The sequence below is a fragment of the Streptomyces sp. NPDC001890 genome, from assembly GCF_042891445.1.
Taxonomy (GTDB): Bacteria; Actinomycetota; Actinomycetes; order Streptomycetales; family Streptomycetaceae; genus Streptomyces.
Genome location: NZ_JBIATE010000001.1, coordinates 1,008,236 through 1,122,169, shown reverse-complemented (window position 1 = coordinate 1,122,169; position 113,934 = coordinate 1,008,236). Strand labels below are relative to the sequence as shown.

Annotated in this window: 101 protein-coding genes, 1 tRNA gene and 1 pseudogene (2 of these 103 only partly in view); 36 read left to right on the top strand and 67 right to left on the bottom strand. The window is 71.1% G+C overall.

The features are described 5' to 3' along the window. On the bottom strand, positions 1-190 hold the 5' portion of the coding sequence (locus ACFYY1_RS04935; RefSeq protein ID WP_266736593.1) for an ANTAR domain-containing response regulator. 458 nt of this gene lie to the left of the window's left edge; the window shows 190 of its 648 coding nt (coding positions 1-190); its start codon is at positions 188-190; its stop codon lies off the left edge, out of view. Between the two features lie 95 nt (positions 191-285). Between ACFYY1_RS04935 and ACFYY1_RS04930 the strand changes: the two genes are divergently transcribed. After that, a tRNA-Leu gene (locus tag ACFYY1_RS04930) sits at positions 286-368 on the top strand. 86 nt (positions 369-454) lie between these two features. Further along, positions 455-1,240: a helix-turn-helix domain-containing protein gene (locus tag ACFYY1_RS04925; RefSeq protein WP_388580873.1), complete on the top strand. Its 786-nt coding sequence runs from the start codon at positions 455-457 to the stop codon at positions 1,238-1,240. 8 nt (positions 1,241-1,248) lie between these two features. Here the strand turns inward: ACFYY1_RS04925 and pyk are convergent, their stop codons facing one another. After that, positions 1,249-2,682, bottom strand: coding sequence for a pyruvate kinase (pyk, locus tag ACFYY1_RS04920; RefSeq protein WP_388580870.1), 1,434 nt, complete (start codon positions 2,680-2,682; stop codon positions 1,249-1,251). A 126-nt stretch (positions 2,683-2,808) separates the two neighbouring features. Continuing rightward, positions 2,809-3,507 (bottom strand): SIMPL domain-containing protein, encoded by a 699-nt coding sequence (locus ACFYY1_RS04915; RefSeq protein ID WP_388580867.1) that lies wholly within the window; start codon positions 3,505-3,507, stop codon positions 2,809-2,811. Between the two features lie 192 nt (positions 3,508-3,699). Between ACFYY1_RS04915 and ACFYY1_RS04910 the strand changes: the two genes are divergently transcribed. Then, positions 3,700-5,511, top strand: coding sequence for a 5'-nucleotidase C-terminal domain-containing protein (locus ACFYY1_RS04910; RefSeq protein WP_388580864.1), 1,812 nt, complete (start codon positions 3,700-3,702; stop codon positions 5,509-5,511). 87 nt (positions 5,512-5,598) lie between these two features. Here the strand turns inward: ACFYY1_RS04910 and ACFYY1_RS04905 are convergent, their stop codons facing one another. The 4 genes from ACFYY1_RS04905 to ACFYY1_RS04890 all read right to left on the bottom strand — a co-directional run bounded on the left by ACFYY1_RS04905 (position 5,599) and on the right by ACFYY1_RS04890 (position 11,954). Further along, entirely contained in the window at positions 5,599-7,017 is a 1,419-nt protein-coding gene (locus ACFYY1_RS04905) for a lysine N(6)-hydroxylase/L-ornithine N(5)-oxygenase family protein (protein ID WP_388580861.1), read from the bottom strand. After that, entirely contained in the window at positions 7,014-8,417 is a 1,404-nt protein-coding gene (locus ACFYY1_RS04900) for a pyridoxal phosphate-dependent decarboxylase family protein (RefSeq protein WP_388580859.1), read from the bottom strand. Before ACFYY1_RS04900 ends, ACFYY1_RS04905 begins: the two co-directional genes overlap by 4 nt. Before the next feature lie 298 nt (positions 8,418-8,715). Then, a complete protein-coding gene (pepN, locus tag ACFYY1_RS04895; protein ID WP_388580856.1) occupies positions 8,716-11,220 on the bottom strand; it encodes an aminopeptidase N in 2,505 nt (834 codons plus the stop codon). Positions 11,221-11,303: 83 nt separating this feature from the next. Next, positions 11,304-11,954 (bottom strand): SMI1/KNR4 family protein, encoded by a 651-nt coding sequence (locus ACFYY1_RS04890; protein WP_388580853.1) that lies wholly within the window; start codon positions 11,952-11,954, stop codon positions 11,304-11,306. Between the two features lie 53 nt (positions 11,955-12,007). On the opposite strand from ACFYY1_RS04890, the gene ACFYY1_RS04885 reads away from it, so the two are divergent. Together ACFYY1_RS04885 and ACFYY1_RS04880 are read left to right on the top strand one after the other, a co-directional pair. Continuing rightward, positions 12,008-12,838, top strand: a complete 831-nt coding sequence (locus ACFYY1_RS04885) for a PP2C family protein-serine/threonine phosphatase (protein WP_388580850.1) — start codon at positions 12,008-12,010, stop codon at positions 12,836-12,838. A 185-nt stretch (positions 12,839-13,023) separates the two neighbouring features. Beyond that, complete coding sequence (locus ACFYY1_RS04880; protein ID WP_388580847.1) at positions 13,024-13,791, top strand: hypothetical protein; 768 nt, start codon at positions 13,024-13,026, stop codon at positions 13,789-13,791. On the opposite strand, the gene ACFYY1_RS04875 is transcribed toward ACFYY1_RS04880, so the two are convergent. Further along, on the bottom strand, positions 13,736-14,062 hold the full coding sequence (locus ACFYY1_RS04875; RefSeq protein WP_266916553.1) for a chorismate mutase: 327 nt from the start codon (positions 14,060-14,062) through the stop codon (positions 13,736-13,738). The genes ACFYY1_RS04880 and ACFYY1_RS04875 overlap by 56 nt on opposite strands. Before the next feature lie 11 nt (positions 14,063-14,073). Then, entirely contained in the window at positions 14,074-14,967 is an 894-nt protein-coding gene (locus ACFYY1_RS04870) for a helix-turn-helix domain-containing protein (RefSeq protein ID WP_388581518.1), read from the bottom strand. Between the two features lie 275 nt (positions 14,968-15,242). Here ACFYY1_RS04870 and ACFYY1_RS04865 point away from each other — a divergent pair, with 275 nt between their 5' ends. Further along, a complete protein-coding gene (locus ACFYY1_RS04865) occupies positions 15,243-17,048 on the top strand; it encodes a beta-galactosidase family protein (protein WP_388580843.1) in 1,806 nt (601 codons plus the stop codon). A gap of 78 nt (positions 17,049-17,126) precedes the next feature. On the opposite strand, the gene ACFYY1_RS04860 is transcribed toward ACFYY1_RS04865, so the two are convergent. Next, on the bottom strand, positions 17,127-17,903 hold the full coding sequence (locus tag ACFYY1_RS04860; protein ID WP_388580841.1) for a S1 family peptidase: 777 nt from the start codon (positions 17,901-17,903) through the stop codon (positions 17,127-17,129). 245 nt (positions 17,904-18,148) lie between these two features. On the opposite strand from ACFYY1_RS04860, the gene ACFYY1_RS04855 reads away from it, so the two are divergent. Continuing rightward, positions 18,149-19,057, top strand: coding sequence for a hypothetical protein (locus ACFYY1_RS04855; protein ID WP_388580838.1), 909 nt, complete (start codon positions 18,149-18,151; stop codon positions 19,055-19,057). A gap of 37 nt (positions 19,058-19,094) precedes the next feature. Here ACFYY1_RS04855 and ACFYY1_RS04850 read toward each other — a convergent pair whose 3' ends face one another. Next, positions 19,095-20,006, bottom strand: a complete 912-nt coding sequence (locus ACFYY1_RS04850) for an SDR family oxidoreductase (RefSeq protein WP_388580835.1) — start codon at positions 20,004-20,006, stop codon at positions 19,095-19,097. 86 nt (positions 20,007-20,092) lie between these two features. Here ACFYY1_RS04850 and ACFYY1_RS04845 point away from each other — a divergent pair, with 86 nt between their 5' ends. From ACFYY1_RS04845 to ACFYY1_RS04830, 4 genes are read left to right on the top strand one after another with little or no spacing between them, the layout of a single operon-like run. Next, positions 20,093-20,836 carry an enoyl-CoA hydratase family protein gene (locus ACFYY1_RS04845; protein ID WP_388580832.1) on the top strand — a complete coding sequence of 248 codons (744 nt, stop codon included), beginning with the start codon at positions 20,093-20,095 and terminating at the stop codon, positions 20,834-20,836. A 3-nt stretch (positions 20,837-20,839) separates the two neighbouring features. Beyond that, positions 20,840-21,721 (top strand): CoA transferase subunit A, encoded by an 882-nt coding sequence (locus tag ACFYY1_RS04840; RefSeq protein WP_388580829.1) that lies wholly within the window; start codon positions 20,840-20,842, stop codon positions 21,719-21,721. Then, the gene (locus ACFYY1_RS04835) at positions 21,718-22,479 is read left to right on the top strand and encodes a CoA-transferase subunit beta (protein ID WP_388580827.1); all 762 of its coding nucleotides are present in this window, start codon (positions 21,718-21,720) and stop codon (positions 22,477-22,479) included. Before ACFYY1_RS04840 ends, ACFYY1_RS04835 begins: the two co-directional genes overlap by 4 nt. After that, positions 22,479-23,549 carry an NAD(P)H-dependent flavin oxidoreductase gene (locus tag ACFYY1_RS04830; RefSeq protein WP_388580824.1) on the top strand — a complete coding sequence of 357 codons (1,071 nt, stop codon included), beginning with the start codon at positions 22,479-22,481 and terminating at the stop codon, positions 23,547-23,549. The genes ACFYY1_RS04835 and ACFYY1_RS04830 overlap by 1 nt, the downstream gene beginning before the upstream one ends. Before the next feature lie 113 nt (positions 23,550-23,662). On the opposite strand, the gene ACFYY1_RS04825 is transcribed toward ACFYY1_RS04830, so the two are convergent. From ACFYY1_RS04825 to ACFYY1_RS04805, 5 genes are all read right to left on the bottom strand, one after another. Next, positions 23,663-25,354: a DEAD/DEAH box helicase gene (locus ACFYY1_RS04825; RefSeq protein WP_388580821.1), complete on the bottom strand. Its 1,692-nt coding sequence runs from the start codon at positions 25,352-25,354 to the stop codon at positions 23,663-23,665. Between the two features lie 199 nt (positions 25,355-25,553). Beyond that, complete coding sequence (locus ACFYY1_RS04820; protein ID WP_003969786.1) at positions 25,554-25,757, bottom strand: cold-shock protein; 204 nt, start codon at positions 25,755-25,757, stop codon at positions 25,554-25,556. 336 nt (positions 25,758-26,093) lie between these two features. Continuing rightward, positions 26,094-27,251, bottom strand: a complete 1,158-nt coding sequence (locus ACFYY1_RS04815; protein ID WP_388580818.1) for an acetyl-CoA C-acetyltransferase — start codon at positions 27,249-27,251, stop codon at positions 26,094-26,096. Between the two features lie 31 nt (positions 27,252-27,282). Next, positions 27,283-27,894: a TetR/AcrR family transcriptional regulator gene (locus ACFYY1_RS04810; protein WP_388580815.1), complete on the bottom strand. Its 612-nt coding sequence runs from the start codon at positions 27,892-27,894 to the stop codon at positions 27,283-27,285. 51 nt (positions 27,895-27,945) lie between these two features. Then, positions 27,946-28,728 (bottom strand): SDR family oxidoreductase, encoded by a 783-nt coding sequence (locus ACFYY1_RS04805; protein ID WP_388580812.1) that lies wholly within the window; start codon positions 28,726-28,728, stop codon positions 27,946-27,948. A 94-nt stretch (positions 28,729-28,822) separates the two neighbouring features. Between ACFYY1_RS04805 and ACFYY1_RS04800 the strand changes: the two genes are divergently transcribed. Genes ACFYY1_RS04800 through ACFYY1_RS04790 form a run of 3 tightly spaced genes read left to right on the top strand, consistent with a single transcriptional unit; the run spans position 28,823 to position 31,874 of the window. Beyond that, positions 28,823-29,698: an enoyl-CoA hydratase gene (locus ACFYY1_RS04800; protein WP_388580810.1), complete on the top strand. Its 876-nt coding sequence runs from the start codon at positions 28,823-28,825 to the stop codon at positions 29,696-29,698. Next, positions 29,698-30,843, top strand: coding sequence for an acyl-CoA dehydrogenase family protein (locus tag ACFYY1_RS04795; RefSeq protein WP_388580807.1), 1,146 nt, complete (start codon positions 29,698-29,700; stop codon positions 30,841-30,843). Before ACFYY1_RS04800 ends, ACFYY1_RS04795 begins: the two co-directional genes overlap by 1 nt. Continuing rightward, on the top strand, positions 30,843-31,874 hold the full coding sequence (locus ACFYY1_RS04790) for an acyl-CoA dehydrogenase family protein (RefSeq protein ID WP_388580804.1): 1,032 nt from the start codon (positions 30,843-30,845) through the stop codon (positions 31,872-31,874). Before ACFYY1_RS04795 ends, ACFYY1_RS04790 begins: the two co-directional genes overlap by 1 nt. On the opposite strand, the gene ACFYY1_RS04785 is transcribed toward ACFYY1_RS04790, so the two are convergent. Together ACFYY1_RS04785 and ACFYY1_RS04780 are read right to left on the bottom strand one after the other, a co-directional pair. Further along, positions 31,854-32,360 (bottom strand): pyridoxamine 5'-phosphate oxidase family protein, encoded by a 507-nt coding sequence (locus ACFYY1_RS04785; protein ID WP_388580801.1) that lies wholly within the window; start codon positions 32,358-32,360, stop codon positions 31,854-31,856. The two genes, ACFYY1_RS04790 and ACFYY1_RS04785, sit on opposite strands and share 21 nt — an antisense overlap. A 225-nt stretch (positions 32,361-32,585) precedes the next feature. Next, positions 32,586-33,332 (bottom strand): vWA domain-containing protein, encoded by a 747-nt coding sequence (locus ACFYY1_RS04780; RefSeq protein ID WP_388580799.1) that lies wholly within the window; start codon positions 33,330-33,332, stop codon positions 32,586-32,588. Positions 33,333-33,506: 174 nt separating this feature from the next. Here ACFYY1_RS04780 and ACFYY1_RS04775 point away from each other — a divergent pair, with 174 nt between their 5' ends. Then, a complete protein-coding gene (locus ACFYY1_RS04775) occupies positions 33,507-34,430 on the top strand; it encodes a rhomboid family intramembrane serine protease (RefSeq protein ID WP_388580796.1) in 924 nt (307 codons plus the stop codon). Between the two features lie 125 nt (positions 34,431-34,555). Here the strand turns inward: ACFYY1_RS04775 and ACFYY1_RS04770 are convergent, their stop codons facing one another. The 3 genes from ACFYY1_RS04770 to ACFYY1_RS04760 form a co-directional block, all read right to left on the bottom strand. Continuing rightward, positions 34,556-36,016, bottom strand: a complete 1,461-nt coding sequence (locus tag ACFYY1_RS04770) for a glutamate synthase subunit beta (protein WP_388580793.1) — start codon at positions 36,014-36,016, stop codon at positions 34,556-34,558. Continuing rightward, complete coding sequence (gltB, locus tag ACFYY1_RS04765) at positions 36,009-40,592, bottom strand: glutamate synthase large subunit (RefSeq protein ID WP_388580791.1); 4,584 nt, start codon at positions 40,590-40,592, stop codon at positions 36,009-36,011. Before gltB ends, ACFYY1_RS04770 begins: the two co-directional genes overlap by 8 nt. A 433-nt stretch (positions 40,593-41,025) precedes the next feature. Further along, the gene (locus ACFYY1_RS04760; RefSeq protein WP_388580788.1) at positions 41,026-41,760 is read right to left on the bottom strand and encodes a VIT1/CCC1 transporter family protein; all 735 of its coding nucleotides are present in this window, start codon (positions 41,758-41,760) and stop codon (positions 41,026-41,028) included. Between the two features lie 263 nt (positions 41,761-42,023). Here ACFYY1_RS04760 and ACFYY1_RS04755 point away from each other — a divergent pair. The 7 genes and pseudogenes from ACFYY1_RS04755 to ACFYY1_RS04725 form a co-directional block, all read left to right on the top strand. Further along, a pseudogene (locus ACFYY1_RS04755) lies at positions 42,024-43,097 on the top strand (ADP-ribosylglycohydrolase family protein); the annotation flags it as partial. 180 nt (positions 43,098-43,277) lie between these two features. Next, positions 43,278-44,474 (top strand): ADP-ribosylglycohydrolase family protein, encoded by a 1,197-nt coding sequence (locus ACFYY1_RS04750; RefSeq protein WP_388581516.1) that lies wholly within the window; start codon positions 43,278-43,280, stop codon positions 44,472-44,474. Next, positions 44,416-45,603 carry an ADP-ribosylglycohydrolase family protein gene (locus tag ACFYY1_RS04745; protein WP_388580785.1) on the top strand — a complete coding sequence of 396 codons (1,188 nt, stop codon included), beginning with the start codon at positions 44,416-44,418 and terminating at the stop codon, positions 45,601-45,603. The genes ACFYY1_RS04750 and ACFYY1_RS04745 overlap by 59 nt, the downstream gene beginning before the upstream one ends. Beyond that, positions 45,600-46,973, top strand: a complete 1,374-nt coding sequence (locus ACFYY1_RS04740) for an ADP-ribosylglycohydrolase family protein (RefSeq protein WP_388580782.1) — start codon at positions 45,600-45,602, stop codon at positions 46,971-46,973. The genes ACFYY1_RS04745 and ACFYY1_RS04740 overlap by 4 nt, the downstream gene beginning before the upstream one ends. Beyond that, positions 46,970-47,854, top strand: coding sequence for a ribokinase (rbsK, locus tag ACFYY1_RS04735; protein WP_388580779.1), 885 nt, complete (start codon positions 46,970-46,972; stop codon positions 47,852-47,854). Before ACFYY1_RS04740 ends, rbsK begins: the two co-directional genes overlap by 4 nt. Further along, positions 47,851-49,050, top strand: coding sequence for a CaiB/BaiF CoA transferase family protein (locus ACFYY1_RS04730; protein WP_388580776.1), 1,200 nt, complete (start codon positions 47,851-47,853; stop codon positions 49,048-49,050). The genes rbsK and ACFYY1_RS04730 overlap by 4 nt, the downstream gene beginning before the upstream one ends. Beyond that, positions 49,047-49,853, top strand: a complete 807-nt coding sequence (locus tag ACFYY1_RS04725) for an HpcH/HpaI aldolase/citrate lyase family protein (protein WP_388580773.1) — start codon at positions 49,047-49,049, stop codon at positions 49,851-49,853. Before ACFYY1_RS04730 ends, ACFYY1_RS04725 begins: the two co-directional genes overlap by 4 nt. 61 nt (positions 49,854-49,914) lie before the next feature. Here the strand turns inward: ACFYY1_RS04725 and lgt are convergent, their stop codons facing one another. The 11 genes from lgt to hisI all read right to left on the bottom strand — a co-directional run bounded on the left by lgt (position 49,915) and on the right by hisI (position 59,066). Then, on the bottom strand, positions 49,915-50,970 hold the full coding sequence (gene lgt, locus ACFYY1_RS04720) for a prolipoprotein diacylglyceryl transferase (protein ID WP_388580770.1): 1,056 nt from the start codon (positions 50,968-50,970) through the stop codon (positions 49,915-49,917). Between the two features lie 110 nt (positions 50,971-51,080). Next, positions 51,081-52,088 (bottom strand): thioredoxin domain-containing protein, encoded by a 1,008-nt coding sequence (locus ACFYY1_RS04715; RefSeq protein WP_388580767.1) that lies wholly within the window; start codon positions 52,086-52,088, stop codon positions 51,081-51,083. A 74-nt stretch (positions 52,089-52,162) separates the two neighbouring features. Then, positions 52,163-52,975 (bottom strand): tryptophan synthase subunit alpha, encoded by an 813-nt coding sequence (trpA, locus tag ACFYY1_RS04710; RefSeq protein ID WP_388580765.1) that lies wholly within the window; start codon positions 52,973-52,975, stop codon positions 52,163-52,165. After that, the gene (trpB, locus tag ACFYY1_RS04705; RefSeq protein ID WP_388580762.1) at positions 52,972-54,252 is read right to left on the bottom strand and encodes a tryptophan synthase subunit beta; all 1,281 of its coding nucleotides are present in this window, start codon (positions 54,250-54,252) and stop codon (positions 52,972-52,974) included. Before trpB ends, trpA begins: the two co-directional genes overlap by 4 nt. A 137-nt stretch (positions 54,253-54,389) precedes the next feature. After that, positions 54,390-54,605 carry a tryptophan biosynthesis modulator TrpM gene (gene trpM / locus ACFYY1_RS04700; RefSeq protein ID WP_388580759.1) on the bottom strand — a complete coding sequence of 72 codons (216 nt, stop codon included), beginning with the start codon at positions 54,603-54,605 and terminating at the stop codon, positions 54,390-54,392. Between the two features lie 8 nt (positions 54,606-54,613). Further along, a complete protein-coding gene (trpC, locus tag ACFYY1_RS04695; protein WP_388580756.1) occupies positions 54,614-55,423 on the bottom strand; it encodes an indole-3-glycerol phosphate synthase TrpC in 810 nt (269 codons plus the stop codon). Positions 55,424-55,547: 124 nt separating this feature from the next. Continuing rightward, positions 55,548-56,045, bottom strand: coding sequence for a DUF2752 domain-containing protein (locus ACFYY1_RS04690; protein ID WP_388580753.1), 498 nt, complete (start codon positions 56,043-56,045; stop codon positions 55,548-55,550). 80 nt (positions 56,046-56,125) lie between these two features. Then, positions 56,126-56,374: an HGxxPAAW family protein gene (locus ACFYY1_RS04685; protein WP_388580751.1), complete on the bottom strand. Its 249-nt coding sequence runs from the start codon at positions 56,372-56,374 to the stop codon at positions 56,126-56,128. Positions 56,375-56,501: 127 nt separating this feature from the next. After that, positions 56,502-57,161 (bottom strand): TIGR02234 family membrane protein, encoded by a 660-nt coding sequence (locus ACFYY1_RS04680; RefSeq protein WP_388580748.1) that lies wholly within the window; start codon positions 57,159-57,161, stop codon positions 56,502-56,504. Between the two features lie 14 nt (positions 57,162-57,175). Next, entirely contained in the window at positions 57,176-58,669 is a 1,494-nt protein-coding gene (locus ACFYY1_RS04675; protein WP_388580745.1) for an anthranilate synthase component I, read from the bottom strand. A 13-nt stretch (positions 58,670-58,682) separates the two neighbouring features. Next, entirely contained in the window at positions 58,683-59,066 is a 384-nt protein-coding gene (gene hisI, locus ACFYY1_RS04670) for a phosphoribosyl-AMP cyclohydrolase (protein WP_351257662.1), read from the bottom strand. 84 nt (positions 59,067-59,150) lie between these two features. Between hisI and ACFYY1_RS04665 the strand changes: the two genes are divergently transcribed. Beyond that, positions 59,151-59,783: a TIGR03085 family metal-binding protein gene (locus tag ACFYY1_RS04665; RefSeq protein ID WP_388580742.1), complete on the top strand. Its 633-nt coding sequence runs from the start codon at positions 59,151-59,153 to the stop codon at positions 59,781-59,783. Positions 59,784-59,801: 18 nt separating this feature from the next. On the opposite strand, the gene ACFYY1_RS04660 is transcribed toward ACFYY1_RS04665, so the two are convergent. The 10 genes from ACFYY1_RS04660 to hisD form a co-directional block, all read right to left on the bottom strand. After that, positions 59,802-61,052, bottom strand: coding sequence for an MFS transporter (locus ACFYY1_RS04660; protein ID WP_388580739.1), 1,251 nt, complete (start codon positions 61,050-61,052; stop codon positions 59,802-59,804). A 24-nt stretch (positions 61,053-61,076) separates the two neighbouring features. Continuing rightward, complete coding sequence (locus ACFYY1_RS04655; protein ID WP_388580736.1) at positions 61,077-61,664, bottom strand: winged helix-turn-helix domain-containing protein; 588 nt, start codon at positions 61,662-61,664, stop codon at positions 61,077-61,079. A 160-nt stretch (positions 61,665-61,824) separates the two neighbouring features. Next, positions 61,825-62,580 carry an imidazole glycerol phosphate synthase subunit HisF gene (gene hisF, locus ACFYY1_RS04650; protein ID WP_266494637.1) on the bottom strand — a complete coding sequence of 252 codons (756 nt, stop codon included), beginning with the start codon at positions 62,578-62,580 and terminating at the stop codon, positions 61,825-61,827. After that, entirely contained in the window at positions 62,577-62,975 is a 399-nt protein-coding gene (locus ACFYY1_RS04645; RefSeq protein WP_388580733.1) for a RidA family protein, read from the bottom strand. The genes hisF and ACFYY1_RS04645 overlap by 4 nt, the downstream gene beginning before the upstream one ends. Then, complete coding sequence (priA, locus tag ACFYY1_RS04640; RefSeq protein WP_266736675.1) at positions 62,972-63,697, bottom strand: bifunctional 1-(5-phosphoribosyl)-5-((5-phosphoribosylamino)methylideneamino)imidazole-4-carboxamide isomerase/phosphoribosylanthranilate isomerase PriA; 726 nt, start codon at positions 63,695-63,697, stop codon at positions 62,972-62,974. Before priA ends, ACFYY1_RS04645 begins: the two co-directional genes overlap by 4 nt. Beyond that, entirely contained in the window at positions 63,697-64,338 is a 642-nt protein-coding gene (hisH, locus tag ACFYY1_RS04635; protein WP_376632414.1) for an imidazole glycerol phosphate synthase subunit HisH, read from the bottom strand. Before hisH ends, priA begins: the two co-directional genes overlap by 1 nt. Positions 64,339-64,349: 11 nt before the next feature. Continuing rightward, positions 64,350-64,517, bottom strand: a complete 168-nt coding sequence (locus ACFYY1_RS04630; protein ID WP_164493121.1) for a hypothetical protein — start codon at positions 64,515-64,517, stop codon at positions 64,350-64,352. Further along, positions 64,514-65,116 (bottom strand): imidazoleglycerol-phosphate dehydratase HisB, encoded by a 603-nt coding sequence (hisB, locus tag ACFYY1_RS04625; protein WP_376318218.1) that lies wholly within the window; start codon positions 65,114-65,116, stop codon positions 64,514-64,516. Before hisB ends, ACFYY1_RS04630 begins: the two co-directional genes overlap by 4 nt. After that, positions 65,113-66,246: a histidinol-phosphate transaminase gene (locus ACFYY1_RS04620; protein WP_388580727.1), complete on the bottom strand. Its 1,134-nt coding sequence runs from the start codon at positions 66,244-66,246 to the stop codon at positions 65,113-65,115. Before ACFYY1_RS04620 ends, hisB begins: the two co-directional genes overlap by 4 nt. Continuing rightward, positions 66,243-67,565 carry a histidinol dehydrogenase gene (gene hisD / locus ACFYY1_RS04615; protein WP_388580724.1) on the bottom strand — a complete coding sequence of 441 codons (1,323 nt, stop codon included), beginning with the start codon at positions 67,563-67,565 and terminating at the stop codon, positions 66,243-66,245. The genes ACFYY1_RS04620 and hisD overlap by 4 nt, the downstream gene beginning before the upstream one ends. 138 nt (positions 67,566-67,703) lie before the next feature. On the opposite strand from hisD, the gene ACFYY1_RS04610 reads away from it, so the two are divergent. From ACFYY1_RS04610 to ybaK, 4 genes are all read left to right on the top strand, one after another. Continuing rightward, positions 67,704-69,305 carry an oxidoreductase gene (locus ACFYY1_RS04610; RefSeq protein ID WP_388580721.1) on the top strand — a complete coding sequence of 534 codons (1,602 nt, stop codon included), beginning with the start codon at positions 67,704-67,706 and terminating at the stop codon, positions 69,303-69,305. Between the two features lie 267 nt (positions 69,306-69,572). After that, entirely contained in the window at positions 69,573-70,610 is a 1,038-nt protein-coding gene (locus tag ACFYY1_RS04605; RefSeq protein WP_388580719.1) for a hypothetical protein, read from the top strand. A 5-nt stretch (positions 70,611-70,615) separates the two neighbouring features. Further along, positions 70,616-71,359: an LON peptidase substrate-binding domain-containing protein gene (locus tag ACFYY1_RS04600; RefSeq protein WP_266736688.1), complete on the top strand. Its 744-nt coding sequence runs from the start codon at positions 70,616-70,618 to the stop codon at positions 71,357-71,359. 36 nt (positions 71,360-71,395) lie between these two features. Then, positions 71,396-71,899 (top strand): Cys-tRNA(Pro) deacylase, encoded by a 504-nt coding sequence (ybaK, locus tag ACFYY1_RS04595; protein ID WP_388580716.1) that lies wholly within the window; start codon positions 71,396-71,398, stop codon positions 71,897-71,899. A gap of 296 nt (positions 71,900-72,195) precedes the next feature. On the opposite strand, the gene ACFYY1_RS04590 is transcribed toward ybaK, so the two are convergent. The 4 genes from ACFYY1_RS04590 to ACFYY1_RS04575 form a co-directional block, all read right to left on the bottom strand. Further along, positions 72,196-72,894, bottom strand: coding sequence for an ABC transporter permease (locus ACFYY1_RS04590; protein ID WP_388580713.1), 699 nt, complete (start codon positions 72,892-72,894; stop codon positions 72,196-72,198). Positions 72,895-72,928: 34 nt separating this feature from the next. Further along, complete coding sequence (locus ACFYY1_RS04585) at positions 72,929-73,777, bottom strand: ABC transporter permease (protein WP_388580711.1); 849 nt, start codon at positions 73,775-73,777, stop codon at positions 72,929-72,931. 85 nt (positions 73,778-73,862) lie between these two features. Continuing rightward, entirely contained in the window at positions 73,863-74,837 is a 975-nt protein-coding gene (locus ACFYY1_RS04580) for an ABC transporter ATP-binding protein (protein WP_388581513.1), read from the bottom strand. A 155-nt stretch (positions 74,838-74,992) separates the two neighbouring features. After that, on the bottom strand, positions 74,993-76,276 hold the full coding sequence (locus tag ACFYY1_RS04575; RefSeq protein WP_388580708.1) for an NYN domain-containing protein: 1,284 nt from the start codon (positions 76,274-76,276) through the stop codon (positions 74,993-74,995). Between the two features lie 224 nt (positions 76,277-76,500). Between ACFYY1_RS04575 and ACFYY1_RS04570 the strand changes: the two genes are divergently transcribed. Further along, positions 76,501-76,680, top strand: a complete 180-nt coding sequence (locus tag ACFYY1_RS04570) for a hypothetical protein (RefSeq protein ID WP_388580705.1) — start codon at positions 76,501-76,503, stop codon at positions 76,678-76,680. Between the two features lie 95 nt (positions 76,681-76,775). Here ACFYY1_RS04570 and dnaE read toward each other — a convergent pair whose 3' ends face one another. Then, a complete protein-coding gene (gene dnaE / locus ACFYY1_RS04565; protein WP_388580702.1) occupies positions 76,776-80,315 on the bottom strand; it encodes a DNA polymerase III subunit alpha in 3,540 nt (1,179 codons plus the stop codon). A gap of 166 nt (positions 80,316-80,481) precedes the next feature. Here dnaE and ACFYY1_RS04560 point away from each other — a divergent pair, with 166 nt between their 5' ends. From ACFYY1_RS04560 to ACFYY1_RS04540, 5 genes are all read left to right on the top strand, one after another. Further along, positions 80,482-81,807, top strand: coding sequence for a DUF2252 domain-containing protein (locus ACFYY1_RS04560; protein WP_388580700.1), 1,326 nt, complete (start codon positions 80,482-80,484; stop codon positions 81,805-81,807). 60 nt (positions 81,808-81,867) lie between these two features. Further along, positions 81,868-82,587 carry a hypothetical protein gene (locus ACFYY1_RS04555; RefSeq protein ID WP_388580697.1) on the top strand — a complete coding sequence of 240 codons (720 nt, stop codon included), beginning with the start codon at positions 81,868-81,870 and terminating at the stop codon, positions 82,585-82,587. 48 nt (positions 82,588-82,635) lie between these two features. Then, entirely contained in the window at positions 82,636-83,451 is an 816-nt protein-coding gene (locus tag ACFYY1_RS04550; RefSeq protein WP_388580694.1) for a DsbA family protein, read from the top strand. Positions 83,452-83,548: 97 nt separating this feature from the next. Beyond that, complete coding sequence (locus ACFYY1_RS04545) at positions 83,549-85,210, top strand: alkaline phosphatase D family protein (protein WP_388580691.1); 1,662 nt, start codon at positions 83,549-83,551, stop codon at positions 85,208-85,210. A gap of 315 nt (positions 85,211-85,525) precedes the next feature. Then, a complete protein-coding gene (locus ACFYY1_RS04540) occupies positions 85,526-86,494 on the top strand; it encodes a zinc metalloprotease (RefSeq protein WP_388580687.1) in 969 nt (322 codons plus the stop codon). A gap of 51 nt (positions 86,495-86,545) precedes the next feature. Here ACFYY1_RS04540 and ACFYY1_RS04535 read toward each other — a convergent pair whose 3' ends face one another. Further along, complete coding sequence (locus ACFYY1_RS04535) at positions 86,546-87,124, bottom strand: dienelactone hydrolase family protein (RefSeq protein WP_388580684.1); 579 nt, start codon at positions 87,122-87,124, stop codon at positions 86,546-86,548. A gap of 22 nt (positions 87,125-87,146) precedes the next feature. Here ACFYY1_RS04535 and ACFYY1_RS04530 point away from each other — a divergent pair, with 22 nt between their 5' ends. Beyond that, on the top strand, positions 87,147-88,271 hold the full coding sequence (locus tag ACFYY1_RS04530) for a mechanosensitive ion channel family protein (RefSeq protein WP_388580681.1): 1,125 nt from the start codon (positions 87,147-87,149) through the stop codon (positions 88,269-88,271). A 32-nt stretch (positions 88,272-88,303) separates the two neighbouring features. Here ACFYY1_RS04530 and ACFYY1_RS04525 read toward each other — a convergent pair whose 3' ends face one another. Further along, positions 88,304-89,890 carry a Na+/H+ antiporter gene (locus tag ACFYY1_RS04525; RefSeq protein ID WP_388580678.1) on the bottom strand — a complete coding sequence of 529 codons (1,587 nt, stop codon included), beginning with the start codon at positions 89,888-89,890 and terminating at the stop codon, positions 88,304-88,306. Positions 89,891-90,163: 273 nt separating this feature from the next. On the opposite strand from ACFYY1_RS04525, the gene ACFYY1_RS04520 reads away from it, so the two are divergent. After that, positions 90,164-92,479 carry a hypothetical protein gene (locus ACFYY1_RS04520; RefSeq protein ID WP_388580675.1) on the top strand — a complete coding sequence of 772 codons (2,316 nt, stop codon included), beginning with the start codon at positions 90,164-90,166 and terminating at the stop codon, positions 92,477-92,479. Positions 92,480-92,497: 18 nt separating this feature from the next. Here ACFYY1_RS04520 and ACFYY1_RS04515 read toward each other — a convergent pair whose 3' ends face one another. From ACFYY1_RS04515 to ACFYY1_RS04500, 4 genes are read right to left on the bottom strand one after another with little or no spacing between them, the layout of a single operon-like run. Further along, positions 92,498-92,980, bottom strand: coding sequence for a GNAT family N-acetyltransferase (locus ACFYY1_RS04515; RefSeq protein ID WP_388580672.1), 483 nt, complete (start codon positions 92,978-92,980; stop codon positions 92,498-92,500). Next, a complete protein-coding gene (locus tag ACFYY1_RS04510; RefSeq protein ID WP_388580669.1) occupies positions 92,977-93,918 on the bottom strand; it encodes an RluA family pseudouridine synthase in 942 nt (313 codons plus the stop codon). The genes ACFYY1_RS04515 and ACFYY1_RS04510 overlap by 4 nt, the downstream gene beginning before the upstream one ends. Positions 93,919-93,941: 23 nt before the next feature. Further along, positions 93,942-94,544: a signal peptidase II gene (lspA, locus tag ACFYY1_RS04505; protein WP_388580667.1), complete on the bottom strand. Its 603-nt coding sequence runs from the start codon at positions 94,542-94,544 to the stop codon at positions 93,942-93,944. Positions 94,545-94,602: 58 nt separating this feature from the next. Continuing rightward, positions 94,603-95,397 carry a TraR/DksA family transcriptional regulator gene (locus ACFYY1_RS04500; protein ID WP_388580665.1) on the bottom strand — a complete coding sequence of 265 codons (795 nt, stop codon included), beginning with the start codon at positions 95,395-95,397 and terminating at the stop codon, positions 94,603-94,605. 566 nt (positions 95,398-95,963) lie between these two features. On the opposite strand from ACFYY1_RS04500, the gene ileS reads away from it, so the two are divergent. Continuing rightward, a complete protein-coding gene (ileS, locus tag ACFYY1_RS04495; RefSeq protein WP_388580662.1) occupies positions 95,964-99,113 on the top strand; it encodes an isoleucine--tRNA ligase in 3,150 nt (1,049 codons plus the stop codon). Between the two features lie 274 nt (positions 99,114-99,387). On the opposite strand, the gene ACFYY1_RS04490 is transcribed toward ileS, so the two are convergent. From ACFYY1_RS04490 to ACFYY1_RS04425, 14 genes are all read right to left on the bottom strand, one after another. Continuing rightward, positions 99,388-100,518 carry a DivIVA domain-containing protein gene (locus tag ACFYY1_RS04490; protein WP_351257586.1) on the bottom strand — a complete coding sequence of 377 codons (1,131 nt, stop codon included), beginning with the start codon at positions 100,516-100,518 and terminating at the stop codon, positions 99,388-99,390. 49 nt (positions 100,519-100,567) lie between these two features. Next, positions 100,568-100,852 carry a YggT family protein gene (locus ACFYY1_RS04485; RefSeq protein WP_266736718.1) on the bottom strand — a complete coding sequence of 95 codons (285 nt, stop codon included), beginning with the start codon at positions 100,850-100,852 and terminating at the stop codon, positions 100,568-100,570. Positions 100,853-100,922: 70 nt separating this feature from the next. Beyond that, on the bottom strand, positions 100,923-101,540 hold the full coding sequence (locus tag ACFYY1_RS04480; protein ID WP_018104459.1) for a cell division protein SepF: 618 nt from the start codon (positions 101,538-101,540) through the stop codon (positions 100,923-100,925). 126 nt (positions 101,541-101,666) lie between these two features. Then, positions 101,667-102,386: a YggS family pyridoxal phosphate-dependent enzyme gene (locus ACFYY1_RS04475; protein ID WP_358941766.1), complete on the bottom strand. Its 720-nt coding sequence runs from the start codon at positions 102,384-102,386 to the stop codon at positions 101,667-101,669. A 6-nt stretch (positions 102,387-102,392) separates the two neighbouring features. Beyond that, positions 102,393-103,133 (bottom strand): peptidoglycan editing factor PgeF, encoded by a 741-nt coding sequence (gene pgeF / locus ACFYY1_RS04470; RefSeq protein WP_388580657.1) that lies wholly within the window; start codon positions 103,131-103,133, stop codon positions 102,393-102,395. Continuing rightward, positions 103,130-104,347 (bottom strand): cell division protein FtsZ, encoded by a 1,218-nt coding sequence (ftsZ, locus tag ACFYY1_RS04465; RefSeq protein WP_388580654.1) that lies wholly within the window; start codon positions 104,345-104,347, stop codon positions 103,130-103,132. The genes pgeF and ftsZ overlap by 4 nt, the downstream gene beginning before the upstream one ends. A 277-nt stretch (positions 104,348-104,624) precedes the next feature. Next, positions 104,625-105,419, bottom strand: a complete 795-nt coding sequence (locus tag ACFYY1_RS04460) for a cell division protein FtsQ/DivIB (protein WP_388580651.1) — start codon at positions 105,417-105,419, stop codon at positions 104,625-104,627. Positions 105,420-105,469: 50 nt separating this feature from the next. Beyond that, complete coding sequence (murG, locus tag ACFYY1_RS04455; protein WP_326765088.1) at positions 105,470-106,564, bottom strand: undecaprenyldiphospho-muramoylpentapeptide beta-N-acetylglucosaminyltransferase; 1,095 nt, start codon at positions 106,562-106,564, stop codon at positions 105,470-105,472. Between the two features lie 6 nt (positions 106,565-106,570). Further along, positions 106,571-108,028, bottom strand: a complete 1,458-nt coding sequence (ftsW, locus tag ACFYY1_RS04450; RefSeq protein WP_388580648.1) for a putative lipid II flippase FtsW — start codon at positions 108,026-108,028, stop codon at positions 106,571-106,573. Between the two features lie 43 nt (positions 108,029-108,071). Beyond that, complete coding sequence (gene murD, locus ACFYY1_RS04445) at positions 108,072-109,505, bottom strand: UDP-N-acetylmuramoyl-L-alanine--D-glutamate ligase (RefSeq protein WP_388580645.1); 1,434 nt, start codon at positions 109,503-109,505, stop codon at positions 108,072-108,074. Beyond that, positions 109,487-110,557, bottom strand: coding sequence for a phospho-N-acetylmuramoyl-pentapeptide-transferase (gene mraY / locus ACFYY1_RS04440; RefSeq protein WP_388580642.1), 1,071 nt, complete (start codon positions 110,555-110,557; stop codon positions 109,487-109,489). The genes murD and mraY overlap by 19 nt, the downstream gene beginning before the upstream one ends. Then, positions 110,554-111,960 (bottom strand): UDP-N-acetylmuramoyl-tripeptide--D-alanyl-D-alanine ligase, encoded by a 1,407-nt coding sequence (murF, locus tag ACFYY1_RS04435; protein ID WP_388580638.1) that lies wholly within the window; start codon positions 111,958-111,960, stop codon positions 110,554-110,556. Before murF ends, mraY begins: the two co-directional genes overlap by 4 nt. 4 nt (positions 111,961-111,964) lie before the next feature. After that, positions 111,965-113,692 carry a UDP-N-acetylmuramoyl-L-alanyl-D-glutamate--2,6-diaminopimelate ligase gene (locus ACFYY1_RS04430; RefSeq protein ID WP_388580635.1) on the bottom strand — a complete coding sequence of 576 codons (1,728 nt, stop codon included), beginning with the start codon at positions 113,690-113,692 and terminating at the stop codon, positions 111,965-111,967. Between the two features lie 18 nt (positions 113,693-113,710). Continuing rightward, positions 113,711-113,934, bottom strand: partial view of a penicillin-binding transpeptidase domain-containing protein gene (locus ACFYY1_RS04425; RefSeq protein WP_388580632.1) — the 3' portion only. 1,756 nt of this gene lie beyond the right edge of the window; only the last 224 of its 1,980 coding nucleotides appear in the window; the start codon falls outside the window, past its right edge; it ends in the stop codon at positions 113,711-113,713.

Below are 113,934 nucleotides of genomic sequence, written 5' to 3'. Positions count from 1 at the left end.
CCCGAGCCAGCTCGACGGCCCGCTGCCCGTCCCCGGCCTCGCCGACGACCGCGTAGCCCTCTTCCTCCAGCATCTCTTTGAGGTCGAGACGGATGAGCGCCTCGTCCTCGGCGATGACGACGCGGGTCGTCAGCGGCGGAACGTGCGACTTGTCGTCGTCGGCGGGCTGGGGCGACTCGGGGGCGGTCACGGGGACTCCTCGTTCCAAGGGCAGGTACAGCTTCCATGAGCCTACCTAGCAGCGGAGCGGACATGTCACCCGGTACACTTTCCGGCAGCAACCTTGCCGGGTTGGTGGAATGGCATACACGGATGTCTCAAACACATCTGCCCGAAAGGGCTTGCGGGTTCGAATCCCGCACTCGGCACATGCGGGGCAAAGCGGATGTTCACGTTCTCGTGAACATCCGCTTTTTGCTGCACGCAGTAGCGCGCAGTCACTCATGGTGTTCGCATGAACTTTCACGGCCCCGCGTTACGGCAGAAGGCACTGACCCTCCTTCGCGGTGGAGCGAAAAACGCGGACGTGGCACGGAGGCTGAACGTCCCCGCAGGCACGATCAGCTACTGGAAACACATGGACCGCGCCAAACGCGGTGAGTGCCCAGGAGCCCATCTTTCGTACTGCCCCCGGTGCGAAGGGAAGCTGGACCGGTCGGCGTACGCCTACCTCCTGGGCCTCTACCTCGGCGACGGGCACGTAGTCCAGAACCAAGCAATGCACACGCCCAGCCTGTCGATCGTCTGCGCAGACTCCTGGCCTGGCCTGATGGAACTGTGCGAGAACGCTATGCGCGCCGTCTTCCCGGAGAACTCCGTATGCAGAGTCCGCAGGAAAGGGTGCCATCAAGTGAAGATGTACTCGAAGCACCTCTGGTGCCTCTTCCCTCAGCACGGACCCGGCAAAAAGCACGAGCGCCGGATCATCCTCGAAGCCTGGCAGCGGGAGATCGTGGACGCATATGCCTGGGAGTTCATCCGTGGTCTGATCCACTCCGACGGATGTCGCATCACCAACTGGACCACTCGCCTCGTCGGCGGGGAGCGGAAGCGCTACGAGTACCCGCGCTATTTCTTCGCCAACAAGTCCGACGACATCCGCAAGCTCCTCTCCGATGCCCTCGACAGGGTCGGAGTCGAGTGGACTACCCTCGCGCGGGGCAGCGACCCGTTCAACATCTCCGTCGCCCGACGGGCGTCCGTCGCGCTGATGGACGCCCACGTGGGGCCGAAGTACTGACGACCGGCCTACTTCGGGCTGTCGTCCTCGCCGATGTGGTGCACCCGCACCAGGTTCGTCGAGCCGGGGACGCCCGGCGGGGAGCCGGCCGTGATGACCACGACGTCGCCCTTCTCGCAGCGGCCGATCTTCAGCAACTCCTCGTCCACCTGGGCGACCATCGCGTCCGTCGAGTCCACGTGCGGGCCGAGGAAGGTCTCGACGCCCCAGGTCAGGTTCAGCTGGGAGCGGGTGGCCGGGTCCGGGGTGAAGGCGAGGAGCGGGATGGGTGAGCGGTAGCGGGAGAGGCGCCGTACCGTGTCACCGCTCTGGGTGAAGGCGACCAGGAACTTCGCGCCCAGGAAGTCGCCCATCTCGGCCGCCGCGCGGGCCACCGCGCCGCCCTGGGTGCGGGGCTTGTTGCGGTCGGTCAGGGGCGGGAGGCCCTTGGTGAGGATGTCCTCCTCGGCGGCCTCGACGATGCGGGACATCGTGCGCACCGTGTCGACGGGGTACTTGCCCACGCTGGTCTCGCCGGAGAGCATCACCGCGTCCGTGCCGTCGATGACGGCGTTGGCGACGTCGGAGGCTTCGGCGCGGGTGGGGCGGGAGTTGTCGATCATCGAGTCGAGCATCTGCGTCGCGACGATGACCGGCTTGGCGTTGCGCTTGGCGAGTTTGATCGCGCGCTTCTGGACGATCGGCACCTGCTCCAGCGGCATTTCGACGCCGAGGTCGCCGCGGGCGACCATGATGCCGTCGAAGGCGGCGACGATGCCGTCGATGTTCTCGACGGCCTGAGGTTTCTCCACCTTGGCGATGACGGGGAGGCGGCGGCCCTCCTCGTCCATGATGCGGTGGACGTCCTCGATGTCGCGTCCGCTGCGTACGAAGGAGAGGGCGATGATGTCGGCGCCGGTGCGCAGTGCCCAGCGGAGGTCGTCGATGTCCTTCTCGGAGAGTGCGGGGACGGAGACGGCGACGCCGGGGAGGTTGAGGCCCTTGTGGTCGGAGACCATGCCGCCTTCGATGACGGTGGTGTGGACGCGGGGGCCGTCGACTTCGGTGACTTCGAGGGTGACGCGGCCGTCGTCGACGAGGATGCGTTCGCCTGGGGTGACGTCGGCGGCGAGGCCGTCGTAGGTGGTGCCGCAGGTGTGGCGGTCGCCTTCGACGGGTTCGACGGTGATGGTGAAGCTGTCGCCGCGTTCAAGGAGTACGGGGCCTTCGAGGAAGCGTCCCAGGCGGATCTTCGGGCCTTGAAGGTCGGCGAGGATGCCGACGCTGCGTCCGGTCTCGTCGGAGGCCTTGCGTACGTGGCGGTACCGCTCTTCGTGTTCGGCGTAGGTGCCGTGGCTGAGGTTGAGGCGGGCGATGTCCATTCCCGCCTCGACCAATGCCTTGATCTGGTCGTATGTGTCTACGGCGGGGCCCAGGGTACAAACGATTTTTGCTCGGCGCATGGTTCGACCCTAGACCTTACCTACGGGTAGTTATTTAGGGTGTCGTGACTGCTCAACGACCTTTGGATGAAGGGTTATTGACAAGTGTTGAATTGTGCGGCGGGGTGCTCGGATGAGCATTCCTTTTCACAGTTTCGGCGGTGACATGATGAAGCGGGCGTTGACCTGGGCGTAGACCGTCTGGCGTTGTGGTTCGAGGTCGAGGGCGGGGGCTGCTTCGGATGCTGCTCCGCCATAGCCGGCTCTGCCGCGTGGGGCGGCGGGTGAGGGCAGGGCGGCCTGGGCGGTGTTCTCGGCGCCGAGGTCGGCGAGTTCGACGAGTGCGGTGAGGTGGGCGCCGAGGGCGTCGGCGTATTCGCGGGCGCGCTGGACGGCTTCGTGGACGGCTTGGCGGCGGGCGGTCGCGTGGGCGGGTGAGTCGGGGCGCAGTCCCCACCAGGGGCCGCTGACGCGGGTCATGTCGAGGTCGGCGATTTTGGTGGTGAATTCGCCCAGTGCGGTGAAGTCGTTGAGGACTGCGGTGATGTGGACGCGGCCGTGGTAGGCGTGGATTTGTTCGTTGCGGCCCTTCTGGGCGAGTTCGGGCGTGATGGAGAATGCGCCGGTTTCGAGTTTTTCGATGGCTTGCCCGTAGGAGCGTGCGAGTTCGAGTACGTGGTTGTTTCGGTGGGTGAGGTCTTCGAGGGCGTTACGGCGGTTCTTGCCGCGGGCGGTGACGGTGATGGTGAGGCGGGCGGTTTCGGGGTCGACCTGGAGGCGGGCTTCGCCTCGGACGGCGACGCGGGGGTGTTCGGGGGTGCCGTAGGACGGTGGGGTGTCGGTCATGGGTCCACTGTTGCATCCGGGGCGGACAGCGGGCGGACGGCGGGCGGTCATCAGATCGAAACCCGCAGGGGGTGTTGCGTGGTGTGACTCCTGGGTCAGAATCTACGCGCGTTGTGCGCGGTGGTCCTTGTTGTCGGGGAGCCGTGTGCTGCGTGAACCGGGCTGTGTGAGAACTGAGATGTGGGAGACGAAATGCCGCTGAACCGTAGGACGTTCCTGGGCACATCGGCGGCTGCCGGTGTGGGTGTGGCGATGACGGGGGCCTCCGCGGTGCCTGCTTCGGCGCACGGCCAGGGTCATGGGGGCGGGCACGGGCGTCCGCCGAAGCGGTACTCGTTCACGGTGATGGGCACCACCGATCTGCACGGGAATGTCTTCAACTGGGACTACTTCACGGACAAGGAGTTCGACGACAAGGCGCACAACGATGTGGGTCTGGCGAAGATCTCGACGTTGGTGGATCAGGTGCGCCGGGAGAAGGGTCGTCACAACACGTTGATGATCGACGCGGGTGACACGATCCAGGGCACCCAGTTGTCGTACTACTACGCGAAGGTCGATCCGATCACGGCGAAGCGTGGTCCGGTGCATCCGATGGCTCAGGCGATGAACGCGATCGGGTATGACGCCGCGGCGCTCGGCAACCATGAGTTCAATTACGGCATTCCGGTGCTGCGGAAGTTCGAGGAGCAGTGTGATTTCCCGCTGCTGGGTGCGAACGCGTTGGATGCGAAGACGTTGCGGCCGGCGTTCGCTCCGTATGTCATCAAGCGGATGCGTACTCCGCACGGTCCGGATGTGAAGGTTGCGATTCTGGGGTTGACGAATCCGGGGATCGCCATCTGGGACAAGGCGAATGTGAGCGGGAAGATGGTGTTCCCGGGGTTGGAGGAGCAGGCGGCGAAGTTTGTGCCGCGGCTTCGTTCGATGGGTGCGGATGTGGTGATCGTTTCGGCGCACTCGGGTAGCAGTGGGACGTCGTCGTACGGTGATCAGATCCCGTATGTGGAGAATGCTGCTGGTCTGGTGGCGGAGCAGGTTCCGGGTATCGATGCGATTCTCGTGGGGCATGCGCATCTGGAGATCCCCGAGTATTTCGTGGAGAACAAGCAGACCGGCAAGAAGGTGGTGCTCTCGGAGCCGTTGAAGTGGGGGCAGCGGTTGACGCTGTTCGACTTCGATCTGGTGTGGGAGAAGGGTCGTTGGGTGGTGGAGAAGGCGGGTTCGCAGGTGCTGAACTCCAACACCGTGGCGGAGGATCCGAAGATCACGGGGCTGTTGGCGGATGAGCACAAGAAGGTTGTGGCGTACGTCAATCAGGTGATCGGTACGTCGACGGCGGCGATGACGACGGCGGAGGCGGCCTGGAAGGACGAGCCGATCATTGATCTGATCAATGTGGTTCAGGCGGAGACGGTGAAGGCGGCGTTGGCGGGTGGTGCGTATGCGGCGCTTCCGGTGCTGTCGCAGGCGTCGTGTTTCTCGCGTACGGCGCAGATTCCGGCCGGGAATGTGACGATCAAGGATGCGGCGGGGCTGTATCCGTTCGAGAACACGCTTGAGGCGCGGTTGCTGACCGGTGCCCAGTTGAAGGATTATCTGGAGTTCTCGGCGCGGTATTACGTGCAGACTGCGGCGGGTGCGCCGGTGGACACGGCGAAGTTGACGAATGCGGACAACACTCCGGATTACAACTATGACGCGGTGTCGGGTCTGACGTACGAGATCGATATCGCGAAGCCGAATGGTTCGCGTATCGTGAATCTTTCGTTCGAGGGGAAGCCGGTCGATCCGGCGGCCGAGTTCGTGCTGGCGGTGAACAATTACCGGGCCAGTGGTGGTGGTAACTTCCCGCATGTTGCGGGTGCCAAGCAGTTGTGGGCGAACTCGGAGGAGATCCGTAACACGATCATTTCGTGGGTGCAGGCGAAGGGTTCGGTGGATGGTGCGCAGTTCGCTTCGGTGGACTGGCGGCTGACGCGTGAGGGTACGCCGGTGTTCTAGTGGGTTGGTTGCGGTGGGCGGCCGTCTTCTCTTTCGGGAGGGGGCGGCCGCCTTTTGTGTGCGGGTGTGGGTGCAGGTGCGGGTGTGTCAGGTGTTCCGGGCGAGGGGGATGAGGTCGGGGGTGCGGGTGGGGAGGGCCGGGCCGTGGGGGGTGAGGCCGAAGGTGGTGAAGGCGGTGCGTTCGGGGAGGGGGTAGGGGTTGGTGCCGGTGAGGTCGTTGAGGATGGTGGCGCTGCGCCAGGCGGCGAGGCCGAGGTCGGGGGCGCCGACGCCGTGGGTGTGTCGTTCGGCGTTCTGTACGTAGACGTTTCCGGTGACGGTGGGGTCGAGGACGAGGCGGAACCGGTCGTCGATGCGGGGGCGTTGGGAGGCGTCGCGGCGCATGTAGGGGTCGAGGCCGGTGAGGATGCGGTCGAGGGAGCGTTCGCGGTAGCCGGTGGCGAGGACGACGGCGTCGGTGGTGAGGCGGGAGCGGGTTTTCTGCTGGGTGTGTTCGAGGTGGAGTTCGATGCGGGTGTTGGCGACGCGTCCTGCGGTGCGTACGGAGACGCCGGGGGTGAGGGTGGTGTCGGGCCAGCCGCCGTGGAGGGTGCGGCGGTAGAGCTCGTCGTGGATGGCGGCGATGGTGTCGGCGTCGATGCCTTTGTGGAGTTGCCATTGGTGGGGGACGAGTTCGTCGCGTACGGCTTCGGGGAGGGCGTGGAAGTAGCGGCTGTAGTCGGGGGTGAAGTGTTCGAGGCCGAGTTTTGAGTACTCCATGGGTGCGAATGCCTCGGTTCGGGCGAGCCAGTGGAGGTTTTCGTGGCCTTGGGGGCGGGCGCGGAGGAGGTCGAGGAAGATCTCGGCGCCGGACTGTCCGGAGCCGATGACGGTGATGTGGGGGGCTTTGAGGAGTTCCTGGCGGTGGTGGAGGTAGTCGGCGGAGTGGATGACGGGGGTGTTCTCGGCTTCGGTGAGGGGTTTGAAGAATTCGGGGATGTGGGGTTCGGTGCCGATGCCGAGGGCGATGTTGCGGGTGTGGGCGCGGCCGAGTGCTTCGGCTTCGCCGTCGCTGTCGAGTTGGGTGAAGTCGATTTCGAAGAGTTCGCGTTGGTTGTTCCAGCGGACGGCGTCGACCTGGTGGCTGAAGTGGAGGCCGGGGAGTTGGTCGGTGGTCCAGCGGCAGTAGGCGTCGTATTCGGCGCGTTGGATGTGGAAGCGTTCGGCGAAGTAGAAGGGGAAGAGGCGGTCGCGGCTGCGGAGGTAGTTGAGGAAGGTCCAGGGGCTGGCGGGGTCGGCGAGGGTGACGAGGTCGGCAAGGAAGGGGACTTGGAGGCTGGCTCCGTCGATGAGGAGGCCGGGGTGCCAGTGGAAGGCGGGGCGTTGTTCGTAGAAGGCGGTGTTGAGGGGGTGGGGGTTGGCGGGTACGCCGTGGGCGAGGGCGGCGAGGGAGAGGTTGAAGGGGCCGATGCCGATGCCGATGAGGTCGTGTGGCTGGTCGGTGTCGGGGGTGGGGTGATCGGTCATCGGGGGGTGTTGCCTTCCGCGAGGTCGTGGGTGAGTTGGGTGACGAGGTCGAGGAGTGTGCGCAGGTGTTGGGGGGTGGTGTGGGGGTTGAGGAGGGTGGCTTTGAGCCAGAGGTGGTTGTCGGTGTGGGCGCGGCCGAGTACGGCTTGGCCGCGGGTGAGGAGGGTGCGGCGGATGGTGGCGACGGTTTTGTCGTCGGTGCCGGTGGGGCGGAAGAGGACGGTGCTGATGGTGGGGCGGTCGTAGAGGTCGAGGGTGGGGTTTTGGGTGATGAGGTCGGCGAGGTGGTGGGCGGTGGTGAGGGTGCGGTCGACGAGGTCGGCGAGTCCGGTGCGGCCGAGGGCTTGGAGGGTGACGGCGATCTTGAGGGTGTCGGGGCGTCGGGTGGTGCGCAGGGAGCGGCCGAGGAGGTCGGGGAGGCCGGCTTCGGTGTCGTCGTCGGCGTTGAGGTAGGGGGCTTGGTGGTGGAGGGGGTCGAGGTGGTTTCGGTGGGGGACGGCGAGGATGCCTGCGGGTGCGGGTTGCCAGCCGAGTTTGTGCAGGTCGAGGGTGACGCTGTGGGCGCGGTCGAGGCCGTGGATCTTGTTTCGGTGGGTGGGGCTGAAGAGGAGGGGGCCGCCGTAGGCGGCGTCGATGTGGAGTTCGGCGCCGTGGGTGGTGCAGAGGTCCGCGATGGCGGTGAGTGGGTCGATGCGGCCGGTGTCGGTGGTGCCGGCGGTGGCGGTGACGAGGAGGGGGTGGTCGTGTCGGGTGAGGGCTTCGTCGAGTGCGGTGAGGTCCATGACGCCGGTGGGGGCGGGGATGACGATGGGGGTGGGGAGGCCGAGGAGCCAGGCGGCGCGGGTGATGCTGTGGTGGGCGTTGGCTCCGCAGATGGTCTGTACGGGGCCGTTGCGTTCGCGGGCGAGGAGGAGTGCGAGTTGGTTGGATTCGGTGCCGCCGGTGGTGATGAGGGCGTCGGGGGTGGGTTGGTGGGGGTAGATCTCGGCGGCGAGGGCGGCGGTGGTGTCGGCTTCGAGGGCGGAGGCGGCGGGGGCCTGGTCCCAGGAGTCCATGGAGGGGTTGAGTGCGGAGGCGGCGAGGTCGGCCGCGGTGGCGAGGGCGAGGGGTGGGGTGTGGAGGTGGGCGGTGCAGAGGGGGTCTGCGGGGTCTGCGGCGCCTTCGGTGAGGGCGGTGACGAGGGTGCGCAGGGCGTGGTGGGGGCCGGTGCCGTGGTCGGGGATGAGGGGTTGGGTGGCGGTGCGCATCCGTGGGGTGACGGCGTCGGGGCCGCCTGCGGGGAGGGGGCCGTCGCGTCGGTGGGCTCCGTCGTGGAGTGCGGTGAGGACGGTGTCGATGAGGGGGCGCAGGGCGGTGGGGCCGGTGGTGGTTCCGGCGAGGGGTGGGGGTGGGGTGGGCATGGTGGTGGGGCCCTTCGGACGCGCGTGAGTAGGCATGGGTGGACATGCCAGCTTGTCCGGGTTTTGGGTGGCGCGGTCGTGGAGCGGGGGGATGTGAACTCGAAAGGGGGATGGGTGGTGGGGTGGGGGGTGTTGTGGGGTGTTCCGGTGGTATGGGTGTGGCGCCGGATACGGGTGTGCCCGGCGGCCCCTGGGGTGGGGCGCCGGGCACGGGTGGTGCGTGTGCGGGCCTGTGGGCCTGTGGTGGGCTCTGGTTGAGCGGCCGCACAGGCCCGCAGGCCATCAGTGGATCAGTGGATCAGCGGGCGCTGCGTACGTCGATGGCGCGGCGCAGGTCGTCGATCTGGTCGGTGAGCTTGCGGTGCAGGGCGGGGATGAGGGTCTGGTCGTCGAGGGCCTGTTCGCCGAGGTGGAGGTTCTCGGCGTCGACGGCGTGGGCCGGGAAGGCGTAGCGTCCTGCGGCTTCCGCGATGGCGGGGCCCCGGCGGGCGGCGAGTGCGGTTGCCTCGGGGTAGTAGCGGGAGACGTACTCGCTTACGAGGTCGGCCTGTTCGGGCTGCCAGAAGCCCTGGGCGACGGCGGTGAAGAGGTAGTTGGAGAGGCTGTCGTCGTTGAACAGGGCGTGCCAGGCGGTGGCCTTGGCTTCGGGGGTGGGGAGGGCGGCGCGGCAGCGGGCGGCGCCTTCCTGTCCGGTGGCGCTGGGGTCCTGTTCGAGTTCGGCGGTGATGGTGGCTTCGTCGATGGCGCCGAGGACGGCGAGGCGGGTGAGGATGCGCCAGCGCAGTTCGGGGTCGAGTTCGGGTCCGCCGGGGACGGTGCCGTTGGTGAGCCAGTCGTGGATGGTGTCGGGCTGGGTGGCGGCGTCGATGAGGTGGCGTACGGCGATGAGGCGGAGGCCGGGGTTGTGGCCGTCCTCGGTGCGGCGGATGAGGTCGCGGCAGAGGGAGGTGAGGGTGGCGAGGGCGGCGGGGCGCTTCTCGGGGGCCACGTAGCGGTCGGCGACGTGGGTGGCGGCGAAGGCGAGTACTCCTTGGGCGAGGGCCAGGTCGGTCTCGTGGGGGAGGTGGGTGCGGGCCGCTTCGAGGTAGGTGGCGGGGGCGAGTTCGCCGTCGCGGACCATGTCGCGGGCGGTGTTCCAGATGACGGCGCGGGTGAGGGCGTCGGGGACGCCGGAGAGGCCGCCCAGGACGGTTTCCCAGGATGGGGTGTCGAGGCGGACCTTGGCGTAGCTGAGGTCGCCGTCGTTGAGGACGAGGAGTGCGGGGCGGTTGCCGGGGCGGGTGCGGGGTGTGCCGTCGAGGGGGACGTCGATCTCGAACCGGTCGCGCAGGACGAGGCGTTCGGTGCCGGTGCGGGGGTCCGGGGCGTGGTCGTAGGCGCCGACGGCGATGCGGTGGGGGCGGCTGCCGTTGTGGTCGATGTCGAGGGTCCAGTTGCCGTCGGATTCGGCGACTCGGGGGGTGAGGGTGTCGACTCCGGTGGTGCGCAGCCAGGCGTCGGCCCAGGCGTGGACGTCGCGGTCGGTGGCCGATGCGAGGTTGTCGATGAAGTCGGCGAGGGTGGCGTTGGCGAACTTGTGGCGGGCGAAGTGGGCGTTGATGCCGGCCAGGAAGTCCTTCTCGCCGAGCCAGGCGACGAGTTGGCGCAGGGCGGAGGCGCCCTTGGCGTAGGAGATGCCGTCGAAGTTGAGCATGGCGGACGCGGTGTCGGGGACGGCGGCCGGGTCGGGTGCGACGGGGTGGGTGGAGGGGCGTTGGTCGGCGTCGTAGCCCCAGCCCTTGCGGGCGACGCCGAAGTCGACCCAGGTGTCGGTGAAGCGGGTGGCTTCGGCGAGGGTCTGGTAGCCCATGTATTCGGCGAAGGACTCGTTGAGCCAGATGTCGTCCCACCAGGCGAGGGTGACGAGGTCGCCGAACCACATGTGGGCCATTTCGTGGGCGATGACCATGCCGCGGGTCTGGCGTTCGGTGTCGGTGACGGCGGAGCGGTAGACGAATTCGTCGCGGAAGGTGACGAGTCCGGGGTTCTCCATGGCGCCGGCGTTGAATTCGGGGACGAATGCCTGGTCGTAGGAGTCGAAGGGGTAGGGCTCGTCGAACTTCTCGTGGAAGCGGTCGAAGCAGGCCCGGGTGATGTCGAGGATCTCGTCGGCGTCGGCGTCGAGGTAGGGGGCCAGGGAGCGGCGGCAGTGGATGCCGAAGGGCAGTCCGGCGTGTTCGGTGGTCACGGAGTGCCAGGGGCCGGCGGCGACGGCGACGAGGTAGGTGGAGATGAGCGGGGTGGCGGCCAGGGCCCAGTGGCCGTCTCCGCGGTGTTCGGCGACGGCGTTGCCGAGGACGGTCCAGCCTTCGGGGGCGGTGACGGTGAGTTCGAAGACGGACTTGAGGTCGGGCTGGTCGAAGGCGGCGAAGACGCGCTGGACGTCTTCCATGAAGAGCTGGGTGTAGACGTAGGTCTCGCCGTCGGTGGGGTCGGTGAAGCGGTGCATGCCTTCGCCGGTGCGGGAGTAGCGCATGGCGGCGTCGATGTGCAGTTCGTGGGTGCCGGGGGTGAGGGCGGTGAGGGGGAAGCGGTTCTCGACGAGGTCGGCGGGGTCGAGGGGCTGTCCGTCGAGGCTGATGGAGCGCAGGGTGGCGGGCTTGAGTTCGACGAAGGTGTCTCCGGCCGCGGTCGCGGTGAACTGGATGACGGTGCGGGAGTCGAAGGTCTCCTCCCCCGTGGTCAGATCGAGGTCGATCGTGTACCGGTGTACGTCGAGGAACTGGGCTCGGGTCTGCGCTTCGTCGCGCGTCAGTACGGACATGTGTCCATGCTGCCGTACGTGGTGGGCGGACCGCAGGCGGGTTCTCCCACGGCTGAGCGGCGCTGCTCGGGGGGTGGTGATGGTCAGTCGTGGTCGCCGTGGAATTTCCGGTATTCGTCGTTCATGAGGTCCCAGAAGGACCGGTAGCGGACGGCTCCGGGCAGCCAGTGGGCGAAATACCAGGCTTCCCATTCGCCGTCGGGGGTGACGATGCGCGGGTTGAGCAGGTAGACGTCGAGTGCCTCGGGGGTGTGGCTGATCTTGAGCATGCTGTTCAGGTACTCGGTCCGGATGGCCCAGGGTTCCTGGTCGTCTCCGTAGACGAAGTAGTCCTCGTCGGGAACGTCGTCCGGCTCCTGGTCGCTGGACGAGAGGTCGATCAGCTCCGGGTCGAGGTCCTTGAGCCAGCCGATCTCCCGTACGGGCAGGAGTCGTCGGATCGAGCTCGTCGTGTCGAGCCATCCGTCGCTGGTGCGCAGGAACTCCCGGTAGCTCGGCGGGAGTACGGTGCCCAGGCGTGCTTCGAGTGCGGTCAGTTCCTGGGGTGTCGCGCCGGCCGATCCGAGCCAGCGGGCGGCCCGTACTTCGTCGGGAAAGGGTTGGTGTCTCTCCTGCTCGTGCAGGACGGGGTCGAGCCATTCCTCGCTCCAGCGTCGGAGCAGATCGCGCCACGGGTAGGTGGCGGAACGGGACTCGGGTGCGGGTGCGGGTTCGTCGCTTGCTCTGTCCGGCATGGCTGAACGGTACGCGGGGCCACCGACAGCGGTTCTGGCAGAATGCGCGGCTGATGAGCGAGATCACGGACTGTGTCCTGTGCGGCGGAACGGTCGCTCCCGATGGCCACTGCTGGGACTGCGGTGCCGCCCAGCCGTCGTTCCGTTCGCGGGTGGAGATCAGTACGGGCAGTGGTGCGGCGGGCGTCAGTGACCGGGGCCGGCACCGGGGTGTCAACGCGGACGCGATGGCGCTGGCCACGGTCGGTGGCTGGACGGTCGCTGTCGTGTGCGACGGGGTGTCGATGTCGGAGCGGGCGGCCCGGGTCGCGGCCGAGGTCGGGCTGAACGTGCTGGTGGCGCGGTTGCGGGAGGGTGTGCTGCCGGAGAGTGCGCTCGGCGATGCGGCCGTGTGTGCGGGGCGTGCCGTCGCCGGGCTGGCGGCGTCGGTGGATGCCGCGCCGGCCTGTACGTTCGTCGCCGGTATCGCGGGTCCGGAGGGTGTCTGGAGTGTCTGGGTCGGTGACAGCCGTGCCTATTGGCTGCCCGACGAGGGGCCGGGGATGGCGCTGACCGAGGACGACACGGGTGAGTACGAGGCGCTCTCCGCGTGGCTGGGGGCCGATGCGGGTGATCCGGCTCCGCGTGTGCGGAGCTACCGGCCTTCGGTGTCCGGCCGGTTGCTGCTGTGCACGGATGGGCTGTGGCGTTATCTGCCCGGTGCCGCCGCGTTGCGGGGTGTGCTCGATCGTTGTCCGGCCGGTGGTGGCGTTGCGGAGGAGGCGCGGTCGTTGGTGGGGTACGCGCTGGAGGCGGGCGGGCACGACAACGTGACGGTGGTGCTCGTTCCCGTCGGGCCCGGCCGGCGGGGTGTGCCGGTGGCCGGGGTTGCGGAGGCGCCGTAGCGGGGCCGTGCAACCGTACGGGCGGCTGTCGCGTCCCGCGTGGGGACGGGCAGTCGAGCCGGGTGCCGGGTGGGAGCGCCGGGGCGGTGGCGGGCAGCGGATGGCGGATGGGGCGGGCAGTGTCCGAAGCGGTGCGGGGGACGGGCGGGGTGAGGGCCGGGAGCGGGCGGCGGTGGGTTGTGGGGGTGGCGCCGTGGGGTGTGGCCGCGGGTGCGGTCGCCTGGTGTCTCGCGGGGAGCTGGCGGGCCGCGCACACGCAGAACTATCCCTGGAACGTGTGGATCCCGGTGGGCTACGGGGCGGTCAAGGGGGTGTTCCTGGGGCTGCTGGCCGGTTGGTGTGCCGTGGTGGTGCTCCGGGTCGTCCCGGTGGACCGGTGGCGGGCGAGCGGCGGTGGCGGTGGCGGTGGCGGTGGGGCGATGGCGCGGTACGCGGGGCTGGTGTTCGCGGGAGGGCTGCTGGGCGGTCTGGTGCCCGGGACCGTCCGGGACTTCCTGGGTGAGCCGCAGCCGCGGACCATGTACTACTTCGACGGGCCGAGGCCGGAATCGGAGTGGTACTGGCGGCCGTTGCTGTCCGAGTGGCTGACGTTCACGGTGCTTCCGGCGCTCGGTTGTGCGGTGCTGCTGGCCGTGGGTGCTCTGGTGTCGGCCCGGTGCTCGTACCGTGAGCGGTTCGGCTGGGCGGTGCCGGCCCTGGTGGGGGCGGGTCTGCTGTTCCTGCCCGACTGGGCGGCTTCCGGGGCGCCCGAACCCGTGGGCAACGGTGGTCATGTCAACGAGTCGGCGGGGGCCGGGTTCGTCGTGCTGGCCACGGGGCTCGGGCTGCTGGTGAGTGCCTGGGTGGTGCGGTCGTGGCGCAGGTCGCGTCGGCCGGTGGGTCCTTCGTCCCCGGCGCTCACGCCTCCGCGTTCGTCGCCGATTCCTCCGCGATCCGCTCGTGATGGCGGATGACCTCCGCCACGATGAAGTTCAGCAGCTTCTCGGCGAAGGCCGGATCCAGGTGGGCGCTCTCCGCGAGCTGCCTCAGCCGTTCGATCTGCCTGCTCTCTCTGGCCGGGTCGGCCGGAGGGAGGTGATGGGCGGCTTTGAGGTGGCCGACCTGCTGGGTGCACTTGAAGCGCTCGGCCAGCATGTGGACGACTGCGGCGTCAATGTTGTCGATGCTCTCGCGCAGCCGGTTCAGTTCCGCGCTCACGGACTCGTCGATGTCCCTGGTGGTCATGGTCAGCGAGCTTAGACGGCCGGGCCCTGCGGGGTGATCGTCGGTGGGTGCTCCGGGTCCGGAATCCGGTCGCTCCAGCCGCCGGGCACGTTGAGCCCCTGTTGTTCGCGGAAGCGGACCGGGGCGGCGCCGACCCGGCGGGCGAAGAGGCGCGAGAAGTACGCCGGGTCGTCGTAGCCGACGCGTCGGGCGACGGCGGCGACCGGCAGGTCGGTGGCGGCGAGGAGTTCCTTGGCGCGGCCGAGGCGGATGCCGAGGAGGTAGTCCTTGGGGCTGCACCCGGCGCCCCGGCGTACCGCGGTGCGCAGTTCGGCGGGGGTCATGCCGTGCCGGGCCGCGTGCTCGGCGACGGACAGTGGCTGGAAGGCGTCGCGGGCGAGGGCCTGGAGCACGGGGTCGCCGTCGGGGCTGACATCGGCGCGGGCCCGGCGCAGGGCGACGAGGAGTTCGTGGACGGCGGCGCCGGTCTCGACCTCCAGGAGCGGGTTGCCGCGCCGGGCCGCCCGTACGATCCGTCCGATCGCGGCGCGGGGGCCCGCCGTGTCGGCGAGCGGGACGAGCGGGCGGTCGGGCTCGATGCAGCCGAGTTCGGTGTAGGTGGTGGTGGCGGGGCCGGTGAAGTCGACGAAGCTCTCGTCCCAGCCGGTGCCCGGGTCGGCGCCGTAGTGGTGCGGGGTGCCGGGGGTGAGCCAGATCAGGCAGGGGGCGGTGACGGGCACCCGGCGGCCGTCGGGTCCGGTGAACCAGCCGCTGCCGGAGTTGATGACGACGGCCACGTGGTGGTCGAGGGTGCGTGGGCCGACGGTCGGCAGTGCGCCGTGCTGGAGTCCCACGCCCAGGCAGACCAGGCCCAGCCGGTGGTGGAGCGGGCTGGGGGTGAAGAAACGCATCCAGGTGTGGTACATCGGCTTCCCTTCCTCCCCTTTCATCGCGCTGGTCCCCTTCATCGCGTCGGCCCGATTCATCGCGCTGGTCCGAATTCTTTCACCGGCTCAAGGATTCACCGGCCCGAACAATTGTGTCCAAACAGCAGTGATCTTTGTCCATGGACGGGCCGGACGCCAGGGGGTGAAGGTGGTGGCAACATTCCTCCCGGGTTCGCCCGCTCCGTGGTGCGTGCCGTCGTACGGGCCCGGAACGTGTGGTTCCGGGGGCCGCACGCACAGAGAGTACGAGCACGATGGCTGACTTCACCGTGGGGGACGACCACTTCCGGCTCGACGGGAAGCCCGTACGGCTGCTGTCGGGGGCCCTGCACTACTTCCGGGTGCACGAGGCGCAGTGGGATCACCGGCTGTCGATGCTGCGCGCCATGGGGCTCAACTGCGTCGAGACGTATGTGCCGTGGAATCTGCACGAGCCGCAGCCCGGCCGGTTCCGGGACGTGGCGGCGCTCGGCCGGTTCCTGGACGCGGCGCAGCGGGCCGGGCTGTGGGCGATCGTCCGGCCGGGGCCGTACATCTGTGCCGAGTGGGAGAACGGGGGTCTGCCGGTCTGGGTGACGGGGCGGTTCGGCCGGCGGGTGCGGTCGCGTGACGAGGAGTACCTGGGTGCCGTGGAGCGGTGGTTCACGGCTCTGCTGCCGCAGGTGGTGCAGCGGCAGATCGGGCGCGGCGGGCCGGTGATCATGGTCCAGGCGGAGAACGAGTACGGGAGTTTCGGCTCCGATCAGGTCTACCTCCAGCGGGTGGCCGGGATGTTGCGTGAGCGCGGGGTGACGGTGCCGCTGTTCACGTCCGACGGGCCGGAGGACCACATGCTGACGGGCGGCTCGGTGCCGGGGCTGCTGGCCACGGCGAATTTCGGTTCGGGTGCGCGCAAGGCGTTCGAGGTGCTGCGCCGTCATCAGCCGAAGGGGCCGCTGATGTGCATGGAGTTCTGGTGCGGGTGGTTCGAGCACTGGGGTGCGGAGCCGATCGTGCGGAAGCCCGCGCAGGCCACCGAGGCGCTGCGGGAGATCCTGGAGTGCGGGGCGTCGGTGAACATCTACATGGCGCACGGGGGGACGAATTTCGCCGGGTGGGCGGGGGCGAACAGGTCCGGTCCGGTCCAGGACCAGGACTTCCTGCCGACGGTGACGTCGTACGACTACGACGCCCCGATCGACGAGTACGGCCGTCCCACGGAGAAGTTCTGGCTGTTCCGTGAGGTGCTCGCCGAGTACGCGCAGGGGCCGCTTCCGGAGCTTCCGCCCGAGCCGGCCGGGCTGGCGGCTCCGGTGCGGGCCGGGCTGACCGAGTGGGCTCCGCTGGATGCGGTGCTGGACGCGCTGGGCGACGAGGAGGGGGCGCCGTCGGGTGTTCCGCCGACCTTCGAGGAACTGGGGGTCGACCGGGGTGTGGTGCGCTACCGGGTGGGTGTGCCGGGTCCGCGTCAGCCCTATGAGCTGAGTGCGGCGGGGCTCCGGGACCGGGCCGTGGTGCATGTGGACGGGGTCCGGGCGGGGGTGCTGACCGAGGAGAACTGCACGCTGGACGAGCCGGTGGCCGGGCCCGCGGAGGTCGAGCTGTGGGTGGAGTCGCTGGGCCGGGTCAATTACGGGCCGCGGCTAGGTGAGTCCAAGGGGATCACGGGCGGGGTGCGGCACGAGCGGCAGTATCTGCACGGGGTGCGGGCGCGGGCGCTGCGGCTGGAGGCGTTCGAGGAGCCGGACGCGCTGGCCGGGGTGGTGTTCGGCGGTGTGGAGGGGGCCGGGGCGACCGGGCTGTTCCGGGGGACGTTCGAGCTCTCCGGGGTGACCGGTGCCGGTCATGCGGGGCTCGAACTGCCGGACTGGACGCGTGGGTTCGTCTGGGTGAACGGCTTCTGCCTGGGGCGTTACTGGTCGCTCGGCGCGCAGCGGACGTTGTATGTGCCGGGGCCGGTGCTGCGGGAGGGTGTCAACGAGGTGTGGGTGCTGGAGCTGGAGGGTGCGGGCGCGCCGTACGCGGAGCTGGGTCCGGGGGTGCCCGTCCGGACGGGCACCCCCGGGGATGTTCAGGTGTGACTTCGGGTGTGATTCAGGTGCCGGCCGGGGCCGGGTCGGAGCGCGGTCGCTGTGCTTCGGCTACCGGCCGGGGCGGGGTCAGAGCGTGGCTGCCGCGGACGCGATGTTGGCGGCGAACGTCGAGACCTCGCTGTACACGCCGGGGTAGCCGGGCCTGGCGCATCCCGTGCCCCAGCTGACGATGCCCACCTGGATCCAGGCTCCGGCGTTGTCCTTGCGGAACATGGGGCCGCCGGAGTCGCCCTGGCAGGTGTCGACGCCGCCGGTGTCGATCAGCCCGGCGCAGATCTCGTCGCCGGGGATGAGGTCGCTGCCGTACGCGGCCTGGCAGTCGGCGTCGGAGACGAACGGCACGGTGGCCTTGAGCAGGTAGCGCTGCTGGGCGCCGCCCTCGGTGGCCGCGCCCCAGCCGGCGATGTTGAAGGTGCCGTTGTTGTACGCGGTGGTGGTGGCGATCTTCAGGGTCGGCAGGTCGATGGGCTTGGCGAGCTTGATGAGCGCCCAGTCCTTGCCCGCGCCGTTGTAGCCGGGGGCCTGGAGGACCTTGGTGGACTTGACCTTGATCGCGCTGGAGGACTGCAGGTCGACGACGCCCGCGGTGGCGGTGATGGAGGTGTTGTTGCCCGTGCCGTCCACGCAGTGCGCGGCGGTGAGGACGATGTCCTTGGCGTAGAGAGCGCCGCCGCAGCCCATCGACAGCCGGACCATGAACGGGAATTCGCCCTGGGCGGCGCGGGTTCCGCCGACGACCGGCTGGGGGGCCGCGGAGGCTCCGGCGGGCTGGAGGCTGACGGCCGCGAGGACGACGGCGGCTATGACGGAACATCTCTTCACGGCACGCAGAAGCTGCTTCAAGAGACTGCCTTCTTTCGTGGGGGGTGCTTGTGGGGGGTACTCGTGGGGAGTGCCTGCGCCCGCGCCGGGTGGTGACCACGCGGGCGGTACGGCACCGCACCGCCTCGATGGTCATGACCCCGACAAAGGCACGGTTCGGATTATCGGGAAATGATCACGGCGCCCACAAGGATCACTTTCTGGCCAAGATCGCCTGCATCGTTCCGGCTACAGTGAAATCCGGCCTCGCTGACAGGGGGTGGGACGTGACGGACGACGGGCGGAGCGCCGGCGGTCCGGTGGTTCACGGTTTCCCGCATCTCGAAACGGTCCGGTCCGCGATCACGGCGCTGTACCGGCGGCTGTCGTACGACGGTGTCCGCGGCTACGCCACGAGCCTCGCCCCCGTCGACGCCACCTTCGACGACCAGGACGACCTGTACCTCGGCACCCAGCGGGTGGCGCGTGCGGTGGTCCAGCACCTGCATCTGCCCGACGCCCGCATGATCGTCGGCTTCCGCGCGATGGAGCACGCCGCCGGGGTCGAACTGACCGCCGGGCCCGAGTACTTCGTCGAACTCAACGACCGCTTCCGCACCCACCGCAGGGACATCGGCGCCGCGCTCTCGCACGAGGTCACCCATGTGCTGCTGCACCGGCTGGGCCTGGAGTTCCCCGGTACGCGCGACAACGAGATCCTCACCGACACCGTGACCACGTACCTGGGCGCGGGGTGGCTGCTGCTCGACGCCTTCCGCGAGGACGGGGTCTCCAGCCAGAAGCTCGGCTATCTCACCCCGGAGGAGTTCGGATACGTCCTCGCCAAGCGGGCGCTGGCCTTCGACGAGGACCCGTCACCGTGGTTCACCAGCCCGCAGGCCTACGAGGCGTACACCAAGGGGCGCGCGCAGGCCCTCCAGGACACCCGGCAGCCACCGCTCACGGCGGCGGGCTGGGCGGGCCGCCGCCGCTACGCGAAGGACCGGCGCCGCGCCCAGGACCATCCGGGCGCCCCCGCCGCCCCCGGCGTTCCGTACACCTTCGAGGGCACCCCGGACGGGCTGCGGGTCTCCTTCCCCTGCCCGGCCTGCCACCAGCGCATCCGCGTTCCGGTACGGGGCCGGGTGCGGGCCCGGTGCGGGCTGTGCCGGACCGTCCTGGACTGCAGCACCTGAACCGTGGAGCCGCCGCGGCCCCGCCGCCCCCCGGCTCCTACTTCGCCCCGTACACCGGCAGCGCCGGCTCCGCCCGGGCGAGCAGCTTCCGTGCCGCCTCCCCCGCCTCCGCCGGCTCCCACCGAGCACCCCGGTCCGCGGTGGGGCCGGGCCGCCAGCCCTCCATGACCGTGATCCGCCCGGCCTCCACCTCGAAGACCCGCCCGCTCACCCCGTCGCTCGCGGCCGAGCCGAGCCACACCACCAGCGGGGACACGTTCTCCGGGGCCATCGCGTCGAACCCGCCCTCCTCGGGCGCCGCCATCGCCTGCGCGAAGGTCTGCTCGGTCATCCGGGTCCGGGCCGCCGGGGCGATCGCGTTGACCTGGACCCCGTAGCGGGCCGCCTCCTCGGCGGCGACCAGGGTCAGGCCGACGATCCCGGCCTTCGCGGCGGAGTAGTTGCCCTGGCCGACGCTGCCGAGCAGCCCCGCGCCGGAACTGGTGTTGATCACCCGGGCGACCGGTGCGCGGCCCGCCTTCGCCTCGGCCCGCCAGTGCGCACAGGCATGCTTCAACGGCAGGAAGTGACCCTTGAGATGGACCCGCATCACGGCGTCCCAGTCGTCCTCGTCCAGATTCACCAGCATCCGGTCGCGCAGGAACCCCGCGTTGTTGACCAGGGTGTCCAGCCGTCCGAAGCCCTCCAGCGCCGCCGCGACCAGCGAGGCCGCCCCTTCGGTCGTGGCGATGTCGCCCCCGTGGGCGAGCGCCTCGCCGCCCGCCGCGACGATCTCGTCGACCACCTGCTGCGCCGGGCCCGGGGAGCCGCCGTCGCCGCCGGGACCGACGCCCAGATCGTTGACGACCACCTTCGCGCCCTCGGCGGCGAAGGCGAGCGCATGGGCCCGGCCGAGCCCGCGCCCCGCACCCGTCACGATCACCACGCGTCCGTCGCACAGACCAGTCATCACTCGCCTCCTTGTTGGCGATGCGGGGGCAGGCTGCTACCTTCCACACCTAACAAATGTTTGGTGGAAAGGTAGCTGATTCACTCATGGGTGTCTCCACCACAAGTCCCGGCAAGGGCATCCGGCTCGTCACCGTCGACCATCCGCCCGTCAACGCGCTGCCCGTACAGGGCTGGTACGACCTCGCCGACGCGCTCCGCGCGGCGGGCCGCGACCCCGAGGTCCGCTGCGTCGTGCTGGCCGCCGCCGGACGGGGATTCAACGCGGGCGTCGACATCAAGGAGATGCAGCGCGACACCGGGCACGAGGCCCTGATCGGCGCCAACCGGGGCTGCTACGAGGCGTTCGCCGCCGTCTACGAGTGCGAGGTCCCGGTCGTCGCCGCGGTGAACGGCTTCTGCCTGGGCGGCGGCATCGGCCTCGTGGGCAACGCGGACGCGATCGTGGCGAGCGACGACGCCACGTTCGGCCTGCCCGAGCTGGACCGGGGCGCGCTCGGCGCGGCGACCCATCTGGCCCGGCTGGTGCCCCAGCACCTGATGCGCGCGCTCTACTACACCTCGCGCACCGCGACCGCCGCCGAACTGCACGCCCACGGCTCGGTCTTCAAGGTCGTGCCGCGCGAGGAACTCCTCGGTGCGGCACTGGAACTGGCGGGCGAGATCGCCGCCAAGGACGGGTATCTGATCCGGCTGGCCAAGGCCGCCATCAACGGCATCGACCCGGTGGACGTACGCCGCAGCTACCGCTTCGAGCAGGGCTTCACCTTCGAGGCCAACCTCAGCGGGGTCGCCGACCGCGTCCGCGAATCGTTCGGCAAGGAGGGATGAAGCATGACCATGACCACGACCGACAAGACCATGACGGCCGACGACGTGGTCTCCCGGCTCAGCAGCGGGATGACGATCGGCATCGGCGGCTGGGGCTCGCGCCGCAAACCCATGGCGCTGGTGCGGGCGCTGCTCCGCTCCGACGTCACCGACCTCACCGTGGTCTCGTACGGCGGCCCCGACGTGGGGCTGCTCGCCGCCGCCGGAAAGATCCGGAAACTGGTCGCGGCCTTCGTCACGCTCGACTCGGTCCCGCTCGAACCCCACTTCAGGGCGGCCCGCCAGCGCGGCGCGTTCGAACTGATGGAGGTCGACGAGGCCATGTTCATGTGGGGGCTGCACGCCGCCGCGAACCGGCTGCCGTTCCTCCCCGTGCGCGCCGGTATCGGCTCCGACGTGATGCGGGTCAACCCGGGCCTGCGCACGGTGACTTCGCCGTACGAGGACGGTGAGGAGTTCGTCGCGATGCCCGCGCTGCGGCTGGACGCCGCGCTGGTCCACCTGAACCGCGCGGACCGGTTCGGCAACGGCCAGTACCTCGGCCCCGATCCGTACTTCGACGACCTGTTCTGCGAGGCCGCGGACGCCGCGTACATGTCCTGCGAACGCCTCGTGGACACGGCCGAGCTGACCGGGAACGCCGCCCCGCAGACCCTCCTCGTCAAACGGCACTCCGTCACCGGCGTCGTCGAGACCCCGAACGGCGCGCACTTCACCTCCTGCGTGCCCGACCATCCGCGCGACGAGGCGTTCCAGAAGGCGTACGCGACCGCTGCCGCCGACCCCGAGACCTGGGCGGCCTTCAGCGAGCGCTTCCTGCCCGCAGGGGGCGACGAGAAGAGCTACCAGTCGGCCGTCCGGACCTGGCACGAGGAGCAGAAATGACCACGAAGAACGCGACAGCGGACCCGACCGCGGCCACCCGGGCCGAGTACTGCGTGATCGCCTGCGCCGACGCCTGGCGCGACAACGGCGAGGTGCTCGCCAGCCCGATGGGCCTCGTCCCGTCGGTCGGCGCCCGGCTCGCCAGGCGCACCTTCTCGCCCGATCTGCTGCTGACCGACGGCGAGGCGCTGCTCCTGGCCCCGGACGGTACGACGGAGGGCTGGCTGCCCTACCGCCAGCACCTCGCCATGGTCACCGGCGGCAGACGCCACGTGATGATGGGGGCGAGCCAGATCGACCGGTTCGGCAACCAGAACATCTCCTGCATCGGCGACTGGGAGCAGCCCTCCCGCCAGCTGCTCGGCGTGCGCGGCGCCCCGGTCAACACCCTGAACAACCCGGTCAGTTACTGGATTCCCAAGCACTCCACCCGGGTCTTCGTCGAGCGCGTCGACATGATCTGCGGGGTCGGTTACGACAGTGCCGCCGCGGCCGGTCCGTCGGCGAGCCGCTACCACCGCATCCCGCGCGTGGTGAGCGATCTCGGCGTCTTCGACTTCGCGACCCCGGACCGCTCGATGCGGCTGGCCTCGCTGCACCCCGGCGTCACCGTCGACCAGGTCCGCGCGGCCACCGGTTTCGCGCTCACGATCGCGGACGACGTCCCGTACACCCGGGAGCCGAGCGCCGCGGAACTGTCCCTGATCCGCGAGGTCATCGACCCGCACGGCACCCGGAACCGCGAGGTCAGGGTCTGATGCGGACGGCGCTCACGGAACTCGTCGGCGTCCGCCACCCCATCGTCCAGACCGGCATGGGCTGGGTCGCGGGCCCCCGCCTGGTCTCCGCCACGGCCCGCGCCGGCGCCCTCGGCATCCTGGCCTCCGCGACGATGACCACCGAGCAGCTGCGGGCGGCGGTGCGGGAGGTCAAGTCCCGTACGGACGAGCCGTTCGGCGTCAATCTGCGCGCCGACGCGGGCGACGCGCGCGAGCGGGTACGGATCATCGTCGACGAGGGCGTGAAGGTGGCGTCCTTCGCGCTGGCCCCGTCGAAGGAGCTGATCGCCGAGCTGAAGGACGCGGGGGTGGTCGTGATCCCGTCGGTCGGCGCCCGGCGCCATGCCGAGAAGGTCGCGGCGTGGGGCGTGGACGCGGTGATCGTGCAGGGCGGCGAGGGCGGCGGGCACACCGGTGAGGTGGCGACCACGGTGCTGCTGCCCCAGGTGGCCGACGCGGTGGACATCCCGGTGGTCGCGGCGGGCGGTTTCCACGACGGCCGGGGCCTGGTCGCGGCGCTGGCGTACGGGGCGGCGGGCATCGCGATGGGCACCCGGTTCCTGCTGACGTCGGACTCGACCGTGCCGGACGCGGTGAAGGCCCGGTACCTGGCGGCGGGCGTCAAGGACATCACGGTCACCAGGGCGGTGGACGGGCTCCCGCACCGGATGCTGCGTACGGAGATGGTCGCGGCGCTGGAGCACGCGGGCCGGGTCCGGGCCCTGGCCCAGGCGGTGCGCCGGGCGTCGGGCTTCCGGCGGATCTCCGGGCTGAGCTGGTCCCGGATGGTGCGCGACGGCCTCGCGATGAAGCACGGCAAGGACCTGTCGTGGAGCCAGGTCCTGCTGGCGGCCAACACACCGATGCTGCTGAAGGCGTCCATGGTCGACGGCCGGACGGATCTGGGGGTGATGGCCTCGGGCCAGGTGGCGGGCCTGATCGAGGATCTGCCCAGCTGCGCGGAGCTGGTGGAACGGGTGATGGCCGAGGCCCACGAGGCGCTGGGCGCGGTGGTCCGCGCGGAGCAGTCGGAGGGCGCGGACGCGTAGGCGGCGGACGCGGGCGCGGACGCGGCGAGGGGTGCCCGGGTCTCCCCCGGGCACCCCTCGCCGCGTTTCACCGCGTTTCGATGCGTTCCGCGCGTTTCGGTGCGTACGTACGGCTACGCGGCCCTGCGGCCGCGTCCCGCCGCCGCGCCGCCGCGGCCGGCCCCGGAGCGCCCGGCGCCCGTGCCGCGCGGCTCGCCGTTGCCACGACCGCCGCCCGAGCCCGCACCACGGGCAGCGCCGCCCGTACCCGCGCCGCGCGAGGCGCCGCCCGTGCCGGCGGTGCGGGAGGCGCCGCCCGTGGAGCGGGCCTCGCCGCCGCCCTGTCCGGCGCCACCGCGACGGCCCCGGCCGCGGCTGCCCGAGCGGAAGCCGGTGCCGCCCGCCGAGGTCCCGCCCGAGCGCGTGCGCTGCTTCGGCGGGGTCGGCTGCGGGGCCTCGATGACGATCGCGATGCCCGAGGGTTCACGGGCCCCGGTGATCCGGGTGAGCTCCTCGTCGCTGGACTTGATCCGGGTGGTCCTCGGGGCGATGCCCGCGTCGGCCATCAGCCGGGTCATGTCCCGCTTCTCCTCCGGCAGCACCAGCGTGACGACGCTGCCGGACTCCCCGGCACGCGCCGTGCGCCCGCCGCGGTGCAGGTAGTCCTTGTGGTCGGTCGGCGGGTCCACGTTCACGACCAGGTCGAGGTCGTCGACATGGATGCCGCGGGCCGCCACGTTCGTCGCTACGAGCGCGGTGACCTGGCCGTTCTTGAACTGGTCCAGGGTCCGGTTGCGCTGCGGCTGCGAGCGCCCGCCGTGCAGGGCCGCGGCCCGTACGCCGCTGGCGAGCAGCCGCTTGGCGAACCGGTCGGCGGCGCGCTTGGTGTCCACGAACATGATCACGCGGCCCTCACGGGCGGCGATCCTCGTGGCGACGGCCTTCTTGTCGGTCTCGTCGATCACATGGAGCACGTGGTGCTCCATGGTGGTGACGGCACCGGCGGACGGGTCGACGGAGTGCACGACCGGGTCGGTCAGGAACATCTTGACCAGCCGGTCGATGTTCTTGTCGAGCGTCGCGGAGAACAGCATCCGCTGGCCGTCCGGCTCGACCTGCTTGAGCAGGGCGACGACCTGCGGCATGAAGCCCATGTCGGCCATCTGGTCGGCCTCGTCGAGGACGGTGATGGCGACCTGGTCGAGCCGGCAGTCGCCGCGCTCGATGAGGTCCTTCAGCCGTCCGGGCGTGGCGACGAGCACCTCTGCGCCGCGGCGCAGCGTGCCGGACTGCTTGGTGATCGACATGCCGCCGACGACGGTGGCCAGGCGCAGGTTCACGGACGTCGCGTACGGCGTCAGCGCGTCGGTGACCTGCTGGGCGAGCTCGCGGGTCGGGACCAGGACGAGCGCCAGCGGGGCCTTCGGCTCGGCGCGCCGGCCGGCGGTGCGGGCCAACAGGGCGAGGCCGAAGGCGAGGGTCTTGCCGGAGCCGGTGCGGCCGCGGCCGAGGATGTCCCGGCCTGCGAGCGAGTTCGGCAGGGTGGCGCCCTGGATCGGGAACGGTTCGGTGACGCCCTGCGCGGCAAGGGTCTTCAGCAGGGCTGCGGGCATGTCCAGCTCGGCGAACGCCGCTACGGCGGGCAGTGCGGGGGTCATGGTTTCGGGCAGGGCGAATTCGCCCTGCGGCGGCGTGGCCCTGCGACGGGGCGACGCCTTGCCGGATCCCTTGCCGGAACCCTTAGCGGTTGCCTTTGCCGGGGCCGTGCCGCGCCCCCTCGACGGGCGGTTGCGGGCGGGTCGGTCCTGGCGTTCGGAGCGGGTCATACGGAATTGCCCTCCTGGGGGATTCCTGAGGAGTCCTGGGGATTCCTGAGAACTGCGTGGGACTGCGGGGAACTGCATGGGGCCGCCGGGGCGGGCGCCGTGGGCGGGCGCGCCTGTTCCGACATGTCCCGGGGACAGCACAAACCGGGACCCGCACCTTCACGGTGCGGGCCCCGGCTGCGAGGTACGCGTCCGGCGATTAGGCCGGGACGATGTTCTCCGCCTGCGGGCCCTTCTGGCCCTGCGTGACGTCGAAGGAGACCTTCTGGCCCTCCTGGAGCTCACGGAAGCCCGAGGTGGCGATGTTGGAGTAGTGGGCGAAGACGTCGGCGCCGCCGCCGTCCTGCTCGATGAAGCCGAAGCCCTTTTCCGAGTTGAACCACTTCACGGTTCCAGTAGCCATGTCATTCTCCTAAAAGAGGTGCAGTGCCGGAAATCCGCACTTTACGAATTTCAAGTCGCCGCATTGAGCCCCATCCGGAGAAAGCCGGAAAACAATAATGCGCCTGAGGAAGCATTCCCGTCAGGCGCACATAAAGTTCATGGGTACCAAAACTGCAACTCGGCAACCGTAGCACGTTCCATCGCCCCGCGGCGGGAACACGCCGCGGGGCGAGTCGGCGGGTAGGGGTCCCGGCCCTTGCGGCAACTGGCCGGGAGGGGCGCGAAAGGCCGCCGGAATCCTTGTCGCGACAGGGGTCGGAACGGCCCGGCGGCCGTGTTCGGGGCGGGTCTGCGCTCAGAGCCGTTCGATGATCGTCACGTTCGCCTGGCCGCCGCCCTCGCACATGGTCTGGAGCCCGTAGCGGCCGCCGGTGCGCTCCAGTTCGTGCAGCAGTGTCGTCATCAATTTCGCGCCGGTTGCGCCGAGCGGGTGACCGAGGGCGATGCCGCCGCCGTTGACGTTGACCCGGTCGGGGTCGGCCCCGGTCTCCTTCAGCCAGGCCAGGACGACGGGGGCGAATGCCTCGTTGATCTCGACCAGGTCGATGTCGTCGATGGTCATTCCGGCTTTCTTGAGCGCGTAAGCGGTGGCCGGGATCGGTGCCGACAGCATGCGGATCGGGTCCTCGCCGCGTACCGAGAGGTGGTGGACGCGGGCGCGCGGGGTGAGGCCGTGCTCGGCCACGGCCCGCTCGGAGGCGATGAGCAGGGCGGCGGCGCCGTCGGAGATCTGCGAGGAGCAGGCGGCGGTGATCGTGCCGCCGTCCAGGACCGGCTTCAGCCCCGCCATCTTCTCCAGGGTGGTGTCGCGGCGCGGCCCCTCGTCGGTGGTGACGCCCGCGAGGGCGACGGTCTCGCGGGTGAAGCGGCCCTCGTCGATGGCGCGGATCGCCTGCCGGTGGGAGCGGAGCGCGAACTCCTCCATGTCCTGGCGGCTGATGTCCCACTTCTCGGCGATCAGCTGGGCGCCGTGGAACTGGTTGACCGGTGCGTCGCCGTACCGGGCGCGCCAGCCCTCGCTGCCCGCGTACGGGCCCTCGGTCAGCCCGAGGGGTTCGGCGGCCTGGCGGGAGGCGAAGGCGATGGGGATCTGCGTCATGGACTGGGTGCCGCCCGCGACGACGAGGTCCTGGGTGCCGGAGAGGACGCCCTGGGCGGCGAAGTGCAGGGCCTGCTGGGAGGAGCCGCACTGGCGGTCGATGGTCACGCCGGGGACCTCCTCGGGCAGTCCGGCCGCCAGCCAGCTGGTGCGGGCGATGTCGCCGGCCTGCGGTCCGACGGTGTCGAGGCAGCCGAAGACCACGTCCTCCACGGCCGCCGGGTCGATCCCGGTCCGTTCGACGAGGACCTTCAGGACATGGGCGCCGAGGTCGGCGGGGTGGACGGCGCCGAGGCCGCCCCCGCGCCGGCCGACCGGGGTGCGTACCGCTTCGACTATGTAGGCCTCGGCCATGACTGCTGCTCCTTGGTGAGCGCGGGTGGGGTCAGGTGTCGAGGGCGATGCCGTCCAGGACCATCGAGAGGTACTGGCGGGCGATCTCCTCGGGGCTGTGCAGTCCGCCCGGCCGGTACCAGGACGCCGCGACCCAGACCGTGTCGCGGACGAAGCGGTAGGTGAGGCGGATGTCCAGGTCGGCGCGGAAGCTGTGGTCGGCGACGCCGCGTTCCAGCGTGCCGAGCCAGGCCTTCTCGAACTTCTGCTGGGAGTCGGCGAGGTACTGGAAGCGCGGCTGGGTGGCCAGATGCCTGGCTTCCTTCTGGTAGATGGCGACCGCGGCACGGTGCCGGTCGATCTCCCGGAAGGACTCGGTGACGAGGGCCTCGATGGTCTGTCTGGGGGCCAGCTGGGCGGCGAGCACCGTGTCGTACCCCTCCCAGAGTTCGGTGAGGAAGGTCGAGAGGATCTCGTCGAGCATCGATTCCTTGGAATCGAAGTGGTAGTAGAGGCTGCCCGCGAGCATCCCGGCCGCGTCCGCGATCTTGCGGACGGTGGTGGCGTTGTATCCCTGGGCGGCGAAGACCTCTGCGGCGGTGGCGAGCAGTTCGCGGCGCCGCTCGGGCGAGGGGGTCACCTGCGGCTTCTTCTTGGTAGGCACCCGACCATTCTCCGCCCGCCGCGGCCGGAGGTGCCCCGGGCCGTCGCGCGCTCAGGCACGCTGGCTGCTGACGGAGACGACCTCGCCGGTCAGGTACGAGGAGTAGTCGCTGGCGAGGAAGACGATGACGTTGGCGACCTCCCAGGGCTCCGCGTACCGGCCGAAGGCCTCCTTCGCGGTCAGTTCGTCCAGGAGTTCGGCGGAGGTGACCTTCACCAGGTGCGGGTGCATGGCGAGGCTGGGCGCGACGGCGTTGACGCGTACGCCGTACTCGGCGGCCTCGATCGCGGCGCACCGGGTGAGCGCCATGACCCCGGCCTTCGCGGCGGCGTAGTGGGCCTGGCCGCTCTGGGCGCGCCAGCCGACGACGGAGGCGTTGTTGACGACGATGCCGCCGCGGCCCGCCGCCCTGAGGGAGCGCAGGGCGGCCCGGGTGCAGCGGAAGGTGCCGTTCAGGGTGACGTCGAGGACCTTGGTCCACTGCTCGTCGGTCATCTCGGTGAGTTCGGCGGTGCCGCCGAGGCCGGCGTTGTTGACGACGATGTCCAGGCCGCCGTGGGTCCGTTCGGCGAGTGCGAACAGGGCCCGGACCTGGGTCTCGTCGGTGACGTCGCAGGGCAGTGCGGCGACGCGGTCCGCGCCGAACTCCTCGGCGAACGCCTGCTCGGTCTCCTTCAGCCGCCGGGCGTGCGCGTCGCCGATGACGATGCGGGCGCCCTCCTCCAGGAATCTGCGGGCGGTGGCGCCGCCGATGCCGGCGCCCGCGGCGGCGGTGACGACGGCGGTGCGGCCGGACAGCAGCCCGTGCCCGGATACGTACTGCGGTGCGCTCACGCCCGTACCTCCTCGATCCCGGCCCAATGAATCCTCGACGGTGCTCGTGCCCGTACGTTAACCTACCAAACACTTGTTAGGGAAGGATGAGCCGATGCCCTCTGCCCACGAACCCTCCGCCGCCGGCCACCGGGACGGCCCGGTGCTCTACGAGCGCCGGGGCCCGGTCGCGTACATCACGCTGAACCGCCCGCGCTACCGCAACGCCCAGAACTCGGCCATGACCTACGCCCTGGACGACGCGTTCTACCGGGCCGCCGAGGACTCCGAGGTCAAGGTGGCCGTGCTGGCGGGCGCCGGGGAGCACTTCTCGGCGGGCCATGACATCGGCACGCCGGAGCGCGACGCGCATCTGCCCTTCGAGCGCCGGGCGGGCCTGTGGTGGGACCACTCCGACAAGGCCGGCGCGGAGAGCCGCTTCGCCCGCGAGTCGGAGGTCTATCTGGGCATGTGCAGGCGGTGGCGCGAGCTGCCGAAGCCGGTCATCGCCTCCGTCCAGGGCGCCTGCGTGGCCGGCGGGCTGATGCTCGCCTGGATCTGCGACCTGATCGTGGCGAGCGAGGACGCCTTCTTCGCCGATCCGGTGGTGCGGATGGGCATCCCCGGCGTCGAGTACTTCGCCCACCCGTGGGTGATGCCGCCCCGGATCGCGAAGGAGTTCCTCTACACCGGCGACCGGATGAGCGCCCGCCGGGCGTACGAGGTCGGCATGGTGAACAAGGTGGTGGATCGGGAGGAACTCGCCGACCGCACCGATGAGTTGGCGCTGCGGATCGCCGCGATGCCGCGGCTGGGGCTGGCCCTCACCAAGCGCGCGGTCAACCAGGCCGAGGACCTCCAGGGCATGCACACCGGGATGGACTCCGTCTTCGGGCTGCACCACCTCGCCCACGCGCACAACGCGGAGACGGCGGCCGACTCGCTCGGCGGCATGGACATCGCCGCGATGAAGAAGAAGGCGGACGGCTGATGGATCTGTCGGGCACGGAGCAGGAAGCGGCGTTCCGGGACGAGGCGCGCCGGTGGCTGCGGGCCAACGTGCCCGCCGTGCCGCTGCCGTCGCTGGAGACCGCCGAGGGCTTCGCCGCGCACCGGGAGTGGGAGGCTCGGCTGTACGCGGACCGCTGGTCGGTGGTCTCCTGGCCGGCCGAGTACGGCGGCCGGGGCGTCGACATCTTCCGGTGGCTGGTCTTCGAGGAGGAGTACTACGCGGCGGGCGGCCCCGGCCGGGTCTCGCAGAACGGCATCAATCTCCTCGCCCCGACGCTCTTCGACCACGCCACGCACGAGCAGCGGGCCCGGGTGCTGCCGTCGATGGCGAGCGGCGAGGTGATCTGGGCGCAGGCCTGGTCCGAGCCGGAGTCGGGCTCGGACCTGGCGTCGCTGCGTTCACGGGCGGTGCGCACGGACGGCGGCTGGCTGCTCTCGGGGCAGAAGACCTGGTCCTCGCGGGCCGCGTTCGCGGACCGGGCGTTCGGCATCTTCCGCAGCGATCCGGACGCGGCGAAACCGCACCACGGGCTGACGTATCTGATGTTCGACCTGTCGGCGCCCGGGGTCTCGGTCCGGCCGATCGGGCGGATCGACGGCAAGCCGGCCTTCGCCGAGCTGTTCCTGGACGAGGTGTTCGTACCGGACGAGGACGTCATCGGGGAGCCCGGCCAGGGCTGGCGTATCGCCATGTCGACAACGGGCAACGAGCGGGGGCTGACGCTCCGCTCCCCCGGCCGTTTCCTGGCCGCCGCCGACCGGCTGGCCATGCTGTGGCGCACCCACGGCGACCCCTCGGACACGGCGATGCGGGACCGGGTGGCGGACGCGGTGATCGGGGCGCGCGCGTATCAGCTCTTCACCGCCGCCAACGCGTCCCGCTTCGCCGCCGGGGCGACCATCGGCGCGGAGTCCAGCCTCAACAAGGTGTTCTGGTCCGAGTACGACATCGCGCTGCACGAGAGCGCACTCGATCTGCTGGGCCCGGACGCGGAACTCGCCGATTCCGAGTGGTCCGAGGGGTACGTCTTCTCCCTCGCGGGCCCCATCTACGCCGGTACGAACGAGATCCAGCGCGACATCATCGCCGAGCGGCTGCTCGGCCTGCCGAAGGGACGGCGCTGATGCGTTTCCTCCTGGACGACGAGCAGCGGGAGTTCGCCCGCTCGCTGGACGCGATGCTGACCGCCGCGGACACCCCTTCGGTGGTACGGGCCTGGGCCGCCGGGGACCACGGACCGGGCAAGGACCTGTGGGCGCGGCTGGCGGCGGCGGGGGTCTTCGCGCTCGCGGTGCCGGAGGCGTACGAGGGTGTCGGCCCGCTGCCGGTCGAACTCGCGGTCGCCTTCACCGAGCTGGGGAGGCACGCGGTGCCGGGACCGGTGGTGGAGACGGTCGCGGCGGCGGTGCTGCTGGCGGAGGTGGGCGGCCCGGCGGCCAAGGAGTGGCTGCCCCGGCTGGCGTCGGGCGCGGCGTCGGCGACGCTCCGGACGGACGGGCACGGGCCGTACGCGCTGGACGCGGACGCGGTGGACGCCGTGTTCACGGTGACCGGTGAGGAGTTGCGGACGGCGCCGGGGCCCGGGGTGCTCAGTGTGTCGTCCGACCCCGCGCGGCGGCTGTGGCGCCCCGGGCCGGGCGGGGAACTGCTCGCCTCGGGGGCCCGGGTGGCCGAGGCGGCGGCGCGGGCGGCCGACTGGGCGGCGTTCGTGACGGCGGCGCAGGCGCTCGGCACGGGCGAGGCACTGCTGCGGACCACGGTCGCGTACGTGAAGCAGCGCACCCAGTTCGGTACCGCCATCGGCTCCTTCCAGGCGGTGAAGCACCGGCTGGCGGACACGTTGACCGGGCTGGAGTTCGCCCGTCCGCTGCTGTACGGGGCGGCGCTCGCCCTCGCCGGGAACGCGCCGGACGCCGGTGCGCAGGTGGCGGCGGCCAAGGTGACGGCGGGCGAGGCGGGGTACGCGGCGGCCAGGGCGGCGCTGCAGCTGCACGGTGCGGTGGGGTACACGCAGGAGCTGGATCTGGCGCTGTGGCTGCGGAAGGCGCGCCCGCTGCGGGACGCGTGGGGGACGCCGGGGGCGTGCCGGGCGCGGGTGCTCGCCGATGGGCCGACCGCGCCCCACGGCGGGCTCTCAGGTGGTCGAGCCGGATGAGCCGTCGTCGTTGCCCCTTCGGAAGGTGCGCAGCGGGTGACCGGGGCGCCAGGTCCGGATGATCACGGTGTCGCCGCCTTCGAGCCCGACGTGCACCACTTCGGCCGGCTCCACGCGGAAGAGGTGGAAGGGTTGCGGCGGCTTCGCCTCCTCGATGTAGCGGGCCAGGACCGCGGGGTCGGTCACCTCCACCGCGCGGCCGGAGATCCGGGCGTCGCCGTCGGCCATCTCGGCGTCCGGGCCGGGGTTGGCGTGCACCGCGAACCGCGGATCGCGCAGCAGGTCCAGCGCCTTGCGCGAGTTCGGCATCATCCCGAGCCACACCTCGCCGAAGCGGAAGTCCACCTCCAGCCCGGTCACGCGTGGCGATCCGTCCTGGCGCAGGGTCGCCAGGACGTGGTGCTTGTAGAGCTGGAAGCGGGCCCGGACGGTTTCGGCGAAGTCCGGCTCGGCCGAGCGGAAGTCTTCCCAGGAACTCGATGTCATGCGCCCATGGAATCCTGGATACCCGACATCTTCTGTCCGGTTTTCCTGGCCCGCGCCGACCGGTCCGCCGTTCGGCCCATCCGTACCGGCCGTCTCATCCGTGCCGTCCATCTCATCCGTACCGGCCGTCTCATCGCTCCGACAGGGTGACCAGCAGCGCCCACCCGTATGTCCGCAGCACCCCCGCCGAGGCGTCCCGCGTCGACAGCGCGTCGTAGCGGGCCGTCACTTGACGATCCCCTGGGTCCTGGCGGCGGCGAGCCACTGCGGGAACTCGGCGACGAGCCGGTCGTACAGCTCGGCGTCCGGGACCTTGCGCGGGTCGGGTCCGGCGTGGAAGAAGCCCGCGTTGTCTATCGGGCGCTTGGCGGGTACGGCCAGTTCGTCGAGCTTGCGCAGGAAGTCGAACTGATTGCTCCGCTTGTCGCCGAAGCCTATGAACTGCCAGAACAGGGGCAGTTTCGCCGCCTTGCAGAGGTAGCGTTCCGCCGCGTGCTTGCTGATCGGGCCGCCGTCGGTCTGGAAGACGACGAGGGCGGGCGCGGTGGAGCCGCTGTCGAGGTAGTGGTCGATGACGGCGTCCATGGCCAGGTGGTAGCTGGTCTTTCCCATGTGTCCGAGGCCGGCCACGATCGCGTCGACCCGGCCGCGGTGGTTGTCCAGGGCGATGTCGGTGACGGCGTCGACCTCCGTGGAGAACAGGACGAGGGGGACCCGGCCGTCGTCGTCGAGATGGGCCGAGAGCCCCAGTACCCGGTCGGCCAGGGCCTGGACGCTGCCGTCCTTGTAGTACTCCCGCATGGAGCCGGAGTAGTCGAGCACCAGATAGACCGCGGCGCGCTCGCCGCTCAGGCGGTGCTTGGTCAGCGACACCGAGGCGCTCTTGTAGAGGCTGACCAGCGCGGGCGCGCTCTCCTCGATCTTGCGGAGGCTGATGGCCGGACCTGTTGCGGCGGCGGGCGAGCCGGCCATGCGGTTTCTCCGATCCTCGACGTGCCGGGAGGTCGAGTGTAGGACCGGCCGCCGCCCCGGGTGCCGGTCGGTCCGGGCCACCCGGGCATACCCCGGCCGGGCGGTATTCGCTATGTTGATCTGCCGCCGTCCCCACCGGCCGCTCGTGTCCGCTCACCCGTGAAGGAGCCTGCCGTGGAGGCCGCGGTCACCACCTGTTATCGCCATCCGTCGTACGAGACGTATGTCAGCTGCACCCGCTGCGAGCGGTTCATCTGCCCCGACTGCATGCGTGAGGCCGCGGTCGGCCACCACTGCGTGGACTGCGTGAAGGAGGGGCAGCGTTCGATCCGGCAGGCGCGCACCGTGTTCGGCGGCGCGGTGCCGAGGAGCGCGGTGCCGATCGTCACGTATGTGCTGATCGGGCTCAACATCGCGGCGTACCTGGGCGAGCTGGTCAGTCCGGGGATCATCGACCGGTTCGCGATGCTCGGTGCGGGGCTGGACGGCCCGGACGGCGAGCATTACGTCTACGAGGGCGGGGACTTCCCCGGCTTCGAGGTGGTCGGGGTGGTCGGCGGTGAGTGGTACCGGCTGCTGACCGGGGCCTTCCTGCATCTGCCGCCGGGCGGGTCGTCCTTCGGTTCGCTGCCGTTCGGGGTGCTGCACATCCTGTTCAACATGTACGCGCTGTGGAACCTGGGCCGGGTGGTGGAGGAGCAGCTGGGCCGGGCCCGTTATCTCGCGCTGTACCTGCTGTCCGCGCTGGGCGGTTCGGTCCTGGTCTACCTGATCGCCCCGTTCGACGGCACGGTGGGCGCCTCGGGTGCGGTCTTCGGGCTCGGGGCGGCGTTCTACGTCATCAACCGGCGGCTGGGCCGCGACATGCGGGCGGTGAACCGGTTCATGGCCGGCTTCCTGATCTGGATGGTGATCTCGGCCGGATTCGCCTCGTGGCAGGGCCACTTGGGCGGGCTCCTGACGGGTGGCATCGTCACCGTGGCGTACGCCTATGCCCCGGCGAAGCGCCGTATGGTGGTCCAGGCCGCCGCGTGTGTGGTGCTGTTCGCCGTGCTGGTGCTGCTGGTGGTACTGAAGACCTCCGCGCTGACGGGCTGAGCCGGGGGCCGGTGCGATCGGCCCCCGGACGCGCCACGGCGCCTGCCGAATCGTCCGGTCGGGGACGGGCAGGCGCCGTGTTCGGTTCCGCACGCCGTTGTGCGGGACGTTCTCGGGTGCCGTGATCAGACCGTCAGTGCACGGTCCGTCGGGCGGATCGGGGCCGGCAGGGCGCTGGCTCCGGTCAGGAAGCGGTCCACCCCGCGGGCCGCGGAGCGGCCCTCGGCGATGGCCCACACGATGAGGGACTGGCCGCGGCCGGCGTCACCGGCGACGAAGACTCCGTCGACGTTGGTGGCGTACTCCGCGTCGCGCGCGACATTGCCGCGCTCGTCGAGCTCCAGGCCGAACTGCTGGACCAGACCGTTGGCCTGGTCGGTGCCGGTGAAGCCCATGGCGAGGGTGACCAGCTGCGCGGGGATGGACCGCTCGGTGCCGGGCTTCTGCTCAAGCCTGCCGTCCTTGAACTCCACCTCGACCAGGTGCAGCGCCTGGACGTTGCCGTCCTCGTCGCCCTCGAAGTGGGTGGTGGAGACGGAGTAGACCCGCTCGCCGCCCTCCTCGTGCGCGGAGGTGACCTTGTAGAGCATCGGGAAGGTCGGCCAGGGCTGGTTGGCGTTCCGGTCCTCGCCGGGCCGGGGCATGATCTCCAGCTGGGTGACGGAGAGCGCACCCTGGCGGTGGGCGGTGCCGACGCAGTCGGCGCCGGTGTCGCCGCCGCCGATCACGACGACGTGCTTGCCCTCCGCGGTGATCGGGGAGACCGTCAGGTCGCCCTCCTGCACCTTGTTGGCCAGCGGCAGGTACTCCATGGCGAAGTGCACGCCGTTCAGCTCACGGCCCGGGACGGGCAGGTCGCGCGAGACGGTGGCGCCCGCGGCGATGACGACCGCGTCGTACCGGCGGCGGAGCTTGGCGGCGTCGACGTCCCGGCCGATCTCCGTCTCGGTGCGGAACTTGGTGCCTTCCGCGCGCATCTGCTCGATGCGGCGGTTGATGTGCGACTTCTCCATCTTGAACTCGGGGATGCCGTACCGGAGAAGACCTCCGATGCGGTCCGCGCGCTCGTAGACGGCGACGGTGTGGCCGGCCCGGGTCAGCTGCTGGGCGGCGGCGAGACCCGCCGGGCCCGAGCCGATGACGGCGACGGTCTTGCCGGAGAGCCGCTCGGGCGGCTGCGGGGTGACGTCACCGTTGCCCCACGCCTTGTCGATGATGGAGACCTCGACGTTCTTGATGGTGACGGCCGGCTGGTTGATGCCGAGCACGCACGCCGACTCGCACGGGGCCGGGCAGAGCCGCCCGGTGAACTCCGGGAAGTTGTTCGTGGCGTGCAGGCGCTCGGACGCGGCCGACCAGTCCTCGCGGTAGGCGTAGTCGTTCCACTCGGGGATGAGGTTTCCGAGCGGGCAGCCGTTGTGGCAGAACGGGATGCCGCAGTCCATGCAGCGGCCGGCCTGCTTGCTGATGATCGGGAGCAGCGAGCCCGGAACGTAGACCTCGTTCCAGTCCTTGACGCGCTCGCCCACGGGGCGGGTCTCGGCGACCTCGCGCCCGGTGGTCAGGAAGCCCTTGGGGTCAGCCATTGGTCGCCGCCTCCATCATCTTCTCGGTGGTCTCCTGCTCGGAGAGACCGGCGAGCTCAGCGGCGTCCTTGGCGGCGAGCACTGCCTTGTAGGTGGTCGGGATGATCTTGCTGAAGCGGGTCACGGCGGTGTCCCACTCGGCAAGCAGCTTCTCGGCGACCGTGGATCCGGTCTCCTCCTGGTGGCGGCGCACCACGTCGTGCAGCCACTGCTTGTCGGTGTCGGAGGGGACCTCGATGGCACCGAGGTTGCCGACGTTGACGTTGTCCCGGTTCAGGTCGATGACGTAGGCGACACCGCCCGACATGCCCGCCGCGAAGTTGCGTCCGGTCTCGCCGAGGACGACGGCGTGGCCGCCGGTCATGTACTCGCAGCCGTGGTCGCCCACGCCCTCCGAGACGACGGTGGCGCCGGAGTTGCGGACGCAGAACCGCTCACCGGTGCGGCCGCGCAGGAACAGTTCGCCGCCGGTGGCGCCGTAGGCGATGGTGTTGCCCGCGATGGTGGAGTACTCGGCGAGGTGGTCGGCGCCGCGGTCGGGGCGGACCACGACCCGGCCGCCGGAGAGGCCCTTGCCGACGTAGTCGTTGGCGTCGCCCTCCAGGCGCAGCGTGACCCCGCTCGGCACGAACGCGCCGAAGGACTGGCCGGCGGAGCCGGTGAAGGTGATGTCGATGGTGTCCTGCGGCAGACCGGCGCCGCCGAACTTCTTCGTCACCTCGTGGCCGAGCATGGTGCCGACGGTCCGGTTGATGTTGCGGATCGCGATCTGGGCCCGGACCGGCTGGGCGCTCTCGGCGCTGTCCGCGTTCAGGGCGTCGGCGGCGAGCCTGATCAGCTCGTTGTCGAGCGCCTTGGCGAGGCCGTGGTCCTGCTCGATCCGCGCGTGGCGGACCGCGCCCTGGGGGAGCTCGGGGACGTGGAACAGCGGCTTCAGGTCGAGGCCCTGCGCCTTCCAGTGCGTGATCGCCCGGTCGGTGTCGAGCAGCTCGGCGTGGCCGACGGCCTCCTCGATCGTACGGAAGCCGAGCTCGGCGAGGATCTCGCGGACTTCCTGGGCGATGAACTCGAAGAAGTTGACGACGTACTCGGCCTTGCCGGAGAACCGGTCCCGCAGCACCGGGTTCTGGGTGGCGATGCCGACCGGGCAGGTGTCCAGGTGGCAGACGCGCATCATGACGCAGCCGGAGACGACGAGCGGCGCGGTCGCGAAACCGAACTCCTCGGCGCCCAGCAGTGCGGCGATGACGACGTCGCGGCCGGTCTTCAGCTGGCCGTCGGTCTGTACGACGATGCGGTCGCGCAGGCCGTTGAGCAGCAGCGTCTGCTGGGTCTCGGCGAGGCCGAGCTCCCAGGGGCCGCCCGCGTGCTTCAGGGAGGTGAGCGGGGAGGCGCCCGTCCCGCCGTCGTGGCCGGAGATCAGGACGACGTCCGCGTGCGCCTTGGAGACACCGGCGGCGACCGTGCCGACGCCGACCTCGGAGACCAGCTTCACATGGATGCGGGCCGCCGGGTTGGCGTTCTTGAGGTCGTGGATCAGCTGGGCCAGATCCTCGATGGAGTAGATGTCGTGGTGCGGCGGCGGGGAGATCAGACCGACACCCGGGGTGGAGTGCCGGGTCCTGGCGACCCACGGGTAGACCTTGTGGCCGGGCAGCTGGCCGCCCTCGCCGGGCTTGGCACCCTGCGCCATCTTGATCTGGATGTCGTCCGCGTTGACCAGGTACTCGCTGGTCACGCCGAAGCGGCCGGAGGCGACCTGCTTGATGGACGAGCGGCGCGCCGGGTCGTAGAGCCGGTCGGCGTCCTCGCCGCCCTCACCGGTGTTGGACTTGCCGCCCAGCTGGTTCATGGCGATGGCGAGGGTCTCGTGCGCCTCGCGGGAGATCGAGCCGTACGACATGGCGCCGGTGGAGAAGCGCTTGACGATCTCGGAGACGGACTCGACCTCGTCGACGGAGATCGGCTCGCGGTCGCCCTTGAAGCCGAACAGACCACGGAGCGTCATCAGCCGCTCGGACTGCTCGTTCACCCGGTCGGTGTACTTCTTGAAGATGTCGTAGCGCTTGTTGCGGGTGGCGTGCTGGAGGCGGAAGACCGTCTCCGGGTCGAAGAGGTGCGGCTCGCCCTCGCGGCGCCACTGGTACTCGCCGCCGATCTCCAGCGCGCGGTGCGAGGCGGAGATGCCGGAGGCGGGGTAGCCCTTGGCGTGCCGGGCGGCGACCTCCTTGGCGATGACTTCGAGGCCGGCGCCGCCGATCTTGGTGGCGGTGCCGTTGAAGTACTTCGCGACGAAGTCCTCGTCCAGGCCGACGGCCTCGAAGACCTGGGCGCCCCGGTAGGAGGCGACCGTCGAGATGCCCATCTTGGACATGACCTTCAGGACGCCCTTGCCGAGCGCGTGGATCAGGTTCCGGATGGCCTTCTCGGGCTCGATGCCCTCGATGAACGTACCGGCGCGGACCAGGTCCTCGACGGATTCCATCGCCAGGTACGGGTTGACCGCGGCGGCGCCGTAGCCGATGAGCAGCGCGACGTGGTGGACCTCGCGGACGTCCCCGGCCTCGACCAGCAGCCCCACCTGGGTGCGCTGCTTGGTGCGGATGAGGTGGTGATGGACGGCCGAGGTGAGCAGCAGCGACGGGATCGGCGCGTGCTCGGCGTCGGAGTGCCGGTCGGAGAGGACGACCAGACGGGCGCCGTCCTCGATGGCGGCGTCGACCTCGCTGCAGATCTCCTCGATCCGCGCGGCCAGCGACTCGCCCGCGCCGCCGACCCGGTAGAGGCCGGAGAGCGTGGCGGCCTTCATGCCCGGCATGTCGCCGTCGGCGTTGATGTGTATCAGCTTGGCCAGCTCGTCGTTGTCGATCACCGGGAACGGCAGCGTGACACTGCGGCAGGACGCTGCGGTCGGCTCCAGCAGGTTGCCCGAGGGGCCCAGCGTGGAGCGCAGCGAGGTGACGAGCTCCTCGCGGATGGCGTCCAGCGGCGGGTTCGTGACCTGCGCGAACAGCTGGGTGAAGTAGTCGAAGAGCAGCCGGGGGCGCTCGGACAGTGCGGCGATCGGCGAGTCCGTGCCCATGGAGCCGAGCGGCTCACCGCCGGTGCGGGCCATCGGCGCGAGGATGACGCGGAGCTCTTCCTCGGTGTAGCCGAAGGTCTGCTGGCGGCGGGTGACGGAGGCGTGCGTGTGCACGATGTGCTCCCGCTCGGGGAGGTCCTCCAGCTCGATCTCGCCGGTCTCCAGCCAGTCGCCGTACGGCTGCTCGGCGGCGAGCGCGGCCTTGATCTCGTCGTCCTCGATGATCCGGCCCTCGGCCGTGTCGACGAGGAACATCTTCCCGGGCTGGAGGCGGCCCTTGCGGACGACCTTCGCGGGGTCGATGTCCAGGACGCCGACCTCGGAGGAGAGCACGACGAGGCCGTCGTCGGTGACCCAGTAGCGGCCGGGGCGCAGACCGTTGCGGTCCAGGACCGCGCCGACCTGGGTGCCGTCGGTGAAGGTGACGCAGGCCGGGCCGTCCCAGGGCTCCATCATCGTGGAGTGGTACTGGTAGAAGGCGCGCCTCGCCGGGTCCATCGAGTCGTGGTTCTCCCACGCCTCGGGAACCATCATCAGCACCGAGTGCGGCAGCGAGCGGCCGCCGAGGTGGAGCAGCTCCAGGACCTCGTCGAAGGAGGCGGAGTCGGAGGCGTCGGGGGTGCAGACGGGGAAGATCCGGTCGAGCTGCGCCTCACCGCTGCGTCCATCGCCGGCAGAGCCGAACAGGCTGGAGGCGAGCTGGGACTCGCGGGCCTTCATCCAGTTGCGGTTGCCCTTGACCGTGTTGATCTCGCCGTTGTGCGCGACGAAGCGGTACGGGTGGGCGAGCGGCCAGCTCGGGAAGGTGTTGGTGGAGAACCGCGAGTGGACCAGGGCGACCGCGGTGGCGAAGCGGCGGTCGGAGAGGTCCGGGAAGAACGGCTCCAGCTGCCCGGTGGTGAGCATGCCCTTGTAGACGATCGTGCGGGCGGAGAGCGAGGGGAAGTACACCCCGGCCTCCCGCTCGGCGCGCTTGCGCAGCACGAAGGCCTTGCGGTCGAGGGCGATGCCGGTGCTCTCACCGTCCGCGACGAAGAGCTGACGGAACTCGGGCATGGTGGCGCGGGCGCCGTTGCCGAGGATGTCGGGGGTGACGGGGACCTGGCGCCAGCCGAGGACCTTGAGTCCCTCCTCGGCTGCGATCTTCTCCAGCTTGCGGACGGCCTCGGTGGAGTCGTCGGCGGGCAGGAAGGCGATTCCGACGGCGTAGGCACCGGCCTCGGGGAGACCGAAGGCGGTCTCCTCGCGCAGGAAGGCGTCCGGCACCTGGAGGAGGATCCCGGCGCCGTCGCCGGAGTCGGGCTCGGATCCGGTGGCGCCGCGGTGTTCGAGATTGCGCAGCACGGTCAGCGCCTGCTCGACCAGCTCATGGCCGGCCACACCGGTCAGAGTGGCCACGAACCCGACACCGCAGGCGTCGTGCTCGTTACGGGGGTCGTACATCCCCTGCTGGGCGGGGCGACCGTCCATGGGCGCCCAGGCGTCGATGCGCATTGGCTCTCCCGTCGTCGTCGTGGCATATGCAGTGCCGAGGGACGACGTTGGCCCTCTGCGAAATTTCGTGCAGGTTACATAATGGGGCGCTTCTCAAGAAGCGGATACTTCGTTCCAACATACGGACACCGCCCCGAGGCGGTGGGGGTGGGTCGCAGTGGAAGATCGGCGCCCAGGAGGACCGCAGAGAGCAGGCGTCGTTGCCTGCGGTGTCTACGGGTCATGCCCGGCGGCAATGGAAATGAAACCGCCGAGTAACGGCTACTTATGTGTAGCCCTGCATAGGGACTCACTTTAAGCCCGTGGTAGCGGTTCCGCCCAGAGGCAGTCACCACGACGTACGTCACACGGGTGGCGGACACGTCACGGGCACCCATCCCCCGCCTGCGGAAATGGATGCCCGGACCATCGAAACCGCGGCCCCCGGACGGGGTCAGCCCCCGACGGCCACGCCGAACAGCGTGCCCAGGCCGTAGGTGATGGCCGCCGCGGCTGCGCCCAGCACCAGCTGGCGCAGCCCGCTGTACAGCCAGCTGCGGGCCGTCACCCTGGCCACCACCGCGCCGCAGGCGAACAGCCCGACCAGCGCGAGCAGCACGGCCGGCCACAGCGCGCTCGCGCCGAGCAGATACGGCAGCACGGGCAGCAGGGCACCCAGCGCGAACGCGCCGAACGACGACACCGCGGCGACGAGCGGCGAGGGCAGATCGCCCGGGTCGATGCCCAGCTCCTCGCGGGCGTGTATCTCCAGGGCCTGCTCCGGGTCGCGCGACAGCTGCCGCGCGACCTCGCGGGCGAGCGCGGGCTCGACGCCACGGGACTGGTAGAGCTCGGCGAGCTCCCGCTCCTCGTCCTTGGGGTGCTTGCGCAACTCCCGCCGCTCCACGTCGAGTTCGGCCTCGACGAGCTCGCGCTGCGAGGCCACGGAGGTGTACTCGCCGGCCGCCATGGAGAACGCGCCGGCGGCCAGGCCCGCCAGGCCGGTGATCACGATCGTCTGCTGGGAGACGGCGCCACCCGCGACACCGGTCATCAGCGCGAGGTTGGAGACCAGCCCGTCCATGGCGCCGAACACCGCCGGACGCAGCCAGCCGCCGTTCACATCACGGTGGGTGTGGTTGTCCCGGTGCGCCTCGTGCAGTACGGCGTCGGTCTCGATGATGGACACAGCTCTCCCCTTCTCCGGCAGCGGGATCTCCTCGCTCCGCCCCCGCTCAACACCATCGAAAGTACGCACGAAAAACGGCTCCCGCCAGCAAGGCAGGCCGTACTTACCACGCTCCGTGAGCAGGTAAGTACGGCCTGGCTTAGTGGTTCTGACTCTTCATCCGACTGGCCCTTTTGTTGCGATTGTCGGCCTCTGTCCGGGCTCCGCGTGGCACATATCGAGCAGGACGAGAACTGGCTCGGTGCGAGCGGAGGGTCGACGCGATGGAGTTGATCGCAGGAAATCCGGCGGAGCCGCGGACCGGCGGCGAAGAGGCGGCGGTGCCGGACGGCGCGGTGCAGGGCGCGGTGGCCCGGGGCGGCCTGGCCGACCGGGCCCGCGGCTCGCTGCTCGGTCTCGCGGTCGGAGACGCGCTGGGCGCACCGGCGGAGAACCTGCGGCCCTCGGAGATCCGCCGCCGCTGGGGCCGGATCGAGGGCTTCGTGAGCGACGACCCCGCGGGCACCGACGACACCGAGTACGCGATCTTCTCCGGGCTGCTGCTCGCCCGGCACGGCTCCGCGCTGACCGTCACTCATGTGGAGCGGGCCTGGCACCTGTGGATCGCCGATCTCGACGAGGGGCCGTTCCGCGGTGCCGGGTTCAGCGAGCGCGGGACGCTGGAGAACCTGCGCCGGGGGCTCGCCGCCCCGATCTCCGCCCAGCACCGGCACGCCTGGAGCGACGGCCTGGCGATGAGAGCGGCACCGTTCGGTGTCTTCGCCGCCGGCCGGCCGGCCGAGGCGGCCCGGCTGGTCGCGGTGGACGGGCGGGTCAGCCATGACGGGGAGGGCATCTACGGCGGCCAGGCGGTGGCGGCCGGGGTGGCCGCCGCGATGACGGGTGCCGGGGTCACCTCGGTGATCGCCGCCGCGCTGTCGGTCGTCCCCATGGACTCCTGGACGGCGCGTTCGCTGCGGCGCGCGGTGGCGGCCGCGCAGCGCGGCTACCCCGACCGGCTCACCATGGAACGCGCGGTGCGCTCCGCGGTGGTGGTCGGCGGCTACCCGTGGACGGACCTGGCACCCGAGGCGGTGGGCCTGGCCTTCGGGGCGTTCGCGGCGGCGCGCGGCGACTTCCGTACGGCGGTGCTGACGGCGGTCAACATGGGCCGCGACGCGGACACCACGGCCGCGGTGGCGGGGGCCCTGGCCGGCGCCCTGAACGGGGCTTCTGCGATCCCGCGGCACTGGGGGAACGCGATCGGCCCGGTCCGGGGCAGCTGCCTGCCGACGATGCGGGGTCACCACGTCCTGGAGATCGCGGAGTTGCTCACTCCGGACGAGGCGGACGAGGCGGACGAGACGGGTGGGGGTGGGGGCGGCACCGACATCGAGGGCCCGGCCCGTGCCCGTACCCGTGCGCGCACGGACACCGACGGCCCCCCGGAGCATCCGCGTACGCCGGCCGACGCACCACCCTCGCGCGAGGCTCCCCCCTCGCCGGCCGCCCGCACCCGCCCCCGCACCCGCACCGCGATCGCGCACCGGGCCCGGATCGAGGGGCTGTTGCTCGGGCTGGCCTCCGGGGACGCCGCCGGCTGGCCCGCCGCCCGGCACCGGGCCGCCCGGATGCCCGAGTGGACCCGGCGGCTCACCCGGGAGCTCGACACCTTCGCCGAGCAGAACGCCACCACCACGCTGCCCGTCCCCATCGCGCTCAACCAGCCGCCCGAACCGCTGCGGCTGGGACCCTCCGACGACGCCGAATGGGCGGCCTTCGCCGCCGGGACCCTGCTCACATCGGCGGCCGGCCCCCTGCACGGGCTCTCCCCCGAACGCCGGATGCGGGCCGCCGTCGATGTCGCGTGGAACGCCCTGGCCGCCGAGGTCGCCGCAGCCGCCGCCCGTGCCCCCGAGGTCGAATCCGCGGTGCTCCCGCTGCGCGCCCGGATCTCGGTACGGGCCGGGCTCGGCAATCTCGCCGCCGGGCTGCGCCCGCCCGCCACCGGCCACGACAACCCGCACTACTTCGACGACGCGGCCTGCGTACGGGCCGCCGTGCTCGCCGTCGCCCACCCCGCGGACCCGGAAGCCGCCGCCGGCCTCGCCGAGTTCGACGCCCGCTACACCCAGGACGGCGACGGGGTGCACGGTGCCCGCGCGATGGCCGCGGCGATCGCCGAGGCGCTGGGCGGGGCGGACGTGGACACCGCGGTGAACGCCGCGCTCGCCCAGCTCCCCGAAGGCACCGAGATCGCCCGCAACGCCGCCCACGCCGTCCGGATCGCCCGCGACTTCGTCGGGGAGGCGGCAGGCGCGTTCGCCCTCGTCCCCGTGCTGGAGCATCAGATCGTCGACCACGTCTACAGCTACGGGATCGCCGCCGCCGAAACGGTCCCGGTCACCCTCGCCCTGACCACCGCCGCCCGCGGCCAGATCGCCCAGGCCGTTCCCGCCGCCGCCTGCCTGTCCCGGGTGGCCGACTCGGCGCCCGCCCTGGCCGGCGCGCTGACCGGTGCGCTCGGCGGGATCGGTGCCGTCCCGGACGGCTGGCGGGAAGCCTGCCGCACCCTCGCGGGCTGTGCGCTGCCCCGTCTCGCGGGGACCGATCTCATCGAACTCGCCGGGCTGCTGGCAGACACGGAACCGAAGCCTCCGGGTGGACAATTCGGACATGACATCCCTGACGACCGCGCTGTCCGAGGCCGGACCCACGACACTCACACTCGATGAACGGATCGCCGGCGCTCTCGTCGGTGCCGCCGTCGGCGACGCGCTCGGCGGTCCGGTGGAGGGCCGGTCCCCCGAGCAGATCGTGGCCCGCCACGGCGGGCGGATCGAGGGCGTCGTGGGCCCGTGGGACGGCGAGAACTGGCGCACCGCGCGCCCCATCGCCCCGTACCACAAGGGCGACGGGCACGTCACCGACGACACCTTGATGACCCATGCGCTGGTACGGGTGTACGGCACGGTGCGCGACCATCTCGATGCCTACGCGGTCGCCGGCCACCTCGTGCCCGAGCTGATCTCCGGCCCTCGCTGGATCCCGGAGCTGGAGGCCGAGGCGCTGCCGCTCCAGCGGATCTTCCTCGCCGAGAAGTGGATCGTCGCCCGGCTGCACTACGGCCATATCGATCCGCGCGAGGCCGGCAACGGCAACATCGTCAACTGCGGTGCGGCGATGTACATGGCCCCGGTCGGCCTGGTCAACGCCGCCCACCCCGAGGCCGCGTACGCCGAGGCGCTGGATGTCGCGGGCGCCCACCAGTCGAGCTACGGAAGGGAGGCGGCCGGGGTCTTCGCCGCGGCCGTCGCCGCCGCCTGCGCCCCGGGCGCGACCCCCACGAGCGTCGTCGAGACCTGTCTGGCGCTCGCCAAGGACGGCACCCGTTCCGCGATCGAGGCGGTGTGCGAAGTGGCCGCCGGGCACAGCGACTTCGAGTCGGCGCTGACCCCGCTGCGTACCGCCGTCGCCCCCTTCGACACGGTCGGCCCCGACTACCGCGCCCCGTCCCTCGGAGCCCGCCGGCCGTCCCGGCTGCACGCCATCGAGGAGCTGCCGATCGCGCTCGGGATGCTGCTCGTCGCGGGCGGCGACTACCGGCACGCGGTCCTCGGCTCGGTCAACTACGGCCGGGACTGCGACTCGATCGCCACGATGAGCGGCGCCGTCGCCGGGGCGCTCCACGGCGAGCGGGCGCTCCCCGCCGACTGGGTGAAAACGGTCGCCGGGGCCAGCCGCCTGGATCTGCACGCCCCCGCCCGGACCCTGGCGGACGTCGCCCGCGAGGTGTTCGTACGGGACACCGCCCGGCGCCGCGCGCACGAGTCGGCGTTCACCGCGCTGGCGGGTACGCCATGACCGTACGGGTGACATGGGTGCAGCCCGAGGACCTCGTCGGGCACGAACTGCGCCAGGCGGCCGAGGACGGGAGGGACGCGCGGGACATCGCGCGCCGGTGGTACGAGGCGGGCGGTGCCCCGGCCCCGGAACGCGCGGGCGCCTCCACCCCGCCGGCGCCGGAGCTGCGCGTGCTCGCCGAGCGGCTGCTCGATGAACTCGCCCTGCTGGAAGCGCCGTCGGCGACCGACGAGCCGACGGACCTGGCCGCGATCCGGGCCGCGTGCCCGGACTGGCCGGCGCCCCGCACCGACGCTCCGCCGGTGAGCCGGGACCGGCTGCACGCCGCCTGGCTGGGCCGGGCGGCCGGCTGTCTGCTCGGCAAGCCCGTCGAGAAGCTGCCGCTGCACGGCATCCGCGCCCTGGCCCGCGCCACCGGCAACTGGCCGCTCACCACCTGGTTCACCGCCGAGAACCTGCCCGCCCCGCTGGCCGCCACCTACCCCTGGAACCGTCGCTCCGCACCCAACTCGCTGGCCGAGAACATCGACGGCATGCCCGAGGACGACGACCTCAACTACCCCTTGCTCACGGTGCTGTTGCTCCAGCGGTACGGTCCGTCCTTCACCACCGGGGATCTCGCGAGGCTCTGGCTGGACGAGCTCCCGGCCGGCCGGACCTTCACCGCCGAACGGGTCGCGTACCGCAATCTGCTGGACGGCATCGAACCCCCGCACACCGCCGGGTACCGCAACCCGTTCCGGGAGTGGATCGGCGCGCAGATCCGGGCCGATGTGCACGGCTGGACCCACCCGGGCGACCCGGCGGCCGCGGCCGAGCAGGCCCATCGGGACGCCGTGCTCAGCCACACCGCCAACGGGGTGTACGGGGCGATGTTCACCGCCGCGGCACTCGCCGAGGCGGCCGGGGGCGGGAGCGATGTGCACGGGTGCCTGGCCGCCGGGCTGCGCGTCGTACCGCCGCGTTCACGGCTCGCGCGGGCGGTGCGCTCCGGTGTCGCGGCGGCCCGCGGCAGCGCCTGCTTCGACGCGGTGGCCGACCGGCTGCACACCGAGTACGGCAGGTACCACTGGGTCCATGTGCTGCCCAACGCCGCGCTGCTCGCCGCCGCCCTCACCCATGCCGACGGCGACTTCTCGCTCTCCGTCTGCCGGGCCGTGTCGGGCGGCTGGGACACCGACTCCAACGGCGCGACCGCCGGTTCGCTCGCCGGGCTGCTGGCCGGGGCCCCTTCGCTGCTGCCCGACCGCTGGACCGCCCCGTTGAAGAACCGGCTCGCCTCGTCCGTCCCCGGCTTCGACGGCATCGGCTTCGACGAACTCGCCGAACAGACCCACCGGCTCACCCACAAGGAGGCACTGTGCCCATGACCGGCATCGCGGTGCTAGGCAGCACCAATATGGACCTCGTCGCCTACGTCGAACGGGCTCCGGAGCTCGGCGAGACCGTCACCGGACGGGAGTTCCGCACCGTCCCGGGCGGCAAGGGCGCCAACCAGGCCGTCGCCGCCGCCCGCGCGGGCGGCGAGGTGATGATGATCGGCGCGGTGGGCGACGACGAGTACGGCACCGTGCTCCGGGCCGGCCTGGAGCACGCGGGCATCGACACCGATCTGCTGCACACCGCCGAGGGCCCCAGCGGCACCGCGCACATCGTCGTGGACGACACGGGCGCCAATTCCATCGTGGTGATCCCCGGCGCCAACGGCACCGTCACCGCCATCGGTCCCGGCGAGATGGCCGCCATCGCCGAGGCCGATCTGCTGCTGCTCCAGCTGGAGCTGCCGCTGTCCGCGGTGATCGAGGGCGCCCGGGTGGCCCACGCCCAGGGCGTCCGGACCATCCTCACCCCCTCCCCCGTGCAGCCGCTGCCCTCCGAACTCCTCGACTGCGTCGACCTGTTGATCCCCAATGAGCACGAGGCGGCCGAGCTCTCCGGCTTCACCGACCCCCACGCGGCGGCGCGGTACCTGCTCAGCCAGGTGCCCGCGGTCGTCATCACGCTGGGCTCGAAGGGCTGCCTGTACGCGGCCCGGGGCGGCGAACCCGTCGTCCTCCCCGCGCCCGAGGTGACCGCCGTCGACACCACGGGGGCGGGCGACACCTTCGTCGGCACGCTCGCCGTCGCGCTCGGCGAGCGGCGGCCCGTGCCCCAGGCACTGGCCTGGGCGTCGGCGGCCGCCGCGCTGTGCGTACAGCGGCCGGGCGCCTCGACCTCCATGCCGTACCGCACCGAGATCGACGCCGCGTGAACGCGCCCGCGCAGGCTCCCCTGACCGGGCTGCGGGTCGTCGACCTCGCCACGCTCTTCGCCGGTCCGCTCTCCGCCACCCTGCTCGGCGACTTCGGCGCCGAGGTGATCAAGGTCGAGCATCCGCGCAGGCCCGATCCCTCGCGCGGGCACGGCCCCACGAAGGACGGCGTCGGCCTGTGGTGGAAGATGCTCGGCCGCAACAAGCGCAATCTGACCCTCGACCTGTCCACCCCCGGCGGCCGCGACATCCTGCTCCGGCTGGCCGCCGGGACCGATGTGATCATCGAGAACTTCCGGCCGGGGACGCTGGAGCGCTGGGGCCTGGGCTGGGCGGAGCTGCACGCGGTCAACCCGCGGCTGGTCCTGGTCAGGGTCACCGGGTTCGGGCAGTTCGGCCCGTACGCGCACCGCCCCGGCTTCGGCACCCTGGCCGAGGCGATGAGCGGGTTCGCCGCGATCACCGGGGAGCCGGACGGGCCGCCCACGCTGCCGCCGTTCGGGCTCGCCGACTCGATCGCGGCGCTGGCCACCGCGTACGCCGTGATGGCCGCGCTCGCCGGACGGGAGCGCACCGGCCAGGGGCAGATCGTCGACATGGCGATCATCGAGCCGATCCTGACCGTGCTCGGCCCGCAGCCCATCTGGTACGACCAGCTCGGCTACGTACAGCCGCGCACCGGCAACCGCTCCCGCAACAACGCCCCGCGCAACACCTACCGCACCTCGGACGGGCACTGGGTCGCGGTCTCCACCTCCGCGCAGTCGATCGCCGAACGGGTGATGCGCCTGGTCGGCCGGGCCGAACTGATCGACGAGCCCTGGTTCACCACCGGCACCACCCGCGCCGAGCACGCCGACGAGCTCGACGAGGCGGTCGGCGACTGGATCGCCCGGCACACCCGGGAGGAAGCGGTCTCGGCCTTCGAGAAGGCGGAGGCGGCCATCGCGCCGATCCACGACGTCCAGGACGTGATGGAGGACCCGCAGTACCGGGCCCTGGACTCCGTCACCGAGGTCGACGACCCGGAGCTGGGCCCGCTGCGCATGCAGAACGTGCTGTTCCGGCTCTCCGAGACACCGGGTGCGATCCGCTGGGCGGGCCGGCCGCACGGCGCGGACACCGAGGAGATCCTCACCGCGCTGGGCCTGTCGGGCCCGGAGATCGCGGCGCTGCGGGCGGAGCAGGTCCTGTGACGGCGGCGGTCCCGCTCACCTGGCTGTACGTCCCCGGGGACCGGCCGGAGGTGGTGCGCAAGGCGCGGGGCTCGGGCGCGGACGTGGTGATCGTGGATCTGGAGGACGCGGTCGCGCCGGACCGCAAGGATTACGCCCTGTCGGCCACCGCCGAGCTGCTCTCCGAAGCGGCCGGGGACACGGCCGTTCCGGTCCATGTCCGGGTCCACACCGAGGCGGACGTGCTCGCCCTGGCGGGGCTGCCGGGGCTCGCCGAGCTCCGGCTGCCCAAGATCACGCATGCGGCGTCCGTCCATCACATCGCGGCCGTGGCGCCAGGGGTCGCGCTCTGTCCGCTGCTGGAGTCGGCACTCGGCATCGAGCACGCGTACTCGGTGGCCGCCTCCCACCCCCAGGTGCGTTCCATCGCCCTCGGCGAGGCGGACCTGCGCGCCGATCTGGGGGTACGGGACGACGCCGGGCTCGACTGGTCGCGCAGCCGGGTGGTGGTCGCCGCCCGCGCCGCCGGGCTCGCCCCGCCCGCCCAGTCGGTGTTCCCGGACGTCCGGGACCTGGACGGTCTGTGGGCGTCCTGCGCGCACGGCCGGGCGCTGGGCTTCCTGGGCCGGGCGGCGATCCATCCCCGCCAGCTCCCGGTGATCGAGCGGGCGTTCCGCCCGACGCCGCAGGAGATCGAGGCGGCGGCGGAGATCGTGGCGGCGGCCGTGGCGGACGAGGGCGCGCTGGCGCTGCCGGACGGGCGGTTCGTCGACGCGGCGGTGGTGGCCTCGGCCCGCCGGACGCTGGCGCTGGCCGGCGCCTGAGCACACGCGTGGGGCCCCGGACCGCGATCGGTCCGGGGCCCCACGCACGGGTTCACACGGCTCAGCCGTTCTTGGCCGCTTCCGCGGTGTCGTTCTTCTCCAGAGTCGTGACGGCGGCCTCGGCGCTCTTGGACTCCGCGTCGCTCGTGGAGTCCGCGTCGGTCGTGGAATCCGTGTCGCTCTTGACTGCCGCGTCCTTCTTGGAATCCTCGGCGCTCCCGGGGCCGGCGTCGTCCTTGGCGGCCTCCACGCCCTCGGCGTCACCGGTCTTCGCCGCCTCAGCGGCCTCGGCCGCCTCCTCCGCGGCGCCCGGCTCCACGATCTCCTCGCGCCCCGGCCGCAGCTTCGCCGAGATCACGAAGTACGCCACGGCCAGCACGAAGACGATCAGCGCGGTCCACACGTTCAGGCGCAGGCCCAGGATGTGGTGGGCCTCGTCGACCCGCATGTACTCGATCCAGGCCCGCCCCGCGCAGTAGGCGGCGACGTACAGGGCGAACACCCGGCCGTGTCCGAGCTTGAAGCGGCGGTCCGCCCAGATCACCAGCAGGGCGGCACCGACGCACCACAGCGACTCGTAGAGGAACGTCGGGTGGTAGGTGCCGGCGACCCGGTTGGGGCCCTCACTGATCTCCAGCGCCCACGGCACGTCGGTCGCCTTGCCGTACAGCTCCTGGTTGAACCAGTTGCCCCAGCGGCCGCAGGCCTGGGCCAGGGCGAGGCCGGGGGCGAGCGCGTCGGCCCAGGCGGGCAGCGGGATCCCGCGGCGGCGGCAGCCGATCCAGGCGCCCACGGCACCGAGCGCGACCGCGCCCCAGATACCGAGGCCGCCCTGCCAGATCTTGAAGGCGTCGACCCAGTTCTCACCCTCGCTGAAGTACAGCTGGTAGTCGGTGATGACGTGGTAGAGCCGTCCGCCGACGAGGCCGAAGGGCACGGCCCAGACGGCGATGTCGGCAACGGTGCCGGATCTGCCTCCCCGGGCGACCCAGCGCTTGTTGCCGAACCAGACGGCGACGAAGACACCGATGATGATGCAGAACGCGTAGCCGCGGAGCGGGATCGGGCCGAGATTGATCACGCCGGTCGACGGGCTGGGAATGTAGGCAAGGTCCATGGCAAGGTCGACGCTACCTTGCCGGGTGGGGCGTACGGCAACCCACCCGACAACTTCTGGGTAACGGGCAGGTCATCGATTCCCCTTGCCGGACCCCGCCCGGAGGCCGGTCAGGAACCCGAGGGAGCGGGGGTGGCGTCGGCCGTCCCCGAGGGAACGGAGGTGGCCTTGCCAGTCCCCGAGGGAGCGGGGGTGGCGTCGGCCGTCCCCGAGGGAACGGAGGTGGCCTTGGCAGTCCCCGAGGGAACGGGGGTGGCCTTGCCAGTCCCCGAGGGAACGGGCTCGGCGCCCGCCGGCCCCGAGGGAGCAGGGGTGGCGCCGGCCGGTTTCTTGCTCTTGTTGGCCTCGGCCACCCACTTCTTCAGGTTCGCCACGGTGATCGGCTCGTTCCCCTTCCTCGGGAAGATCGATTCCCCGTTGAGCAGCACGGTCGGTGTGCCCTCGAATCCGCCGTTCTGGAACGCCGTGTTGGACTTCTTGACCCAGCTGTCGTGCGTGCCGTCGTTCACACAGCTGCGGAAATCGGAGGTGTCGAGCCCGGGGACCTTGCCCGACAGCTCGATCAGCTTGTCGTTGTCGCCGAAGCCGTCGACGGTCTCCTGCGGCTGGTTGCGGTAGAGCACGTCGTGGTAGGCGGGGAACTTGCCCACGTCCTGTGCGCAGGCCGCCGCGTTGGCCGCCCGCAGCGAGCCGGTGCCGCCGAGATTGCCGTCGATGATCGTGGCGAGGTGGTACTCGACCTTGATCTGTCCGCTGTTCTCCAGCTGGTGGATCGTGTCGCGGAAGGCGTTCTCGAACTGGGCGCAGACCGGGCAGCGGAAATCCTCCCAGATGGTGAGCGTGGACGGGGCTCCGTCCGCGCCGACCTGGATGGCCAGACTGTCCTTCCCGGTCGCGCCGGACGGTGCGACCGCGGGGCCCGACGCCTCGCCCTTGCCGCTCTTGCCACCCGAATTCGCGGCGATCACGCCGACGACGGCGGCCAGCGCCAGGACGCCCACCACCGCGCTGGTGACGATCAGCGTGCGCCTGCGGCGCTCGCTCGCCCGCTGGCGCTCACGCTGCTGTACGAGCCGGTCTCGCGCGGCCCTTTTTCCCTGTTCGTTCTTCTCGCTCACACCCGCAGCAACGAACCGGGGAGGCACGTGCGTGCCTCCCCGGTCCAGGTCCACCCGTTCGGGTTACACCCGATTCACCGCTTTCGAACGCCTTCGGCGAGTTCGCCCGCCAGGGAGCGGACGGCGGCCAGGCCGGCCGCCTCGTCGGGGGCGTCCAGAATGGCCTTGACGAAGGCGGAGCCGACGATCACCCCGTCGGCGAAGCCCGCGACCTCGGCGGCCTGCTCGGCGTTGGAGACGCCCAGGCCGACGCAGACCGGCAGCCGAGTGGTGGCGCGGGTGCGCAGGACCAGGTCGTGGGCCTGCTCGCCGACCGAGGCGCGGGTGCCGGTCACGCCCATCAGCGAGGCGGCGTAGACGAAGCCGGAGCCGGCCGCGGTGATGGTGGCGAGGCGCTCGTCCTTGCTGCTCGGCGCGACGACGAAGACGGTCGCCAGACCGTGCTTGTCGGCGTGCTCGCGCCACAGCTCGGACTCCTGGACCGGCAGGTCGGGCAGGATGCACCCGGCGCCGCCCGCCTCGGCGAGCTCGGCGGTGAAGCGCTCGACGCCGTACCGGTCGATCGGGTTCCAGTACGTCATGACGAGGATCGGGACGCCGGTCGCCTCGTGCGCCTCGCGGACGGTGCGCATCACGTCGGCGATCTTCACCCCGCCGCGCAGCGCGATGTCGTCGGCGGTCTGGATGACCGGCCCGTCGAGCACCGGGTCGCTGTGCGGCAGCCCCACCTCGACGATGTCGGCGCCGCCCGCCACGACCGCCTTCACGGCCTCGATCCCGCCGTCGACGGTCGGGAACCCGGCCGGGAGGTACGCGATGAGGGCGGCCCGGTTCTCCGCCTCGGCCTGCGCGAGGGCGGAACTCAGCAGCTCCACGTTGCCGCTCACTTGGTGACCTCCTCTTCCCCGTCGGCCACATCGGCCTCGACGACACCGTCGGCTCCGTCGTACAGCCCGAAGTAGCGGGCTGCCGTGTCCATGTCCTTGTCGCCGCGGCCGGACAGGTTGACCACGATCAGCCCGTCCTTGCCGAGCTCCTTGCCGACCTCCAGGGCTCCGGCCAGCGCGTGGGCGCTCTCGATGGCCGGGATGATCCCTTCGGTGCGGGAGAGCAGGCGCAGCGACTGCATGGCCGCGTCGTCGGTGACCGCACGGTACTCGCCGCGGCCGATGTCCTTGAGGTACGAGTGCTCCGGGCCGATGCCCGGGTAGTCCAGACCGGCCGAGATGGAGTACGGCTCGGTGATCTGGCCCTCGTCGTCCTGGAGGACGTAGCTGCGCGAGCCGTGCAGGATGCCGGGCTCGCCCGCGGTCAGGGTCGCCGCGTGCTCGCCGGTCTCCACACCGTGTCCGGCGGGCTCGCAGCCGATGAGCCGGACGTGCGCGTCCGGGATGAAGGCGTGGAAGAGCCCGATGGCGTTGGAACCGCCGCCGACGCAGGCGATGGCGGCGTCCGGCAGCCGGCCGGTGCGCTCCAGGATCTGGCGGCGGGCCTCGACGCCGATGACCCGGTGGAAGTCGCGGACCATGGCCGGGAAGGGGTGCGGCCCGGCGACGGTGCCGAAGAGGTAGTGCGTGCGGTCCACATTGGCGACCCAGTCGCGGAACGCCTCGTTGATGGCGTCCTTCAGGGTCCTGGAGCCGGACTTCACGGCGATGACCTCGGCGCCGAGCATCCGCATCCGCGCCACGTTCAGCGCCTGCCGCTCGGTGTCGATCTCGCCCATGTAGATGGTGCATTCGAGGCCGAAGAGCGCGCAGGCGGTCGCGGTGGCGACGCCGTGCTGGCCGGCGCCGGTCTCGGCGATGACCCGGGTCTTGCCCATGCGCCGGGTGAGCAGCGCCTGGCCCAGCACGTTGTTGATCTTGTGCGAGCCGGTGTGGTTGAGGTCCTCGCGCTTGAGGAAGACCCGGGCGCCGCCCGCGTGCTCGGCGAAGCGCGGGACCTCGGTCAGCGCGCTGGGCCGGCCGGTGTAGTTGACCATGAGCTCGTTGAGCTCGGCGGCGAAGGCCGGGTCGTGCTTGGCCTTGTCGTACTCGACGGCGACCTCGTCCACGGCGGCGACGAGCGCCTCCGGGATGAACTTGCCGCCGAACGCACCGAAGTACCCCTCGGCGCTGGGGATCAGACCCTCCGGGTCCGGAATGAAGAAGTCAGATGACATCCGACGTGCTCCTCGACATCGCAATGGGTGGATTCACCGTATGCGCCGTGAGCGGAGCGCCACCGCGACCGTCGATCGGTCGGGCGGTGCGGTCGTACGTACGACGGGAGTGGTGCGGGTACGTCGGCCGGGGCTCGCTACAGCGCGGTCCCCGTGCGCCATCGCATGCCGTTGACCTGGCCGGGCTCGTCGCCGATGACGTACCGCACCCGCCGGCCGTGCACCCGGCGCGCGGGGGCGCGGCAGCCGCGGGGGCGGCAGCCGCGCGTCAGGCGCGTGTGCGGGACCCGGGCCGTGGCTCCGGTGGGGCGCAGGCCCCTCCGGCGACGGGACGCGGGACGTTCGGCGGACACGGGTCGGGTCAGCTCCGTCCGTGCCGGAGGGCCGGGTGGGCGCCGGCGGCGACCAGGTCGGCGACGGCGGCCCGCGGGTCGCGGCCGGTGACCAGCGACTCGCCCACGAGCACCGCGTCGGCGCCCGCGTTGGCATACGCGATCAGGTCGTGCGGGCCCCGGACGCCGGACTCGGCGACCTTGACGATGTGGTCCGGGATCTCGGGGGCGACGCGCTCGAAGGTGGAGCGGTCGACCTTGAGGTCCTTCAGGTTGCGCGCGTTGACACCGATGATCTTCGCCCCGGCGTCCACGGCACGCTCCGCCTCCTCCTCGTCGTGCACCTCGACCAGCGGCGTCAGGCCGATGGACTCGGCGCGCTCGATGAGGGAGACGAGGGCCTCCTGGTCGAGGGCCGCGACGATCAGCAGGGCGAGGTCGGCACCGTAGGCGCGGGCCTCCCAGAGCTGGTAGGAGGTGACGATGAAGTCCTTGCGCAGGACCGGGATGTCGACCTTGGCGCGGACGGCCTCCAGGTCGGCGAGCGAACCGCCGAAGCGGCGCTCCTCGGTGAGGACCGAGATGACGGACGCGCCGCCCGCCTCGTAGTCCGCGGCGAGCGCGGCCGGGTCGGCGATCGCGGCCAGGGCCCCCTTGGAGGGGCTGGAGCGCTTGACCTCGCAGATGACGGTGACGCCCTCGCCGCGCAGGGCGGCGACTCCGTCCTTGGCCCCCGGAGCGCGCGCGGCGCGTTCCTTCAGCTCGTCGAGGCTGACACGCGCCTGCCGCTCCGCGAGGTCGGCGCGTACGCCGTCGATGATCTCGTCGAGCACACTCACGCGAGCGGCCCCCTTCCGGGACGGTGATGAGGTAAACAGCAGATCAGGATCAGCCATATCAATGCTATCCGCAGGTGGGCTTTCGGCCCGAATCCGGCCGGCGGATGTCCCACTACCTGGGCACTCAGGGCGCCAGGGCCGAACCGAACGGCAGGTTGCGTACCACCGAGAAGGCCAGCAGCACGGCCCCGATCCCCCACCAGACGACGGGCTTGGCCGCGATGCTCATGGGCCTGCCCCGCCAGGCGCGGACCGCCCAGAGGGCCCAGAGGACGGCGAAGAGCGCGTAGCCCGCCACCGCGAGGGCGTTGGAGCCGAGAGCGGCGGCGATGTCGCCGTGCGCGACGGCGTGGGCGCTGCGCAGCCCGCCGCAGCCCGGACAGTAGAGCCCGGTGAAGCGGAGCAGCGGGCAGACCGGGTAGTGGCCGGGCTGGTTGGGGTCGACGGCACCGACGTAGCCGAACGCCCCGACGACGACGGCCAGCACGCCCGCCGGCACGGCCAGCCGCCGCACGCGCGAGGCGGGTACGGGGGCCGGGGGGAAGACCGGCGGGTACGGGTGGCCGGGAGCGGGCCCGGAGGCCGGGGCCGGCACTGCGGCGGGGGTAGGCGATGCGTCCACCCGGTGATTGTCCCCGTTGACGCGGAAAGGCGCAGCCCGGGCCGGGCTGCGCCTTGTACGCGTACGGGTGCCGCGTGGTGTCAGGAGAGCTGGGCCTCAGCGGCGCGGGCCCGTGCCTGGGCCATCTCCGCGGACTCCTTCGGCATGCCCAGGCCCGCTGCCTTCATCGCGAGGCCGACGATGCCGCCGACGAAGACGACGACGATTCCGGCCCAGAAGCCGAGGGGGTTGGCCGCGACCATGAAGACGCCTGCGACGCAGAAGCCGATGAAGGAGATGATGACACCGGTCCAGGCGGCCGGGGTGTGTCCGTGGCTGCTGCCCGCCATGAGTTGCTCCTTGTTGGTGATGCGCTGTGGGTATCGCTGTACGCAAAGCTGGTGGCGCTGTTGGTGCCGCCGTGCTGAAAGCTCGACTTCATTGTCCCGTACGTGCGGGTAGGACGTGAGTTGGGGGTCACGTCTCGCGCGTCGGGTCCTCGCCGCGGTCCAGGGCCTTCCAGAGGTCCTCGGGCCGGTCCGGGTCGGGGGCGGCGCGGGGGGCCTTGCGGGGGCGGGGGGTGCCGTCCCGTTCGTACCGTCCCGACATGGTGGGCCAGCGCTTCCCGTAGCGCAGGGCGAGCAGCCCGGCGAGCAGGATCAGCAGGCCGCCGGCGGCGGTGACGTAGGGCCACGCGGTGTGGGTGAGCGCGTCGATGGTCGCCGAGGTGTCGCCGGTCGTCTGCGCCGCCTTCTCGTCGAGCGCCGCGCTGTCCGCGGCGCCGAGGCAGGCGCTCAGTCCGGCGCCGAGGCCGCTGAGGGCGAGGAGCCCGGCGACGAGCAGCCGGCCGGCCCCGCGGACCGCGAAGACGGCGACGAGGGCGGCCAGACCGACGATGGCGAGGGCCGCCGGGAGCCCGGTGACGTCCTGGCCGTCGGCGGTCAGGGGCAGCGCGCCGCCGCCGACGGACGCCTCGCCCTCGGCCCAGGTCTGGCCGGAGGCGAGCAGGACGACGGCGGCGCCCACCGCCCCGAGGAGCAGGCCGACGGCCAGGCTGCGGCGGCTTCCCGCGCCGCCGGACGCGGTGACGGCTCGGGCACGGGGCTGGGGTACGGGGACAGCACTCACATACCCCACTATCCCCTACCGCCTCAGCGGGTGCGGAGCCGGTTGGCCGTATGCACCGCGCGGAGCACCGCCGCGGCCTTGTTGCGGCATTCGGTGTCCTCGGCGACCGGGTCGGAGTCGGCGACGACGCCCGCTCCGGCCTGGACGTACGCGGTGCCGTCGCGGAGCAGGGCGGTGCGGATGGCGATGGCGGTGTCGGAGTCCCCGGCGAAGTCGAGGTAGCCGACGCAGCCTCCGTACAGTCCGCGGCGGGTCGGTTCGAGCTCCTCGATGATCTGCATCGCGCGGGGCTTGGGGGCGCCGGAGAGGGTGCCGGCGGGGAAGCAGGCGGTGAGGACGTCGAAGGCGGTGCGGCCCTCGGCGACCCGGCCGGTGACGGTGGAGACGATGTGCATCACGTGCGAGTACCGCTCGATCGACATGAAGTCGACGACCTCGACGGTGCCGGGTGCGCAGACCCGCCCCAGGTCGTTGCGGCCGAGGTCGACCAGCATCAGGTGCTCGGCGCGTTCCTTCGGGTCGGCGAGGAGCTCCTCGGCGAGCGCCTGGTCCTCCTGCGGGGTGGCGCCGCGGTGCCTGGTGCCGGCGATCGGGTGGACCATCGCGTGGCCGTCCTCGACCTTGACCAGGGCCTCCGGGCTGGATCCGGCGACGTCGAAGCCGTCGAACCGGAAGAGGTACATGTACGGCGACGGGTTGGTGGCGCGCAGCACCCGGTAGACGTCCAACGCGCTTGCCGTGCACGGGGTTTCGAAGCGCTGGGAGGGGACGACCTGGAAGGCCTCGCCGGCCCTGATGCGTTCCTTCACGTCCTCGACGGCGTCCTGGTACGCCGCGCCGCCCCACAGTGCGGTGTACTCGGGCAGCTCGGACGGCGGGAGGGCGGCCGGGATGTTCTCGACGGGGCGGGAGAGGTCCCGTTCCATGGCGTCCAGGCGTGCGACGGCGTCCGCGTACGCCTCGTCGACGCCGGTCGTCAGGTCGTTGTGGTTGATCGCGTTGGCGATCAGCAGGACGCTGCCGTCCCAGTGGTCGAGCACCGCCAGGTCGGAGGTGAGCAGCATCGTCAGTTCGGGGACGTGCAGGTCGTCCTCGGTGCTGTCGCCGATCTTCTCCAGGCGGCGCACGATGTCGTAGCCGAGGTAGCCGACCATGCCGCCGGTGAACGGGGGCAGTGCGTCGTCGACGACCACGTCGTGCGGGGTGTGCAGGGTCTCGATGGTGGCGCGCAGGGCCTGGAGCGGGTCGCCGTCGACGGGGACGCCGACAGGCGGGACGCCCAGCCAGTGGGCCTGTCCGTCGCGTGCGGTGAGGGTGGCGGCGCTGCGTACCCCGATGAAGGAGTAGCGCGACCAGGTGCGGCCGTTCTCCGCGGACTCCAGGAGGAAGGTGCCGGTGCGCTCGCCCGCGAGTTTGCGGTAGAGCCCGACCGGGGTGTCGCCGTCCGCGAGGAGCCTGCGGCTGACGGGGATGACGCGCCGGTCGACGGCGAGTTTGCGGAAGGTGTCGAGATCCATGGCGGCTGGCCCTTTACTGCGCGAGCGGGAGGACGTCGGCGTCGAAGCAGGTGCGGTCGCCGGTGTGGCAGGCGGCACCCGTCTGGTCGACCTTGACGAGGACGGTGTCGGCGTCGCAGTCCAGGGCGACGGACTTCACCCGCTGGATGTGGCCCGAGGTGTCGCCCTTGACCCAGTACTCCTGGCGGCTGCGGGACCAGTAGGTGCAGCGGCCGGTGGTGAGGGTGCGGTGCAGGGCCTCGTCGTCCATCCAGCCGAGCATCAGCACCTCGCCGGTGTCGTACTGCTGGGCGATGGCCGGGACGAGTCCGTCGGCACCCCGCTTGAGCCGGGCCGCGATGGCCGGGTCGAGGTTGCTGGACGGCGGCGGGGTGCTGGGCGTGGGCGCGCTGGTCATGCGCCCATTGTGCCGTGGCCTCGGCGGCGTTCCGGTGCGGCGTCCACTGGGCGGACCGGGTGCGTCGGTCGTACGCTGGCGACCATGTCGACCCATGCGAAGCGTGAACGACTTCTGCTCGCCGACCTGTTGGAGGCGGCGGGACCGGAGGCCCCGACCCTGTGCCACGGCTGGACGACCCGGGACCTGGCCGCCCATGTGGTGGTCCGGGAGCGCCGGCCGGACGCGGCGGGCGGGATCCTGCTGGGCGCGTTGAGGAACCGGCTCGAACGGGTGCAGGCCGAGTTCGCCGCGAAGCCGTACGAGGAGCTGATCCAGCTGATCCGTACGGGGCCGCCGAGATTCTCCCCGTACGCCGTGAAGCAGGTCGACGAGGCCGCCAACACCGTCGAGTTCTACATCCACGCGGAGGACGTCCGCCGGGCCCAGCCCGACTGGTCGCGGCGGGAGCTGGACCCGGTGTTCGCCGATGTGCTGTGGGCGCGCGCCGAGCGGACGGCCCGGATCCTGGGGCGCAGGTCCCCGGTGGGTCTGGTGCTGCGCCGTCCGGACGGCCGGACGGTGGTGGCGCACAAGGGGACCCCGGTGGTGACGGTGACCGGTGAGCCGGGCGAGCTGCTGCTCTTCGCGTTCGGGCGGCAGGACGCTGCGGTGGTGGGCCTGGAGGGCGACAAGGAGGCGGTGGACCGGCTGCACACGGCGGAGCTGGGGATGTAGGGCGTACGGGGGACGGGCTCAGCCCGGGAGTTCCGCGCGGCGCAGCCCGGCGATGGCCAGCCCTGTCACCGCTCCGAGGGCGCACACCGCGGCGCTGGCGACGAAGACCGGGCCGGTCCCCCACATCGCGACGGCGGCTCCCGTGACCGGGTAGCTGAGCGGGGCTATCGCGTGGGTGAACAGGGTCGAGACCGAGGTGACCCGGCCGAGGTAGGCGGGTTCGGTGACGGTCTGGACCAGGGCGCCCAGCAGGGAGCCGCCGAGGCCGGCGAAGAGCCCGACGCAGCAGGCCACGGCGACGGCGAGGGCCACCGAGGGCACGTACGCCAGGGAGCCGATGGCGACCGCGCCGAGCAGGACCGTCAGGCACATCACCAGCCCGGCACGCGGCACCCGGCCGCGCACGGCGAGCAGCAGCGCCGACGCACCCGCGCCGACCCCGAACGCGGCGATGACCCAGCCCATGCCGGAGGCGCCCCAGTCACGCTCCCGGGCGAGCATGATCATTCCGAGGTTGAGCGGCCCGACGAAGCCCAGTTCGCTGACGGCGACGACCAGCATCAGCGGTCCGAGCAGCGGGTGGCGGCGGATGTGGCGCAGCCCGTCGGCCAGGTCGTGCCAGGCGGTGCCGGAGCGTTCGGCGCCCTCCTGTCCGGGCAGCGGGCTGATCCGCAGCGACAGCAGCAGCGGCAGCGACACGGCGAAGAGGATTCCGGCGGCGGCGAAGGCGAGCGTCGGCCCGCCGAGGGCCACCGCGACGCCGCCGAGCGGGGCGCCGACGACATTGGCGGTACGGCCGGCCAGTCCGCGCATCCCCTGGACCCGGGCCAGCTCGCCGGCCGCGGTGATCCGGGGCGGCAGTGCGCCGACGGCGGGCAGGAAGAGGGCGTCGACCACGCCGAAGACGAGTGCGACGGCGATCAGCATCCACAGCGCGGGCGAGGTGAGCAGCAGCGCGCCGGCCAGGCCGAGGACGACCAGGCAGCGGGCGGCGTCGCTGCCGATGACGACCCGGCGCGGTCCGATCCGGTCGGCGAGCACTCCCCCGCCGAGCATCAGGGCGGCCCGGGGTATGGAGCCGACGGCGAGGACGAGGCCGGTCTGGCTGGGGCTGCCGGAACGCGCGGCGGCCCAGGAGAGCGCCATGTAGTAGACGCTGTCGCCGATCATCGAGGCGGTGTACGCGCCGAGCCAGCGCAGGACGTTGCCGTCGCGGTGGGCGGGGCGTTCGGTGGTCCGCGCGGGTGTTCCCGTGTCGGTGACGGTCATGGGTCGGCCTCCCGGGGCGGCGGGTCAGGGGCGGAACGGGAATGTGTACAGGTGCACGGCGACGTTCTCGCGGCCTTCCGTGTCCCCGGCCTCCTCGCGGGCGCGGCCGAGCTCCTCGTACCGGTTGATCAGCTCGTGCATCTCGCGGCTGAGCCCGGCGAGCTCCTCGGCGGTGAGCCGGGCCAGGTACTCGGAGCTGGAGGCGGCGCTGCGCCACTGGAGCGGCCAGCTCTGGGCCGAGTCGAGGTAGCGGCGGTACAGCTCGACGTGCTGGTCGAAGGAGAGCCGGCCGACGGCGGCGTGCGTGGCGGCCTTCTCGGGGGCGTCGGTGAAGTCCTCCTCGTGGAAGTTCAGCCCCTTCGAGGCGGGCTGCCACCAGCGTTCACGGGCGTCCGCGCCCTGCTGCTCGGCCTCCTCGATCAGGCCGTGGTCGGCGAGCTTGCGCAGGTGGTAGCTGACGAGCGAGACGGCCTCGTCGACCTGGTCGGCCAGTTGGGAGGCGGTGGCCTTGCGGGCGATGTAGAGCGCCCGGTACAGCCGCATCCGCAGGGGGTGCCCGAACGCCTTCAGGGTCTCCAGGTCCGAGACCCGGCGTGATTCCTTGCTTGCCATGCCCCGACCGTAGATGGAAAAGAAAACTTGCGCAATCTTTATTGCGCAATAAAAGCTGCGGGATCCGGGGGGGTGGAGTGGAGGCGGTGGAAAAGCCCGACGCCGGGCGGGGCCGAGGAATCGGCTCCGCCCGGCGTCGGGCTCGGTGAGTGCTGCGGGGTCAGCGGACCGGGTGTCCGGCCTCCCTGAGCGCGTCCTTGACCTCGGAGATCCGCAGATCGCCGAAGTGGAAGACGGAGGCGGCGAGCACCGCGTCGGCGCCCGCCTCGATGGCGGGCGCGAAGTCGGCGAGCCGGCCGGCGCCGCCGGAGGCGATGACGGGGACGGTCACGTGCTTGCGTACCGCCGTGATCATCTCGGTGTCGTAGCCGTCCTTGGTGCCGTCCGCATCCATCGAGTTGAGCAGGATCTCGCCCGCGCCCAGCTCGGCGGCGCGGTGCGCCCATTCGACGGCGTCGATGCCGGTGCCCTTGCGGCCGCCGTGCGTGGTGACCTCGAAGGTGCCGGCGGGGGTGCGCCGGGCGTCCACGGAGAGCACCAGGACCTGGCGGCCGAAGCGCTCGGCGATCTCCCGGATGAGGTCGGGGCGGGCGATGGCGGCGGTGTTGACGCCGACCTTGTCCGCCCCGGCGCGCAGCAGCTTGTCGACGTCGTCGGCGGTGCGGACGCCGCCGCCGACCGTGAGCGGGATGAAGACCTGCTCGGCGGTGCGGCGCACCACGTCGTAGGTCGTCTCCCGGTCGCCGCTGGAGGCGGTGATGTCCAGGAAGGTCAGCTCGTCGGCGCCCTCGGCGTCGTACAGCTTCGCCATCTCGACGGGGTCGCCCGCGTCGCGCAGGTTCTGGAAGTTGACGCCCTTGACGACCCGGCCGTTGTCGACGTCCAGGCAGGGGATGACACGTACCGCGAGGCTCATCGCGCACCTGCCCGGTAGGCCTCGACCTCGACCTCGACGACCAGGCTCGGGTCCACGAAACCGGACACGATGATCATCGAGGCGGCGGGGCGCACGTCGTCGAAGAGCTCCTTGTGGGCGCGGCCCACCTCGTCCACGTCCCGGGCGTGCGTGATGTACATCCGGGTACGGACGACGTCCTCGCGGCCCAGGCCGAACTGCTTCAGCGCGTCGAAGGCGATCCGGAAGGAGGTGACGGCCTGCTCGTACGGGCCGCCCGCGGAGATCTGGCCGTTCTCCACCGCGGTGCAGCCGGCCACCAGGACGAGCCCGTTGGGCAGTTCCACCGCGCGGGAGTAGCCGAACTTGTCCTCCCACGGGCCGCCGGAGGAGACGCGGTTGACGGAGTCGCTCATCCGGAGACCACCTGCAGTGCCTCTTCGAGGGTGAACGCCTTCGCGTACAGCGCCTTGCCGACGATCGCGCCCTCGACGCCGTCCGGGACGAGCGAGGCGATGGCCCGCAGGTCGTCCAGCGAGGAGACGCCGCCGGAGGCGACGACGGGCTTGTCGGTGGCGGCGCAGACGTTCTTCAGGAGCTCCAGGTTGGGGCCCTGGAGCGTGCCGTCCTTGGCGATGTCGGTGACGACGTAGCGGGCGCAGCCCTCGGAGTCGAGGCGGGCGAGCGTCTCGTAGAGGTCGCCGCCGTCGCGGGTCCAGCCGCGGCCGCGCAGCGTGGTGCCGCGGACGTCGAGGCCGACGGCGATCTGGTCGCCGTGCTCGGCGATGACCTTGGCGACCCATTCCGGGGTCTCCAGGGCGGCGGTGCCGAGGTTGACCCGGCGGCAGCCGGTGGCGAGGGCGGCGGCGAGCGAGGCGTCGTCGCGGATGCCGCCGGAGAGCTCGACCTTGATGTCCATGGCGCCGGCCACCTCGGCGATCAGCGCCCGGTTGTCCCCGGTGCCGAAGGCGGCGTCCAGGTCGACCAGGTGCAGCCACTCGGCCCCGGCGCGCTGCCAGGCGAGGGCGGCCTCCAGCGGGGAACCGTAGGAGGTCTCGGAGCCGGACTCGCCATGGACGAGGCGGACGGCCTGGCCGTCGCGGACGTCGACGGCGGGGAGCAGTTCAAGCTTCGGCATCAGAGTGTCTCGATCCAGTTGGTCAGCAGCTGGGCGCCGGCATCGCCGGACTTCTCGGGGTGGAACTGGGTGGCCCACAGGGCGCCGTTCTCCACGGCGGCGACGAACGGCTCGCCGTGGGTGGCCCAGGTGACCCGGGGGGCGCGGATCTTGGGGTTGGTGACCTCCAGGCTCCAGTCGTGCACCGCGTAGGAGTGCACGAAGTAGAACCGGGCCTCGGCGTCGAGACCGGCGAAGAGCTGGGAGTCCTCGGGGGCCCGCACGGTGTTCCAGCCCATGTGCGGGACGACGGGGGCCTTCAGCGGGGCGACGGTGCCGGGCCATTCGTCCAGGCCCTCCGTCTCCACGCCGTGCTCGATGCCGCGCTCGAAGAGGATCTGCATCCCGACGCAGATGCCCATGACGGGGCGGCCGCCGGAGAGCCTGCGGCCGATGATCCATTCGCCGCGGGCCTTCTTCAGGCCCTCCATGCAGGCGGAGAACGCGCCGACGCCGGGCACCAGCAGCCCGTCGGCGTTCATCGCCCTGTCGAAGTCGCGGGTGATCTCGACGTCCGCGCCGACGTGGGCCAGGGCCCGCTCGGCGGAACGGACGTTGCCGAAGCCGTAGTCGAAGACGACGACCTTCTTGTTGTCGCTCACAGCTCGTTCCCTCAGTCCCAGAGTCCCTGGATCCGCAGAATGCCTGCCACCAGGCACATCACGGAGGCGAGCGAGAGCAGGACGATGACGCCCTTGGGCATGCCCTGCTTCGCGAAGGAGTAGACGCCGCCGGCCAGGAAGAGGCCGACGACGATCAGGATGGTGTTGAGGCCGGTCACAGTGCGCCCTTCGTGGAGGGGAGTATCCCGGCGGCGCGCGGGTCGTGTTCGCTGGCGTAGCGCAGGGCGCGGGCGAGCGCCTTGAACTGGCACTCGACGATGTGGTGGGCGTTGCGCCCGTACGGCACGTGGACGTGCAGGGCGATCTGCGCCTGCGCGACGAAGGACTCCAGGATGTGCCGGGTCATCGTCGTGTCGTACGCGCCGATCATCGGCGCCATGTTCTCCGGCTCGGTGTGCACCAGGTAGGGGCGGCCGGACAGGTCGACGGTGACCTGGGCGAGCGACTCGTCCAGCGGGACGGTGCAGTTGCCGAAGCGGTAGATGCCGACCTTGTCGCCGAGCGCCTGCTTGAACGCGGCGCCGAGGGCGAGGGCGGTGTCCTCGATGGTGTGGTGCGAGTCGATGTGCAGATCGCCGTCGGTCTTGACCGTGAGGTCGAAGAGGCCGTGCCTGCCGAGCTGGTCGAGCATGTGGTCGTAGAAACCGACCCCGGTCGACACATCGACCTTGCCGGTGCCGTCGAGGTTGATCTCGACGAGTACCGAGGTCTCCTTGGTGGTGCGTTCGACTCTTCCTACGCGGGCCGCGCGAGTCATGCGTCGTGCTCCTTCTTCAGTTCGCGTACCGCATCGAGGAACGCGTCGTTCTCTGCCGGGGTGCCCGCGGAGACCCGCAGCCATCCCGGTACGCCGTTGTCCCGGACCAGGACGCCCCGGTCGAGGATCCGCTGCCAGGCGGTGTGGCTGTCGGCGAAGCGGCCGAACTGGACGAAGTTGGCGTCCGAGTCGGTGACGTCGTAGCCGAGGGCGCGCAGCTCGGTGACGATCCGGTCGCGCTCGTCCTTGAGCTGCGCGACGTATCCGAGCAGCGTATCGGTGTGCTCCAGGGCGGCGAGCGCGGTGGCCTGGGTGACGGAGGACAGGTGGTACGGCAGCCTCACCAGCTGGACCGCGTCGACCACGGCCGGGTCGGCGGCGAGGTAGCCCAGGCGCAGCCCGGCGGCGCCGAACGCCTTCGACATGGTGCGCGACAGGACCATGTTCGGCCGGCCCTCGATCAGCGGGAGCAGCGAGGCGTGGTGGCTGAACTCGCCGTACGCCTCGTCGACCACGACCATCGACGGCCCGGCCGCCTGGGCGGCGTCGTACAGCGCGAGCACGGTCTGCGCGTCGACGGCGGTGCCGGTGGGGTTGTTGGGCGAGGTGATGAAGACGACGTCGGGGCGGTGCTCGGCGATGGCCTCGCGGGCGGCCTCGACGTCGATGGTGAAGTCCTCGTTGCGCGGTCCGGAGATCCAGCCGGTGCCGGTGCCGCGGGCGATGAGGGCGTGCATGGAGTACGAGGGCTCGAAGCCGATCGCGGTGCGGCCGGGGCCGCCGAAGGTCTGGAGGAGCTGCTGGAGCACCTCGTTGGAGCCGTTGGCCGCCCAGACGTTGGCGAGGGAGACCTCGTGCCGGGCGGTGCGGGTGAGGTAGCGGGCCAGTTCGGTACGGAGCTCGACGGCGTCCCGGTCGGGGTAGCGGTTGAGGTCGCGGGCGGCCTCGCGGACCCGCTCGGCGATCCGGTCGACGAGCGCCTCGGGCAGCGGGTAGGGGTTCTCGTTGGTGTTCAGCCGCACGGGTACGTCGAGCTGCGGCGCCCCGTAGGGGGACTTGCCGCGCAGTTCGTCCCGGATCGGGAGGTCGTCGATGCGGGTGGTCTTGCGGGGGGTGTCGCCGTTCGTCACTGCTGCGGGACCTTCCAGCCGAACCTGGCCTTGAGCGCGGCGCCGTGGGCGGGGAGGTCCTCCGCCTCGGCGAGGGTCACGACGTGGTGGGTGACCTCGGCGAGCGCGTCGCGCGTGTAGTCGACGATGTGGATGCCGCGCAGGAAGGACTGCACGGAGAGGCCCGAGGAGTGGCAGGCGCAGCCGCCGGTGGGCAGGACGTGGTTGGAGCCGGCGCAGTAGTCGCCGAGCGAGACCGGGGACCACGGGCCGACGAAGATCGCGCCGGCGTTGCGGACCCGTTCGGCGAGGGCGGCGGCGTCGGCGGTCTGGATCTCCAGGTGCTCGGCGGCGTACGCGTCGACGACCTTGAGGCCGTCCTCCAGGTCGTCGACCAGGACGATCGCGGACTGGCGGCCGGCGAGTGCGGGCTCGATCCGGTCGGTGACGTGCTTGGTCGCGGCGATCTGGGGCTTCAGCTCGGCCTCGGTGGCCGCGGCCAGCTCCGCGGAGTCGGTGACCAGGACGGCGGCGGCCATCGGGTCGTGCTCGGCCTGGCTGATCAGGTCGGCGGCGACGTGCACCGGGTCGGCGGTGGAGTCGGCGAGGATCGCGATCTCGGTGGGGCCCGCCTCCGCGTCGATGCCGATGCGGCCCTTGAGGAGGCGCTTGGCGGCGGCGACGTAGATGTTGCCGGGGCCGGTGACGAGGTTCACCGGAAGACATTCGGCCGTTCCGTACGCGAACATCGCGATGGCCTGGGCGCCGCCCGCCGCGTACACCTCGTCGATGCCGAGCAGGGCGCAGGCGGCGAGGATCGTGGGGTGCGGCAGGCCGTCGAAGTCCTTCTGCGGCGGGGAGGCGACGGCGATGCCCTCGACGCCCGCCTCCTGGGCCGGTACGACGTTCATGACCACGGACGACGGGTAGACGGAGCGGCCGCCCGGCACGTACAGCCCGACGCGCTCGACCGGCACCCACTTCTCGGTGACGGTGCCGCCGGGGACGACCTGGGTGGTGTGCGTGGTGCGGCGCTGCTCGCGGTGGACGAGGCGGGCGCGGCGGATCGACTCCTCCAGGGCGGCCCGCACGGCCGGGTCGAGCCGCTCGACGGCCCCGGCGATCGCCGCGGCCGGGACCCGGATCGAGTCGAGCCGTACGCCGTCGAATTTCTCCCCCCACTCGATCACTGCCGCGGAGCCACGATGGCGTACGTCCTCGCAGATGGGCCGCACCGTCTCCAGGGCGGCTTCCACGTCGAACTCGGCACGGGGCAGCAGGTCGCGCAGGGCTCCACCCTCGGGGAGGGCATCGCCGCGCAGATCGATTCGAGAGATCACACCGCAATTCTCGCAGACCGGCTCCGGCGTCCGGTCGCCCGTATCACTGGCTGATACATGTCCCGGACGTCACTGCTGACCAATAGCGTTCACGTCGTCACCCAGAGGGAAGAACAGCTCCGAGCGGAAGGGGCACCCGTGACCGAACCGCACGACGGCGATTTTCCGGACGGTCTGAGCGCGGCCGAGCTGGGTATGTGGCAGGCCTTCCGGAACGGCAGCACCTACGATCTGCGCGCCCGCGATCCCGCGCGCGACGATCCGTTCGCCCCGCGTGTCTGGGGGCCGGAGCGCAGTGTGGACGGGCGCGTCGTCGCCCGGCTGCTGCTGTCCGGGCCGCCGCCGCGGCCGGGACGGGTGGCCGCGCTGAAGCTCCGGGGCGTGCGGATCACCGGCACGCTCGATCTCGCGGGCGGGCGCGTCGCGCCGTACGTCGAGATGACCGGCTGCCGCTTCGAGAACGAGGTGGTGCTGCCGGAGTGCCACTTCACGACGTTGCGGATCGTCGGCTGCGCGATGCCGCGGCTGGAGGCGGCCCGGCTGCGCACCGAGGGCGATCTGCATCTGCCGCGCTGCCGGATCCCGCGCGGGATCCGGCTCACCGACGCCCAGATCGGCACCGATCTGCTGATCAACCAGATCGAGATCGGCCCGGACCGGGGCGGGCGGGCGCTGGCCGGTGACGGGCTGGCGGTCGCCCAGGACCTCCAGGCGGAGCTGATCGAGGCGCGCGGCGAGCTGAGTCTGCGCGGGGCGAAGGTGGGCGGTTCGCTGAGCCTGCGCGGCAGCAGGCTGCGCGGCAGGGAGGGGCGGCGCGCGCTGAACGCCCCTCAGCTGACCGTGGAGCGGACGCTGTACATGAGCGAGGCGTGGGTGAGCGTCGACACCGGGATCCAGGGCACCACTCCCCCGTACGGCATCGTCATGGCGTCGACCCCGGCGAACGGCACCCGTGCGCAGGGCTTCGAGTGCCGCGGCGGGGTGCGCCTGGACGACGGGCGGTTCGGTGACGCGGTCGATCTGCACAAGGCGCGGTTCGTGCTGGCCCGGCACGAGGAGCTGTCGCTGCGCCGGATCGTCACCCCGGAGCTGCGGTTCAACGCGGAGCGGTCGGAGGAGGGCCGGGTCGTGCTGAACGGCGCGAAGGTCGTCACGCTGATCGACGTGTCGACCAGCTGGCCGGGGCCCGGAGGGCTGGCGATGGGCGGTTTCGTGTACGAGAACCTCGTCCCGTACGGGCACTTCCCGCTCTCCCGGCGCCTGGAGTGGGTGGCGGCGGCGACCCCGGAGTACGTCCCCGAGCCGTACGAGCGGCTCGCGACGGTGCTGCGCAACTGCGGGGAGGACGCGGACGCCCGGGAGGTGCTGCTGGCCAAGCAGCGGCGGCGGCGCGAGACGCTGCCGCTCGCCGGGAAGCTCTGGGGCTACCTCCAGGACTGGACGGTGGCGTACGGCTACCGGCCGGGGCGGGCCGCGCTGTGGATGGCGCTGCTGTGGGCGGCGGGGGCGATGGCCTTCGCCCAGCACGTCCCGGCGGCGATCAAGCAGGACGAGCATCCGCAGTGGAACCCGGCGCTGTACGCGCTGGATCTGCTGATCCCGGTGATCAATCTGGGCCAGGACGGCTACTGGCGGATGGAGGGCAGCTGGCAGTGGGCGGCGGCCGTGCTCGTACTGCTGGGCTGGATATTGGCCACGACCGTGGCGGCGGGCGCCTCGCGGCTACTGCGGCGGGGCTGACGGGATCCGGCCACCGACGGCCGGACGACGGCCCGGACGGCCGCTGGCGGCCCATCGCGCCGAGCGGCCGTCCGACGCCCGTGGGCCGTGGTCGAACGGGAGCCCGAGCAGCGTCCGAAGGGCCGCACACCATCAGCCGGACCAGCGGGAACAAGCCAGATTTCGAACTTTCCTTTACTTCTTCTTGACCCGGTCCGATACAACCCATTCACTCGGCACCAAAGCTTCACAGCGAGCCTCTGGCGCCGCCCCGACCAGGGCTTTTCAATGGTCTGCACCATGCCAATCCTTCGTGCTCTGCTCCGCGCCGCGCGCGCGGTCCGGCTCCCGTCGCAAGGGCCCGCCGGACTGCCCGCGGACGACGAGGTGCTGCTCGACGCCCCCGACGAGCGGCTCTCCCCGGCACTCGTCGCCGCCGCCCTCGGGGAGTACGGACCGGCCGCGAAACTCCTCGCCACCACCCGGGACGGCGCCGAGTGGGAGAACCGCGACCGCTACCTCGGACGGCTCGTCACCTTCGCCCGCAGCCGCGACGGCTGGCTGACCGACTGGCTCGCCGCCTCCCCGCACGACCCGGACGCGCTGCTCGTCAAGGCAGAGCTGGCGGTCCGCCGGGCCTGGGAGTCGCCCGCCCGCGCCGAGCAGCTGCGCGAGGTGGGGCCGCTGATCTCGGCGGCGGCCGAGAGCGATCCGCGCGACCCGGTGCCCTGGCGCCTGGCGCTCGACCACGCCCGCGGCACCCACGCCACGCACACCATGTTCGAGGCGCTGTGGGAGCAGGCGATCCAGCGCTCCTCGCACCACTACGGCTGCCATGTCGCGGCGCTGCGGTACCTCTCCGCGGCCTGGTACGGCTCGCACCGCGAGTGCTTCGACTTCGCCGAGCGGGCCGCCGAGGACTCGCTGCCCAGTTCGCTGGTGCAGGCGCTGCCGCTGCGGGCGGCCTTCGCCCTGCTGATCGAGGGGCCCGGCGCCCGGACCACCTCGGTGCAGGAGGAGCGGATCGACGCGGCGGCCGATCTGGCCATCGAGCTGTCCGCCTCGTTCGAGCCGGGCGACCCGTGGCCCGCCGAGGTCCGCAATCTGCTGGCGTTCGTACTGGTCGGCCGGGGGCGCTGGGACGAGGCCCTGGAACAGTTCCGGCTGATCGGACCCCATGCGGCGTCGTTCCCGTGGTCGTCGGTCGCCGACGATCCGCTCGGCCGGTTCCTGGAGGCGCGGGACGACACACGGCTCCGGGCGGCCTGCGCGGCACCGATCCCGGGACGGGCCGACCGGGGCCGGCCCCGCGGCCATTACGCTTGACCGTTGTGACCACCGCTCGCCTGCCTCTGTTCCCGCTGAACGCGGTGCTGTTCCCCGGCCTCGTGCTGCCGCTGAACGTCTTCGAGGAGCGTTATCGCGCCATGATGCGCGAGCTCCTGAAGACCGACGAGGACGAACCCCGCCGGTTCGCCGTGGTCGCGATCCGCGACGGCCGCGAGACCGCCCCCACGGGCGCCGGCATGCCGGACGCGGTGAACGTCCCCGCCGAGCGCGGCCCCGCCGACGGCTTCGGCCCCGACCCGGTCCAGACCTTCCACCGGGTCGGCTGCATCGCCGACGCGGCGAAGATCCGGGAACGGCCGGACGGCAGCTTCGAGGTCCTGGCCACCGGCACCACCCGGGTCAAGCTGCTCTCCGTGGAGGCGAGCGGCCCCTTCCTGACGGCCGAACTCGAAGAGCTGGACGAGGAGACCGGCGAGGAGGCGGGGGCGCTCGCCGAGGGCGTACTGAGAGCCTTCCGCAGCTACCAGAAGCGGCTGGCCGGGGCGAGCGAACGGTCGCTGACGACCGGCGCGGACCTGCCCGACGACCCCTCCGTCGTCTCGTACCTCGTCGCTGCGGCGGCCGTACTGGACGTCCCGACCAGGCAACGGCTGCTCCAGGCGCCCGACACCGCGACCCGGCTGCGCGAGGAACTGACGCTGCTGCGCTCCGAGACCGCCGTCATCCGGCATCTCCCGTCCCTGCCCGCGGTGGATCTGACCCGCGCCCCGACCCACCCCAACTGATCCGTGGACCGACCGATCGACCGAGGACCGCTCCCCGTGGCGAAGAAGCCCAAGAAGCAACAACAGTCCGGCGGCACCCCGGCAACGGTCGCCCTGACCGCGTCCGGCACGGCGTTCACCGTCCACTCCTACGACCACGACCCGGCCTCGGCGTCCTACGGCGAGGAGGCGGCCGAGGCGCTGGGCGTCTCCCCCGACCGGGTCTTCAAGACCCTGGTCGCGGATGTCGACGGCACGCTGACCGTGGCGGTGGTCCCGGTGGCCGGCTCACTGGACCTCAAGGCCCTGGCCGCCTCGGTGGGCGGCAAGCGGGCCACCATGGCCGACCCGGCGGCCGCCGAACGCACCACCGGCTACGTGCGGGGCGGCATCTCCCCGCTGGGCCAGCGGAAGCGGCTGCGTACGGTACTGGACGCGTCGGCAAGGTCCCACGAGACGATCTGCGTCTCGGCGGGCCGCCGGGGCCTGGAGGTCGAACTCTCCCCGACGGACCTGGCGTCGCTGACGGGCGCGGTGTTCGCGGAGATCGGCCGGGGCTGACGGGCACGGTGTCCGCGGAGATCGGCCGGGGCTGACGGGCACGGTGTCCGCGGAGATCGGCCGGGGCTGACGGGCACGGTGTCCGCGGAGATCGGCCGGGGCTGACGAAGACCGGCCGCGCCCATTGCGGCCCGTCCGTGCCGTTGCGGCCCGCCCGCACCCACCTCGGACTGCCCGCGCCCATTCCAGCCCGTCCGGCGATTGAGGACCGGGGTCCGGGGCAGAGCCCCGGTTCCGGGAAGGGGCGGGCAGGGGACGAGCCCCGCGCAGCGGCCCACCCACCCGCACCCGCACGACTACGACTGCACCGGCGCCCCCGGAGCACCCGACGCACCCGGCGCCCCCGGAAACACCCCCCACTCCGGCTCCGGATCCCGCGGCCCGAACAACGCGGTCAGCCCGAGATGCACCGCCATCGCCCCCAGCGGCCACGCCAGCAGCGCCCCCTTCGCCCGCAGCTGGAGCGGCGCGTCGAAGACCACGCCCTTGCCGACCGCCCGCGCGTGCGCGACCACGTCCTGCGTCGGCCCGAGCCACACCCCCAGCCGCCAGGCCAGCAGCGAACCGAGCAGCCCGCCCAGCGCGAGCCCCACCACCAGAGCGATCCCGCCGCGTCGCTGGAACCAAAAAACCAGCGCCGCGGAGAGCGCCCCGAAGGCCAGGGCCAGCAGCACGAACGTACCGTCGGCGCCGATCGCCTCCTCGCCCTCGCTGTCGCTCAGGAAGACGGCGGTGCTGTCGGAGATCAGCGGAACCCTCGGCGCCAGCCACAGCCAGAGGAGCCCGAGCGCGACGCCCGAGACGGTCACCAGAGCGGCGACGACCGCGGCCCTGCGCAGTTCCGGCGCGAGAGCCTTCTCCTCGGGCGCTCCCGGCAGCCCTCCCGGCTGGTGCGCACCGATCAGGTGGGAGCCCCCCGGGCCGCCCCAGTTCGGCGGGGTCTGCCAGGGATCGTTGGAGGAGGGCTGGTGAGGCGGCGTCAGAGGTGCGGTCACCGTGCCATCGTGCCAGGCGCCCCCACGCCGCGCCTCACCGGACCGCTGCCCTGCGGTACGCCCAGGTCGCCGCGGCCAGCGAGAGCACGCCGACCACGGCACAGACGGCGAGGTCCAGCGCGACGACCGTCCAGTCCGGGTGGGCGTCGAAGGACCGGGCCAGCGCCTCGACACCGTAGGTCGAGGGCAGCAGATCGCGTGCCCAGCCGACCGGCGTCGGCAGCCGGTCCGCGGGGAGCACACCGAGCAGCAGCGCCGCCGACATGCCCAGCTGGCCCAGGAGCGTGGCCAGCTCCTGCCGGGGCGCGAGCAGCCCCAGCGCCGCGCCCAGCCCGGAGAGCGCCGCCCCGGAGAGCGGGATGACCGCGACGAGCACCCACAGATGCGTCAGCGGCAGCCCGAACATCACGCTGCCGGCCACCGCCGTGACGATCGTGCCGGGGACGGTGAACGAGGCGTACGCACCGGCCGCACCGAGCACCACCGAGGCGGGTGGCACGGGCAGGGTCGCGTAGTGGTCGAGCCCGCCGCCGGCCCGCAGCTGCCCGAAGTACTGGGCGAGGAGATTGAGCGCGACGAAGGCCACCACGAGGACGCTGGAACCGGCGACGACGGCCCGCGCCTCGGAGCCGCCGTCGACCACCCCGCGCATCAGCACCATGATCCCGACCGACTGGAAGGTCGCGACGAAGAGCAGCGGGATACGGGCGACCCTGGCCCTGGACAGCTGGGCGCGGTAGACCGCCGCGAGCGAGGGGAACAGCCCGGCCCTCGGGGCGAGCGGCGCGGGCGCCGCCCCCTCGCCGTCGAAGCCGTCGCCGGGGCCGTCCTGCGTGGCCGGGACGGGTCCGGTCACCGCGTGCGCGGGAACGATGCTCGTCACCTGGCGCTGCTCCTGTTCGTTCCCTGTCCGGCCACGCACCCGCACCCGGTCGTCCCCCTGGCCCCGGCCACCCCGCAGGCCCCCGTCATGACTTCACCAACCCCTTGGTCGCGTCCCCGCCGAGTGCGAGATAGACGTCCTCCAGGCTGGGCGTCGCCAGCGTGAAGTCGTCGAGTGCGGCAAAGGCCGCGCCACCGGTCACCGCGGCGACCGCCGCCCGCGCCTCGTCGGGACCCAGCCGCAGCACCCAGCGCCGCCCGGACTCCTGGGCCGAGCCGCGCAGCGCGGCCACCTCGGGCACGTCCAGAGGCGCCCGCTCGCGCCACACCAGCTCGACCCGGACCTCGCCCGCGACACGTTCCTTGAGCCCGGTCGGCGTGTCGCAGGCTATGACCCTGCCGTGCTCGATCACGGCGACCCGGTCGAGGACGGTCTCGGCCTCGATGACGTTGTGGGTGACGAGCAGCACCGTCGTACCGCGCTCGGCCCGGCGCCGGTCCACGGCGGCCCAGACGGCGCGCCGGGCGACGGGGTCCATGCCGGTCGTCGGTTCGTCCAGCACCAGCACCGGCCGCTCGCCGACCAGCGCGGCGGCGAAGCAGGCGAGCCGCCGCTGTCCGCCGGAGAGCTTCTTCAGGGGGCGTCCCGCGATCCTGGTGAGGCCGAGTTCGGCGAGTACGGCGTCGCGTTCGGCGCGGGCTTCGGCCGCGGCGAGGCCGCGCAGCCGTCCGGTGGTCTCGGCGGCGAGCGACACGGTCAGCTCGTCGAGGGCGGTGGACTCCTGCCCGAGGTAGGCGATCAGCCGGGAGGCGCGCTCCGGGTGGCGTACGAGGTCGTGGCCCAGCACGGTGACGCTGCCGGAGTCGGGACGCATCAGGCCGGTGAGCTGCCGTACCAGGGTGGACTTCCCGGCGCCGTTGGGGCCGAGGAGGCCGAAGATCTCGCCGCGCCGCACATCCAGGCTGATCCCGTCGGTGGCGCGCACCTCGGGTGTGGCGGGGGTACCGCGGCGGCCGCGGGCTGCGGGATAGGTCTTGACCAGATCACGCACCGCGCACACGGTCCCGGTCGCCGGCTGCGCCTGTGCTGTGCCCGTACTCACGAGGTACGAGGGTACGGGGTCGGATGCCCCGGATTGCGCCCGGGGCCACGCCGGCCGGGCCCCGGCGCGGCGATCGGCGGCCGGGTCGCCCCGCCCGTGGCCCCGCTGTGCCGTCAGCCGGCGGGCGGGCTCGTCCGCTCCGCCACGGGGGTGTGCTCGGCCGCCGCCCGTACGTCGATCTCGCGCCAGAATCCCGCCCGGATCGCGTAGCGGTCGTGCTCGTCGATCTGGTCGTCCTTGTGGGCGAGCAGGCCGAACCGGGCGGCGTAGCGCAGCAGCTCGCCGTCGATGCGGTGCGGGATGCGCGGATACATGGTCGACAGCTTCTGCAGATGGACGGTCTCCGGGAGTCGCTCCATCCAGCGACGGGCGAAGACCTGGCCCACCTCGAACGGGTCACCGCCGACGGTGGTGATGTCCTCCTCGCGGTCCGCCCAGCGCTGCTCGGCGCTGGTGAGCTGGGCCAGTGTCGGCAGCGAGGCGGTCTCGGCCGGCTCGCCCAGCGGCCCGCCGCGCTCCGCCCAGCTCTTGTCGGAGGACCAGCGCAGGGTCGCGCCGGCGGGCGACGGCTGCGGGAGGTGCCGGTCGGACTGGGCGCCGGGTCCGCGCAGGCTGCCCGCCAGGTCCTTGGGGGTGGGGACGCCCCGGCCGCCGGGCACGGGGCGGTCGGTGGCGGCGCTCTCCTCGGGCGGTGCCGCGGCGCCGCCCGCGGCGGCCTCCGCCCGGGCCTCCGAGGCGCGCTCGGCGGAGGCGGCGAGGGCTGCCTCGGGAAGCGGCGCGGAGAGGATCGCGGCGATCTCCGGGCGGGTCACGGGGGGCGGGGCGCAGACGCCGCCGGTCTCCTTGGCCCGTACCGCCTGGGTGATCCAGGCCCGGTCGAGCACCCTTCGCTCGTCGGCCTCGGCGACCAGGTCCTCGGACTGGTTGTAGTCGCCGTCGGCGGCCTGGACGGCCCACAGATGGACGGCGACGCCGTGTTCCTTGGCGGACATCAGACCGGGCAGCAGATCGCCGTCGCCGGTCACCAGCACCACGTCGGAGCAGGCCCGGTTCCTGGCCAGTTCGGTGAGCTCGGCGTGCATCGCGGCGTCGACGCCCTTCTGCGCCCAGCGTCCGTCGCTGCGGGTCAGGGCACCGAGCCGGACGGTGACCCGGGGCATCACGCGCAGCCTGCGGTGCTCGGGCTGCGGCACCCGGTCGGGGGCGCCGTCGAACCAGTAGATCCGCAGCAGCGGCTGCTCCGTATCGGCCTCGGCCCGTTCGCGCAGGCCACGGATGAGGGCCGCGTGGTCGACCGTGATGCGGGATCGGGCCGGTTCCCCGGCCAGCAGGCTCGCGGCTGCGCCCAGCAAGTAGCCGGCGTCCACCAGGACGACGCAACGGTCCACGCGATCCACCCTCTTCCAGAAGTTCGGGTGCGGTCTTTGCCAAGGGTTTCCTTCGAGTCTGCCCGACCGCGCAGGGGTTGACGGCCGGAACTCGATCATCGGCGTGGCGGATCCGGGAATCGACGCGCCCCGCGCCCCCACTACGCACGGTAATGATCCAAAATGCACGGGTTGCCCCGGCATGTGAATCTGAACGCGGTCCTGGCCCCGAGAGTCCCCATAGGAGGAAGACCATGGCCAAGAACAAGAACCGCAAGCAGGGCAGCCAGCAGAACCGCGCGTCCGGTCAGGAGCGTGGCGCGGAAGAGTCGAAGACGACCGCGTACGAGTCGCAGATACAGCCTCAGTCGCAGGCCCAGGGCAGCCCTGCCGATGTTGCCCGTAAGCACCAGCGGCGCTTCGGCCACAACTGACCGGAGACTTCTCCGGTCCGGCCGCGGGCCGGGTGACCGAGAGGGGCGCTCCCGCTTTCGCGGGGCGCCCCTCTCGTACGTCCGAAAGCTCTGCCTCAGCCGGCCAGGCAGGACGGGCCGAGCAGCACCTTCAGGTCGCCGAAGAGGGCGGGGTCGGGCTTGACCCGGTGCCGGTCCAGCCGGAGCACGGTGGTCTTGCGGGGGCCCTGGAGCTTGATCCGTACCTCGGTGTCGCCCCGGTGGCTGCTGAGGACCTCGCCGAGGCGGCTGACCATGGGCGGGGTGATCTTGACGGTGGGGATGGTGAGGACCACGGGTGCGTTGGTGCCGGCCGACGAGATGTCGGGGACCTGCATCTCCATGGCGACCAGCCGGGGCACGTCCTCCCGCTTGTCGAGGCGTCCCTTGACGAAGACGACGGTGTCCTCGACGAGCTGGGTGGAGACCAGCTGGTAGGTGGCCGGGAAGAACATGCACTCGATGGAACCGGCCAGGTCCTCGACGGTGGCGATGGCCCAGGCGTTGCCCTGCTTGGTCATCTTGCGCTGGAGGCCGGAGATGATGCCGCCGACGGTGACGATGGCGCCGTCGGCGTGCTCGCCGCCGGTCAGCTGGGAGATCGAGGAGTCGGCCTTGTCGGACAGCACGTGTTCCAGGCCGAAGAGCGGGTGGTCGGAGACGTACAGGCCGAGCATCTCGCGCTCCTGGGCCAGCAGGTAGGACTTCTCCCACTCAATGTCGGAGAACTCCACGTCGAGCCCGAAGCCCGGCTCGTCGCTCTCCTCCTCGCCCATGCCGCCGAAGAGGTCGAACTGGCCCTCGGCCTCCTTGCGCTTGACCTGCACCACGTTGTCGATCATCGGTTCGTGGTGGGCGACCAGGCCCTTGCGGGTGTGGCCCATCTCGTCGAAGGCGCCGGCCTTGATCAGCGATTCGACGGTGCGCTTGTTGCAGACGACCGCTTCGACCTTGTCCAGGAAGTCGGGGAACGAGCTGTACTTCCCCTTCGCCTTGCGGCACCGGATGATCGAGTCGACGACGTTCTGGCCGACGTTGCGCACGGCTGTGAGGCCGAAGAGGATCACGTCGTCGCCCTGGGCGGCGAAGTTCGACAGGGACTCGTTCACATTGGGCGGCAGCACCTTGATGCCCATGCGGCGGCACTCGTTGAGGTAGACGGCCGACTTGTCCTTGTCGTCCTTGACCGAGGTCAGCAGCGCCGCCATGTACTCGGCGGGGTAGTTCGCCTTAAGGTACGCGGTCCAGTAGGTGACCAGGCCGTACGCGGAGGAGTGCGCCTTGTTGAACGCGTATCCGGCGAACGGGACCAGCACGTCCCACAGGGCCTTGATCGCGGCGTCGGAGAAGCCCTTCTCCTTGGCCCCCGCCTCGAAGAGGACGAAGTTCTTCGCCAGTTCCTCGGGCTTCTTCTTGCCCATCACGCGGCGCAGGATGTCGGCCTCGCCGAGCGAGTAGCCGGCGACGATCTGGGCGGCCTTCTGCACCTGCTCCTGGTACACGATCAGGCCGTAGGTGAGGCCGAGGACCTCCTTGAGGGGCTCCTCCAGCTCCGGGTGGATCGGGGTGATCTCCTGGCGGCCGTTCTTGCGCTCGGCGTAGTTCGTGTGCGAGTTCATGCCCATCGGGCCCGGCCGGTACAGGGCCGAGACGGCGGAAATGTCCTCGAAGTTGTCGGGCTGCATCTGGCGCAGCAGGGAGCGCATCGGCCCGCCGTCGAACTGGAACACGCCGAGCGTGTCACCGCGGCAGAGCATCTCGTACGTCTTGGGGTCGTCCAGCGGGAGGCCGAGCAGGTCCAGCTTGACGCCCTTGTTGGACTCCACCATCTTCACGGCGTCGTCCATGATGGTGAGGTTGCGCAGGCCGAGGAAGTCCATCTTCAGCAGGCCGAGCGACTCGCACTGCGGGTAGTCCCACTGCGTGATGGTGACGCCGTCGGTGTGCCGCACCCAGATCGGGGCGTGGTCGACGATCGGCTCGCTGGACATGATGACGCCGGCGGCGTGCACGCCCATCTGCCGGACCAGGCCCTCGACGCCCTTCGCGGTGTCGATGACCTTCTTGACGTCCGGCTCGTTCTCGTACATCCCCCGGATCTCGCCCGCCTCGCTGTAGCGCGGGTGCTTGGGGTCGGTGATGCCGTTGAGGTCGATGCCCTTGCCGAGGACGTCGGCGGGCATGGCCTTGGTGAGCCGGTCGCCCATCGCGTAGGGGTAGCCGAGGACCCGGGCGGAGTCCTTGATGGCGTTCTTAGCCTTGATCTTTCCGTACGTGCCGATCATGGCGACCTTGTCGGCGCCGTACTTCTCCGTCACGTACCTGATCACTTCGACGCGCCGGCGCTCGTCGAAGTCGATGTCGACATCGGGCATGGAGACGCGCTCGGGGTTGAGGAACCGCTCGAAGATCAGCCCGTGCTCGATCGGGTCGAGGTCGGTGATGCCCATCGCGTACGCCACGATCGAACCGGCGGCGGAGCCTCGGCCGGGGCCGACCGCGATGCCGTTGTTCTTCGCCCACATGATGAAGTCGGCGACGACCAGGAAGTACCCCGGGAACCCCATCTGGATGATGATGTCCATCTCGTACTCGACCTGCTTCTGCCGGTCCTCGGGGACACCTCCCGGGAAGCGCCGGTTCATCCCGACGCGGACCTCTTCCTGGAACCAGGTGATCTCCGTGTAGCCGTCCGGGATGTCGAACTTCGGCATCAGGTCGCGCTTCTCGAACATGCCGGTGGTGTCGATCTGCTGCGCGACCAGCAGGGTGTTGGCGCAGCCCTCCTGCCAGGCGTCGGAGGAGTCGACGCCGTACATCTCGTCGGTCGTCTTGAGGTAGTAGCCGGTGCCGTCGAAGCGGAAGCGGTCCGGGTCGGAGAGGTTCTTGCCGGTCTGGATGCAGAGCAGGGCGTCGTGCGCGGTGGCCTCGTGCGCGTAGGTGTAGTGCGAGTCGTTGGTCACCAGCGGCGGGATGTTCAGCTTCTTGCCGATTTCGAGGAGCCCGTCACGGACCCGGCGCTCGATCTCGATGCCGTGGTCCATCAGCTCCAGGAAGTACTTGCCCTCGCCGAAGATGTCCTTGTAGTCGGAGGCGGCCTGGACCGCCTCGTCGAACTGGCCGAGCCGCAGCCGGGTCTGCACCTCGCCCGAGGGGCAGCCGGTGGACGCGATCAGGCCCTCGGACCACTGGGCGATGGTCTCCTTGTCCATGCGCGGCCACTTCTGCAGCCAGCCCTCGGCGTAGGCGTCCGAGGACAGCTTGAAGAGGTTGTGCAGACCGGTGCTGTTCGCCGCCCAGATCGTCTTGTGGGTGTAACCGCCCGAACCGGAGACGTCGTCGCGCTTCTGGTGCGGCTGGCCCCACTGGATCTTCCGCTTGTGCTTGCGCGACTCCGGGGCGACGTACGCCTCGATGCCGATGATCGGGGTGACGCCCGCCTTCTTCGCCGAGTGGAAGAAGTCGTAGGCCCCGTGCAGGTTGCCGTGGTCGGTCATCGCGATGTGCGACATGCCCATTTCATTGCAGGCAGCGAACATGTCCTTGAGCCGCGCGGCACCGTCCAGCAGCGAGTACTGGGTGTGGACGTGAAGGTGCGTGAAGGGCGGCTTGGTCACGGCGCTGTGCCTCCGGGAAACGGCTTTGGCGGGCTGGGGGGACAGCGTGGAAGTCTACGTCTTCGAGGTGATGAACGACGGGCACTCCCGGGTACGGTCGCGCGTTGTCGAAGTGGGACGCCCGTCCCATTTGTCATGCACGTCAGGTACCAGGAGGCACCCAGAGATGTCGGAAGCGCAGACCGGCGCGGCGCAGCGCGGGGAGCAGATTCTTGAGGTCTTCGACACCGCGTTCGGGCAGCTGCTGGCTGCCGATCCGGCTGCCTTCCGGGTCAAGTTCCGCAAGATGGCGGGCTCGGCCTTCGCCTTCTACCGGGGCACGGCATGCCTGTTCTACAACGACCTGGAGCGGGAGCGGCACGGCGGCCCGTTCCTGGACGAGCGGACCGGCCGGGTGTGGATCCACGGCGATCTGCACGCGGAGAACTTCGGCACGTACATGGACGCCAACGGCCGGCTGATCTTCAACGTGAACGACTTCGACGAGGCGTACGTCGGCCCGTTCACCTGGGACCTCAAGCGGTTCGCCGCCTCCGTCGCCCTGATCGGGTACGCGAAGGCGCTGAGCGACGAACAGATCAGCGAACTGGTCCGGGTCTACGCGGCGGCCTACCGCGAGCGGGTCCACGCGCTGGCGACGGGCGTCAAGAATGAAGAGGTGCCGCCCTTCACGCTGGACACGGCCGAGGGCCCGCTGCTGGGCGCGCTGCGCGACGCCCGGTCGCTGACCCGGTTCTCGCTGCTGGACTCGATGACGGAGATCCGGGACTTCGAGCGCCGGTTCGCGCCGGGCGGCGGCTCGATCGACCTGGACGCGGCGACGCGCTACAAGGTGCTGGCGGCCTTCGACGGCTATCTGGAGACGCTGCCGGAGTCGAGCCTGACCCGCCCCGACTCGTACCGGGTGAAGGATGTCGTCGGCCGTCGCGGGATCGGGATCGGTTCGGCAGGACTCCCCTCGTACAACATCCTGCTGGAGGGCAACAGCGACGCCCTGGAGAACGATGTGGTGATCTACCTCAAGCAGGCGCAGACCCCCGCGGTCTCCCGGCACATCACCGACGCGGCGGTGCGCGAGTACTTCCAGCACGAGGGCCACCGCACCGTGATCTCGCAGCGCGCCCTTCAGGCGCACGCCGACCCGTGGCTCGGCTGGACCGAGCTGGACGGGGCGGGGCAGCTGGTCGCCGAGGTGTCTCCGTACGCGGTCGATCTGGACTGGTCCGACATCGACGAGCCGGAGGAGATCGCGGCGGTCGTCGCGGATCTGGGCCGGGCGACGGCGACGATGCACTCCGCGGCCGATGACGAGAGCGGTCACTCGCTGGTGCCGTTCTCCACCGAGCGGGCGATCGACGCGGCGATCGCGGCCGACGAGGAGGGCTTCGCCGAGCTGCTGGTGGACTTCGCCCACAGCTACGGTGCCCGGGCCCGCGCCGACCACCAGATCTTCGTCGACCTCTTCCGCAACGGCCGCATTCCGGGGCTCTGATCCCATCGGCCGCATCCCTTTAGGACTCACTTACAGGTTCGCATGCGACACTCCTCGGCGATGGACATCTCCGGGAAGCAGCTCAGAGTCGTTCGCGCGGCGCTCTTCACAGCGCTCGTCGTGACGCTCTCCGTTGCGTCCCATGTGCTGCTCTCCCAGGTCCCGCTGCCGCTGACCGCCGTCGCCCTGCTGGCCGGAGCGGTGTTCGCCGTGGCGTACGCGCTGGCCGGCCGGGAGCGCGGCTTCGGGGCGATCGCCGGGCTGCTGGTCCCGCTGGAGCTGGCCGCCGACACCGTCTTCACCACCGGTCAGCATGTCTGTTACGGCGCGGCCGGCGGCCCGATCGCCGGGCCGCTGCGCTCGGTCGGCGTCGACGTGCTGTGCGGCGGTGCGGTCGGCGCCGGTGCGGCGCGGACCGGCGCCGAGGCCGACCCGTTCGCCTCGGTGGCCGATGCCGGGCACACGACGGCCGCGCTGCTGGCCTCGCCCGGCCCCGCGGTGCCGTGGCTGCTGCTCGCCGCCCATGTCTCGGTCGGCCTGCTCGCCGCGGCCTGGCTCCGGCGGGGCGAGTCCGCGCTGGCCGGTCTGCTGGAGGCGGCCGCCGTCCTGGCGTTCCGGCCGCTACTGGTCGCGGTCGCCGTGGTCGGCACGGCCCGCCGCCCGGCCCGCCGCCGGACGCGGCCCGCCGGACACGGCCCGCACCCGCTCGTCCACGCCCGTCTGCTCGTGCACTCCGTGGGACGGAGGGGACCGCCGCGCTCGGCCTTCGCCATCGCCTGAGCACGTACGTCCCTTACGACACACCCCTCACCCCATGGAGATACGGACATGAGCAAGCGCAACACCCAGGCCAACAAGGCGGCGGCCCGCGAGCGTCTGCGCGCCGAGCGCGAGCGCCAGGCCAAGAAGGACAAGGCCCGCCGGCAGATCATCGTCGGCGTCTCGATCGTCGGCGTGCTGGCCGTCGTGGGTGGCGTCACCTGGGGCGTCATGCAGCTGAACAAGCCGTCCCAGTGGGAGGCGGCCAAGGACGCGAAGAACGTGGCCGCACCCAAGAACACCTCGGGCAAGGACGGCACCACCGTCGTCATCGGCAAGCCGACCGCCAAGAAGACCCTGGAGATCTACGAGGACTCGCGCTGCCCGATCTGCGCCACGTTCGAGCAGTCCGTCGGCGAGACGATCCACAAGGACATCGACGCCGGCAAGTACAAGGTCAAGTACATCGGCGCCACGTTCATCGACAACGCGGCCAACGGCGAGGGCTCGAAAAACGCGCTGAGCGCGCTCGGCGCGGCGCTCGACGTCAGCCCGGACGCCTTCCTCGACTACAAGGCCGCGCTCTACTCCGCGAAGTACCACCCGGAGGAGACGGACGACAAGTTCAAGGACGACTCCTACCTGATCAAGATCGCCGACTCGGTGGAGGCGCTGAAGGGCAACGCCGCCTTCCAGAAGGACGTCGAGGACGGCACCTTCGACGGCTGGGCGATGAAGATGTCGGCGGCGTTCGACGACAGCGGCGTGCGGGGCACCCCGACGCTGAAGATGGACGGCAAGGCGCTCACCGACGGCCAGAGCGAGAACGCCCCGATGACGGTGGAGGCCTTCAACACCGCGATCACGGCCGCGCTGAAGGGCTGACCGGCCGGCGACGTCCCGGCAGCGGCTCCCCGACGGGCAGGCGAACTTCCTGAATTCGCCTGCCCGTTCGGCTTACCGGTCAGTAGGGTGCTGCCCCGTGACCAGTCGACGCGATACCTCGCCGCTCTCCGCCCCCAGCCGCCGCACGGTCGTCAAGGCCGCTGCCGCCACCGCCGTCGCGGCCCCGGTGCTGGGCTCCGCCACCGCCGCCCGCGCCGCCGACGGCCCCGCCTTCCTGCACGGCGTCGCCTCCGGCGATCCCCTGCCCGACGGCATCCTGCTCTGGACCCGTGTCACCCCGACCCCGGACGCGGTGCCCGGTTCGGGCCGCGGCGCCGATACGGCGGTGCGCTGGGAGGTCGCCGAGGACAAGGACTTCGCCCGGGTCGTCGCCCGGGGCACGACCGTCGCGAAGGCCGCGTCCGACCACACGGTCAAGGCCGATGTGCGGGGCCTGGCCCCCGCCACCGCGTACTGGTTCCGCTTCTCGGCGGGCGAGGGCACGCAGACCGTCTCCCCGGCCGGCCGCACCCGGACCGCACCGGCGGCCGGTGCCGCCACGCCCGGCGTGCGCTTCGGCGTGGTGTCCTGCGCCAACTGGGAGGCCGGGTACTTCTCCCCGTACCGCCACCTCGCCGCCCGTGCCGACCTGGACGCGGTGCTCCACCTCGGGGACTACATCTACGAGTACGCGTCGGGCCGTTACCCGGACGCGAAGTACGTCGTGCGGCAGCACCAGCCGGTCCACGAGATCCTCACCCTCGCCGACTACCGCACCCGGCACGCCACGTACAAGACGGACCCCGACCTCCAGACGCTGCACGCCACGCACCCGGTGATCGCGATCTGGGACGACCACGAGTTCGCCAACGACACCTGGTCGGGCGGGGCCGAGAACCACACGCCGGGCACCGAGGGCGCCTGGGCCGACCGGGTCGCGGGCGCCAAGCAGGCGTACTTCGAGTGGATGCCGGTCCGCACCTCCACCGAGGGCACCGTCTACCGGCGGCTGCGCTTCGGCGACCTGGCCGACCTCCACCTCCTCGACCTGCGCAGCTTCCGCTCCCAGCAGGCGGGGATCGGCAGCGGCGCGGTCGACGACCCGGAGCGCAGCATCACCGGGCGGGCGCAGCTGGACTGGCTGAAGTCGGGGCTGGCCGGCTCGGACGCCACCTGGAAGCTGGTCGGCACGTCGGTGATGATCTCGCCGGTCGCGTTCGGCTCCGTACCGGCTCATCTGCTGGAGCCGCTGGCCGAGTTGCTGGGGCTGCCCAAGGAGGGCCTGGCCGTCAACGTCGACCAGTGGGACGGCTACACGGACGACCGCAAGGAGCTGATCTCGCACCTGCGGGACCGGTCGATCACCAACACGGTCTTCCTGACCGGTGACATCCACATGGCCTGGGCCAACGACGTGCCGGTGAAGGCGGCGACGTATCCGCTCTCCGACTCGGCCGCCACCGAGTTCGTGGTGACGTCGGTGACCTCGGACAACATCGACGACATCCTGCACGTGGCACCGCAGACGCTCTCGCTGGTCGCGGCCGCCGCACTGAAGGCCGCCAACCGCCATGTGAAGTGGGTGGACATGGACTCGCACGGCTACGGCGTCCTGGACGTGACCGCCGAGCGTTCGCAGATGGACTACTACGCCGTCTCCGACCGGACGAAGCGGGACGCGACGTCGGCCTGGACGCGTTCGTACCGGACGCTCAGCGGGACGCAGAAGGTCGAGCGGGTGGACGGCCCGGTGCGCTGAGGGGTCATTTTCGGCCACCTCCGCATATGTTGACGGCGTATTACGTCGTTACGGCGGGTGGTGTGTCCCGAGGATCGAATGGGGACACACCACCCGCCGGGGTAACGCCTACGGTTACGCCGCCATCTCAAACTCTGAAACGCGAGGAAAGATTCCTTCCGCTTTCCACCCTTTGGCACAGAACCGATTGGGCCTGATCATTTCTCCTCGGGAGCTGACATGCGCACGTAATCTCCCGGCGGCGGGTGAGGAAATGCCTCTCCCACACATCCGCGAGGAGTCCACGTGCGCGCTCTTGTCCGCATATCGCCGCGTATGCGAAACCGTGCGATCGGCACCGCCGTTCTGGCCGGAACCCTGGCCCTGGCACCGCTCTCCGCTCCTTCCGGCTCCACCGCCTCGGCCACCTCCAAGGCCTCCGCCTCCGCCGCCCAGAAGTGCGCGGACGACGCCGCCGTGAGCGCCACGGCGCGCGAGGCCCGTCCCTCGGGCACCGAGCACGCCGCGGACCCCAACGAACTCTCCGCGGCCCAGGCCAAGGCCATGGACGCGCAGTTGAAGCAGAGACTCGCGGACCGCCGGGTCAGCGGCTCCTCGCTCGCCGCGGGCGCGACGATCCCGGTGTACTTCCACGTCGTGCACTCCGGGACGACCGGCAAGCTCAGCGCTTCCGCGATCACCAGCCAGATGAACGTCCTCAACGCCGCCTACGGCGGGCAGGGTTCGGGCAACACGAACACCGGCTTCCAGTTCACGCTGGCCGGCACGGACTACACGGACAACAGCTCCTGGTACAACGGCGTCTCCCCCGGCTCCGCCGCCGAGAAGGCCATGAAGTCCTCGCTGCGCAAGGGCGGCGCGAACGCCCTCAACATCTACACCGCCGACCTCGGCGGCGGCCTGCTGGGCTGGGCCACCTTCCCCAGCTCGTACAAGTCCAACCCCTCGGACGACGGCGTGGTCATGCTCGACGCCTCGCTGCCCGGCGGCTCCGCCACCAACTACAACGAGGGCGACACCGCCACCCACGAGGTCGGCCACTGGATGGGGCTCTACCACACCTTCCAGGGCGGCTGCAACGGCAACGGCGACTACGTCGCCGACACCCCGGCCGAGAAGAGCCCCGCGTACGAGTGCCCGACCGGGCGTGACACCTGCACCAACAAGACCGGGGTCGACCCGATCCACAACTTCATGGACTACACGTACGACGCGTGCATGACCCAGTTCACCGCGGGCCAGGTCCAGCGGATGAGCGACAGCTGGACCGCGTACCGGGGCTGATCCACCCGGCAGGCGAAGGGGCCCCGCGCGGTGCGGGGCCCCTTTCCGGCTTCACAGCGTGGCGAGGAAGCCCAGCGCGACCTTCCAGGCCAGCTCGGCCGACGCCTGGTCGAAGTCGGGCAGTTCGGCGTCCGTGAAGAGATGACCCGCGCCCGGATAGCGGTAGACCTCGACGTCGGCGCCGGTCCGCCGCATCTGCAGGTACCAGGAGTTCAGCCAGTCGTGCGTCTCGAAGGGGTCCGGGTCGGCGACATGCAGCTGTACCGGCAGCTCGTCCACGGTCGCGTTCTCGGCGATGTCCGACGTGCCGTGGAACATCAGCAGACCGCGGGCCTTCTCGTCGCCGAGCGCCAGGGTCTGCGCGGTGGAGGCCCCGAACGAGAAACCCGCGTACACCAGGCCCCGGTCGGAGTAGGGCGCGGCGGCCAGCACGGCCCGCCTGAGCAGTTCGTCCTTGCCCACCTCTTCCTTGAAGGCCAGGCCCTCCTCGACGGTTTCGAACGTGCGCCCCTCGAAGAGGTCGGGCACCTGCACCTCGTGCCCGGCGGCGCGAAGCCGGCCGGCCGCCGCGTGCACCGCGGGGCGCAGACCGTACGTCGAGTGGAAAAGCATGATGTTCATGAGTCCCATGGTGCCAGCTACGGTCGGGGGCATGGAGAACCTGCTGCGCCCACTGATCGTCGTCGGCGGCTCGGTCGTGATCACACTGGTGGTCGGCTGGCTGGTCGATCTGCTGCTCAGACGGGCGGACGGCCGGCACCCCGACACCCCGTTGTGGGGGCTGTTGCGGCACTGCCGGATACCGCTCCAGCTGACGCTGGGCACGGCGCTGCTGCTGGGCTCGTACACCCACAGCCGGCTCGAAGCGGTCACCGCCCACCGGACCGGGATCGGCCAGGTCCTGTCGCTGGTGCTGATCGGGGCCTCGGCCTGGCTGGTGGTACGGATCGCGACGGCCGTCGTCGACTCCCTCTACGCGCGATACGCGGCGAGCACCCCCGATCCGGCGCGCGTCCGGAGGGTCCGCACCCAGGTGACGCTGGCCCAGCGGGTGGTCACCGCGATCGTGGCGACGGTCGCCGTCGGCGCGATGCTGCTGACGTTCCCGGGGATGCGCACGTTCGGCACCTCGATGCTGGCCTCGGCCGGGGTGCTCGGCATCGTGGCGGGCGTGGCCGCCCAGTCGACGCTCGGCAATCTCTTCGCGGGGCTGCAGATCGCCTTCGGTGACATGGTGCGCATCGGTGACACGGTGGTGGTGGACGGCGAGTGGGGCACGATCGAGGAGATCACGCTGACCTTCCTCGCGGTACGGACCTGGGACGAGCGGCGGATCACGATGCCGGTCTCGTACTTCACCAGCAAGCCGTTCGAGAACTGGTCGCGCGGCGGCGCGCAGATGACCGGCTCGGTCTTCCTCCACCTGGACCACTCGGCCCCGGTCGAAGCGATGCGCGAGCAACTGCGGGACATCCTGGGCGAGTGCGCCGCGTGGGACGGGCGTGACTGGTCCCTGGCCGTCACCGACACCACGCCGTCGACGATCCTGGTCCGCGCGGTGGTGACGGCGAAGGACGCGAGCGACATCTGGACCGTGCGCTGTGCCGTACGGGAACAGCTCGTCGGCTGGCTGCGCGACCACCACCCGTACGCGCTGCCGAAGGTCGCGACGGCGACCGCGGCGCTGCCGCCGGAGAGCGAGTGGCCGCAGCCGGCCGGTCCCGCGCACGAGAAGCCGTCGGACCGGGACAGGTCCCCGCGCACCGGACGCGGCTGACCGGCCGGGGGCCGGGGCGGCAGGTCACCGCCTCACCGCAGGCTGCGGACGTCCAGCTGTCGCAGCACCCGGTCGACGATCTCCGGGTCCGCCCCGGCCTCGTTGCGGGCCGACAGCACCTCGTGGCGGGCGGCCGACATCATCTCGCGCTGGACGCGGCTGACCGCCTTGAAGCGCTCGGCCCGCTTCGCGTACGCCTCGCGGCGCTCGTCGTCGACCATGTCGGGGCTGATCCGCGCCCCCACGTCGTACGCCAGCCGCTGGAGCCGCTCGGTGACCTCGTCCGGGAACTCCTCGACCTCCTGGATCTCCTTGAGGCGCTGCTTCGCGGCCTTGGCGGCGCGGATCGCGAGGTCCTTCTCCAGCGCCTCCTCGGCGTCGGTGTCCGCCTTGACGTGGAGCTTGCGGACCAGCCACGGCAGGGTGAGCCCCTGGACGACGAGCGTGGCCATGATCACCGCGAAGGCGATGAAGACGATCTCGTCGCGGCCCGGGAACGGCTTCCCGTCGTCCGTCTCCAACGGAATCGCCAGCGCCAGCGCGACCGAGGCCACTCCGCGCATCCCGGCCCACCACATGACGACGGTCTCCCGCCAGCTGGTGGGGATCTCCTCGCTGACGTCGCGCCGGGTGTGCAGCCGCTTGGCCAGCCAGGTGGCGGGCAGCAGATACAGCAGCCGTACGCCGACGACCACCACGACCACGGCGAGTCCCCAGCCCAGCAGCTTGAGTTCGCGCCCGTCCGCCGTGCCGAAGACGTTGTGCAGTTCGAGGCCGATCAGCCCGAAGGCGACCCCGGTGACGAGCGTGTCGACGATCTCCCAGAAGCTGCGGCCGGTGAGCCGGCCGAGGACGTCGTCGGCGTCGGCGGTGTGCTCGGCGAGGAAGAGCGCGGTGGTGAGGACGGCGAGGACGCCCGAGCCCATCAGCTCCTCCGCGAGCACATAGCTCACGAACGGCACCAGCAGGGTGAGGCCGACCTGGAGCGTGGCGTCACCGAGCAGCCCCATGAGCTTGATGGTGAGCCAGCCGAGCACCAGCCCCACCACCACGGCCACCACCGCGGACAGGACCAGCAGCCCGAAGGCCTCCGGCAGCGAGAAGCTCCCGCTCACCGCGGCGGCGATCGCCACGTGGTAGAGCACGATCGCGGTCACGTCGTTGAACAGCCCCTCGCCCTCCAGGATGGAGACGAGCCTGCGCGGCAGCCCGACCGAACCGGCGACGGCGGTCGCCGCGACCGGGTCGGGCGGGGCGACGAGCGCGCCGAGCGCCACGGCCGCGGCGATGGGCAGCCCGGGGACGATCGCGTTGGCGACCGCGGCGACGGCGGCCGTCGTGACGAAGACCAGCGCCACGGCCAGCAGAAAGATCGGTCGTTTATTGGCGGCGAACTGCCGCCAGGAGGTTCGCTGCACGGAGGCGTAGAGCAGCGGCGGCAGCAGCGCCGGAAGGATGATCTCGGGCGGGATGTCCACATTCGGCACGAAGCTGAGGAAGGCCATGCCGACCCCGGCGAGCGTCATCAGCACCGGTGCGGGCAGCCCGAGACGCTCACCCAGCGGCACCGTGACCACAGCCCCGAGCAACAGCAGGAGGAGCAGTGCCATTTGGTCCACGGGACGCCTTCCGGAGCACGGGGCGCCGACCTCCGCGATCGGCGGATCCGGCCGCTGTGATCGGCGGATCTGGGGTCAAAGCCTGTCACGCAGGGCCCGCAATCCAGACAACACCCCTCGATTCTCGCTCCCCCGACCGGCATTCCTCCGATGTATCCAGGGCTTATCTACGGTCGAACCCCTTCCCCTGCCTCCTCGGGGCGGGCAGTATGCGGCGTGCGTGATTCAAGGACAGGAACTCCCACCACGTACATGACTGGCAGGAGAGGCCACGTGACCGCGTTCTCCCGAAGGCATTTCGTCTCCACCGCCGCTGCCGGAACATCCGCGCTCTGGCTGGCCGGCTCCCGTACCGCATGGGCGGCGGCCGGCCCCGTACCGACGGAGCACCGACCCATCGACATCCACGAGAAGACCGTCCGCGACGCCGCCATGACCTGGCGCGCCCTCCCCACCGGCTGGCAGGAGGCCCCGTTCCTCGCCAACGGACACCTCGGCGCCCAGCTGTACGCCGGCACGGCCGCGAACACGCTGAAGCTGATGATCAGTCACAGCCAGGTGCAGGACCAGCGCGGCCAGTGGCGCGGCGGCATCGGCTTCTCCCGCCTCCCCATCGGGTACTTCACCCTGACCCTGGCCGGCGAGATCACCGCCGTCGACTGGACCCTGGACCTGTACGACGCCGAGCTGCGCGGCACCGTCACCACCACCCGGGGCTCGCTGGCCTTCGCCGCCCTGGTCCAGAACGACACCGGCGCACTGCTGGTCTCCACCCGCCCCACCCCCGGCGAGGAGTCCGCGGCCTGGACCTTCCAGTGGCTGCGGGCCGCCACCACCCGTACCAGCGGCAGGCCCGCGGAGTACACGCCCAACCCGGAGCCCCGGACCGGTGACGGCTTCGCCGAGCAACCGCTGCTGGCCGGCGGCGGCTGGACCACCGCCTGGCGCGAACGGCGCGAGGGCACCGGCCGGCTGCTCGCCGCCCACCTCGTGTACCGCTTCCCCGGCCAGGTGTCCGAGGCGACGGCCGAGGCGCTGCGGGCCGTGGACCGCACCCTGGCCGCCGACCCGGACCGGCTGGTGGACCGTCACCGCCGCTGGTGGCACGCGTACCACCGGCGCAGCTTCCTCTCCGTGCCGGACAAGCGGCTGCAGAGCTTCTACCTCATCCAGCTCTACAAGCTCGCCGCGTCGACCCGGGCCGACGGCCCGACGATCTCCGAATGGGGCCCGTGGTTCCCCGAGGTCGGCAACAACTGGACGGCGGTCTGGTGGAACCTCAACGTCCAGATCGGCATGGCCCCCGTCCACGGCTCCAACCACCCCGAACTCGACTCGGTGACGGGTGCGTTCCGCCGCTTCGAGCACAACCTCCCCACCTCGGTCCCGGCCGATTACCGCGACGGCGAGAGCTACGCCCTGGGCCACCCCTCCGACTGGCAGCTGCGCGCGGGCGACACCTATGACGTCGGCGCCCCCGGCTCGTCCCATGTCTCCGACAACTTCGGCAACCTCACCTGGGCCCTGCACAACGTCTGGCAGTCGTACCGGCACTCGATGGACCTGTCGGTGCTGCGCGATGTCGTGCACCCGATCCTCGCGAAGGCCGTCAACTTCTACGCCCGCTTCCTCCAGGAGGGCCCGGACGGCCTGCTGCACCTCCCGGAGACCCGCTCCCCCGAGTATGCGAACGCCGTGGACTGCACCTACGACCTCTCGCTGATCCGCTGGGGAGTGCGCACCCTGATCGCGTCGGCGAAGCTGCTGCGCAACAGCGATCCGCGGCTGAGCCGCTGGCAGGACATCGAGCGGCGCCTGGCCCCGTACGCCGAGCACCCGGCGGCCGGCGTCATGATCGGCAAGGATGTCCCGCTGGCCGGCTCGCACCGGCACCACTCCCACCTGCTGTGGCTGTACCCGCTGCGCGAACGGAACTGGGACCGGGCCGGCGACCGCGAGGTGATGCTGCGCTCCATGGACCACTGGGTCTCCATGCGGGAGCTGTGGCACGGCTACAGCTACGCCACCGCCTCGTCCATGTACGCGGTGATGGACGAGCCGGAGAAGGCCCTCGACTTCCTGACCTTCTTCACCGATCTGAACGTGGTCGCGGACTGCGCGATGACGGTCAACACGATGTACCGGGAGGGCAGGAACCTCGCCCTGGAGAGCCCACTGTCCGCCGCCCAGTCGATGCTCGACATGGTGGTGCAGGGTCACGACGGGGTGGTGAAGGTCTTCCCGTCCGTCTCGGAACGCTGGGCGGACGCCTCGATCGCGTCGCTGCGCACCCAGGGCGCCTTCCTGGTGGACGCGGACCGCTCGGGCGGTGCCACGCGCTGGGTACGGGTGCACAGCGAGGCGGGCGCGCCGCTGACCCTGGACCACTCCGTCAAGGGCCGGATCGAGGTACGGGACGCGCACGGGCGCCCGCTGCACTGGCGGGAGACCGGACCGGGCCGGATCACGCTCGCCCTGCCCCGCGGCGCCACGGCGGTGATCACTCCGCGGGGCGCTCCCCGCCCGCACGCGGTCCCGCGCGACGTGCCGTCGAACGGCACGTGGACCCGGTGGGGGATGCCGGAATGAGGCCGATCGCCCGGCTCCTCAGTCCCGCAGGGTGCGGCGCATCGCCCGGTGGGGGATGCCCGCGTCCGGGAACTCGGGGCCGTACGCCTCGTAGCCGAGGCGTTCGTAGAAGCCGAGCGCGTGGGTCTGGGCGTGCAGGTCGACGGCGGCCAGACCGAGCTCACGGGCCGCGTCCTCGATGGCCCGGACCAGCGCGGCGCCGACCCCGAGGCCGCGTGCCGTCCTGGTCACCGCGAGCCTGCCGAGCGAGCCGACGGCCGGGTCGCCACCGGTCTTCGCGGCGGCGGCCGGGCCGTGCAGCAGCCGCCCGGTGCCGAGTGCCGAGCCGTCCGCCGCGAGCGCGATGACATGCAGGGCGACCGCGTCGTACTCGTCGTACTCGATCTCCTCGGGCACGTCCTGCTCGCCCACGAAGACGTCCTTGCGGACCAGGAAGCAGGCCGCGAGGTCCGTCTCGTCGACAGCGGTACGCGTGGTGTACGGGGCGGGCGCGCCGGTCATTCGCTCTCCGCCGCGATCTTGTCCAGGGCCTGCTGGAGGTCGTCCGGGTAGCTGCTGGTGAACTCCACCCAGCTGCCGTCGGACGGGTGCTCGAAGCCGAGCCGGACCGCGTGGAGCCACTGCCGGGTCAGGCCCAGGCGCTTGGCCATCGTCGGGTCGGCGCCGTAGGTGAGGTCACCGACGCAGGGGTGGCGGTGGGCGGACATGTGCACCCGGATCTGGTGCGTACGGCCCGTCTCCAGCTTGATGTCCAGGAGGCTGGCCGAGCGGTATGCCTCGATGAGGTCGTAGTGCGTCACGGAGGGCTTGCCCTCGGCGGTGACGGCCCACTTGTAGTCGTGGTTGGGGTGGCGCCCGATGGGGGCGTCGATGGTGCCGCTCATCGGGTCCGGGTGGCCCTGCACCAGCGCGTTGTACTTCTTCTCCACGACCCGGTCGCGGAACTGCGCCTTCAGCAGGGTGTAGGCCCGCTCGGACTTGGCGACGACCATCAGGCCGGAGGTGCCGACGTCGAGGCGGTGGACGATGCCCTGGCGCTCGGCGGCGCCGGACGTCGAGATCCGGTACCCGGCCGCGGCCAGACCGCCGATGACGGTCGTGCCGGTCCAGCCGGGGCTGGGGTGGGCGGCGACACCGACCGGCTTCACGATCACGACGATGTCGTCGTCGTCGTGCACGATCTCCATGCCCTCGACGGGCTCGGCGACGATCTGCACCGGAGCGGGAGCCTGCGGCATCTCCACCTCCAGCCAGGCACCGCCCTGGACCCGCTCGGACTTCCCGACCACCGAGCCGTCCACCAGCACCTTCCCGGCGGCCGCCAGCTCGGCGGCCTTGGTGCGGGAGAAACCGAACATCCGGGAAATGGCGGCGTCGACGCGCTCGCCCTCCAGACCGTCGGGTACGGGCAGGGTGCGGACCTCGGGATACGTACTCACCTGTCGAGTATGCCTTGCGCCCGTCAGTCCTTGTGCACGGTGCCGTCGGGGTCCAGGCCCTTGAAGGAAAGGATCACGATCAGGATGCCGCCGCAGACGATCGCGGAGTCGGCCAGGTTGAAGACGGCGAAGTGGGCGGGGGCGATGAAGTCCACCACCGCGCCCTCGAAGACGCCGGGGGCGCGGAAGATGCGGTCGGTGAGGTTGCCGAGCGCACCGCCGAGCAGCAGCCCGAGCGCGATGGCCCACGGCAGGCTGTAGAGCTTGCGCGCGAGCCGGGCGATCACCACGATGACGGTCGCCGCGATGAACGTGAAGATGACGGTGAACGCCTCACCGATACCGAACGCGGCACCCGCGTTACGGATCGCGCTGAGCTGCAGCCAGTCCCCGATGAGCTGGATCGGCTCGTGGTGCTCCAGCTTCGCGACCACGATCATCTTGCTGATCAGGTCGACGAGGTAGGCGAACACGGCCACGACGAAGAGCACCGCGACCTTCCGCCTGCCCCTGGCCGGGGCGCTCTCCCCGCCCCGGTCCTCGACCCGGTCCGCGGTCCCGTCCCCTTCGGACCCCTCAGCATCGGGGATGTCCGGCGTACCGATGATGCGCTCCGCCTCTGCCACGTGAATCCCTCAACCTAGGTTCCTGACTGAGGACGAGGGTACGACACACCGCCGGGGATCAGCCGCGTCGCTCCTGCTTCTGTTTGTCCTCGACACAGAGCGTGGCGCGCGGGAACGCCTGCATCCGCGCCTTGCCGATCGGATTGCCGCAGATCTCGCACAGTCCGTACGTCCCGGCGTCGAGCCGGGCCAGCGCCCGCTCGGTCTGGTCCAGCATCTCCTGGGCGTTGGCGGCGAGCGACATCTCGTGCTCGCGGGTGATGTTCTTGGTGCCCGTGTCCGCCTCGTCGTCACCCGCGCCGTCGCCGGAGTCGCGCATCAGCCCGGCGAGCGCGGCGCTCGCGGCCTCCAGCTCGCTGCGCAGCCGCATGGTCTCGCTGCTCAGCTCGGCCCGCGCGTCGGCGACCTCCTCCGGGGTCCAGGGGTCCTCGCCCGGCCGGACCGCCAGCTCGCCGGGGGCCGTCGTGGCGCCCCCGCGGGCCGTGGGCACGGGCGGCGCGCCCGTGCCGGCCGTGCGGGTCCGGGCCGCGCTCTTCTTGGCTACCACCGTGTGGGCTCCCGTCTTTCCGGCGGCCTCGGCCACCACCTCGGCCGCGTCGGCGGCCTTCTTCGAAGCCTTCTTGGCTGCGCTCTTCTTCGCGGGCGCGTTCCTGGCGGCGGACTTCTTCGCCGCGGTCGCCGCGGTCTTCTTCGCGACGGCCTTCTTCACCGCGGCCCCGGCCGCGACCGCGGTCTCGGCCGCACCGGCCTCCGGGACGGTCTCCATTCCCGCGTCGCCACCCGTCTCTTCGGCCGTCGCGCCCGTGGATCCGGCCGACGCCGTCTTCTCTGCGGCGGTCTTCTTCGCCACCATGGCCGCGGCCCCTTCACATATTGTGATCTTGCACGCGAATCGTGCTGGGACGATAAATCGACCCCAGCGCCGCGGCAACGGGGCACGCCGCCGAATCGCTCCTCCCCGCGTCCGGATCCGGACCTGCCTGCATCCGTTGTGCCCAGCTCACGGCCGGGTAATCCGCCTCCGGGCCGCCCGCCCGGACTCCGTACGCCCGCGTCTGGCCATTCGGGTCACGCCCCGCCCCCCGCGTTAAACCGGTCGGCCGCCCCCCGTACGGGCCCGTACACTGGCCTCAGCGAGAGGCGTGGATGGGACGAGTAGCGTCGTACGCAGCCAGGAGCGACCCGGGGACGGTGGAAGCCCGGGGGCGAGCGCGTCGTGAAGATCACCCGGAGCCGTCGGAAGAAAGCCTTGGACAGTGGGCTCCGCCCACGGGCGCAAGGCGAGTAGAACCGGCATCGCGCCCCAATGAGGGGGCCACGGGCGCACGCCCGGGGTCAAGGAGGGTGGTACCGCGGGAGCCGATGAGGCCCTCGTCCCTCCGACGGAAGTGGAAAACGTCCGCCGGAGGAAGTCCGCCCATGACATCGCCGCAGTACCACCAGGTACCCGCCCAGGTCGACCTGCCCGCGCTGGAGCACGCCGTGCTCGATTTCTGGCGCGACAGCAAGGTCTTCGCCAAGAGCCTCGAACAGTCCGAGGGCCGCCCCGAGTGGGTCTTCTACGAGGGCCCGCCGACCGCCAACGGCATGCCCGGCGCCCACCACATCGAGGCCCGCGTCTTCAAGGACGTCTTCCCCCGCTTCCGGACCATGCAGGGCTACCACGTCGGCCGCAAGGCCGGCTGGGACTGCCACGGACTGCCGGTCGAGCTCGCGGTCGAGAAGGAGCTGGGCTTCAACGGCAAGAAGGACATCGAGGCGTACGGCATCGCCGAGTTCAACGCCAAGTGCCGTGAGTCCGTGACCCGCCACACGGACGCGTTCACCGAGCTCACGACCCGCATGGGCTACTGGGTCGACCTCGACGACGCGTACCGCACGATGGACCCCGGGTACGTCGAGTCGGTGTGGTGGTCGCTGAAGGAGATCTTCAACAAGGGCCTGCTGGTCCAGGACCACCGTGTCGCCCCCTGGTGCCCCCGCTGCGGCACCGGCCTCTCCGACCACGAGCTGGCGCAGGGGTACGAGACGGTCGTCGACCCCTCGGTCTTCGTCCGCTTCCCCCTCACCTCCGGTCCGCTGGCCGGCGAAGCCGCCCTGCTCGTCTGGACGACCACCCCCTGGACCCTGGTCTCCAACACCGCCGTCGCCGCGCACCCCGACGTCACCTACGTCGTCGCGACCAACGGCGAGGAGAAGCTCGTCGTCGCCCAGCCGCTCGTCGAGAAGGCGCTCGGCGAGGGCTGGGAGCCCACCGGCCAGTCCTTCACCGGCCGTGAGATGGAGCGCTGGACCTACGAGCGCCCCTTCGCCCTGGTGGACTTCCCGGCCGAGGCGCACTACGTCGTCAACGCCGAGTACGTGACGACCGAGGACGGTACGGGTCTGGTCCACCAGTCCCCCGCCTTCGGCGCCGACGACCTCCTGGTCTGCAAGGCGTACGGCCTGCCGGTCGTGAACCCGGTCCGCCCCGACGGCACCTTCGAGGAGGACCTGCCGCTGGTCGGCGGGGTCTTCTTCAAGAAGGCCGACGAGGCGCTCACCGAGGACCTGGCCGCCCGCGGCAAGCTGTTCCGGCACGTCCCGTACGAGCACAGCTACCCGCACTGCTGGCGCTGCCACACCGCGCTGCTCTACTACGCGCAGCCGTCCTGGTACATCCGCACGACCGCCATCAAGGACCGGCTGCTCCAGGAGAACGAGAAGACCAACTGGTTCCCGGACTCCGTCAAGAACGGCCGTTTCGGCGACTGGCTGAACAACAACGTCGACTGGGCGCTGTCCCGCAACCGCTACTGGGGCACCCCGCTGCCGATCTGGCGCTGCGAGGACGGCCACCTCACCTGCGTGGGCTCCCGCACCGAGCTCGGCGAGCTCGCCGGCACCGACCTCTCGGGGCTCGACCCGCACCGCCCGTTCATCGACGAGATCACGTTCACCTGCACGCACGAGAACTGCCAGCTGGAGGCGTACCGCGTCCCCGAGGTCATCGACGCCTGGTACGACTCGGGCTCGATGCCGTTCGCGCAGTGGGGCTACCCGTACAAGAACAAGGAGCTGTTCGAGAGCCGCTACCCGGCGCAGTTCATCTCCGAGGCCATCGACCAGACCCGCGGCTGGTTCTACACGCTGATGGCGGTCGGCACCCTGGTCTTCGACAAGTCGTCGTACGAGAACGTGGTCTGCCTGGGCCACATCCTCGCCGAGGACGGCCGCAAGATGTCCAAGCACCTGGGCAACATCCTTCAGCCCATCCCCCTCATGGACCAGCACGGCGCGGACGCGGTGCGCTGGTTCATGGCGGCGGGCGGCTCCCCGTGGGCGGCACGCCGCGTCGGCCACAACACGATCCAGGAGGTCGTCCGCAAGACCCTCCTGACGTACTGGAACACGGTCGCCTTCCAGGCCCTGTACGCCCGTACGTCGAACTGGGCGCCGTCCGCGGCCGACCCGGCCCCGGCGGACCGCACGGTCCTGGACCGCTGGCTGCTGAGCGAGCTGAACGCGCTGGTGGACCAGGTCACGCAGGCCCTGGAGAGTTACGACACCCAGCGCGCCGGCAAGCTGCTGTCCTCCTTCGTCGACGACCTGTCCAACTGGTACGTACGCCGCTCGCGCCGCCGCTTCTGGCAGGGCGACAAGGCGGCGCTGCGCACCCTGCACGAGGTCGTCGAGACGGTGACCCGGCTGATGGCCCCGCTCACCCCGTTCATCACCGAGCGGGTCTGGCAGGACCTGGTCGTCCCGGTCACGCCGGACGCCCCCGAGTCGGTCCACCTCTCCACCTGGCCGAAGGCGGACCTGGCGGCGATCGACCCCGCCCTCTCCACACAGATGGCGCTGGTCCGCCGCCTGGTCGAGCTGGGCCGGGCCACCCGCGCCGAGTCGGGCGTCAAGACCCGCCAGCCGCTGTCCCGCGCCCTGGTCGCGGCGGTCGGCTTCGAGTCGCTCTCCCCCGAACTGCACGCCCAGATCACCGAGGAGCTGAACGTCTCCTCGCTGGCCTCGCTCTCGGAGGTCGGCGGCTCGCTGGTCGACACCACCGCGAAGGCCAACTTCCGGGCGCTCGGCAAGCGGTTCGGCAAGGGCGTCCAGGCGGTGGCCAAGGCGGTCGCGAACGCCGACGCGGCGGCCCTCTCGCTGGCCCTGCGCGAGGGCACGGCGTCGGTCGAGGTGGACGGCGAGACGGTCACCCTCTCCCCCGACGAGGTGATCATCACCGAGACCCCGCGCGAGGGCTGGTCGGTGGCGTCCGACTCGGGCGCGACGGTCGCCCTGGACCTGGAGATCACCCCGGAGCTGCGGCGCGCGGGCCTCGCCCGTGACGCGATCCGCCTCATCCAGGAGGCCCGCAAGAACAGCGGCCTGGACGTCGCCGACCGCATCGCCGTCCGCTGGACATCGGCGGCCCCCGCCACGGTGGAGGCCCTGACCGAGCACGCGACCCTGATCGCGGACGAGGTCCTGGCCCTGGACTACGCCCAGGGCGAGGCGGACCCGACGTACGGCGAACCGTTCGAGGACGAGGGCCTGTCCTTGACGTTCCGCCTCCGCAAGACGGAGCAGTAACCCACGAGAAACGGGAGGGCCCGGCCGGACTCGACGTCCGGCCGGGCCCGGCGTTTTTCAGCCTCTCCGGCGATTGAGGAGCGGGGCCCGGGGCAGAGCCCCGGGTTCGGGAAGGGGCGGGCAGGGGAACAGCCCGCGCAGCGCCCCCCGGAGCGCCCCGCCCCACCGCACCAGCCACCCGCACCCGCACGGCAAAAGGGCCGGGCCCCAGGGAAATCCCCGGGGCCCGGCCCTCAGCCTGCCGACGGCTACGCGCTCAGCGCGCGCACCCGGCTCAGTTGTCGTCCTCGTCGATCAGGAACCCGCGCATCGGCGAAGGAGCCTGCTGCATCGGCTGCGGCGCCTGCGGCCGCACCGGCGCCATCGGCTGGGTCATCGCCGGCGACATCTGCTGCTGGCCGCCGTACGAGGGCCCGCCGCCCATGGACGGGTTGCCGCCCATCGGCTGGTTGCCGTGGTTGCCGCCCATGGTGTGGCCCATGGCACCCGCACCGGCCGGAGCCAGCGAGGGCGACGGCGGCAGCGAAGCGGTCGCCGGGGTCCGCGGCGGAGCCAGCGAGTCGTCCGCCTGGGTCTCCAGCTGCCGCAGCTGGCTCTCCAGGTAGGACTTCAGACGGGTCCGGTACTCACGCTCGAAGCCACGCAGATCCTCGACCTTGCGCTCCAGCGTCGCGCGGGCCGACTCCAGCGAGCCCATCGCCACGCGGTGCTTCTCCTGAGCGTCCCGCTCCAGGGCGTCCGCCTTGGCACGCGCGTCCCGCTCCAGACCCTCGGCGCGGCTGCGCGCCTCGCCGACGATCTTGTTGGCCTCGGAACGGGCCTCCGCGATCGCCTGGTCGGCGGTCTGCTGCGCGAGCGAGAGGACACGGGCGGCGCTGTCGCCACCGGGGCCCTGACCGGGCTGCTGCATCTGCGGCGGCTGCATCTGCTGCATCTGCTGCTGCGGAGCGTGACCGCCCATGGGGCCGCCCATCGGGCCACCCATGGGACCGCCCTGCATCGGGCCGGGGCCGTGCGGGCCCTGCGGACCGGGGCCGTGCTGGCCCTGGGGACCAGGACCGTGGCCACTGGGACCGGCGGGCAGCTGCGGAGCACCACCGGGCAGCTGGGGGGGACCCATCTGCGGGGGCTGCTGCTGGACCGGCGGACCCGATATGGCGGCGGGCACAGGCGCCCCGGGCCGGTCCTGCGGCTCCGGCTTGCGCATGCCCTGCTGCTGGTTCTGCGCGGCGGCACGCGTGGCGGCGGCCAGCTTCGCGCGCAGGTCCTCGTTCTCACGGAGCAGGCGGGTCAGCTCGGACTCGACCTCGTCGAGGAAGGCATCGACCTCGTCCTCGTCATAGCCTTCTCGGAGGCGGACGGTCGTGAACTGCTTGTTCCGCACGTCCTCAGGAGTCAGCGGCATCTCTTCTTCACCTCTACGTAGTCGTCGGCAGTCGGCAAGACCGTATCGCTCACAGCCTGATCACGACGTTGATCAGGATGTAGACGATGATCATCAGAACGAAGAAGGACAGGTCGAGTGCCACGCTCCCGAGACGCAGCGGCGGGATGAACCGCCGCAGAAGCTTGAGCGGTGGATCGGTGACAGTGTAGGTGGCCTCAAGTATGACCACCATCGGCTTGCCGGGCTGCCATGAACGCGCGAACTGGAAGACGTAGTCCATGACCAACCGGAAGATCAGCACGATGAGGAAACACATCAGCGCGATATAGACAACCTGCAGTGCGACGCCCATTTCGCGCTTCCCTCTCCCCTGGCTCTCGTAGCTCCGGCCTCGCGGCCGGGTTGTTCCCGGTGTCGTGTTCTCAGCTCTGGTTGAAGAATCCGCCCTCAGCGATACGGGCCTTGTCCTCCGCCGTGACATCGACGTTAGCAGGCGACAACAGGAACACCTTCTGCGTCACGCGCTCAATGCTGCCATGGAGGCCGAAGACGAGTCCTGCAGCAAAGTCGACAAGTCGCTTTGCGTCCGTATCGTCCATCTCCGTGAGATTCATGATCACCGGAGTGCCCTCACGGAAGTGTTCCCCGATGGTACGGGCCTCGTTGTAGGTCCTGGGGTGCAGCGTGGTGATGCGGTAGGGCTCCCGCTCGGACACGACCTTGGGCATGATCACCGGTGCGTTCTTCTCCATGTTCGGTCGTTCAGGTGTGATGGATGCCACGGGCGCGATCCGGGCGGGTCGCTCTCGCTCCGCAGGGATCTGAACCGGCTCCCGCTGCGCGGGAGGCTGCACCGCTCGTACCGGTTCGTCCCGTTCCCGGTCCCGCTCCACCTGATGCGCGGGCTGGTGCCGCCGCCGGTCACGCTCGGGCTCCGGCTCGGGTTCGAATTCGTCGTCGGGGTCGAACCCCGGACCGTCGTACCCATCGTCCTCCACGAGGCCGAGGTAGACCGCCATCTTGCGCATCGCGCCGGCCATGCTCTGAGTCCTCCGCTCTGTGGTGGATCGGCATCTGTCACCAAGTGCCCCGCGATCCACTGAGGCCTGCCCGCCATAGGCGGGAATGACCATATTTTCTGCTGTGGTCCGACCTGCTTGGCGACGTTACCCGAGCCCGGGTCGGACTCCGAGTACCGCCGTACCGACGCGCACATGTGTCGCTCCGGCCGCGACCGCGTCCTCGAGGTCCGCGCTCATCCCTGCAGAGACCATGTTCGCAGCAGGATGGTTCCCGCGCAGGCGGGATGAGAATTCCATCAGCCGGTCGAAGGCGGCCCGTTGGCGTCCCGCGTACGGTCCGGCGAGCGGCGCGACAGTCATCAGACCGCCGAGCCGCAGCCCCGGCGCGGATTCGACCGCGGCGGCCAACTCCTCGATCCCGTCAGGTGCGACGCCGCCCCGGTCGCCCCGCTCGCCGCTCTCCGCGTCGAGCGCCACCTGGATGAGACAGCCGAGTTCGCGTCCTTCGCGCTCGGCGGCCGCCGAGAGAGCCGTGACCAGTCTGGCCCGGTCCACCGACTGCACGACATCGGCATAACTCGCCACAGAACGAACCTTATTCGTCTGCAATTGACCTACAAAGTGCCACGTGAGCGACAGATCCGCACATTCGGCTGCTTTGGGTGCGGCGTCCTGGTCACGATTCTCCGCGACATGACGTACACCCAGTTCGTGCAGAATCCGCACATCGCTCGCGGGGTAGGTCTTGGTGACCACGATGAGGGTCACCTCTTCCCGCTCGCGACCGGCGGCGGAACAGGCGGAAACAATGCGTTCCTCCACCCGCGCCAGATTTTCGGCGAGTTGAGCCTTACGGTCCGTCATGCCCTATCAGTCCAACCAGACATATCCGGCGAGCCGCCCGGTGGTGCGGTCGCGGCGGTACGAGAAGTGATCGCCCGATTCGAGGGTGCAGACCGGCGAGGCCTGCCGGTCCTCGATGCCGAGTGCTTCGAGCTGGGCATGGACCCCGGCGGTGACGTCCACGGCCGGAGTGCCCCAGCTGGTCTCGGACCAGGCGGCCGGGACGCTCTTCGCGACCTCGGCGCGCATCTCGGCCGGGACTTCGTAGCACCGGCCGCAGACCGCGGGTCCGGTGCGGGCGACGATCCGGGAGGGGTCGGCGCCGAGCCCGGTCATGGCCTCGATCACGGCGGGGACGACCCCGGCGACCAGGCCGGGACGGCCCGCGTGCGCCGCGGCCGCGATCCCGGTGACCGGGTCGGCGAGCAGTACGGGGGTGCAGTCGGCGGTGAGCACCGCGAGCGGGAGCCCGCGCCGGGCGGTCACCACCGCGTCCACCGCGGGGATCTGCGAAGCGTCCCCCCACGGTCCCTCGACGACCGCGACGTCCCGCCCGTGCACCTGGTTCATCCACACGACCCGCGCCGGGTCCAGACCGAGGGCCCGGGCGGCGCGTTCGCGATTGGCCAGAACGGCGGCGGGGTCGTCTCCGACCGCGCCGCCGAGGTTGAGCTCCTCGTACGGAGCGGCGCTCACTCCGCCCCACCGGTCGGTGAAGGCGAAGTGCGCGCCGCCCGTCGAGGACAGTGCGTGGTGCTGAGCTATCACTTCAAGAAGTCCGGGACATCCAGCTCTTCGGCCTGCGAGTCCTGGTACGCGGGACGGGCCGGCGGGACGTGCGGCGGCGCGACCGGCGGCAGGTGGCTCTCGCTCACCACCGGTACGGGCTCCGCCTGGACCGGCGACTCCTCCCGGATGGGCACGGAGCCGAGTCCACCGGTCTGACGCACCGGCTCCGGGGTCCGGACCGGCGCGGCGGGCTCGTCACGCTTGGCCGAGTTGGCGCCCAGCACGTTCTCGCGGCGGGCCGGCGGCTGTCCGCCGTCGAAGCCCGCGGCGATCACGGTGACCCGCACCTCGTCGCCCAGCGCGTCGTCGATGACCGCGCCGAAGATGATGTTCGCCTCGGGGTGCGCCGCCTCGCTCACCAGCTGGGCGGCCTCGTTGATCTCGAAGAGACCGAGGTCGCTGCCGCCGGAGATGGAGAGCAGGACACCGCGGGCGCCGTCGATGGACGCCTCCAGGAGCGGCGAGGAGATCGCCATCTCCGCGGCGGCCACCGCGCGATCGTCGCCACGGGCCGAGCCGATGCCCATGAGTGCCGATCCGGCCTCGGACATGACCGACTTGACGTCGGCGAAGTCGAGGTTGATCAGACCGGGCGTGGTGATCAGGTCGGTGATGCCCTGGACACCGGACAGCAGGACCTGGTCGGCCGACTTGAACGCGTCGAGCACGCTGACCTGGCGGTCCGAGATGGACAGCAGCCGGTCGTTGGGAATGACGATGAGGGTGTCGACCTCTTCGCGGAGTTCGGCGATGCCGTCCTCCGCCTGGTTCGCGCGTCGCCGGCCCTCGAAGGTGAACGGGCGGGTGACCACGCCGATCGTCAGGGCGCCGAGCGAGCGCGCGATGTTGGCGACGACGGGTGCGCCGCCGGTGCCGGTGCCGCCGCCTTCTCCGGCGGTGACGAAGACCATGTCGGCCCCCTTGAGGACCTCCTCGATCTCCTCACGGTGGTCCTCTGCCGCCTTGCGACCGACTGCCGGGTTGGCGCCGGCGCCAAGGCCGCGGGTGAGTTCGCGGCCGACGTCGAGCTTGACGTCGGCGTCGCTCATCAACAGGGCTTGCGCATCAGTGTTGATCGCGATGAACTCGACGCCCTTGAGACCGACCTCGATCATTCGGTTGATGGCATTGACACCACCGCCGCCGACACCGATGACCTTGATGACTGCGAGGTAGTTCTGCGGTGCTGCCACGTCGAAGGCCTCTCGCCTCGAGTTACGTGTCGTCGCTTCGCGGTAGTACCGCCGCGACGACGGATGCCGATTGGGACGGTCCGAAACGCCGACCCAAACCCTAACGCTGAAGTTTAGGGTTACCAGTGTGTCTGTTTCATGGACTCTTCCGAACAGGACACTAAGTCGACAAGTGGCGCACGTTCAACGAACACGCCGAACCTCCCGTTTTTCTTTTCACCCTATGTGATCACCCGTAGCGCTGACCAACCAGGGTGCTGGCCAGGCCAAATGTGCGTCAACTACCCGACACGGAAGGGGCGGTGGGCGCACTCACGTCGAAGTGTCCCGCTTTGGGAGCGGCTTTCATGAGAGCGGTGAGAACTCTCGCCTTCACCGGACCCGCTTCACCGCTGCCCCAGATCACCGTTCGCCCCCGGGTGAGCCGCAGGGAGATCGAGTCGTACGAGGTGACCCGCACGACCTCGGTGTCCTTGGCGACGCCGCCCGGGAGTTCGCCCGCGACCCGGACCGCTTCCCGCACCAACCGGTCACTGCCGAAACGACGCAGACTCGCGGACTGATCAGGTTTCAGTTCCAGCAGAGGTACGCGTCCGGGCGATTTGTCCACTGTTGCGAAATGCACGCCTTTCGCGTCCACTTCAATGAACTTCATGCCCTTTTTGACCAACAGGACCGGCTGTCGTTCGGTCACCTTAAGTCCGATTCCGTGCGGCCATGACCGTACGACATCCACGGAGTCGATACGAGGCAACTTCTGGCGCAATCGATCGGCGATGGCGTCGGTGTCGACGGAGATCAGCGGGGCACCGATCGGGACCGCCGCGACGGCCTCCACCTCGGCCGGCGTCAGTACGTCGACACCGGTGGTCCTGACCTGTTCGGCCCGGAGCCAGGAGGAGCCGTAGAGCGCCCAGACGGCGCCGGAGGCGAGCAGCAGCACGAGCACGCCGATCACGATCAGCGTTCTGCGGCTGGGCAGTCGGCGCCCTTCGGGGCGCGGACGCGGCGGGCGGGCCGGGGAGTCCTCCTGCTGCGCTGCTCCGCGCTGGGCGGTCGTCGGTCCGGCCACGCTCGCTCCTTATGCCGGGTCCGGGGGCGCCGCCCCCGGACCCGTCCGCCTCACGCGCCTCGGCGTGCGGCAATCGCCTCGTACACCATGCCGACGAGCAGGTCGTCGGCGTCCCGGCGGCCGAACTCGGCGGCGGCGCGGGACATCTCGTACAGCCGGTGCGGATCCGCGAGCACCGGGAGGACGTTGCCCTGCACCCACTCGGGGGTGAGCGCCGCGTCGTCCACCAGCAGACCGCCGCCGGCGTTGACCACCGGCTGGGCGTTGAGCCGCTGTTCGCCGTTGCCGATGGGCAACGGGACGTAGGCGGCGGGGAGCCCGACGGCGGAGAGTTCGGCGACGGTCATCGCGCCGGCCCGGCAGAGCATCATGTCGGCCGCGGCGTACGCGAGATCCATCCGGTCCACGTACGGTACCGGGATGTAGGGCGGCATCCCGGGCATGTTGTCCACGCGCGGCAATTCGTTCTTCGGTCCGACCACGTGCAGGATCTGGATGCCGGAGCGCTGCAGCAGCGGGGCGACCCGCTGGACGACCTCGTTGAGGTGGCGGGCGCCCTGCGAGCCGCCGGAGACCAGCAGCGTCGGCAGGTTGGGGTCGAGGCCGAACGCGGCACGCGCCTCGGGGCGGACCCGGGCCCGGTCCAGGGTGGCGATGGTGCGGCGCAGCGGGATGCCGATGTAGCGGGCACCGCGCAGCTTGCTGTCGGGGGTGGAGACGGCGACGCCGTGGGCGTACCGCGAACCGATCTTGTTGGCCAGGCCGGGACGGGCGTTGGCCTCGTGGACGACGATCGGCACCCCGGCCCGCTTGGCGGCGAGGTAGCCGGGCAGGGCGACGTAGCCGCCGAAGCCGACGACGCAGTCCGCCTTGGTGCGTTCCAGGACCTGCTCGGCGGCCTTGATGGTGCCGCGCAGCCGTCCCGGGACGGTGATCAGTTCCGGGGTGGGCTTGCGCGGCAGCGGCACGGCCGGGATCAGGGCGAGTTCGTACCCCCGCTCGGGTACGAGCCTGGTCTCGAGTCCGCGCTCCGTGCCGAGGGCAGTGATTCCCACGGTCGGGTCCTGCCTGCGCAGGGCGTCCGCGAGGGCAAGCGCGGGCTCGATGTGGCCGGCGGTCCCCCCGCCGGCGAGTACGACATGCACCGAAATTCACCGCTCTCCGGACGGACGCTTCTTGACGCGCCGTCTCATCGTCTTCCATCTCACCCCGGGCCTCCGCATGGCCAGGGCCGCCTTCGCTGCGGGATCCTCTCGCGCGAACGCGATCAGCAGCCCGACGGCGAACATGGTCGGCAGCAGGGCCGATCCTCCGTAGGAGAACAGCGGGAGCGGGACTCCGGCGATCGGCAGCAGGCCGAGCACCGCACCGATGTTGATCACGGCCTGCACCGTGATCCAGGTGGTCACACCTCCCGCGGCGTACCTCACGAAGGGGTCCTCCGTGCGTCCGGCCACGCGGATACCCGCATAGCCTAGAGCCGCGAAGAGGGCGAGTACCGACAGCGTCCCCGCCAACCCCAGTTCCTCCCCGGTGATGGCGAAGATGAAGTCGGTGTGCGGTTCAGGTAGTTGGCCCCATTTTTCCACACTCGCACCAAGCCCGGAACCGAACCATCCGCCGGAGGCCAGAGCATAGATGCCGTGCACCGCCTGCCAGCAGGAATCCCCCGGTCCGGGCTCGCTGGCGCCGATGCAGGCGAGCCTGGACATCCGGTTCGGACTGGTCTTGATCAGCACGAAGGCGATCAGCGCGGCGAAGCCGAGCACCCCGGCGAAGAGCCGGGTGGGCGCCCCGGCCAGCCAGAGCAGTCCGAACAGGATCGCGGTGAGAATGATCGCAGTTCCCATGTCGCCGCCGAGCATGATCAGCCCGAGGAGCATGAAGGCGACCGGGACGAGCGGGACGAGCAGGTGCTTCCACTGGGTCAGCAGCCGTTTGTCCTGTTTTCGGGCGAGCAGGTCCGCGCCCCACAGGACCAGGGCCAGCTTGCCGAACTCACTGGGCTGGAGCTGGAAGGGGCCGCCCAGGTAGAGCCAGTTCTGGTTGCCGTTGACCGACATCCCTATCCCCGGCACCTGGACCAGCACCATCAGGAAGACGGTGCCCATGAGCAGCGGGTAGGCGAACGCCCGGTGCAGTTTGGCGGGCATCCGGGCGGCGAGCGCCATCAGTCCGGCGCCGATGACGGCGGCCAGGAACTGTTTGCGGAAGAAGTAGGTGCCGGGTTTGTCGAGTTCCAGCGCCTTGATCATCGACGCGGAGTAGACCATCACCAGGCCGAGCACGGTGATCAGCAGGCCGGCGCCCAGGATCAGGTAGTACGCGGTCAGCGGGCGGTCCCAGGCCCGGCGCATCCGCTCGTACGTCCCCCGCACGCCGCCGCGGGGGGAACGGGGCGCCCGGGAACCGCCGGTGCGCCCCTTGGAGCGGGGTGCCGAGGGGCGCCGGGAGCCGACGGCCGACCGGACCCTGAGGGCGGGGCCGAACGACGCCGTGGCGCCCGCACCCGCTCCCGCGAGCAGGGGTGGGGCGAGTGCCCGGCTGATCGCCGCGGTGGCCCGTGAGCGGGCCCCACGGGGCCCGGCAGAGCTCTCTTCGGCCGGCATCGTCGCTGTCCCCTCCACTGCTCGTGCGCGGAGGCCGGGCCCGTCAGGCGCTCTCGGCAGCGAGTGCGCGGACCGCGTCCGCGAACGCCTCGCCCCGCTTGTTGTAATTGACGAACATGTCCATCGAGGCGCAGGCCGGGGCCATCAGTACGGTGTCTCCCGGCCGGGCGAGCCGTGCCGCCTCGCGGACCGCCTCGGACATCGCCCCAGTGTCGGTCCGGTCGAGGTCGACCACCGGGACCTCGGGGGCGTGTCGCGCGAGGGCTTCCCGGATCAGTTCCCGGTCCCGGCCGATCAGTACGACGCCCCGCAGCCGCCCGGCGGCGCCGGTCACCAGCTCGTCGAAGGTGGCCCCCTTGGCCAGGCCCCCGGCGATCCAGACGATCGGGTCGTAGGCCGCCAGGGACGCCTCGGCGGCATGGGTGTTGGTGGCCTTGGAGTCGTCCACGTACGCGACCTGCGCGACGTTCGCGACGTGCTCGATGCGGTGCGGGTCGGGGCGGAAGGCCCGCAGTCCGTCGCGTACGGCAGCGGGCTCGACGCCGAAGGCGCGGGCCAGGGCCGCGGCCGCGAGGGCGTTGGCGATGTTGTGCGGGGCGGGCGGGTCGATGTCCTTGACCTCGGCGAGCTCCTGGGCCTGCTTCTGCCGGTTCGCCACGAAGGCGCGGTCGACGAGGATGCCGTCGACGACGCCCAGTTGGGACGGGCCCGGGGTGTTCAGGGTGAAGCCGATGGCCCGGCAGCCCTCCTCGACGTCGGCCTCGCGGACCAGGTCCTCGGTGGCCGGGTCGGCCGCGTTGTAGACGCAGGCGACGCGGTTGCCCTCGTAGACCCGGCCCTTGTCCGCGACGTACGCCGCCATGGAACCGTGCCAGTCGAGGTGGTCCGGGGCCAGGTTGAGGACGGCGGCGGAGTGGGCGCGCAGCGAGGGCGCCCAGTGCAGCTGGTAGCTGGACAGCTCGACGGCGAGTACGTCGTACTCCTCGTCGCCGAGGACGGCGTCCAGCAGGGAGACGCCGATGTTGCCGACGGCCGCGGTGCGCAGCCCGGCCGCCTCCAGGATCGAGGCGAGCATCCGCACGGTCGTGGTCTTGCCGTTGGTGCCGGTGACCGCGAGCCAGGGGGCGGCTCCGGGGCCCCGCAGCCGCCAGGCGAGTTCGACGTCGCCCCAGACGGGGACGCCCGCCTCGGCGGCTGCGGTGAAGAGCGGCTTGTCGGGCTTCCAGCCCGGGGTGGTGACGATGAGCTCGGTGGACTCGGGCAGGGTCGCCCCGTCGCCGAGGCGCACGGTGATGCCCTGCGCCTCCAGCTCCGCGGCCTGCGTGCGGGACCGCGCGTCGTCCCCGTCGTTGACCACGGTGACGACGGCTCCGAGGCCGTGCAGCACCTTGGCCGCCGGGATTCCGGAGACTCCGAGTCCCGCGACGGTGACGCGCTTGCCCTGCCAGTCCTGGTTGCTCACTTGTCGGCTGCCCATCCCGCGTAGAAGAGTCCGAGTCCGACGATCACGCACATGCCCTGGATGATCCAGAAGCGGACCACGACAAGGACTTCGGACCACCCCTTGAGTTCGAAGTGGTGCTGGAGCGGCGCCATCCGGAAGACCCGCTTGCCGGTCATCTTGAAGGAACCGACCTGGATGACCACGGACATGGTGATCATCACGAAGAGGCCGCCGAGGATGGCCATCAGGAACTCGGTGCGCGAGCAGATCGCCAGACCGGCGAGGGCGCCGCCGAGGGCGAGCGAACCGGTGTCGCCCATGAAGATCTTGGCGGGCGAGGTGTTCCACCACAGGAAGCCGAAGCAGGCGCCCATCAGCGCCGAGGCGACGACCGCGAGGTCGAGCGGATCGCGTACCTCGAAACAGGCGTTGGGGTTGGTCAGGGTGTCCGCGTTGGCGCAGGACTCCTGGAACTGCCACAGCCCGATGAAGGTGTACGCGCCGAAGACCATCACCGACGCGCCGGTGGCCAGGCCGTCCAGACCGTCCGTCAGGTTCACGCCGTTGGACATGGCCAGGATCATGAACAGCGCCCAGACGACGAACAGCACCGGGCCGATCGACCAGCCGAAGTCCGCGACGAACGACAGCTTGTCGGAGGCCGGGGTGTTGCCGCGGGCGTCGGCGAACTGGAGCGAGAGCACCGCGAAGGCGATGCCCACGATCAGCTGGCCGGCCATCTTCGCCTTGGCCCGCAGACCCAGCGAACGCTGCTTGACGATCTTGATGTAGTCGTCGAGGAAGCCTACGAGGCCCATGCCGGCCATCAGGAAGAGCACCAGTACGCCGGAGAATCGCATCTCCTCGCCGGTGATCAGCTTCGCCGCGACGTACGCGATGATCGTCGCCAGGATGAAGGCGATGCCGCCCATGGTGGGCGTGCCCTTCTTGGACCCGTGGGTACGCGGCCCGTCGTCCCGGATGAACTGCCCGTATCCCTTGCGGGCGAGCAGCTTGATCAGCAGCGGAGTTCCGACCAGGGTCAGGAAGAGCCCGATGGCCCCCGCGAAGAGGATCTGCCTCATCGGCCGGTGACCTCGCCCTCGGACGCGTTCTCCAGCAGTGCCATGGCGACCTGCTCCAGGCCGACCGACCGGGACGCCTTCACCAGCACGACGTCTCCCGGGCGCAGTTCACTGCGCAACAGGTCGACCGCGGCCTGTGCGTCGGACACGTGCACCGACTCCTCACCCCACGAACCCTCGTTGTATGCGCCCAGTTGCAGCCAGGAGGCTTCTCTGCCCCCGACCGCGACGAGCTTGCTGACGTTGAGCCGGACGGCGAGCCGTCCGACCGCGTCGTGCTCGGCGAGCGAGGCGTCGCCGAGCTCGGCCATCTGGCCGAGCACCGCCCACGTACGCCGGCCCTTCCCCATGGCGGCCAGCGCGCGCAGCGCGGCTTTCATGGATTCGGGGTTCGCGTTGTAGGCGTCATTGACGAACGTCACGCCGTCCGGACGCTCGGTGACCTCCATGCGCCAGCGGGAGAGGGTGCCCGCCTCGGAGAGCCCTTCGGCGATCTCGTCTGCGGACAGGCCCAACTCATGGGCGACGGCGGCCGCGGCGAGCGCGTTCGACACGTGGTGCTCACCGTACAGGCGCATGGTCACGTCGCTGCACCCGGTGGGTGTGTGGAGCCGGAAGGCGGGGCGTCCGTCGTCGGTGAGACGGACGTTCTCGCCCCGTACGTCCGCATCCGCGGCTTCGCCGAAGAACAGAACCCGGGCCTTCGTGCGGGAGGACATGGCGCGTACGAGCGGGTCGTCGGCGTTGAGTACGGCGGTGCCGTCCTCGGGCAGCGACTCGACCATCTCGCCCTTGGCCTGGGCGATCTGCTCGCGGCCGCCGAACTCGCCGATGTGGGCGGTGCCCACGTTGAGGACGAGGCCGACGCTGGGCGGGACGAGGCCGGTGAGGTAGCGGATGTCGCCGATGTAGCGTGCGCCCATTTCGAGGACGAGGTGGCGGGTGTCCTCGGTGGCGCGCAGCGCGGTGAGCGGCAGGCCGATCTCGTTGTTCAGGTTGCCCGCCGGGTAGACCGTGGGCCCCTTGCGTTCGAGCAGCTGGGCGATGAGGTCCTTGGTGGAGGTCTTGCCGGCCGATCCGGTGAGGGCGACGACGGTGGTGCCGAGGCGGCCCACGACGGCTCGGGCGAGCGCGCCGAGTGCGGCCACGACGTCGTCGACGACGATCGCCGGAACACCGACGGGGCGGGCGGCCAGCACCGCTGCCGCGCCCGCCTCGACGGCGCGCTGCGCATAGTCGTGGCCGTCGACCCGCTCACCGGCGAAGGCGGCGAACAGGCTGCCCTGCTCCACCTGTCGGGAGTCGATGACGACCGGCCCGCTGACGGTTGCTGCCGGATCGGGTATGTCGTGCGACTGCCCGCCGACGATTTCGGCGATCTCGGCGAGGGAAAGGGTGATCACTTGGTCATCCCTGACTGTTGTTCTCGTGGGTGTGGGCGCGGTGGCCGGCGCTCTCGGTGCGCTCGTGCCCCAGGGACCGTTCGATGGCCGCGCGCAGGACCACGCGGTCGTCGAAGGGGCGTACCACGCCATGGATGTCCTGGCCCTGCTCGTGGCCCTTGCCGGCGATCAGCACGGTGTCACCGGGCTGGGCGCGGGCCACCGCGGCGGCGATGGCGGCGGCCCGGTCGGCGTCGACCAGGACGTCGCCCCGCTCGTGGACGGGCACCTCGGCGGCGCCCGCGAGCATGGCGGCGAGAATTCCGAGGGGGTCCTCGGAACGGGGGTTGTCGGAGGTCAGTACGGCCGTGTCGGCGAGGCGGGCGGCCGCCGCGCCCATCGGGCCGCGCTTGGTCGTGTCGCGGTCGCCGCCGCAGCCGAGGACGATGTGCAGTCTTCCCTCGGTGACCGTCCGCAGGGAACGGAGCACGGATTCGACGGCATCGGTCTTGTGCGCGTAGTCGACGACCGCGAGGTACGGCTGTCCGGCGTCGACGCGCTCCAGCCGGCCGGGGACGCCCGGGACCGCCGCGACGCCGTCGGCCGCGATCTGCGGGTCGATGCCCGCGACGGCGAGCGTGACGATCGCGGCCAGGGTGTTGGCGACGTTGAACGGGCCGGGCAGCGGGGCGCGGGCGGCGATCCGCTCGTCCTTGGGGCCGACGACGGTGAACGTGGAGCCGAGCGGCCCGAGTTCGACGTCCTCGGCACGCCAGTCGGCGTCCGGGTGGCCCTCGGCGGAGAAGGTGACGACCGGGACGGACGCCTCGGTGATCAGCCTGCGGCCGTACTCGTCGTCGAAGTTGACGACGCCCTGCCGGCTGCGGCCGGGGGTGAAGAGCTGTGCCTTGGCCTGGAAGTAGTCCTCCATCCCGGAGTGGAACTCCATGTGTTCCGGGCTGAGGTTGTTGAAGACCGCGACGTCGAAGACGCAGCCGTCGACCCGGCCGAGCACCAGGGCGTGGCTGGAGACCTCCATGGTCACCGAGTCGACGCCGCGCTCGCGCATGACGGCGAACAGGGCCTGCAGATCGGTGGCTTCCGGGGTGGTGCGCTCGGACTTGATCCGCTCGTCGCCGATCCGCATCTCCACGGTGCCGATGAGCCCGGTGGCCCGACCGGCGCCGCGGAAGCCGCCCTCGACGAGGTAGGCGGTGGTGGTCTTGCCGGACGTTCCGGTGATGCCGATCTGGAGGAGACCGGTACCGGGCCGTCCGTAGATCTCCGCGGCGAGCTCGCCCATCCGGCCGCGCGGGTCCTCGGTGACCAGCACCGGAAGTCCGGTGGCGGCGGCGCGCTCGGCGCCCGCCGGGTCGGTGAGGATCGCCGCCGCGCCGAGACCGGCCGCCTGGGCGGCGAAGTCCGCGCCGTGGAAGCGGGCGCCCGGCAGGGCCGCGTAGACGTCGCCGGGGCGTACCGCCCTGGAGTCGTGGGTGATGCCGGTGACCTCGCCGGTTCCCGGCGGCTCGACGCCCAGGCGGGCTGCCAGTTCGCCGAGCGGGGTGGGCCCGATCCGGTCCGGGCGGGGCGCTCCCGGGTAGTTCACAGGGGCGGCCTTCTGGGTGGTTTGGGACTGATCAGCGTGGGGCACGGCGGTGAGCGTACCGGGCGCACCCGGCCTCTCGCGAAGTGAGGGGCCGGGGTTCTGGTGGTTCCCGTTCCGGTTCCCGGGATCGGGCGTGATGGTTGTCACTGGATGGTTTCCCCGAGTTCACTCGCCGGGATTGAAGGACACCGGCAGCCGGGCTGGCTTGCTGCCGGACGGTGGGGTCTGGAGGGTCTTGAGTGCGAACTCCATGACCTGCTTGTAGATCGGACCGCAGATCTGGCCGCCGAAGTAGCTGCCCTTGGTCGGGTTCTGGATCGCGCAGTAGACGGTGATCTGCGGGTTGTCGGCGGGTGCGAAGCCCGCGAAGGACGCGGTGTAGCCGTGGT

What these genes read in the sequence shown, in the direction of transcription:
- ACFYY1_RS04925 (WP_388580873.1), top strand. Translation starts at nt 455, where the DNA reads ATGAACTTTCACGGCCCCGCGTTACGGCAGAAGGCACTGACCCTCCTT.
- pyk (WP_388580870.1), bottom strand. Translation starts at nt 2,682, where the DNA reads ATGCGCCGAGCAAAAATCGTTTGTACCCTGGGCCCCGCCGTAGACACA.
- ACFYY1_RS04915 (WP_388580867.1), bottom strand. Translation starts at nt 3,507, where the DNA reads ATGACCGACACCCCACCGTCCTACGGCACCCCCGAACACCCCCGCGTC.
- ACFYY1_RS04910 (WP_388580864.1), top strand. Translation starts at nt 3,700, where the DNA reads ATGCCGCTGAACCGTAGGACGTTCCTGGGCACATCGGCGGCTGCCGGT.
- ACFYY1_RS04905 (WP_388580861.1), bottom strand. Translation starts at nt 7,017, where the DNA reads ATGACCGATCACCCCACCCCCGACACCGACCAGCCACACGACCTCATC.
- ACFYY1_RS04900 (WP_388580859.1), bottom strand. Translation starts at nt 8,417, where the DNA reads ATGCCCACCCCACCCCCACCCCTCGCCGGAACCACCACCGGCCCCACC.
- pepN (WP_388580856.1), bottom strand. Translation starts at nt 11,220, where the DNA reads ATGTCCGTACTGACGCGCGACGAAGCGCAGACCCGAGCCCAGTTCCTC.
- ACFYY1_RS04890 (WP_388580853.1), bottom strand. Translation starts at nt 11,954, where the DNA reads ATGCCGGACAGAGCAAGCGACGAACCCGCACCCGCACCCGAGTCCCGT.
- ACFYY1_RS04885 (WP_388580850.1), top strand. Translation starts at nt 12,008, where the DNA reads ATGAGCGAGATCACGGACTGTGTCCTGTGCGGCGGAACGGTCGCTCCC.
- ACFYY1_RS04875 (WP_266916553.1), bottom strand. Translation starts at nt 14,062, where the DNA reads ATGACCACCAGGGACATCGACGAGTCCGTGAGCGCGGAACTGAACCGG.
- ACFYY1_RS04870 (WP_388581518.1), bottom strand. Translation starts at nt 14,967, where the DNA reads ATGTACCACACCTGGATGCGTTTCTTCACCCCCAGCCCGCTCCACCAC.
- ACFYY1_RS04865 (WP_388580843.1), top strand. Translation starts at nt 15,243, where the DNA reads ATGGCTGACTTCACCGTGGGGGACGACCACTTCCGGCTCGACGGGAAG.
- ACFYY1_RS04850 (WP_388580835.1), bottom strand. Translation starts at nt 20,006, where the DNA reads ATGACTGGTCTGTGCGACGGACGCGTGGTGATCGTGACGGGTGCGGGG.
- ACFYY1_RS04845 (WP_388580832.1), top strand. Translation starts at nt 20,093, where the DNA reads ATGGGTGTCTCCACCACAAGTCCCGGCAAGGGCATCCGGCTCGTCACC.
- ACFYY1_RS04840 (WP_388580829.1), top strand. Translation starts at nt 20,840, where the DNA reads ATGACCATGACCACGACCGACAAGACCATGACGGCCGACGACGTGGTC.
- ACFYY1_RS04835 (WP_388580827.1), top strand. Translation starts at nt 21,718, where the DNA reads ATGACCACGAAGAACGCGACAGCGGACCCGACCGCGGCCACCCGGGCC.
- ACFYY1_RS04830 (WP_388580824.1), top strand. Translation starts at nt 22,479, where the DNA reads ATGCGGACGGCGCTCACGGAACTCGTCGGCGTCCGCCACCCCATCGTC.
- ACFYY1_RS04825 (WP_388580821.1), bottom strand. Translation starts at nt 25,354, where the DNA reads ATGACCCGCTCCGAACGCCAGGACCGACCCGCCCGCAACCGCCCGTCG.
- ACFYY1_RS04820 (WP_003969786.1), bottom strand. Translation starts at nt 25,757, where the DNA reads ATGGCTACTGGAACCGTGAAGTGGTTCAACTCGGAAAAGGGCTTCGGC.
- ACFYY1_RS04815 (WP_388580818.1), bottom strand. Translation starts at nt 27,251, where the DNA reads ATGGCCGAGGCCTACATAGTCGAAGCGGTACGCACCCCGGTCGGCCGG.
- ACFYY1_RS04800 (WP_388580810.1), top strand. Translation starts at nt 28,823, where the DNA reads ATGCCCTCTGCCCACGAACCCTCCGCCGCCGGCCACCGGGACGGCCCG.
- ACFYY1_RS04795 (WP_388580807.1), top strand. Translation starts at nt 29,698, where the DNA reads ATGGATCTGTCGGGCACGGAGCAGGAAGCGGCGTTCCGGGACGAGGCG.
- ACFYY1_RS04790 (WP_388580804.1), top strand. Translation starts at nt 30,843, where the DNA reads ATGCGTTTCCTCCTGGACGACGAGCAGCGGGAGTTCGCCCGCTCGCTG.
- ACFYY1_RS04785 (WP_388580801.1), bottom strand. Translation starts at nt 32,360, where the DNA reads ATGACATCGAGTTCCTGGGAAGACTTCCGCTCGGCCGAGCCGGACTTC.
- ACFYY1_RS04780 (WP_388580799.1), bottom strand. Translation starts at nt 33,332, where the DNA reads ATGGCCGGCTCGCCCGCCGCCGCAACAGGTCCGGCCATCAGCCTCCGC.
- ACFYY1_RS04770 (WP_388580793.1), bottom strand. Translation starts at nt 36,016, where the DNA reads ATGGCTGACCCCAAGGGCTTCCTGACCACCGGGCGCGAGGTCGCCGAG.
- gltB (WP_388580791.1), bottom strand. Translation starts at nt 40,592, where the DNA reads ATGCGCATCGACGCCTGGGCGCCCATGGACGGTCGCCCCGCCCAGCAG.
- ACFYY1_RS04745 (WP_388580785.1), top strand. Translation starts at nt 44,416, where the DNA reads ATGACATCCCTGACGACCGCGCTGTCCGAGGCCGGACCCACGACACTC.
- ACFYY1_RS04740 (WP_388580782.1), top strand. Translation starts at nt 45,600, where the DNA reads ATGACCGTACGGGTGACATGGGTGCAGCCCGAGGACCTCGTCGGGCAC.
- rbsK (WP_388580779.1), top strand. Translation starts at nt 46,970, where the DNA reads ATGACCGGCATCGCGGTGCTAGGCAGCACCAATATGGACCTCGTCGCC.
- lgt (WP_388580770.1), bottom strand. Translation starts at nt 50,970, where the DNA reads ATGGACCTTGCCTACATTCCCAGCCCGTCGACCGGCGTGATCAATCTC.
- trpB (WP_388580762.1), bottom strand. Translation starts at nt 54,252, where the DNA reads ATGTCATCTGACTTCTTCATTCCGGACCCGGAGGGTCTGATCCCCAGC.
- ACFYY1_RS04685 (WP_388580751.1), bottom strand. Translation starts at nt 56,374, where the DNA reads ATGGCGGGCAGCAGCCACGGACACACCCCGGCCGCCTGGACCGGTGTC.
- ACFYY1_RS04675 (WP_388580745.1), bottom strand. Translation starts at nt 58,669, where the DNA reads ATGGATCTCGACACCTTCCGCAAACTCGCCGTCGACCGGCGCGTCATC.
- hisI (WP_351257662.1), bottom strand. Translation starts at nt 59,066, where the DNA reads ATGACCAGCGCGCCCACGCCCAGCACCCCGCCGCCGTCCAGCAACCTC.
- ACFYY1_RS04665 (WP_388580742.1), top strand. Translation starts at nt 59,151, where the DNA reads ATGTCGACCCATGCGAAGCGTGAACGACTTCTGCTCGCCGACCTGTTG.
- ACFYY1_RS04660 (WP_388580739.1), bottom strand. Translation starts at nt 61,052, where the DNA reads ATGACCGTCACCGACACGGGAACACCCGCGCGGACCACCGAACGCCCC.
- ACFYY1_RS04655 (WP_388580736.1), bottom strand. Translation starts at nt 61,664, where the DNA reads ATGGCAAGCAAGGAATCACGCCGGGTCTCGGACCTGGAGACCCTGAAG.
- hisF (WP_266494637.1), bottom strand. Translation starts at nt 62,580, where the DNA reads ATGAGCCTCGCGGTACGTGTCATCCCCTGCCTGGACGTCGACAACGGC.
- ACFYY1_RS04645 (WP_388580733.1), bottom strand. Translation starts at nt 62,975, where the DNA reads ATGAGCGACTCCGTCAACCGCGTCTCCTCCGGCGGCCCGTGGGAGGAC.
- priA (WP_266736675.1), bottom strand. Translation starts at nt 63,697, where the DNA reads ATGCCGAAGCTTGAACTGCTCCCCGCCGTCGACGTCCGCGACGGCCAG.
- hisB (WP_376318218.1), bottom strand. Translation starts at nt 65,116, where the DNA reads ATGACTCGCGCGGCCCGCGTAGGAAGAGTCGAACGCACCACCAAGGAG.
- ACFYY1_RS04605 (WP_388580719.1), top strand. Translation starts at nt 69,573, where the DNA reads ATGGTCTGCACCATGCCAATCCTTCGTGCTCTGCTCCGCGCCGCGCGC.
- ACFYY1_RS04570 (WP_388580705.1), top strand. Translation starts at nt 76,501, where the DNA reads ATGGCCAAGAACAAGAACCGCAAGCAGGGCAGCCAGCAGAACCGCGCG.
- ACFYY1_RS04560 (WP_388580700.1), top strand. Translation starts at nt 80,482, where the DNA reads ATGTCGGAAGCGCAGACCGGCGCGGCGCAGCGCGGGGAGCAGATTCTT.
- ACFYY1_RS04555 (WP_388580697.1), top strand. Translation starts at nt 81,868, where the DNA reads ATGGACATCTCCGGGAAGCAGCTCAGAGTCGTTCGCGCGGCGCTCTTC.
- ACFYY1_RS04550 (WP_388580694.1), top strand. Translation starts at nt 82,636, where the DNA reads ATGAGCAAGCGCAACACCCAGGCCAACAAGGCGGCGGCCCGCGAGCGT.
- ACFYY1_RS04540 (WP_388580687.1), top strand. Translation starts at nt 85,526, where the DNA reads ATGCGAAACCGTGCGATCGGCACCGCCGTTCTGGCCGGAACCCTGGCC.
- ACFYY1_RS04535 (WP_388580684.1), bottom strand. Translation starts at nt 87,124, where the DNA reads ATGGGACTCATGAACATCATGCTTTTCCACTCGACGTACGGTCTGCGC.
- ACFYY1_RS04530 (WP_388580681.1), top strand. Translation starts at nt 87,147, where the DNA reads ATGGAGAACCTGCTGCGCCCACTGATCGTCGTCGGCGGCTCGGTCGTG.
- ACFYY1_RS04515 (WP_388580672.1), bottom strand. Translation starts at nt 92,980, where the DNA reads ATGACCGGCGCGCCCGCCCCGTACACCACGCGTACCGCTGTCGACGAG.
- ACFYY1_RS04500 (WP_388580665.1), bottom strand. Translation starts at nt 95,397, where the DNA reads ATGGTGGCGAAGAAGACCGCCGCAGAGAAGACGGCGTCGGCCGGATCC.
- ileS (WP_388580662.1), top strand. Translation starts at nt 95,964, where the DNA reads ATGACATCGCCGCAGTACCACCAGGTACCCGCCCAGGTCGACCTGCCC.
- ACFYY1_RS04490 (WP_351257586.1), bottom strand. Translation starts at nt 100,518, where the DNA reads ATGCCGCTGACTCCTGAGGACGTGCGGAACAAGCAGTTCACGACCGTC.
- ACFYY1_RS04485 (WP_266736718.1), bottom strand. Translation starts at nt 100,852, where the DNA reads ATGGGCGTCGCACTGCAGGTTGTCTATATCGCGCTGATGTGTTTCCTC.
- ACFYY1_RS04480 (WP_018104459.1), bottom strand. Translation starts at nt 101,540, where the DNA reads ATGGCCGGCGCGATGCGCAAGATGGCGGTCTACCTCGGCCTCGTGGAG.
- ACFYY1_RS04475 (WP_358941766.1), bottom strand. Translation starts at nt 102,386, where the DNA reads ATGACGGACCGTAAGGCTCAACTCGCCGAAAATCTGGCGCGGGTGGAG.
- ftsW (WP_388580648.1), bottom strand. Translation starts at nt 108,028, where the DNA reads ATGCCGGCCGAAGAGAGCTCTGCCGGGCCCCGTGGGGCCCGCTCACGG.
- murD (WP_388580645.1), bottom strand. Translation starts at nt 109,505, where the DNA reads ATGGGCAGCCGACAAGTGAGCAACCAGGACTGGCAGGGCAAGCGCGTC.
- mraY (WP_388580642.1), bottom strand. Translation starts at nt 110,557, where the DNA reads ATGAGGCAGATCCTCTTCGCGGGGGCCATCGGGCTCTTCCTGACCCTG.